The sequence below is a fragment of the Actinomadura madurae genome (assembly GCF_900115095.1).
Taxonomy (GTDB): domain Bacteria; phylum Actinomycetota; class Actinomycetes; order Streptosporangiales; family Streptosporangiaceae; genus Spirillospora; species Spirillospora madurae.
The window spans coordinates 111233-192046 of the sequence record NZ_FOVH01000019.1 but is presented as its reverse complement, the minus strand read 5'-3'; the positions used below and the strand labels follow the sequence as shown (position 1 = coordinate 192046).

Below are 80814 nucleotides of genomic sequence, written 5' to 3'. Positions count from 1 at the left end.
GGACATCAAGGCCGAAGCACACCGCCGCAACCCCGAACTGGCCGACCCCGAGCGCCAGGACCAGGCTCGCGCCGAACTGGACGCCTACGTCGCCGGCCACCACCTCAAGGAGCTTCGCAAGGCCATCGGCAAGACACAAGCCGAGGTCGCCCAGATCCTGGGGGTCTCCCAGTCCCGCGTCTCCCAGATCGAAAACGGCAACCTCGAAGCCATGGAGCTGGAAACGCTCCGCGCCTACGCCACCGCACTCGGAGGACACCTCGACATCACCGTCAGCGTCGGCCCCCACTCAATCAAGGTCGCCTGAAAGCCCCAAGCGGTGACGGCAACGACGGCAGCCAACCAGCACCACGGGCGCACGTCGGGCACCGTCTGACCTCGGTGGATGGCACCGCGGCAGGGTGGTTGCTACTTCTGAAAGGCGGGAGGTCGGCGGTTCGACCCCGCCCGTGCCCACCTGGTCCTCTGACCAGCGGAAACACCGGTGACTGATTGATCATCGTCGGTGTATACCGCTTGAACAGAGGAAAACTATCTCCCGATGGGTACCGCCCGTACGCGGCGCCCGATGGACCTCCGAGCAGGTACCTTCCAGCCCGCGATCAACTCGTTCATCCTCCACCTCAACGCCGAGGGGAAGTCCCCCCAAGGGCATTGCGAGGCCAGCAAACCGGCTGACCGCAGGGCGGGTGCCGGTCCGTCTGTTGCCGTCACCTCTGCAAACGATCGTGCCGGAGTTCACCGCGTCCCGAAGGACCAAGTACGGCATCCCGCACGCGGTCGCCTGCCGGGCTTTGGAGGTCTCGCAGTCCTGGCTCTGCAGGTGGATCAAACGTATGCCGACCGCTCGCGAGCAGCGACGGAACCGGCTGGATGAGCAGATCCAGCGGCTGTTCACCGCCTAGGGCGGCACCTACGGGTCCCCGCGAATCGCCCGTGACCTGCGGGACGAGGGGCGGAGGGGTGTCGGCCAACACCGTCGCCGCTCGGATGGTCGAGCTCGGCCTGGCCGGGCGGGCACCCTGACGGCGCAGGTCGCTGACGCGCCAGGGAAGGCGACCGGTGGCACCGGATCTGGTGCGCCGCAACTTCGCCGCGGTAACACCGGATGTGCCGTGGTGCGGGGACGTGACGCTGATCGACACCGGCGAGGGGCCGCTCTACCTCGCGACGACCGAGGACCTGTTCTCTCGCCGTCTGCTCGGCCACGCCATGTCGGCCCACCACGACGCGGCCCTGAACGAGCATCCACTATCGGTCCAGGAAGCCGGTGTTGCGACGACCGGTTGAGCCCTAGGAGTACACCGCGGCCAAGACCGCAGCCGCGTGCCGCCGGCACGGCTGACGGGATAGAGGTAAGCCCGACACGACTGGTCCTTTGCGTCAGGGCCAGTTCGCAGATTATGTGGACCTCACGCGTGCGGGTCTGGGTGTCACCGGCCTGTTCAGCGTGGTGCCGGGACCTTCGCGGTGAGATGGGCCACCAGCTGCGCGGGCGCGTCCTCCTGAAGGAGGTGGCCGGCTCCCTCGATCCAGTGAAGTTCGGCGTGCGGGATCCTCTCGTGCAGCCACTCGGCGTACCGCGGGGGAAGGATGCGGTCCTCGCGGCCCCAGATGAGGCGCACCGGCAGCGAGATGTCGTCCAGCAGATGCTCGTACGCGGCCGTGTCCACCTCCTTGATCTGGCTGTACTGGCGGTAGAACGCGGCCTGTCCCTCGACGCCCCGCCACGGCGCAAGGAAGGCGTCGAGGATCCCCGGCCGGAAGCCGATATGCGTGGCGTGGCGTAGATGGCTGGCCACCAGTGCCTCGTGGGCGTAATCGGGAAACTGCCGGAAGACGTCCGCCTGCTCCAGGATGAGCTGGAACAGTCCTCTCTCCCAGCGGCCGCCGCTCACCGCGTCGAAGAGGGTGAGATCCCCGAAGCCCGCCCCTTCCAGCAGCAGTGCCCGCAACGCGACCGCTCCGCCGATGTCGTGGGCGATGACGCTCGGGCGAGACAGTCCCCAGTGGCCCAGGAGCCGGCTGAAGTTCCTGGCATGAGCGGCCAGGCTGAGGTCCTGGCCTTCACGTTGGTCCGACTGACCGAACCCCAGATGGTCGAAAACGAAGACCTTGCGGGTCAGAGCGAGCGCCGGTGCGATGTCCCGCCACAGAAGGGACGAGTAGGGGGTGCCGTGCACGAGCACGACAGGGTCGCCGCTGCCCATGGCCGCCCACCGCACGACCCCGTCAGGCGTCCGGAACTCTTCGCCCAGCCTCCAGTCCACGGTCACCCTCCTGTTCGATCGGATACGGCACTGACCGCCATCCCCGCGGAGGCAACCCGCTATGCCTGACGCGAGGTCCAGCGCGCACGTTCAGAAGGCCACAGTGCGAGGAATGTCCGCCACACTGACTACCTAGAATTCAAGTCTGAGCGCGAGACCGGGGATTGCGAAGTGCCAAGACCCATCCGATCGGACGGCCCTGGGACCCCCACGCACGCTCATGCCGCGATCCGGCGGACCGCTGTGGTCATCGCGCACAGCCCGGCGCCCGGACAGGTCTTCAGTGCTCGTTGCCCGCACGCAGCCAGGCGATGTAGTCGGCGACCGCGCGTTGGGTGTCGTATTCGGGCTGGTAACCGGTGTCGTGCTGGAGCCGGGTGATGTCGAGGTGGTTCTGCCGTGCGTCCCCTCCGGTGGGCAGTTCGACCCGGGCGTCCGGCACCGCCTGTTTGATCGCGGCGATAATCTCGGCGTTGGTCGTCGCGCGGCCGGACGCGACGTTGTAGGTGCGGTGGTCGAGCCGCTCTGCGAGCTGAAGGAGCGCGATGGCACGGGCGGTGTCCTTCACGTAGCACAGGTCGATCGAGTCTTCCGCGTGCGCGGGCCCGGGGAGCGTGGACAGGTCCGGTTCGGTTCCGCGAACGGCGGCATGGACGAGTTCGGGAGCCGCGAAGAACAGGGCGCCGTGGGGGTCGCGCGGACCCCAGGTGCCGGAGATGCGGTAGTTGACGACATCGATGCCGGCGGCGTCGGCCAGGTGACCGTTGAGCAGCTCACCGATCTTCTTGAAGGTCGGGATCAGGTGGGCTGAGGTCATCACCAGCGGCATGTCCTCGCACAGCGGCCCCTCTCCGGCCCCCAGCGGGCCATCGCCCGCGATGCCGCCGTAGACACCGATCGTGCTCGCCACACCCACCCGGTGCACGTCCCACTCGTAGGCGGCCTGAAAGACGTTGAACAGGCCGCCCAAGGCCTTCCGCGCCGCCTCGACGGGCTGCTCGGAGTCGGGCGGCCACGGCATCGAGCCCGCGAGATGCAGGATGCCGGTGATCTGGTGACGCCTGCCGATGTCGAGCAACGCGCTCAGATCGGTGATGTCGGCCCGCTCGACCGCCACCTGCCCGCCCGCGAGATATGCCGGTACTTCGCCCGTCCGGCGCTGGACCAGCACGCAACTCTCGCCGACGTCCAACAGTGCGCGCACGGTGTGGGAACCGATGAATCCCAGACCTCCGGTCACCAAGATCATTTGCTTCTCACTTCCTGTCGCTTTGCTGATTATCAGTAATACTGACGATCAGGCTAGCGGTAGAGTCCTTCCGTGTCTAGCAGTGATGGGCCGGGCCCCGAGCTGAGCAGGAACCTCGTCTACCTGCTCAAGCATGCGCACCTTCGGATGGCGGAACTGGCCACGAACGCGGTGGCGCCGTACGGCATCGACGGGCGTGAGCTGGGGGTCCTGCTCTGCCTGGCCGGCCGCGAACCGGCCTCCCAGCAACAGGCGGCGCAGCGGCTGGGCATCGACCGCACCACGATGGTCGCGATGCTGGACGCCCTGGAGGGCAAAGGTCTAGTGTCACGTCACCCGCACGCGGAAGACCGCCGCCGCAACGTCGTCGAACTGACCGATGCCGGCCGCGAGACCCTCCGCCAGGCCACCGACGCCAACGACAAAGCCGAGCGCGAATTCCTGGCGCCCCTCACCCCGGAGGCCGCCGAGCACCTACGAAACTCGCTACAGAAGCTTGCACTCCCCTCACACGACTAGGCCCCCAGAGCCCCTCGATCACATCCGAAAGGGATATCGCGGGCCAGGCCGGTCGGTAGCCACGAGAGCTGGGCATGGCCCCTCGTCCATCGGCACAGCGGTCTTCCACCCGACCCGCGCAACCGCTACCCACAGCGGCACCCATACAGCCCGACCCATGTCAACAACCCGAACGCGCTTTTCTGCCGCAGTCCGCGCGTCTCTGCCGCCGGCCGCCCGCGGAGTCCGCGACCGCCCGAGCACGGAAGAACCAGGGCCCGCTAATCGGGCGCCTCGGCGAGCGACAGGCTGTTCCCGTCAGGGTCCAGCACGACCACGTGGCGCACGCCGTTGCTGTAGGTCTCCACGGGTTCGTGGCCGATACCGTGCGCGGCGAGACGGGCGAGAATTTCGTCGAGGTCGGTCACGCCCAACGTGACCATGGCCTTTCCCACCCGCTCGGCCAGCACGTCCCGATCGTCGACGACCACCCAGGCGTTCGGCCCGACCTGCCACAGGTACTCCTCGCCGATCGCCTCATCCGCCGCACGCCCGAAGAACGCCCCGTACCACCCCAGTGCCCTGGCACTGTCACTCACCGGCATGACGCTGTACAGGTCCACTCAGACAACTCCCCCCGTTCGCTTCGGAAGTTCCGACCACACTCGCATCCGGAACTCACCGCAGCGCCCCGCCCGGCTTCCGGACGAAGGTCGGCGGTTCGACCCCGCCCCTGCCCACCTCCACACCCGTACACCAGCTCCGCGGACGCAACCGGGACGCGGTCACGTCAGGCTGAGCCAGACCACGAACGGGACGGGGATCAGTGCGGCCATGCCGAGCCAGGCTCCGAGTTGCCGCCCCCTGCGTCGGAGCGGCAAGAGCACGTCCACGGCGAGCACCAGTGCCAGCAGCGCTACTCCGGTCACCACCAGGAGGAACATGACGACCGGCGCGTGATCAAGGGTCGGGTGATAGCAGTTGGTCAGCCCGGGTTTGATCACGTCCTGGCTGCTCCTGCAGTCCATCGGCAGGTACTCGGTCCAGAGCCATCTCGCCAGGTAGAGCGGAAGCATCGCGGGCACTCCCAAGGCGAGGTTGGCCAGGCCGGGCGCCCAGAGGCCGCCCCTTGCACGACCGTCCTGATCGGCATCCGCCGCGGCTCGATGCCCGCCCATCCCGCGCTCCCCCTGTCCGTACGGATGCCTGCTTCAACGTCCGAAATCTGTCCCGTGACCACCACGACGGGAAGCGGCCACTCCCCTCACGGAGGCGATGCGGCCACCGTCTCATGGGCAGCCGAACGCCACCAGCAACATCACGGTTGATGAACGAGTGCGGCTGGTGGGCCGGCGAGTGACCGCCGAGCAGGATCGGGACGCCCTGGCCCGTCTCATCGAGTACGACGCCGACCCGTTCGAGGTCGAGTTGTACGAGTTGGCGTCCGACCCGCGAACGTTGCTCGTCGACCGTGCCCAGCGACGTCGAGCGGGACTGCACGAGCGGGATGCGCGGCGTCTCGAAGCCCGACGTCAGCGCCAACGCAGCTGACGGCAAGAGCCCCGTGCAAGGGGCGCCAGCAGCAGCCGGGCACCCTCTACCTCGGGCAAGCGCCCTACCAACCGGGACGGTTGCGACTTCTGAGCAACGGAAGGTCGGCGGTTCGGCCCGGCCCTGCTCACCACCGAGCTAACGCTCACTTCGCGGCTACTTGTTTCATTGCCTCAGAATCGGTGCCCGGCCAGGCTCGGTCCAGGCGCCTGGGCCGTCGCTCTCTCTGCGGCTGCCCACGCTGGTCGTGTGGCTCTCTCATGGCCTGCGCGGTCCGGGCGTCGCCCCAGAGACCGGCGCGCTTACGCTCGTGTTGTCGAGGGCGCGTTGTCCTTTGGCTGGCTGGAGTAGCGTCGCGGGATGATTGAGAATCTGGTGGCGCGCGTGGAATCTCGTGATGACACCATGGTCGAGGAGCTGGCCGACCTTGCGGCGGCGGATCCGGAAGCGCTGTCTCCGTACCACTTGCGGCTATTGGACGCCGACGTGTTCTGGCGGTTGTGGGTGCTGTATCGGGGTGCGGACGAGGAATTCCAGCGTGCTGTGGTGGCCCGGATCGAATCGGGCACGTCTGAGTCGCCGGCCATGCTGGCGTACGTGCTGACACAGACGCGTGGTCGTGTCGCGCAGGAGGCCTTTCGCCGCTGGATGCAGTCGCCTCCGACGGAGCCGGACTTCGACCCTTATCAGCGGGGCGTGGCGGCGTTGATCCGTGATGGTGGGTGGGAGCTGGCGGAGGACGGCGTCAGAGAACTCTGCGGTACCAGCGCCTACCGCCTCGTACCGGAGCAGGGCGGCGATCGCACCGCGGACACCTGCCCATGGTGCACCAGTCCCTTGTGGACCGTGCTGGACGTGGACACCTCTGACCCAAGGGTTCGTGACGCACTCGCGCATACCCGCTGGCGGGGCAGGCTGCGCATCGTCACCTGCCAGATATGCTCCTGCTACGGCACCACTTACGCCGAGGTCGCCGCCGACGGGGGCGCGAGATGGTCCGCCCATAACGAGCGCCCGGAGTATCTGCCTGGTGGAGGACCCGAGGAGCCGCCACCGGTCAGGCTGACGCTCGGGGAGCAATGGTCGACGCCTTACCTTGCCAGCGCCTGGAATCGCGAAGGGTCCACGCTCGGCGGATGCCCCGACTGGATCCAGGACCCCGTCTACCTCGACTGCCCAAACTGCGGAAAGGCGATGGACTATGTCGGCCTGGTCGGCGGCGCGGACCTGTTCGAATACGGCGAAGGCGCTTACTACCTGTTCCTGCACACGCAATGCGGGCTGGCGGCGGTGGAGTATCAACAAAGCTGAACAAAAGCGTGAGACGCCTGTAGCCCACCACGAAGCAGCCGGGGTTCGCCTGGGTTCGAAGCTGTTATGGCTTGTCGGGTGTGGTGATTCTGGTCTGGGCGTCGGCGATCAGGGTCGCCGCGTGCGGGCCGGCGGCGTAGCGGGCCGCGTTGATGGCGCCGGTGGCCGCGGCGAGCGGGTCCGGGTTGGTCGCGTGGTGCAAGGCGAGCCAGACCCACCTGTGTTCGCCGTCGCTGAGCTGGGAGCGGCGGGCGCGCAGGTGCGCGTCCGGCGTCAGTGCGCGGGACGCGACGCTGGCGGCTATGTCGGGGTCTTCGGCGAGTCCCGCGTAGCGGGCGGCCTCCGCGGCGGCCCACCAGGCCAGGTCCCGCTGGGCCGGTTCGGGTAGCCCGGCCAGCGCCTGGGCGGCAGGGCCGAGCGGGTTGTCGGGGCGCGGTCCCCGCGGGTACAGCGCGGGTAGGTCCGGCACGATCCGGAAGGCGATGTCGGCGGCCTCGATGCGGGCCAGGTCTTCGGCGGTGATGCCGTGGCCGGTGAATCGCTGCACCGCGACCAGGCCCATCATGTGCCTGCGGCGATGATGGTCGTCGAAGTCGAGGCCGTCGAGTGTCGCGGTGAGCTGTGGTGGCGCGTCGAGGTCGCCGTATGGTTCCTGCGACAGCAGCACTTCGCCGTGCTCGGCGAACGACAGCCGGGTCAGCATATTGACGTTCCAGTACATGCCGGCGGCCCGCCCGCCGGCGGAGGCTCGGGTGAGCACGGGTGCGGTCGAGCCCTGCCAGCCGTTGTATTCGACGGCGAGCACGGCGCCGCCGATGTCCAGTACCGCGACCCAGGGATCGGTCGACCCCCGGTTCATCAGGTCCTCGGCGATGGTCCGCAGCGACTCCGGCCGGGCCGGGTCCGCGTTGAAGGCGCGCAGCACGTCCGCGACGTCCGCCCCGGTCACCACCGTGACCGTCGCGGCCTCGGACAGAGAGCTGCGGCTCAGCCACCGGTAAGAGGTTTCGGGCAGTTCGGGCCGCGTCGGCTCTGGCTCGCCGCGCAACCGGTGGCCGAGCCGGTCGCTTCGGGCGTGCACGATGTCGGGCGCGGCGGGTGCCTGCCACACCACCAGCTCGTAGGACTCGGTCTCGTCGGCGTCGTCTCGGCCACGGGCGTGTACCCGCAGCCGGTAGTCACCCGGCCATGGTGGAGTGACCCTGCGCAACTGCCCCTGGACCGCCTGGGGCCCGGCCACCGAGGCGCTGCCGACGGACGCCCGCCAGCTGACCTCGACGATCTCCTCCCAGCCGGTCGCGATGTCCGGCGGTGGCCCGTCCAAGACGGACAACAGGAGCCGGACGTGTCCGTCCTCGACGCCGGTACGGATCACCGCGCCGCCCGCGACGACCGCGACCAGCCCGTTGCCGCTGAAGTCGACGTCCGGGACGGCATCGTCCTCCAGCAGTGCGAACCGGTGCCCCGACACCGGTGCCTGCCCGCTGGAGTGGAGGGGCAGGAGGTAGTCCGCCCGGGCTTTGGCGAGTACCGCGGCGGCGTAACCGGAGGGCATCGGGGTCTCTTGCAGTAGCAGGGCTGCGGTGCCGATCGCGACGCCGAGCACCGGTGGCGGCTCCATCGCCCAAGCCTGGACGCCCACCCCGTGCAGGACGGCCGTGGCGGTGGACACGGCCAGCGCGAGCTGTGCCGCGCCATGGGCCGCTGCCAGACCCGGCTCGTCGGTGATCTCAGGCCCCGCTGCCAGGAGCGCGGCCACTCGTGGGTGGGTGGCCAGCCGGCGGGCAAGTGCGGCGACCAGCGGCACCGCGCCCGGCCGGACGTGGTCCAGCATCGCCGCGCCGTTGACCGCCTCGCTCGTCCCCGCAGCTCTCGCCACACCGAAGGTGCCGGTGAACGGCTCCCCCAGGAAGCCGGTCAGATCCGGGACCTCGGCCATGTCCAACTCTGGGACGGTCAGTTCCAGCGCGCCGAGCAGGCGTTCGATCAGCAACGGCGGCAGCGAGCCGAGCGCGTCCCGTACCGGCGATTGGCCCGCCCCGGACCGGACGCCGGAGCGTAACCGGGCCACAGCTTGGAGTCCGAAGGCCGTTCCGTGGGTCGGGTACGTGCCTTCGACGGTCGCCCGCAGCCGACCGAGCTCGGCCGCCGGCGCCTTCGGAGTGCGAGCGACGACGAGCGGAATCGCCGCGGCGACCGGCCCGGCCAACTCGTCCAGTACCGCATCCGGAACCTCGACCACAGCACCCCCGGCCGCCGACATGGACAAGACGGACGAACTCTAGCCCCGACATAGCCGCCGGTTGTCACAACTGACGCCAAAGCGGTCGGATTTGAGCGACAGCCCCCATTTCGACTGCTTCCCGCACCACTCCATCCCGAATGCGTGGGGCGATGAGCCGCACGCGAATCGACACGAGGAAGCGGTTTGCGGCATGACATCGGGATACGACGAGCGAAAAGGTCAGCCAAGTGATGCGCTAGCGGCGTGTACTTCGCTCAGGGCCTTCGGTGGTAGGTAAGTAGCGAACCGCCTACAGGGGCCCGGTCGTCTTCGGACCATTCTTTATATCCCCACTTGAGGACGGCGATTGGATTGGGCACGCCGTAGGGGACGAGGGCAGCGGCAGCGGTCATGGCGGCCGCCAGGCTGACGCTCTTCAGGGCGTTCCCTGGAGTTCGGCGTGGGCGGTGACGGCCGCTTTCAGACGCGGGGCGATCTCCCGTGGGTGACCGCCCCGCGTCATGTGGATTGGCGATCCTTATCCTCGGCGGAAGATGGCTCCGTCGGACGAGGACTCATCCGCAGGCCGTAGCTGCCCCGCGCCCCACACGGTGGTGGTCCCAGGAACCAGGGCCATGGCGTCGACGTAGGCGGTACGGTCCCCGGCTTGGACGACCGAACTGGACCACGTGCCGTTGGACGAGCGGTGCATCAGCACCGGTGTGTCGCGGCCCGACTCGCGCGGATCGCCGTCCCCGGAGATCCACAGCCCACCGCGGCCATCGGACTCGGCGACCCGCGGACGCCAGTTCCCCGGCACGTCCACCTTCTGCCACCGCTTGCCGTCCCAACGCGCGGCCACCGGAAGCTCCGTTGTGCCAAGGTCGTCGGTACGGCTCACCGACCCCGTCACCCAGACTTCCTTGGCCGACACTGCGACCACGTCCGACAGGAAGACGTACTGGGAGGGCTCCCCCTCGCCGCCTTGGATTTCGTCGGGCAGCGCGTCGCCGGCCGGTATCTCGGTCCAGGCCGTGCCGTCGTAATGCACGATCACCTTGAAGCTGTACGCGGAGTTGCCGACCGCCCAGATGTCGCGTGCGGACACCGCGCTGGCCTGTTGGATGCCGTACGGCAGTTGGACCTGGGTCCACCGGCGGCCGTCGAAGTGCCAGGTGCCCACGCCTGCGTCGCGGCGACCATCGCTGAAGACCCATGCCTGGTTGGGACCCGCCGCGGTCACGCCACTGACGACGCCGGTGGCCCATTGTTGCGCCACCACCCATTTGCGGCCGTTCCAGCGCAGTGCGTACGAACCCCTGGAAGCACTGTCGCTGTCGCCGACCGCCCAGGCGTTCGAAGCGGATGTGGCGCTGGCCTCGCGGATCTCTCCGGGCAGTTCGGCGGGTACTGCCACCTCGCGCCAGGCCCTGCCGTTCCAGTGCTGCGCGACGATCCGTTCGTGCAGGTCACCGGTAACGAACGTCCAGGCGTTGCGCGGGCTGGTGGCCGTGACCGCCGACATGGCGTCGTACTGGTTGACGTCGTAGGTCTTCACCACTCGCCAGGGCTGCGGCTGTGCGGCTTGCGCCGACGGAGCCGCTCCCACGAACACCAGCCCCACCGCTAACGCCGGCACTGGCATGAGACGACGAAGCTTGGAAGTGAACGTGATGCATGAATCCCGCACCGTTCCCCCGATCGAAATAGGGTTGAAAGCAGTCATCTGTAAGACACTTAGCCCATCCCGCCGGTAGCACTCGTTACCGGAAACGGCCACCGCGTCAACCGGTCACCTTGATCACCCGTCCGATATCCGTGGATATCCCCCGTTTTCCGCTGATGTCGCGAGTCAAAGCCTGGCCCTACCTTGACCGTCACGGTGAAATAGCCTGCTGCCACAGGCAGCCAGACCAATACCAGGCCGGTTCACAGCCAACTGCCGCCGAAAATGGGGTCCGCCGAGCAGCAGAACTGCACTAAGACAAGCCATGCATCGAAACTCATGATCCAAGGGTTCCAAGCCTCACCAGCGCCCTCGCCGCTGCCGCCTGCGGTGCTGGTACCTCGATGCAAGCCACCAGTTGGATCTGCTTAACGTGCCCGGTTCTGGCGTTCCCGATGCAGAGGGCGTCAGGAGTTGGGGCCCTGGTCCACGCAACTTGAATAGGGGCTCGGATTACGTAACCCGCTTCCCAAGCCCACCACTCCCTGCGAGAGCCCGACGACGGCTTGTGAGGCCATGCCGGTGGATCTGCCGTGGGGCTTGACCATTGCACTCGTTGGGAAGCGCGCACTTTTTAGCGCGTCCGTCCCCGGTACTCAGTGCGGGGTGACGACGACCTTGCCAAGGGCATGTCCCTCGCCGACGTGAGCGAGGGCTTCTGGTACCTGATCGAGTTCGAAAGTGCGATCGATGTGGATGCTCACGTCACCGGCGACGCACAGTCGGGTCATCGGCTCGAAATGGGAGGGGCCTTCCCTGACGACGAGTACCCCTAGCCGCCGACGGGTCATCCACCCGGCGGCCGCGCCGATCGTGAGCACGCGCAACAACGCCCGTACCGACCCGCCCACGCACCGATACCGGCCGCCCGGAGCGAGCGCTCGACGATAGGCGAACACCGACCGGTGAGCGACGAGGTCCAAGATGACGTCGTACGGCTCACGATCACGGGTGAAGTCGTCGCTCTGATAGTCGATCACGGCATCGGCCCCGAGTGATCGCATGAATTCGAGCTTGCGGCCGTTGTCGACACCGGTCACGTGCGCACCGAGACGCTTGGCCAACTGGATGGCGAACGCGCCGGTGCCCCCGCCGGCACCATTGATCAGCACCCGGTGTCCTTCGGCGACGTCGGCCGTGCCCTGCACAGCGATCGCACCACCTTGCGGAATGGTCGAAGCCTCGGCGAATGTCAGCTCGGCGGGCTTGAGGGCGAGTACAGACTCGGGCGCGACGGCGTATTGAGCGAACCCGCCCTTGAGCTGGAGATTGTCTCCGTAGACCTCGTCACCGGGCTGGAACTGGGTGACACCGGTGCCGACGGCTTCGACCCAGCCGGCGATGTCCGAGCCCAGTATCGGGCGTCGTGGCGCACGCAACCCACCCAGGCGAGCGTAGAAAGGCGAGCCACACAGGCCTTCCCAATCGCTGAGATTGATCGACGTCGCCGCGACCTTCACCAGCACCTGCCCGGCCCCGGGCGACGGCATCGAGACGTCCTCGACCCGCAACACGTCGGGGCGCCCATACCGCTCGTACACGACAGCCTTCACGTACCCTCCACCACCGAGGTGCCGAACCTTCAAGCCGGGCGCATCGTGCCCGACCCTGAAGACCATCGTTCCGGGCGACGCGCCGAGACGGACGCCGATCGTGCCCTGCTGAGCTGCGCGTCGCCACCCGTCCCCTGGCATTGGACGACACGGAACCCGCACGACGTCCCCACGCGCGTGCAACAGGCGTCACAGCCGCAGGCTAACCCAAGGACAGCACCACAAGACCGGCCAATATCGGACCGCAGGCCAGAAAGCCGAACACGCGCGGACGATCTCGCCGAGGACCCGGGAGACCTCACGCAGAACAACGTCGGCACGTCGTCCCCCGTGGACGGTCAGTGATCGCCCGGCCCCCGCAACACCACATCCTCCCGGCCGCCCACCGTGCCGCCCAAGCGGAGAGTCAACGAGAAAGGGGCGTCCTCGTCGGCAGGCAACGCAGGACGGCGATGCGGCAGCCGTTAAGCATCGCTCGACGGCGATACGACGCGAAAGCCTGGTCGAGTCGCGCCACCACGGCCGCGAGATCTTCGTCCACGCCTTCAGGATTCCAGGTCGACGAATCAGTGCAAGTGCCCTTCCCTCAGCTACTGATTTCATCGCCTCGGGATCGGTGCCCCGGCCAGCTCCGGACCAGAGGCCCCGGCAAGCGGCGCCCTCCCGGCTCGACAACCCAGTGCTGGATCGAGCATCGGAGAACGTGCATGGACCGGACCGGGTGTGGGCCTTCAAAGGCTGCAACGGCATCGGCCCCTCCGGTGCCGCACGCCTGCTGGTCGAGGTCGGCGCGCCCGGCCTTCGCAGCGCGTGATTCTCCCGGCCGGCTGCCGTGGGCGCCATTGGAGTGGTCGCGGTCGATCGTCAGTGCTCTGCTCGGCCGCCGCATGTCCAGCAGACATGTCTCACCGACCGAAGACTTACGCACATGCTCAGTGGCTTGCATGATGCGGTTTCCGATCAAACTTTGGGGAACCGCATGGCCCACAACTGGAGTTGCGCGGAAGCTAAGAATCCTGGTTGTGACTGCGCCTGTGGTGGCGCTGGACATGGCTGCCGGGGCGCGTTCAAGATCGCAGACGGGCCGCTCGATGGTGTCCTGGAACTTGTGAAGCAGCGAGAAGATGCGTGGGATCCAAAGAGTGTGAAGCCCACAAGGCCCACTCGCCAGGCTGTGATTGGTTGTGGACAAGCGGAGGTCGTCCACTGGTTGCATCGTGACCGCGGACTGCTTTACTGCGCGTGGACGACGCAGACGGTTGCGTTCGAGGACGACCCGAGTGCACCTGCACAAGGCATGGTCTTACGCAGGGTTGGTGAACACCTCGGTTCGGAGCTGATGGCGGAGTTTCAGGAATGGGCTCTGGCGAAACACTTCTGGTGTGGGTTGCTTGCGCAGATGGCATGTGCGATTGCACAGTACGAGGTTCTGCGTTGTCGAATATTCCGAACGGTAGAGAATCTTATCGAGCAGCAACATGGGCAGACCTTTCCAGATGCACTGCGCCATGCTGGATCGATCGGGTCCGCGGTTCATTGGGCCTGGCGATATGTGCTCCCGAGCGTCGTCGCGGCATCGGGCGCCGGGACTTTGGCGACGGTGCTGGCCGGCGGAGACCTTGGGCGGCTCCTCTGGCCCATCCGGGTCATCGCGGTACTGATGTGCCCGGACGCCTCAGATCACGCAATGGTGAGAGAACATTGCTGGTATCCGATCCTCCGTCTTGCCAGAGCGCAGGTTCGGGACGCCGTTCGCGAGCGATTTGCCCAGGTCTTTCGGGAGGACCCGTGGTTCGGTCTGGGGCACAATGCTCCGAGTTGACCTAGTGTCGTCAGAACAGCTGGTGCCGACCGCTGCGGCTCGCCGGGTCGGACGGAGGAGGCAGGTTGCGGCGGTCGTTGGCATGCGTGGCGGCAGTGGTGCTGCTGGCGTTGTTCGCCGCGGCGGTGTTGGGCATGTCGTGGGCGATCGCCGATGGGCCGGACGGCATACGGGGATGGGCGCTGATCCTGGTGTTCGTCGTTGCCGGTCTGGTGGTGATGGGGCTGTGGATGGCCCTCTTGATGGCCGGCGCCGGTGACCGTCCCGTGTGGTCGGGCGTTGCCGTGGTCGCCGGAGTCGTGGCCTTGATCTTCGCCGGTACCGTTCCGGCCTGGTTCAGCGAGTGGCTGCTGTACGAGCGCGGACGGGTCTCCACCTGCCGGGTGGTGACCGTGACCGAGGTCGAGACGGTTAACGGGTCCGGTTCCGCTTACCGGTATCGGCTGGCCTGTGACGGCGGTGACACCGTCTCGGTCACGCGGTCCGACCGGACGCTGCAGGTAGATCAGCGCGTCCGCGTGCGCCACGACCCTGAGGGGAAATCGGACAAGGCCGAACTGGTCGGCGACACGGAAGGCATGAAGCCGCAGGACATCGCCTGGACCGCCGGCGCCGAACTTGGTTTGATCACGTTCGCGTCCCTCGCCCTGATCGCTACCAGCCGACCCGGCCCATCTGGTCGGCCCTCCCCCGCCCCTTGACCGAGTGGCTGAGTCCCGCGCGATGACCGTGCCCACACATCACCCCATCGGCAGGAGTGGCAAGGCGGTACTAGAAAGTTCGCTCTACTCTGTGCGGCGCAGTGTCACGTCACCGGTGCCGACGGATCGTTCAATACAGGCGATGATTTCATCGAGTTTTGTGGACGAGATTTCGGTATTCACGCTTACGAGCATGCGCGGCGGATAGCTATGGAGGAGTTCGCTATCTTGCACCTCTGCTTGCGCTATGCATTGGAGTAACGCTTTCAGCTTTGTCTCATCTAAGGAGCTTACCTCTATATAGATCGAAGCCATCTTTCTCCGTGCTTTTCTGGGGTGGGGGCGGTGATGAGATCGGCCATTCCAGCGGGCGGCCACGTCGAGCGCCACGGTTCGTCCGTGGTTGCGATGCAACACCGCATCACGGAATGGATCAGTCGGGGAGGGAGTGGAGGTAGGCCATGAGGGCCTTGCCGCGTGGGGAGAGGCGGTAGCCGGTTTCCAGGCTTTCGGTGAGGCCGAGGGCTTTGAGGCGGCGGACGTCGGCCTTGAAGGGGAGTCTGTCGCGGTCCAGGCGTTCGGCCAGGTCCAGGGCGCGTAGGCCGGGGTGTTCCTCGATGAGGCGGAGGACCTCGCGGGTCCAAGGGCCTCGGCGGCTGCGGGTGTCGATGGTGTCCAGGGCGGCTTTGATGTCGGCCAGTTCCTGGTCGGTCAGGTCGGCGTTCGCGGCCAGTTCCGCTCGGGGGTCGGGGCCGCCCAGATGGAGCATGACGCGGTGGTAGCCGCCCTGCTTGGTGCTTTTGGACAGGGCGGTGAGCAGGGCCGCGCGGCTCTTGAAGCCCGAACGCAGGGCGTCATCCTCGGTGATCTCCTCGGGGGTGACGGCCGTGACCGAGTCGATGACGATGATCCCCGCCCAGGTGCGCTGGGTGCTCCCCGCGCGGACCGGGGGCTCGGCCCACACCCGGAACACCCGGTCGATCCGCCCGCCTGCGATCCCTTCAAGGACCTCCCGCCTGAACAGCATCGTCCCCTCCCAACACGACTCTTGTGCTGCATTCTTTCTCGGAAGTCGCACCGATCTCCTGCCCCGTAGAGACGCAAGGTGTCCAGTTAAGGCCTGACCCCCATGAGTGACGGACCCGGCGCGGACGGAGGGCGCGAGTAGGGCGACGCATCCGGATCCATGTCGTCAGCGGCCTCTGGGAGGGGGCAGGCCGTAGGTGGCCAACGGATGAGGGCGGCTTCCGTTGTGGCGTGGCGCGCGAGGTCGTGATGCTGGTCGCATGAGGCGACGGCCGTGGGTGGCTGCCGCGTGGGCGGGGTTGATGGGCGTCCTGCTCGCGCTGCTGGGGAACATGGCGACGAACACCGTGGCGGTCCATGGCAAGGGTGTGCCGCTGGTGTGGGGTGGGCTGGCACTAGCGACGGCGGTCGTGGTGGTCGGCCAGGTCAGGCAGGACGGAGGGCTGCCGTCCACGCTGGAGGAGACGGTCCGCAGCCTCCGGGAGACCGTGCGGGTGCAGTGGCGGGAAGAGGAACGCATTCTGGGGCTGGCCAACCCGTCCCCGATGCCCGTGCGGTGGGCCCTGACGGTCGAGGTCGAGCGCCGGGACGCGGCCGGGCGGGTCAACCTGGGCGGGCCGGCCGTCTGGACGGGGTCCGGCGACAACATCGAAGACCTGGTCGCGCGGTTCAAGGAGCTGCCCAGCCGGCGCCTGGTGATCCTCGGCGGTCCAGGGGCGGGCAAGACGACCCTCGCGATCCAACTCCTCCTCCACCTCGCCGACTCCCGTGACGACGGGCCGGTTCCGGTGCTGTTGTCGATCTCGGGCTGGGACGCCGTCGCCTCCCCCTCGTTCGAGGAATGGCTGATCACCCGGCTGGAGGAGACCTATCCCTGGCTCCGCGAGCACGCGCCCTCCGCGGGGAGCAGCACGGCCCGCAGGCTGCTGCGCCTCGGGCACGTCCTCCCCGTCCTGGACGGCCTGGACGAGGCCCCGGGCGAGATGCGCCCGTTGATCATCCGAGCGATCAACGAGGCGATGTCGGCCGGGAGCCGGCTCATCATTACCAGCCGGACCGAGGAGTTCATGGACGCCGCCCTCGCGTCGCGGAGCATCACCGGCGCGGCTTTCGTGGAGTCCGAGCCGCTCGCCCCGGACGACGCCGCCCGGTATCTCGAAGCGACGCTGTCCGCGAATCCGCACCCGGCCTGGCGGCGCCTGCTGGACGAGGTGCGCGACGGCCCCAGCCCGCTGGTGGAGGTCCTGGCGAACCCCCTTGGCATGTGGCTGTTGCGGACCACGTACGCCGAGCCCGACGCCGACCCGTCCCCTCTGCTCGATCGCGAACGGTTCCCGACCGCCGAGACGCTGCGGTCTCACCTGTTCGACCGTCTCATCCCCGCGCTGATCGATGCGCGTCCTCCGGCCGGGAGGGACGATGCGGCGCTCTTCCGTCCGCGGCGCGAACACGACCCGGCGCCGACGCGTCGCTGGCTCGGGAATCTCGCCGACCTTCTCGACCGCAGTCCGGCGACGGTCAGGCAGGTCGGCGCCCGGGGCATCGGCACCCGCGACTTCGCCTGGTGGAGGCTGGCGCGGACCGTCCTGCCGGGTGGGACGCCGGGTGACCTGGTGAAGGCGCTGGGCGCGCTCGTGTGCGCGCTGTGCGTCATGGCGGTCGGCATCGTCGCTCTCGACGTCCAGTGGTTCGGCGGGCTCACCGGCGGCGTGTTGATCGCGGCATTGGCGAACGACATGCGCGACGACGAGCGCGCCTCCCGCTGGACGCCCCTTTCGATGCTGGGCTCTCTCGCGTGGGCGCTCGGGCTCGCCGCCGTGTGCCTTCTGGGCGTGATTCTCGTCCGGGTCGGCCTCCACCTGGTGTCGCACGGGACTCCGGGCGGGCTCGAAGGGCCGCTCCGCGAGGGCCTGTCGGCGGGAACCCTCTACGGGCTGGCGTTACTCGTCCCCTTGCTCACCGAGGATCTGTCCCGCTGGACGCAGGCCACCGCGCGCCTGGAGGCCAGCACGCCCGTGACCAGTTGCCGCGCGGACCGCCGCATCACCCTCACCCGGTTCCTCATCGCCGTGCTCCTGGCGGGCGGCGTCTCCGGCGCCACGGCCGCCTTCACCGGAGGCACGCTCGCCGGAACCGCTGTGGCGGCCGGGCTGGGAATCGTGGGCGGCGCGGTGTTCGCCTTCGTCACCGAGAAGGAGGCCACCTGGCTGGGCTACGCCCTGGTCACCGCCCGGCTGGCGCGCCGACGCCGCCTGCCGCTACGGCTGATGCCCTTCCTGGACGACGCCCACAAGCTCGGACTCCTGCGCGCGGTCGGCCCCATCTTCCAATTCCGCCACGCGGAGTTCCACGATCACCTCTCCCGCCGCCGGCCACCGCCCCGGCCGGCTCCCGAGCCGGTCCGGCCTCCCGTCCGGGCACCCCGCCCGGACGGAACGCTCCGGCCCGTCCGCCTGCGCACTTTCACAACGCCCCGGTGGCTCAAGGACGTCGCCTTCAGCCCGGACGGGCGGTATCTGGCGCTGTTCCGCGACGGCGCCACCGATCTTCTCGACCCGTCGGGCGCTCCCGTCCGCCGCGTACGCCACGGGTCGCGGCTGTGGGGGATCGCCCTGCAGGAGGGGCAGATCGCCTTCAGCCCCGACGGTGCCCGGTTCGCCGTCTCCGGCGGCGGTCTCGGGGGACGATCACCGGAGTACACCCGCGGCCGCTGCCGGATCTTCGACACCGCGACCGGTGGCGAGATCGCTCGCATCGTCCATGACGACTGGGTCCAGGCGGTGGCCTTCAGCCCGGACGGCGGCCGCCTCGCGACGGGCAGCCACTACGGCACCACCAAGATCTGGGACGCGACCACCGGGGACGAACTCCTCGTCATCAGCAATATCGGATGGGTGCACAGCATGGCGTTCAGCCCGGACGGCACCTGCCTGGCGACGGGCACGTCCGGTGTGTGGCCCGCCGACCCCGACCACTGTCCCGCCGAGATCTGGGACGCCACCACCGGTCAGGCCCTTGCACGTCTGCACACAGCGCCCGGCCGCGCGACCGTCGACGGCGTCAACAGCGTGTCCTTCAGCCCCGATGGCACCGTCCTGGCGGCGGGAACGCACAGGGCCACCGTGCTGTGGGACGCCCTCACCGGCGCCGAGACCCTGCGCATCGAGGAGGGGGCCCGGCAACTGGAGTTCACTCCAGACGGTTCGATGCTCCTCACCTCGGGCCCCGGCCTCTACACCCGACTCTGGGACACCTCCACCGGACGCAAACTCGTCGAGATCAGCCAGAGTCAGTACGTCTCGTGTGCGGCGCTCAGCCCTGACTCCGCCCTGCTCGTCACGGCCAGCGAGATGGCCCGCGAGGCCCAGCTCTGGCGCCTCTACCCCGACGCCGACCCCGCATGACCAGACCGCTCGGCCGGCGGATCGTGGGGGTGGAGATCTGCTGGGAGCAGTTGCTCGGTGAGCAGGCGCCGGAGACGCTCAGGACCGTGGCACCATCTGCGCACCATTCGCATATTCGCTCAGCGGCAGCCGCGCCGTCCAGGCGACGTGCCACGGCCCGTATCGCTCCGACCTGCGAGGCCAGAAAGGTCGCCCGCGGAGGATCGAACGGAATCTCCGCCAGCAAGCGTTCGGTGTCCTCGGCGAGCCGGGCGGGCGGCGGCGGGTCGTCCGCCTCTACCTGCGCGCGCCATTCCTGCGGCCCCCGGCAGATGAGGACGGTCCCCCGGGAGGTACCGACCACTTGCCGGTTGACCTGCAAAGCCAGCGTCGCGTACGTGCGCAGCCACCGCTGCGCGGGCTCATCGGTCATCGTCCCTCCACGTGCGAACGTCCTGCGGGAATCGATCCACGATCAAGCTATGTGTACGGTTTTCCGTACACCGCACGGGAGGAGCGAGCGCGTGCCAAGAAAGCCGCCGGGCCAGTCCGTCTGGTTCCGTGACGAGCCGGCGCCTCGCAAACCTCGGTTGTCCCGGGAGCGCATCGTCGAGGCGGCCATCGAGTTGCTGGACGCCGAAGGCGCGGACGGCTTCTCCATGCGCCGCCTGGCCGCGCGCCTGAACGCCGGCACCATGTCGCTGTACGAATACGTGACGAGCAGGGAGGACGTCCTCGATCTCGCCATGGACGCGGTGATGGCGGAGATCGATCTGAATATGCCCGACGACGCGAATTGGCGCGACATCCTCACCGGGCGATGCGGCACCCATGGGTGGCGCCGCGGGAAGGGTGAAGGGTTCGCCCCCACGCCGGAGACGGCCCCTCCTGCGTGGGCCGTCCCCGATCGGTTACTCGGTCTCCTCGGCCAGCGCGACGAGGATGCCCGCGGGGCCGCGGACGTAGCAGAGCCGGTAGCTGTCCTCGTACCGCACCAGCTCGCCGAGGAGTTCGGCTCCGTGGATCCGCAGACGGTCGAGGATGTCCTCCATGTCCTCGACGGCGAACATGATGCGATGGGCGCCCAGTGTGTTCGCGGGAGCGCGCGGGTCACCCTCTCGGATCGACGGGGCGTGGTACTTGGTCAGCTCGACCCGCCCGCGGCCGTCCGGGGTGCGCATCATCGCGATGTCCGATCGGGCTCCTTCGAGCCCGACGAGGCGATCCACCACGCTGCCTTCGAGTGTCGCCTCGCCTTCCAGCTCCAGCCCGAGTTCGGCGAAGAACGCCTTGGCGGCCGCGAGATCGTCGACGACGATGGCGACGTTGTCCATCCGCTGGACCGTCCCGCGCCCGGGACGCGGGTCCTGCCGGCCGGTGTCCTCCATGGCGGTCCTTTCCGTGTTCATGCGCGCTGGTTCTCCTTCTGGCGCGCCATGAGCTCCTCGATGGCGGTGGGCAGCGTGGTCTCGAAGTCGATCAGCTTGGCCCAGGTCGGCTTCACCACGACCCGGACCATGCCGTCGTAGAGCGACTGCACGCCCTTCTCCCACTCGGCCCGCTGCTCCGGCGTCATCTCGTACGTGCCGTTCCACTGGAGGTACTCCTCCGGGATGCCGTCGACGACGTCCAGTTCCGCGTTGCCGCGGAGGAGCAGGACCTTCGGCGGGTGCGACTCGGTGTCGATGGTCAGGGCGACCGCCGGGTTGTCGCGCAGCGCCGGCAGTTTCCGCGCGTTCTTCGCGGTGCACATGACGATCTCCGTGCCGTTCCAGTGGATCCCGATCGGGATCGACCGCGGAGTGCCGTCCAGCGCGACGTACGCCAGCCTCGCCAGGTCGCGGGCGAGCAGTTCCTGGCTGTACGGACGGTTCAGTACCTCGTCGATGGCGTTCTGGTCCATGGTTCGAGCTCCTCAGTCGTAGTAGCGGCGGGCGCTGGACCCGACGCGGGAGATGTCGGTGCCGTAGATGTGCAGGCTGATGGCGGTCTCGTCGCCGACGTTGCGGATGCGGTGGATGTCGCCGGGCGGCGCGAAGCCACTGACCTCGCCGGGCGGGTTGTCCCGCGTGCCGATGGGGTTGAGCGACTCGTCGAACAGTTCTTCGTGCTCGATGCCCGCCAGCACGCCCACGACGCACCAGGTGATGTGGTCATGGATCCGGGTGCCCTGCCCCGCGCGCCAGACCAGGCCGAGGATGGAGAACGCCCCGTCCGGCTCGGCGTGCAGCAGGTGGCCCGCCACCTGGTCGGGCAGGCCGAGACGCTGATCGGGCGTCAGGATCTCGGGGCCGGGCAGGTGCGCGCGGAGCTGGTCGGCGACCAGGTCCGCGGTGTCGGTCCAGCCGGTCCGCATGTCGACCGTCCGGCGCACGGCCGCGACGAGGTCGGTGAGTGTCGCTGATGTCCGGATCATGACCGCGTCCTCCTTGGCAGAACGAGTTCGTCCCGCTCAGCGTCGCGCACGCCGAGTCATACGTCTAATGACAATGCTTGGCCTAACTCATGCGTATCCTTGATGGATGCTGGATATCGTGCGGCTACGCGTCCTCGCGGCGATCGCCGCGGAGGGCTCGGTCACCAAGGCCGCCAAGCACCTGAACTACTCCCAGCCCGCCGTCAGCCGCCATCTGGCCAGGCTGGAGGCGGAGACCGGGGCCAGGCTCGTCCAGCGGGTCGGCCGGGGCATCCGGCTCACCCCCGAGGGCGAGCACCTGGCCCGCCGCGCCACCGAGATCGTCGGCCGGGTCGACACCGCCGCCGCGGAACTGTCCGCGCTGGTCGGCCTGCACACCGGCCTGGTCCGGGTCGCCGGCTTCCAGTCGGCGCTGGCCGCTCTGGTGCCGCACGCCGCGGGCACCCTGCGCCGCGAGCACCCGGGCCTCGAACTGCGCCTGATCGAGTCCCATCCGCGCGTGGCCCTCGACCTGCTGCGGGCCGGGGAGGTCGACGTCGCGGTCGCCTTCCGCTACGACGACCCGGCCCCGGACGACGTCCGCGCCGCGCACCTGTTCGACGACCCGACGTACCTGCTCAGCCTCGACCCCGGCCAGACGCTGGAGGGCAACCGCGACTCCGACTGGATCGCGGGCTGCGAGAACTGCCGCCGCGAGTTCCTGGAGGCCTGCGACAAGGCGGGGTTCACCCCGCCCATCGCCTACACCGCCGACGACATCATCGTGAATCAGGCACTGGTCGCCGCGGGCATGGGCGTGACCACCATGCCGGGGCTGGCACTGCGCACCCACCGCGCACCCGGCATCGAGGCCAGCGTCCTCCGCGACTTCCAGCGGCACGTCTACCTCGCCACCTACGGCGATCCGCCGGATCCGCCGGCGACCACGGCCTTCATCGCCGCACTGCACCACGCCGTCCAGCAGATCCGGCCCGGCGGACCGCTCCCGCCCGTGCTCCGTCCATCTCAGGCGGAGTGACGCGTCGAGCGCCGCGGCGCCACGGACCGTTCCGGCTCAGCATTCGATGACGTTGACCGCCAGCCCGCCGCGCGAGGTCTCCTTGTATTCGAGCAGCATGTCGGCGCCGGTGTCCCGCATGGTCTTGATGACCCGGTCGAGGCTCACGATGTGCGTCCCGTTGCCGCGCAGGGCGATCCGCGCCGCGTTGACGGCCTTGACGGCCGCCACGGCGTTGCGCTCGATGCAGGGGATCTGGACGAGCCCGCCGACCGGGTCGCAGGTCAGCCCGAGGTTGTGCTCCATCCCGATCTCGGCGGCGTTCTCCACCTGCCGGGGCGTGCCGCCCAGGACCTCGCACAGGGCGCCCGCCGCCATCGAACAGGCCGAGCCCACCTCGCCCTGGCAGCCCACCTCGGCACCGGAGATCGACGCGTTCTCTTTGTAGAGCACCCCGATCGCGCCCGCGCAGAGCAGGAAGCGCACGATCTGGTCGTCCGTCGCTCCGGGGCAGAACCGCGCGTAGTAGTGCAGGACGGCCGGGAGCACGCCCGCCGCGCCGTTCGTGGGGGCCGTGACGACGCGGCCGCCCGCGGCGTTCTCCTCGTTGACGGCCAGCGCGAACAGGTTCACCCAGTCCATGACGAGCAGAGGGTCGCCGGCGTCCGGCTCGGCGCGCAGCCGCCGGTACAGCCCGGGGGCCCGGCGGGGGACCCGCAGCCGGCCGGGCAGCGCGCCCTCGTTCGTCCAGCCGTTCCGGACGCACTGCCTCATGACCGCCCAGATCTCCCGCAACCCCGACCGGACCTCGTCGGCCGTTCGCCGGGCCTGCTCGTTGGCGAGCATGACCCCGCTGATCGGCAGGCCGGACTCGTCGCAGCGCGCGAGCAGCTCGGCGCCGCTGCTAAAGGGGTACTGGGGTGGCGCGGGGTCTTCGGCGTCCCGTCCGACGGGGGCTCCCTGCTCGTCGAGCACGAAACCCCCGCCGACCGAGTAGTAGATCCGTTCGCGTAGCGTCCGCCCGGTCGAGTCGAACGCCGAGAACCGCATCCCGTTCGGGTGATGGGGCAGGCTCTCGCGACGGTGCAGGACGAGGTCTCCGGCGCCGAGGACGACCTCGTGGCGGCCGAGCAGAGCGATCCGTCCCGTCGCGCGGATCGCCGACGCGCGCTCGGATGCCGTGGCGGTATCGACCGTCTCCGGGTACTCCCCCAGCAGACCGAGCACGACGGCGCGGTCGCTGCCGTGGCCCAGGCCGGTGGCGCCGAGCGACCCGAACAGCTCGACGCGCACCCGGGCGGCCGGGCTCAGTACCCCGTCGGCGTCCAATCCCTGGGCGAAGGCGCGCGCGGCGCGCATCGGCCCGACCGTGTGCGAGGAGGACGGGCCGACGCCGATCGAGAACAGGTCGAAGACGCTGATCATTCGTCCGCGAACGGGCCGTGGCTGTGCGGATCGAACACCCACAGCAGGTTCATCGGGTGCGGCCCGGGGTTGAACAGCGTGTGGGGAACTCGCGCGTCCAGTTCGAAGGAGTCGCCGGTTTGCAGGACGTATTTCTCGTCGTCCACGGTCAATTCGAGCGTCCCGGAAAGCAGGTATCCGTATTCGGTTCCCTCGTGGCCCAGCGGGGTCGCCTCTCCCGTCGTCGAGGCCCCGGCGTCATAGGCGAGGAGCCCGAACCGGAGATGGTGGTCGACGCTCGCCAGGCCCTCCCACCGAATGCCGGCCTGGCCCGGACGGCGCGGACGAGCATTGTGCCTGCTGACGCGCACCCCGGAGGACTGCTCCTCGGCGCGGGCCGGCCGGGCTCCTTCCAGCGTGAACAACCGGTCGAGCGACAGGTCGAGCGCGGTGGCCATCGCGTAGAGCGTGTTGATGCTCGGCAACGTCCGGCCGGTCTCGATGTGACCGACCAGGGCCGGAGAGACGCCGAGTTTGCGGGCCAGCTGGCGGGTGGAGAGCTTCTTTGCCTGCCGCGCCGCGCGCAGGCGGTCTCCGAGGTCCGGCGGCATTTCGTGCTCCGGAGCCTGCGGTGCGGACTCGTCGCTCATGAATGGTTTTCTTTCTGTGTCACGGTGACCACGTTATGCACCAGCCGGTATGTCCACGGTCACATCTCCCCGATCGCGTCGACGACATGATCGATGTCCCGCTCGGAAATGCCGGGGTGGGTGACGGCACGGATCGAGGTCTCGCCCCAGGGAAGGACGTGGATTCCGCGGTCCGCGAGCCGGGCGACGACACCGGGGGCCTCGGGCGGAGACCAGATCACGATGTTCGTGCCCGGCGTCGTGCGCGGGCTCGTACTACCCGGCCAGCGCTCCTCGGCCGCGGCCCGGATGCGCGCGGCCCCGCGATGGTCGGTGCGGAACTCCTGCGGGGGGCGGCGCAGCGCGACCAGCCCCGCCGCCGCAACGACTCCGGCCTGCGCAAGGCTTCCGCCCATGGCGAGCCGGCTCTGGCGAGCGCGGTTCATCATGTCCTCCGGGCCCGCGAGGACGGATCCGATGGGCGCGCCCAGGCCCTTGGACAAGGTCAGCGTGACGGTCGTCGCGCAGGCCGCGAGGTCGGCGGGCGGGACGTCCAGGGCCGCGGCGGCGTTCATGAGCCGTGCGCCGTCCAGGTGGACCGGTACTCCGATCCGCGCGAAGCGATCGGCCGCCTCCGGGGTCATCACATGGCCTTCGCGCATCAGGTGCGTGTTCTCGATGGCGAGCGCGACCACCTGGTCGCGTGCCGACCGGAGGTGTTCGGCGAACCGCTCCTCATCGGAGTCGTCCACCGGCAGCAGGAGCCGCTGCGGCAGAGAGTCCTCGAACAGGTTGATGTGGGACAGCCGGCCCACGGCGATGAGCTGGTCCGGTTCCGCGAGCACGGACAGCGCCACCTTGTTCGCCATCACCCCACTGGGCATCAGCACGGCGGAGTCCTTGCCGAGCAGGCGTGCCGCGGCAGCCTCCAGTTCGTTGGCGGTGGGGTCCTCGCCGTACAGGTCGTTGCCGAGCCGGGCGGTCTGCATGGCGCGCAGCATCTCCGTGCTGGGCAGTGAGGACGAGTCCGATCGCAGGTCGACGATCGGTTCGGTGTGAGGGCGGCTGTCTGAGGCCGCCGCGGTCGCCGTCGAGGGAAGCACGGTTCCAACGTAGCGATCTATCGGCGCCTGTGTCTAGTTTCAGTAGCCAAACCGGCCTCGCCGCGTAAGCGCGTGGCCCGACAGCGGCGCAGTAAACCTCCTCGTCACTTGATGATCACCAGGGGATTCGACCAAAACGGCGCGTCCGATCCGTTGACGCCGCCGAAGCCATCGTCTAGTTTCACTAGTCAATCTGATGGGAGGTGACGTATGGCGGAAGTTCGCGCACCCATCCCGCTCGATGCGGCCGTGCGTCCGAGGAAGAGCGTCGGCGCCTGGACGCTCGGCATCGTCCTGCTGGCGGTGACCGGCGTCGTGGCCACGACCGTCGTCACGAGCCCGAATGTCGAGTGGCCGGTGGTCCGGGAGTACGTGCTCTCCGGCCAGGTGCTCGACGGAGTCTGGGTGACGATCGAGTTGTCGATCCTGGCGATGCTGCTCGGCGTCGTTCTCGGCTTGGTCATCGCCCTGCTGAGGGTGAGCGACAACCTGATCCTTCGCACAATCGCCCTTGCCTACCTGTGGGTCTTCCGCAGCGTCCCCTTGCTGGTTCAACTGCTGATCTGGTTCAACCTCGCGCTGCTGTTCCCCGTCATCAGCCTCGGCCTGCCCGGCGGTGGTTCCCTCGCCTCCTGGCAGACGAACTCGCTCATGACGCCGTTCGTCGCCGCGTTGCTCGGATTGGGCCTGCACGAGGCGGCCTACGCGAGCGAGATCGTGCGCGCCGGGCTCGACGGCGTCCCGAAAGGGCAGGTGGAGGCGGCGCGGGTGCTCGGGCTGTCACCGGCGAATTCGTTGCTGTACGTGGTTCTGCCGCAGGCCGCCCGCATCGCGATCCCCCCGCTGGGCAACCAGTTCATCGGCATGTTGAAGTCGTCGTCTCTGGTGGCCTTCATCGCCGGCAACGATCTGCTCACCGTCGTGCAGAACATCTACAGCCGCAATTACCAGATCATCCCGCTGCTGATGGTCGCCTCCATCTGGTACGCGGTGGTCACCACCGTCGCCTCCCTCGGACAGGGCTGGATCGAACGCCGCCTCTCCCAACGCCGGGGAACCCGAACACGGCGGGACGCGATGGGCGGCCTCTTGACCTCCAGGGAAAGCGTATGAGCCAGGAATTGAACGCGAACGAGGCCGGCCCGGTCATGGAGGCACGCGATCTTCGCAAGTCCTTCGGCGGGGTCGAGGTGCTCAAGGGTGTGTCGTTCTCGGTCGACAGGGGCCAGACCCTGTGCCTCATCGGGCCGTCCGGGTCGGGGAAGAGCACGCTGCTGCGATGCCTGGCCTACCTGGAAGTGCCGGATTCGGGTGCGGTGCGGATCGAGGGCCATCGCATGGGCGCGGTCCGTTCCCGGAAGGGAACGGTCGTGGCGGCCACCGAACGGCAGATGGCCGGGCAGCGCCATTTCTTCGGCATGGTGTTCCAGTCGTTCAATCTCTTCCCGCACATGACCGCGGTCGAGAACTGTGCTCTCTCGCTACGTCGTGTGCACAAGAAGAGCAAGGACGAAGCACAGAAGATCGCCGTACGCCACCTGGAAGCCGTCGGCCTCGGCGACCACGTGCACAAGTACCCGGGGCAGCTGTCCGGAGGGCAGCAGCAGCGCGCGGCGATAGCCAGGGCACTGTCGACCTCCCCTTCGGTGCTGCTCTTCGACGAGCCCACCTCCGCACTCGACCCCGAGCTCGTCGGAGAGGTGCTGCTCGTCATGAAGGACCTCGCCGCCAACGGCACCACCATGGTCGTCGTCACCCACGAGATGCAGTTCGCGCGGGAGTCGGCCGACCGCGTGATCTTCATGGACGACGGGCTCGTCATCGACTCCGGAACCCCCGAGGACGTCATGCACAACGCGCGCAACGAGCGCGTACGCGGCTTCCTTTCCCGGATCGGCTGATCCCCGCACGGCTCGCACCCAGGAGGTACACCATGAACAGGCTCATGCTCTCCGTGACCGCACTCGCCTGTGCCGCGTCGCTGCTCACCGGTTGCGGCACGTCCGGCGACACCAAGAAAGCGGCTTCCGCGTTCGCCGACTCGCTTCCCGACAAGAACAAGAAGTCGGGCGTGCTCACCGTCGTCACCGCCCCGGGACAGCCGCCACTGACGTTCCTGTCAGGCCAGGGGAACATCGCCGAGGGCAACGACATCGATCTGATCAAAGCCGTGGGAGCGAAGCTCGGCCTGAAAGTCGAGGTCACCAACGCCGCGTTCCCCGGTGAGCTCATCGCCGTCGCCTCGGGCCGTTACGACGTGGTCGCGGGAGCCATCAACGACACCAAGGACCGTCAGAAGACCCTGACATTCGTCGACTACTTGAATGTCTACAGCGCTCTGTTCGTGCAGCAGGGAAACCCGAAGCAGCTGTCGGACACCAAGTCCCTGTGCGGCAAGACCGCGGCCGTTCTCCAGGGCAGCACCTTCGACCTGGACATCGACGCGATCAATGCCGCGGACTGCGCGAACGACAAGATCCGGGCGTCGAAGTTCCCCACCGCCGCCGCCGCGCTGCTCGCCGTCCGATCGCAGCGCGCCGATTTCGCCTTCAACGACAGCACCACCGCGGCGGTCGTGCTCAAGCAGAATCCCGGACTCGAAAGAGCCGGCGGCAAGTTCGGCAAGGTCGCGCACTACGGCTTCGGGGTCGCGAAGTCCAACATGGAGCTGGCCCGCGCGCTCCAGGCCGGCCTGAAGGCGATCATCGCCGACGGCACCTACGCCAAGATCCTGGCCAAGTGGGGCGAATCCGAGAACAGCTACGTGGAAGCGACGATCAACAACGCGGGCTGACGCGCGACCCCGCCGACGCCGTGGCGGGTCGCTACGTGCACGGCCACCGTCCGTTGCTGGCCACCCAGGTAGCCCTCACGTCCGGCAACGTCGTCATGGTGGTCGAACAGGCCTTCGTACAGCCGGCGGAAAAGCCCCAGTCGAGCTCCATCGCACGATCATTGATCCAGCCGTCCACCCCTGGCAACGGCATTACGAGGGCTCGCGTCGGCGCGATACTTGGACGCGTGGAGTACGTGTCGTGGGCGCCGCGATCGCCGCTGGACGAGCTGATCGACGATCTCTACTACCTGGAGGGCCCGCGGCCGTACTCTCGGCTGGCCCTGCCGCCGATGCCTTCGGCGGTGCTCATCCTCAATCTCGGGCCACCGTTCCTCATCCGTGCCGGCGGCGAGGCCGAGACGGCCGAGTACGCCGACGGCTGCGTGGTCACCATGCCGACCCGCGCCGCCGAGTTCGGCTATCCGCCGTGGACGCGGTCGGTGGGCGTGCACTTCAAGCCGTGGGGACTCGGACCTTTCCTGCCGATGCCCGCGGCGGAGCTGTGCGACCGTCCGGTGACGGTGGAGCAGGTCTGGGGCCGCGCCCGCACGGCCGAGCTGCGGGACCGGCTGGCCTCGGAGGCCGGGCCGCGCGAGATGCTGATCCTTCTTGAGGACGAGCTGCTCCGCCGGCTCCGCGAGACCGCCGGCCTGGGGCTGGTCCGCCACACGAGCGGCGTCATCGCGGCGGCCACGGGAGCGGTGATGATCGGCGACCTGGGCGCGGCGGCCGGTGTCAGCAGCACCCACCTGGCGCGGCGGTTCAAGGAGCTGATCGGCGTCACGCCGAAGCGGCTCGCCCGCACCTACCGCTTCGCCGCCGCCCTCCGCGCGATCGACCCCGCCGGGCCGGTCGACTGGGTCGACCTCGCCGGTCGCGCCGGATACTTCGACCAGGCGCACTTCGGCCACGAGTTCCGGGCCTTCACCGGCCTGACGCCGACCCGCTATGTGGAGGCTCGGAGGCGGTTCCTGCGCGAGCATCCCGGCCATGCGCTCGACGTCGGGCTGATCCCGGCCGTTTGATTCCTTACAAGAGCCGGCGACTCCCGCCGGGCCATGATGGGCACCATCCCGAGCGGAGGAGGTGGCCCATGGGCAAGGTGGTCATGTACGGCACGGTGTCGGTGGACGGCTTCATCGCGGACGGCGACGACCAGGTCGGGCCGCTGTTCGACTGGATGTCCAGCGGTGACGTCCCGTTGGACGACGCCGAGGTCGTGAAGGTGACGCAGGCGTCCCACGACTACGTCCGGGCGTACTGGGACGAGATCGGGGTGACGATCGCCGGCCGCCGCGTCTTCGACCTCACGGACGGCTGGGGCGGCACGCCCCCGGCCGGGGTCGACCACGTCGTGGTCGTGTCGCACCGGCCGGCGCCCGAGGGATGGAACGCTGACGCGCCGTTCCACTTCGTCGACGGCATCGAGGCCGCCATGGCCACCGCGCGGAAGCTCGCGGGCGACCGCACGGTCGAGGTCGCCGCCGGCGACGTCGGCGGCCAGATGCTGGCCGCGGGGCTCGTCGACGAGGTCGCCATGGAGGTCGCGCCCGTGGTGCTCGGGTCCGGCAAGCGCTACTTCGGGCCGGTCGACGCGCAGCACCTGCTGGAGGATCCCGACGTGGTGATCCGGGGCGACCGGGTGCTCCACCTGCGCTACCGCGTGCGCCGCCGACCGACCGCGTGAGGGGCCGTCCTCTGGGTGAGGGCGGCCCCTGGCGGGTTGCCGGTCAGACGATCGCGGGTTCGGAGAGCTCCTGGTCCTTGGGGGTGGGCTGGTCGGTCGGGGCGCCGCGGAGGGGGGTCTCGCGGATGAACCAGGCGGCGACGATGGCCAGCAGGGTGAACGCGCCCGCCCAGAGGAAGACGTTGTGGACGCCGGAGGCGACCGCGTGCTCCACGGCGTCACGGACGTTGGCCGGCATCTGCTTGAGCAGGGCCGGGGTGAGCTGTCCGCCGCCGCCGGAGAGCGACCGTCCGGCCTGCTCGCCCAGCCGGTCGGTCAGCGCGCCGGTCAGCTGGTTGCTGTAGACCGCGCCGAGGATCGACACGCCGAGCGAGCCGCCGATCGTGCGGAACAGGGTGGCCGCGCCGCTGGCGGCGCCCATGTCCTTCATCTCGACGCTGTTCTGGGCGATGAGCATCGTGTTCTGCATCAGGAAGCCCAGTCCGGCGCCGAGCACGAGCATGAACAGGCCGGTGGTGAGGCGGGTGGAGTCCACGGTGAGCTGGGCCAGCAGGAGCATGCCCGCGGTCATGAACACCCCGCCCACGATGGGGAAGACGCGGTAGCGCCCGGTACGGGTCACCAGCTGGCCGACGGCCATGGTGGTGACGAGCATGCCCATCATCAGCGGCAGCAGGAGCAGGCCGCTGTTGGTGGCCGAGGCGCCCTGCACGAGCTGCTGGAACTGCGGCAGGAAGGTCACCGCGCCGAACATCGCGAAGCCGACCAGGAAGCCCAGCACCGAGGCCAGCGTGAAGTTGCGGCTGCGGAACAGGCTCATCGGCAGGATCGGGGAGTCGGTGCGCAGCTCCCACAGCACGAACAGGGGCAGCAGGACGGCGGCGCCGATGCCCAGGCCGATGACGGTGGCGGAGGACCAGGCGTACTCGGTGCCGCCCCAGCTGGTCATCAGCGAGAGGCAGACGATGCCGGCGGTCAGCAGGGCCGCGCCGACGAAGTCGATGCGGGACGTGCCGCGGGGACGCTTGGGCAGGTGCATGGTCAGCCCGGTGACGACCAGGGCGAGGGCGCCCAGCGGCAGGTTGATGTAGAAGGCCCACCGCCAGCTGAGGTGGTCGGTGACCAGGCCGCCGAGCAGCGGGCCTCCGATGAAGGCCAGCGGCATGACCGCGGCCATCAGCCCCTGGTAGCGGCCGCGCTCCCGGGGCGGGACCAGGTCGCCGATGATGGCCATCGCACCGACCATCAGCCCGCCCGCGCCCAACCCCTGGACGCCGCGGAAGGCGATCAGCTGCGTCATGCTGTGCGCCATGCCGGCGAGCGCCGACCCGATCAGGAACAGCACGACCGCGGCCATGAACATGCCCTTGCGGCCGTAGATGTCACCGAGCTTGCCCCAGATCGGCGTCGCCGCGGCGGTGGCCAGCGTGTAGGCGGTGACCACCCACGACAGGTGCGCCAGGCCGCCCAGCTCGCCGACGATGGTGGGCATCGCGGTGCCGACCACCATGTTGTCCAGCATGGCGAGCAGCATCCCGATCATCAGCCCGCTCATCACGATGTAGATCTGGCGTTTGCTCTGGGAGGGCGCCGTCACCGGGCTCTCCGTGGGGGTCGTACTCATCGCGTCCTCACTTACCTGCCGTCCGGCTAGTTTGCTTACCTGCCGTACGGTAAGCTCAGAACTAGCCGGGCGTCAAGTAAGTTAGAGGGAGGACGCGATGACCCGCCGTCGAAGCGACACCCGCGAGCAGATCCGCAAGGTGGCGCTGGAGCTGTTCGCCGAGCAGGGCTACGAGAAGACCTCGCTCCGCGAGATCGCCGAACGCCTTGAGGTGACCAAGGCGGCGCTGTACTACCACTTCAAGACCAAAGAGGACATCGTCGCCAGCCTCTTCGAGGACTTCCACGCCGAGGCCGAGGAGCTGCTGGAGTGGTCCCGCGGGCAGGAGGCGACTCCGGCGTCCCGGCGGGAGTTCGTGCGCCGCTACGCCGAGATCTTCCAGGGGCCCGGCCGGGAGATGATCCACTTCATGCAGCAGAACGAACCCGCCATACGGGATCTGAAGGGCAGCGCGAACCTGCGCACGCTCATGCAGTCGTTCGCCACGTTCCTGGCCGACGAGGAGGCGAGCCTGCCCGACCAGATCCGCGCCCGCCTGTCCATCTTCACCCTGCACATGGCGCACTTCGCCATGCGCGACACGGTCACCGACGAGGACGAGCTCCAAGCCGCCGCGCTCGACGTCGCCCTCGGCCTCATCCCGGACGACTAGGCGCCCACGCCCCGCGCCGGGCAGGGTACGTCGCGCCCCATTTCCGTTGGGCCGGCCACCTCTCCGCGAAAGCGCGGTCGGCCCCTGCTCTGCCGCCTCCCTCGGGCGGCAGGGCAGGGGTTTTATCGTGAAATTCCCGGACCAAAACCGCAGTCTGCCCCCGCCGCCGAAAAAGCATTCGCCTGATCTCGGTGACCTCGGGCAGCATGGAAGGGCGGCGGTGTAGAGGGGTGGGCGGCTGTGCTGGGATTACGAGTGGGCTCCTCCAAGGACGGCCAGTCGACCCGGCGACGAGCGGTTCTGCTGGCCCTGCGCTATTACTGCGATGAGCTGCGCCGCCAGTGGCGGATCTCGCTTCCCGCCCTGCTTTTCCCATCGCTCGGGAACATCAGCCTGTTCTACGTGTCGCCGCTGGTGGTGGCGGCTCTGGTGGGACATCTCGCCGGCGGCGGGAAAGGCGACCTCGCCGCGCTCCTGCCCTTCGTCCTCGGCTTCGCCGGGCTGGGCCTGGCGGGCGAGGCGCTGTGGCGCGTGGGGCTCCACTACCTCAACCGGACGAACGGCCGGGGCATCGAATGGCTCGGCATCGCCGGCATGGACGAGTTGCTCGCCAAGGACGCCGCCTTTTTCCATGACAACTTCGCCGGTTCACTGACGAAACGGATCCTCAGTTTCTCCGGCGGGTTCGAACACTTCGCCGACACCCTCACGTTCTCGGTCATGGCCAACGTGATCCCGTTGTCGTTCGCCTCGGTGATCCTGTGGCGGTACCACCCGCTTCTGGTCATCGTCCTCGTGGGACTGATCGTCCTCACGGGCCTGGTCGCGTCCCCGCTCATCCGCCGCCGCCAGGCGCTGGTGGACGCGCGCGAGGCGGCCAAGGTGCGCGTGTCCGGCCACGTCGCCGACGTGATGACCAACATGGAGACGGTGCGGGCGTTCGCCGCCGAGCGCCGGGAGGCCGCCGAGTTCCGCGGCCGGGCCGCCGAGCAGCACCGCCTGTCGCTGCGCTCCTGGGACTACGGCAACCTGCGGGTCGACATGGTCGTCGCCCCGATGTCGATCCTGACCGGCGCCCTGGGGCTGCTCGTCGCGGTGACGCTGCGCGGCGGGCTCGGGGTGGAGGCCATCGTGGTGACGTTCTCCTACTACACCAACGCGACCCGGATCATGTTCGAGTTCAACCAGGTGTACCGGCGGCTGGAGAGCACGCTGACCGAGGCCGCGCAGTTCACCGAGCTGCTCCTGACGCCGCCGACCGTCGTCGACCCGCCCGATCCGCTCCCGTCGCGTCCGGCCGACGCGTCGGTCCGCTTCGAGCGGGTGCTCTTCGCCCACGGCGACGGCCCGCCCCTGTTCGACCGGCTGGACCTCGACATCCCGAGCGGCGCCAAGATCGGCCTGGTGGGCCGGTCCGGCGGCGGCAAGACCACCCTCACCCGGCTGCTGCTGCGCCTCATGGACGTCGACGGCGGCAGGATCCTCGTCGGCGGCCAGGACATCGCGCGGCTGCGCCAGAGCGACCTGCGCGACCTGATCGCCTACGTCCCGCAGGAACCCGCGATGTTCCACCGGTCGGTGCGCGACAACATCGCGTTCGCCCGCCCGGCCGCCACCGAGGCCGAGGTCTTCGAGGCCGCGCGGGCGGCGCACGTCACCGAGTTCGTCGAGAGCCTCCCGGACGGGTTCGACACGCTGGTCGGCGAGCGGGGCGTCAAGCTCTCCGGCGGCCAGCGGCAGCGCGTCGCGCTCGCCCGCGCCATCCTGCGGGACGCCCCGATCCTGCTGCTCGACGAGGCGACCAGCGCCCTGGACTCCGAGAGCGAGCTGCTCGTCCAGGAGGCGCTGTGGCGCCTGATGCGCGACCGCACCGCGCTGGTCGTCGCCCACCGCCTGAGCACGGTAGTCCGCATGGACCGCCTGATCGTCCTCGACCGCGGCCGCGTCCTTGAGGACGGCTCCCACCGGGAACTCCTCCAGGCCAAGGGCCCGTACGCCAGCCTCTGGCACCACCAGTCGGGCGGCTTCCTCACCGAGGACGCCACCCCCGACACCGTGCCCGCCGCCCGGCACGACCCGGCATCACAGTCGCCGATCGGCTGACGCGGTCGTCACGGGACCGCCGGCGCCAGATGGCCGTCCGGGCGGACCCGGCCCGCTTCGGTCTGGACGTGGGCTCCCGCGCGCAGGGCCTCGAAGAGGGTGCGGCCGTCCGGCAGCCGTAGGTTGCGGACGCGTTTGCCGGTCGCGTGGGCGACGCTGAGTCCGGAGAGGCGTTCGGCGAGTTCCCGGGACATGTCCGGCGCCGTGGTGATCAGGCCGCTCAGCACCGCCCGCAGTGCCAGTCCTTCGGGAGAGTAGGTCGTCATCAGCGCGGTCTGGGCGCGGGTGTGTTCGAGGAGGTCCGCGCCGGCGGGGTGGCGTTCCTCGTGGTAGGTGTCGAGCAGCGCCTCGTCCGCACGGCCGGTGCCGACGGCGGCGAGCTTCCAGCCGAGGTTGTGGGCGTCCTGGATGCCGGCGTTCATGCCGACGCCGCCGGTCGGGAAGTGCATGTGGGCGGCGTCTCCGGCCAGCAGCACGGTGCCCTTGCGGTAGGTCGCGGCCTGCCGGGTCGCGTTGCCGAAGCGCGACAGCCAGACCGGGTCGCGCATGCCGAAGTCGGTGCCCGCGATCCGCCGGACCGTCGACCGCAGCTCGTCGAGAGTGAGCTCGCCGGGCCATTCGGGCCGGTTGGTGCGGGGGTCCCCGCCGACGAGGCGGTGGATCCCGCCGGGCAGCGGCACGACCATGAGGCCGCCGTCCGCGCCGGAGACCTGCGCGAAGCCGCGTTCCGGAGGCGCGCCGAGCACCACGTCGCCGAGCCATCCCCAGGTCGTGGCGTCGGTGCCGGGGAAGTCGATGCCCGCAGCCTCCCGGACGGTGCTGCGGACTCCGTCGCAGCCGACCACGTAGCGAGCCGGGACGACCTCTCCGTCCGCCAGCGCGACACCGTCGGGCGCCAGGCCGGTGACCCGGCGACCGCGGCGGATGGTCGCGCCCATCCGGCGGGCGCGCGCTTCGAGCAGCTCCTCCGTGCGGGCCTGGACCAGCGCGAGGGTGAACGGGTACGGCGTGTCCAGGACGGAGAAGTCCATCCGGTCCGGCAGCCCGGCGAAATGGCCGTTCGGGATGCGCAGGCCCTCCGCCAGGAACGGTTCCGCGACGCCGCGGCAGTCGAAGATCTCGATCGTGCGCGGATGGATCGTGAGCGCCTTGGAATTGGGGTCGCGCTCCCGCCTGGTCTCCAGAACCGTGACGGATGCCCCGCCGAGCCGCAGTTCCCCGGCGAGCCACAACCCGGTGGGACCGGCCCCCACCACGACGACGTCCTCCATCGAACCTCCCTTGGTCACTGACCAATACCGTCCGGCCATTAGAGTAGGTCAGTGACCAAGAGTCAAGCGGACGCGGTGCGGGCCGCCCTGCAGGTCCTCGACGAGCACGGCGCCGGAGAGGTCTCCATGCGCGCCATCGCGCGGCGCCTCGGCGTGCGGATGAACACCGTCCTCTGGCACGTCAAGAGCAAGGCCCGGCTGGAGGAGCTGATGGCCGACGCGATCGTCGCCGGCGTCTCGCTCGACGGCCTGCCGGAGCACTGGCGCGAACGCGCGGCCGAGATCGCCCGTCGCTACCGGCGCGCCCTGCTGGCCCACCGCGACGGCGCCGCCGTGGTGGCCGGCACGTACGCCGCCGAGCCGGCGACCCTGGACATCGCCGAGGCGCTCGTCGCGGCGCTGCTCGACGGCGGCCTGCCCGACCGCGAAGCGGCCTGGACGTGCTGGAGCCTCATCTACCTCGTCCTCGGGCTGACCCAGGAGGAGCAGGCGCTTCCCGACCGTTCCATCCGCGATCTCGCTGTGGGACGGCGCCCAGCACTCCAGCGCGTGTTTCCCGTCCTGGCCGAGGAATCCTTCGACGAGCGGTTCGAGTTCGGCATCGCGAAACTCCTCGATCAAGGGAACGCCCGGCCGGGGCCGTAGCCTTGGGCGGTGTTCTCCACTCAAGGGCCTTCTCTGCGCGAGCTGACGGTTCAGGCGTTGTCCTCGGTCGAGCGGGGCTACGACCTGCTCGCTCCGAAGTTCGACCACACGCCCTTTCGCACCCCCGAAAGCATTCTCGGCGCCACCGCCGACGCGCTGCGTCCGTTCGGGCCGTTCGGCCAGGGGGTGGACGTGTGCTGCGGGACAGGTGCCGGCATGCAGGTCCTCGAACCGCTGTGCCACGGACGGATCACCGGCGTCGACTTCAGCGCCGGGATGCTCGCGCAGGCCCGCCGGGCGCACCCGGACGCCGAGTGGGTACGCGCCGACGTCCGGGCGCTGCCCTTCGCCGAGGACTTCGACCTCGCGGTCACCTTCGGAGCGCTCGGGCACTTCCTGCCCGCCGAGCGGTCCGCGGTGTTCGCCGGGGTGTATCGCGCGCTGCGGCCCGGCGGCCTGTTCGCGTTCCCGATCGGCGCGCCACCACATGTCGGGTCGGCCTGGTACTGGGCGCTGCTCGGGTTCGACCTGGCCATGCGCATCCGGAACGCCGTGTGGCGTCCACCGTTCGTCATGTACTACCGGACCTGTCCCCTGCACGCGGTCCGCGACGACCTGGCCGAGGCCGGTTTCACCGTGACGACGACCCCGCTACCCATGCTCGGCCGGCGCGACGACGGCGGCCCCCGCTTCCGCCTCCTCCTCGCCCGCAAGCCAAGCTGATCACCCGCCGGGGAGGGTCAGGGCTCGTCGGGGAGGCCGGCGGACATTCCGAGGCTGTGCACGGTGGTCCGGGCGGCGAGGATGTGCGAGCGCATCACGGCCTCCGCCCAGTCGCCGTCCCCGGCGGCCAGCGCCTCGATCAGCTCGTCGTGGTGGAACATGCTGGCGCGCAGCCGGTCCGGCGCGTACCGCCGGAACGTGCGGTGGACGAGCGGCACGTCGATGAACCCGCGGATCAGCGTCTCGATGTGCCCGTTCCCTCCGGCGGCGGCGATCGTGAGGTGGAACTCCCCGTTCAGCTCGGTGAGCCGGTCGGCCGCCGGGCCCTCGGCGCCGGCGAGCGCCTTCATCTCCGCGGCCAGCTCGCGGAGCCGGGCGAGCTGCTCCCGCTTGATCCGGGACGCCGCCAGCTTCGCCGCGTAGCTCTCCAGCAGGGCGCGGGCCTCGTACAACTCGTCCAGCTCCCGCTCGGTCCACGCCGTCACCCGGGCGCCCCGGTTCGGGACGAAGTCGACCAGCCCCTCGGAGTCCAGCCGGCGCAGGGCCTCCCGGATCGGCGTCCGCGAGACGCCGACGCGCTCGGCCAGCTCGGCCTCCCGCAGCCGGTCGCCCCGGGCGAACTCGCCCGACACGATCCCGGCGCGGATCACCGCGTACGCCGTCTCGACCGCCTTGGCCACGACCCCACCTCCTGACGCGGTACACGATGTCACGGCGCCCGGCCGGACGGGTCAGCCGGTGAAGCGGTGCGTGGTGCCGCGCTCCCAACCCGGGTCGCCGTCGCGGGCGAAGGACGTCCACACGCGCCGGACCCGGCGGACGAGGCCGGGCGGCAACTCGCCGGCGAGCATGGGCGCGTCCCGCCACGCCGCCGCCGAGCCGAGGACGAACGGCAGCTCGATGCAGTGGCAGGCGCCGAACGGGCCGTGCTCCGGGCGCCAGTCGAAGCCGTACAGCCAGGGTGCGGCACCGCCGCCGGCGAGTGCCGCTGGTGAAGCCGCCGCCATGAAGGAAGATCAGGACCGGATGCCCGTCCCCCGGTGGCCGCCACACGTTCAGCGACAGGCACCGCTCGTCCTGCGGGACGTCGAAGCCGCCCATCACGCGCTCCAGGCGGGACGGCGGTTGCGGTGCGGCGGGGCCGGGCGCGGAGGCGTCCCGCACGCCCGCCCACGGCCGGACGGGACGGGGCGCGGCGAACCGGCCGGCCTCCGCGTAGGGGATGCCGAGGTAGGCGGTGACCGGGCCGGCGGCGACGCCGCGCACCCGGCCCGCCACGGTCTCGGCGATCATGAGGCGGTGAAGATCAGGGCGGCGCCGTGCGCGTCCCGGGCGGACACGGCGAAGCCGTCGCCGGCCGGCCTGGTCCCGGTGCCGCCGTCCTCGATCAGCGCGCGGGCGGCGTCCGCGTCGTCGACCCGGATGGTCATGGCGGCCAGGTAGGACGGGGCCGGGACGGGTTCGCCGGGCAGCACCTCCCCGGCGTCGGACGCCCGGAGGATCTCCAGCCGCCCGTCCGCCAGGTCCAGCACCGTGAGCGGGCCCTGCCGCCGCGGCGTGCACGCCAGCACGTCCGCGTACCGGGCGGTGATCGGCTCGTGCGCGGAGTCGTCCACCACGATCAGCACCGCCTCCAGGGCGCGCGCCCCGTTGGCGTGGGCGAGGTAGCGCGCCTGGTGGACGTACTCGCGGTCGAGGTGCTGCGCGATGCCGACGTACGCCTCGGGGGTCGAGCGCGGGTCCAGGTGCACGGCGCGGGCGCGCAGGGTGCGGGTCCCGTCCGCGGTGGCGACGTCGCGTTCCAGGTCGAGGACGCCGGAGGTGCGCAGGCCGAGCCCGGTCAGCCTTCCGTCGGTGGCCTCGGCGTCGGCGGTGTCGAAGTTCAGCAGCCGGAAGCCCTCGTACTCGTCCGCGATCGCCTTGGTGTGCCAGGGGTCGGGCGCCGACTCGTCCACGATGCCGAGCAGTTCGATGTAGGCGTTGCCGAACAGCGCGCACCGGTTGGCCGTGCACCCGGGCACCGGCGGCTCGCCGGGCCGCTCGTTGAGCAGGTGCCGGGATCGGGGGCTCAGGGTGAAGCCGAACCCTGTGTAAGTGCGCTCCAGGGCGTCGAGGTCGCGGGTCAGGATGCCGGTGTGATGGAAACCATGGATGTCGCTGGTCATGGCACCGATGGTGGGGTGCCCGGCCCGGCCCGGTCCCGTCCGACGGCCGGAGACGCCGGGATCCGACATCGAAATACCATCATCGGGTGGATTCGGTCACGCTGGACCCGCTCGACCTGCGGCTGCTGCACGCGCTGCATCTCGACGGCCGGGCGCCCTTCGCCAGGATCGCCGAGGTGCTCGGCGTCTCCGACCGCACGGTGGCCCGCCGCTTCGCGCGGCTGCGCGCCACCGGAACCGCCCGTGTCACCGCGAACGTCAGCAGCCGGGACATCGGCCTCGCCGAGTGGCTGGTGCGGTTGCGCGTGCGGCCCGCCGGTGCCGCCGCGCTGGCCGGGGCCCTGGCGCGGCGTCCGGACACCTGCTGGGTCACCGTCCTGACGAGCGGCACGGAGATCGCCTGCGTCCTGCGCGCCCCGGCGGGGCGTCCCGCCCCGCTGGCGCCGCTCGCCCGGCACCCGCGCGTCCTCGCGGTGGACGCCCACCGGTTGCTCCGCCATCTGATGGACCACCGCTGGTCGGGCCGGACGTCCGCCCTCGACGGGGACCAGATCGCCGCGCTCCGGCCGCCGGTCTCCGGCGCGGCGGCGCCGGCCGCGCCGACCGACCTCGACCGGCGGCTGCTGCCGTCCCTGGCCGCGGACGGCCGTGCCGCCTATCCGCGCCTCGCCCGCCAGACCGGCTGGTCGGAGTCGGCGGTCCGCCGCCGGCTGGACGAACTGCGTCGCTCCCGGACGGTCCGGTTCGACGTCGAGGTCGACCCGGCGGTGCTGGGCTACACCGTCCAGTGCCTGCTGTGGCTGGCCGTCAGCCCGTCCCGGCTCGCGGACGTCGCCCGCTCCCTCGCCGCCGATCCGGAGGCCGCGTTCGTCGGCGCGATCACCGGGACGCACAACCTGCTGGCCATCGCCGTCTGCCGCGACGAGAACGCCCTGTTCACGTACCTGAGCGACCGGCTCGGGGCCCTGGACGGCATCGATCACGTCGAGACCGCCGTGGTCACCGGCTACACCAAGCGCGTGGCCCCGCCGCACTGACGGCACCGCCTCCCGGGAAAGTGGGTATGCCTGGTTCGCGGGGACTGTCGTGGATTTGGGGGCGGTTATGCCGATTCAGGTTGGCGGCATCGAATTCCATGCGGGGCCCGCGGTGCTCGGCGGGCCCGACGACCTGGACGCCGTCATCCGGGACTTCGTCGCGGGCGCCCGCCGCACGCTGCGCGTGGCGGTGCAGGAGCTGGACTCCCGCTCGATCGCCGAGGCCCTCCTGGCGGCGCGGGCGTCCGGGGTGCGCGTCCAGATCATCCTGGAGGGTGACTACCTGCGGGAGGAGCGTCCGGCCGCGGACCCCTGGGCGGCGGCCGGGGCCAACGAGGAGAACCGGCTCATCCACGCCGCGCTGCTGCGCGCGGGCGTGGACCTCGTCACCGACCTCAACCCGGCGATCTTCCACCAGAAGTTCATCGTCCGGGACGCCGGCGAGCCGACGGCGGCGGTGCTGACCGGCTCGGCGAACTTCACCCTCACCGACACCGGCACGAACCCGCCCGGCGGGCGCGGGAAGGCGGGCAACAACCTCAACCACGTCCTGGTCCTGCGGGGGCGGCGCGCCGCCGATCTGTACCTCGCCGAGTTCCTCCGGATGCGCTCGGGGACGTTCGGAGCCCTGCACGAACGCGTGGAGCCGACGCCGGCGGAGTTCCGGCTCGGCCGGGTCCGGGTCAAGCCGCTGTTCGCGCCCCGGCACGGACCCGAGATGGAGATCATGAAGCAGATGCTCAAGGCCGCCGCGAGCGTCGACTTCGCGATGTTCACCTTCGCCCGGTCCTCGGGCATCGACGACACGATGATCCGCCTCGCGCCGTCGCTCTCCCGCCTCCGCGGCGTCCTCGACAACGGTCAGGGCGCCCAGGCGTGGGCCGCCACCGACCCGCTGAGGGCCGCCGGGGTGGAGCTGTTCGCCAACAAGCCGGGCACGGGCGTGCGGAAGGTGCACCACAAGCTGATGGTCATCGACGAGCGGCTGGTGATCGCCGGCAGCTTCAACTACACCGCCCCGGCCACCACGCTGAACGACGAGAACATCATCGTCATCGGCGACCTGGAGGAGACGCGCGAGGACGCCGAGGCCGCCCAGCGCGAGATCGCGTCGTACGCGCTCCAGGAGATCTCCCGCATCATCACCGACCTCTCCCGTCCGGTCTGACCATGGGAGGTCACGTGTGGTCCGCCGGCGAGGCCTACGAGAGGTACATCGGCCGATGGAGCCGCCGGATCGCGGAGGCGTTCGTGCCCTGGCTGGGCGTCCCGCCGGGCCGGCGATGGCTGGACGTCGGCTGCGGCACCGGCGTGCTGACGGCCACCGTGCTGGCGATGGCCGATCCGCTCCAGGTCGTCGGCGTGGACCCCTCCGAAGGCTTCCTGCACCGCGCGCGGGAGCGCGTGGACGATGAGCGGGCGGTCTTCCACCTCGGTGACGCGCGGGCGCTGCCGGTGGCCGATCGGAGCGTCGACGCCGTGGTCAGCGGGCTGGCGCTCAACTTCGTCCCCGACCCGGAGCGCGCTGTCGCCGAGTTCGCCCGGGTCGCGAGCCCGGGCGGTGTGGTCGCGGCGTACGTGTGGGACTACGCCGGCGGCATGGCGATGCTGCGCCACTTCTGGGACGCCGCCGCGGACCTGGACCCCGAGGCGGCCGGCCTGGACGAGGGCCGCCGCTTCCCGATGTGCCTCCCCGAGCCGCTGGCCCGCCTCTGGGCGGACGCCGGGCTGACCAGGGTCACCGTCCAGGCGATCGAGGTGCCGACCGCGTTCCCCGACTTCGACCACTACTGGGAGCCGTTCCTGGGCGGCCAGGGCCCGGCCCCCGGATACGTCGCGTCCCTGAGCGAGGAGCGGCGGCGCACGCTGCGCGAGCACCTGCGGGAACGCCTCCCCCTCGCCCCGGACGGTTCCCTCACCCTCCCCGCGACGGCATGGGCGATCAAGGGCACGGCCCTCTAGGACCCCAGGTAGTCACGGGTGTACTCGAGCATGTCGTGTACTTGCTCGGCGACCCGGCGGGGGCAGAGCTCGCCGCGCTCGTCCGGCACCCCGGGGCGGGGCGGGGCGGCGAGCTTGACGCGCCGATGGCCTTCGCCGTGCGGGCAGGACGTCTCGCGCGGTGCGCGGTCGACGGTCGCCAGCGCCTCCCGGTAGAGCCCGACGATGCCGGGTGCCGTGGAGCTCCAGTAGCAGTGCTTGGCGAGCAGGCATACCGCGATCGCCAGGCGGGGCCGTTCGGCCTCGGGAGCACCGGCGAGCAGCCGCCGTGCCGACCAGATCGCCGCGTTCTGCGCCTGCAGGTCGACCTGGCTGTACCGCTGCCGTTCCAGGTCGCCGATCAGGGGGTCGAACGCGGTGCGGCCGTCGGCGGTGAGGTAACGGGCGTCGAGGTGCTCGGTCTCGGGAGCGGCGAACCGTTCGCTGAGGGTCGACCGCAGCGTGGAGGCCGTGTCGGTGGCCAGGGGCGCGAGGTGACCCGGGCATGCGGCGGCCTCGACGGTCTCCCGGTCGTCCGAGCCGCCGATCATCTCGATCAGGGCGGCCATCCCCTCCGGGTCGGAGGCGTCGGCGGGATCGGGATGCTCGTGCCCGCCCGCGCAGCCCGCGGCGGTGAGCGCCGCCTCGGCGCGCTCGGCCGCCTCGGCCAGCGCCGTGACCAGTCCGCGGTCGTTGATCTTCCAGTGCACGAACCAGCGGCTCGCCCACAGCGCCGCCAGCATGGCGCGGCCGTGCGGGCCCGCCGGGTCGGCGCTCACCTCATCGCCGATCCGCCCGAGCAGCTCGGACGGGTCGGCGTAGGGGTAGCCGTGCACCATGGAGGCGATCTCGCCTGCCAGGCCCGGGTAGTCGGCGGTGTCCATCAGGGGGCTCCGGTTCGTCGCGACGGTGATTCGATCTTGAGACGGACCGGACGGGCATCGGGTTTCGCCCGGCGGCCCGGCGCCGGGCGGCGGGGCCCAAACGGTGGGCACGGTTGGCTCAAGGGGGCGCCAAATGGGACGCGGTCACGGTTTGTACATAGTGCGACAAAGGGGATCTTTCGGCATAGGCGAGCGACGTGATCCGGGCCCGACGAGGGGAGGTCTCATGACGACCAGGATGGCGCACGGCACGGGCACGGCCGGGACCCACAGGGAGGTCCGGACGTCCGGGTGGCTGACGTTCGCCGGCACGCTGGCGTTCGTGGTGGGCGCGTTCAATGTCATCGACGGCCTGGTGGCCCTGTTCAACGACGACTACTACCTCGTCGGCGACAACCGGATCCTGGTGTTCGACTACACCGCGTGGGGCTGGTTCTGGCTGTTCCTGGGGATCATCCAGATGGCCGTCGGCGCCGCGATCCTGTCCGGGAAGATGTGGGCCCGCGCCACGGGGGTCTTCTTCGCCGTCCTCGCCGCCATCGGGCACCTGGCGTTCCTGCAGGCGTTCCCGCTCTGGTCGGTGCTGACGATCGCGCTGTGCGTCCTGCTGATCTACGCGCTCACCGCGCCCCCGGCCGGGGCGAAGGGCGCCTGACCCGGGTCAGCCGCCCGGCGATCGGAGGTCGGCCGGTGTCGCGGGACGGAACCGGACCGCCTGGCCGCCGCTGCGCGCCAGGACGGCGGTGAAGGTGCCGTCGCGGGTGACGAGAGAGCGGGTGACGTCCAGCTTCTCCGGTGCGGTCGCGTAGTCGGTCCCGCGCGCGTCGGTGTAGGCCTCGGCGACCCAGGTGCCCTTGCCGAGGAACGAGAGCGGGTAGCGCAGGGTCCGCGCGCGGTCGCCGGTCATCGCGCCGACGTACCAGTCGGCGCCCGAGCGGCGCGCGGTGACGAGGTGGTCGCCGACCTCGGCCGACAGCACCTTCGTCTCGTCCCAGGTGGCCGGCACGTCCTCGATGAACGCGAGGCCAGGCGACCTGGCGTAGTGCTCGGGGAGGTCGGCGGCCATCTGGGCGCCGGAAGAGTAGGTCACGTAGTAGGCGAGCTGCTTGGCGAGCGTGGTGTGGACGCGGCGGCCCGCCTTCCGCGGATCCCAGCGGACGTCCACGATCCCGGGCGTGTAGTCCATCGGGCCGGAGAGCATGCGGGTGAACGGCAGGATCAGCGTGTGCTCCGGGGAGTTGCCCCCGCTGAAGGCGTCCCATTCCTGGCCGCGGACGGCCTCGCGGGCGAGCGCGTTGGGATAGGTGCGGGTCTCCCCCGTCCCGTGGACGCACTCGTGGCAGATGACGTTGATGCGGTGCCGCGCGGCCGTCTCCAGGACGAGGCGGAAGTGGTTCACCATGCGCTGGTCGTAGTGGTGGTGGCCGGGGATCTTCCCGACGTAGCCGGTCTTGAGGTAGTGGATCCCCAGCCGCTCGTAGAGCGCGAACGCCGCGTCGAGCTGCCTCTCGTAGTTGTCGACGCCGGAGCCCGTCTCGTTGTGGGCGATGAACTCGACGCCCTTGCTCTTGCCGTAGGCGACGACCCCGGGGAGGTCGAAGTCCGGTGTGGCGGCGGTGAAGTCCTGGTCGGCCCAGGAGCCCTCCCAGCCGCGGTTCCAGCCCTCGGCGAGCAGGCCGCCGATGCCGTGCGCGGCGGCGAAGTCGATGTACTGCCTGGCGCGGGCGGTGGTCGCGCCGTGCCACCGGCCGGTCTTCCATGTCGCCTTGCGGTGCTGGATCAGCCACCAGATGCCGACGTACTTGGTCGGCCTGATCCATGAGGTGTCGGCGCCGCAGATCGCGCAGGGCGGGTTGAGGTTCTCCAGGAGGTGGGACTCGATGAGCCCGCCGGCGTCGGGGGTGACGGTCAGCGCCCGCCACGGGGTGGCGCGGCCCGTCCGGGTGACGACCGCGGCCGTCCTGCCCGGGGTCGGCACGAGCGCGGCGCGCAGCCGTCCCGACTCCGGGACGACGGTCATCGCGGCGTAGTCGTTCAGGTCCGCCTCGTGGATCGACAGGTACGGCCCGGCCCCGTACCGGAACGTCACCGGCGTGTTGCCGGGCCCCATCGCGCTGTAGGCGGACGACCGCCAGGTCTTCTCGTCGGAGTCGAAGTCGCGCGGCGTCCACCAGGCCGCCGGGTCGCCGGCGAGGGCGAACTCGGTGGCCTCGTCCACGATCTCCAGGGACCGCAGCCCGGCCTGCGCGGGCACCTCGTAGCGGAAGGCCACCCCGTCGTCGTAGGCGCGGGCGATGACGTTGAAGACCCTGCCGTCCGCCTGCCGGAGCCGGACGGTCAGCTCGCGGTAGCGGTCGCGGACGGCGGCGTCGCCGCCCCACAGCGGCCGCCACGTGCGGTCGCCGGACGTCCTGCGGATGCTCGTGATCCGGACGTTCCCGCCCAGCGTGGAACCGTCGGTGAGCCGCAGGCCGAGGGCCGACGGCCGGACGAGCACGGCGCCGGCCCGCTCGACGGAGTAGCGCAGGAGCCCGCCGTCGGCGGACACCGTCAGGGACAGCGCGCCGTCCGGTGACGTCACGGCGGGCTCCATGGGGACCGGCGTGCCCGCGGCGGTCGCCGTCGCCCCGGAGAGCAGCGCGAGGGACACGACCGCCGCGGCGGCTCGCAGCGCGCGGCGCGCGGATCCCGGTATCACCATGGTGATCCACATGCTGCCCGCTTTGACCATGTTTCGGCGACCCCCGGCGACCTGCACATACCCGGCCCGTGTACGGGCAGTAGTCGGTCGTGACGCCGGCGTGGACCCCGCGGCCGTGGAGGCGGGCGCACACCGCTCCCGGAGGCGGGCACGGCGGGGGACGCCGCGCCCGTGTCATCGTGCTGCTGGCCTGCGTGCTCGCGCTGAACGCGGCCGACACGGGGGTGATCGGCGCGATCGTCCAGGAGCTGCGGCACTCGCTGCACATCGGCAACACGCAGGTCGGGGTCCTGACCGCCGCCCCCGCGGCGATCGGCGCGGTCGCGACGGTGCCGGTCGGGCAGCTGACGGACCGGGTGCCGCGGATCCCGCTGCTGGCGGGCAGCGTGCTGCTGTGGAGCCTCGCGATGGTCGTCGGCGGGCTCGCCGAGTCCTACGGGTGGCTGCTGGCGTCCAGGGTGGCGCTCGGGGCGGTCACCGCGACGGCCGGGCCGACCGTCGCGTCGCTGATCGGGGACCTGTTCCCGCCCGAGGAGCGGGCCGCGACGTACGGCCGGATCCTGGCCGGTGAACTGGTCGGGGTCGGGTTCGGGCTGCTCGCGGGCGGGAACATCGCGGCGTTCGCCAGCTGGCGGGTCGCGTTCTGGTTCGTCGCCGTGCTGGGCCTCGTCCTCGCGGTGCTGCTGTGGCGGATGCTGCCCGAGCCGCGGCGGGGCGCGCAGCAGACCGCCGGCCGGGGCGAGGAGCTCGCCCAGCGGCAGGTGCACGAGGCGGGGGTGGAGCCGAACCCGGAGGCCGTCCTCGACGCCGACCCCGCCGCGATGAGCCTGCCGGACGCCGCGCGGCACGTCCTGCGGATCCGCACCAACGTGATCATCATCGTGGCGTCCGCGATCGGCTACTTCTTCTTCGCCGGGCTGCGCACGTTCGCGATGGTCTTCGTGCAGGAGCGGTACGGGGTCGGCCGGGGCGAGCTGTCGGCGTTCGTCCCGGTCATCGGGCTGGCGGCGCTGGCGGGCGTGCTCGCGGGCGGGCGGCTCGCGGACCGGCTCGTCCGGCGCGGCGTGCTCGCCGCCCGCGTCAACGTGCCGGGGGTGGCGTTCGCGGCGTCGGCGCTGCTGTTCCTGCCCGGCCTGCTCACCACCGAGGCGCTGGTCGCGCTGCCGCTGTTCACGCTCGCCGCCGCCGCGCTCGCCGCCGCGAACCCGCCGCTGGACGCGATCCGGCTGGACGTCGTCCACTACCGGCTGTGGGGCCGCGCGGAGGCCATCCGGACGATCGTGCGGATGGCCGCGGAGGCCGCGGCGCCGGTGCTGTTCGGGTGGCTGTCGGGCCTGCTCGACTCGGGCCGCGGCTCGGCGGACGGCCTCGACCAGGTGTTCCTCCTGGCGCTGGTGCCACTGCTGGTCAACGGGCTGCTGCTGCTCAGGGCGCGGCACACCTACCCCCGGGACGTGGCGTCGGCCCTGGAGTCCGAGCGCCGCTTCGCCGACGGGCAGTGATCTCCGGCGGCTCTCAGCGGACGCTCATGGAGTTTTGAGACTCGTCGGATAGACCGGCACGCATGAGCTTCACTCGCCGCCGTTTCCTGCTGTCGGGCCTGGTCGGAGGGGCTGCGCTCGTCAGCGGCGCCGCGGCCCGCCGCCCACCGGACACCCCGGGGACGCGGGACGCCTTCGGTGGAGGGGACTACCTCACCCTGCCGGGCGTCCGGCCGCCGAGCCTGCGCGCGCGGCGCCTCGGCCGGACGGCGGAGGGCCTGCTGTTCCTCGCGCCCTTCCGGGGAACGGGCACCGCCGACGCGCTGATCGTCGACGACACCGGCGAGCCGGTGTGGATCCACCGGTCGGACCGGCTCATCACCGACGTCCGGGTGCAGAGCCACGGCGGCCGGCCGGTGCTGACCTACTGGGAGGGCGACCGGAAGGAGGGCGGGCACGGGGAGGGCGTCGGCGTCGTCCTCGGCCAGGACTACCGGCGCGTCGCCGAGGTGCACGCCGGCGACGGCGTCCGCGGCGACCTGCACGAGTTCACGCTCACCGACCGGGGGACGGCGCTGGTCATCGCGTACCCGGAGGTCACCGCCGACCTGCGGCCGATCGGCGGCCCGGGCAGGGGACGCGTCCTCGACGGCCGGGTCCAGGAGATCGACGTCGCCACCGGCCGGATCCTGCTCGACTGGAGCGCCCTCGACCACCTCGACATCACCGAGACCCGCACCGCCCTGCCCGAGAAGGGCGGCGACGCGTTCGACCCGATCCACATCAACTCGGTCCAGGACGACGGGGACGCCCTGCTGGTGTCCGCCCGCAACACCTGCGCCCTCTACCGCATCGACCGCCGGACCGGCGCCGTCCGGTGGCGGCTCGGCGGCCGGCGCGGCGACTTCGCGTTCGGGAAGGGCGCCGCGTTCGCGTGGCAGCACGACGCCCGCCGCCGCCCGGACGGGACGATCACGCTGTTCGACAACCACATCGGCGCCGTGGGCGACGGCCCGTCGCGGGGCCTCGTGCTGGCCGTGGACGAGACCGCCCGCCGCGCGACCCTGGTGCGCGAGTACGCCGACGGGACGACGTACGGGCAGTACATGGGGAACGTCCAGGTCCTGCCCGACGGGAACGCGGTCGTCGGCTGGGGCTCCACCCCGAAGCTGACCGAGTTCGCCGCCGACGGGACGCCCGTCCTGGAGATCACGGGCCTGGGCGACGGCTCCTACCGCTCGTACCGCTCCCCCTGGACGGGACGGCCCGAGGCGCGGCCGGCCGTGGTGGCGCGGCCGCTCGACGCCGGGCGGATGCGGGTGCACGCGAGCTGGAACGGTGCGACGGAGGTGGCGGCGTGGCGCTTCCTCACCGGCGCGACCCGGCTCACCCAGGCCGCGATCGTGAGACGGGCCGGTTTCGAGACCGCCGTCACGCTCCCCCGGGCCGAGAACGCGGCGGCCGAGGCGCTGGCCGCCGACGGCACGGTCCTCGCCCGCTCGCTGTGACCTAGTCGTCGGCCGGTGGGCTGTTCAGGGTGCGGTAGCGGTCGAGGATGCGCTCCAGCTCGCGGCGGTCGCGCTTGGTCGGGCGGCCCGCGCCGCGCTCGCGGCGGCCGACCGGGATGAGCGCCTCGCGCGGCGGCGGGGGCGGGCTCTTGTCGATCAGGCATTCCTGCGCGGCGGGGGCGCCGACCCGCTTGCGGACGATCTTCTGCACGACCACGATCCGCTCCCGCCCGTCATGGCGGAGCCGCACCGTGTCGCCGGGCTTGACCGCGGTGGACGGCTTGGCGCGCTCGTCGTTCACGCGCACGTGGCCCGCCCGGCAGGCGGTCGTCGCCATCGACCGGGTCTTCAGCAGGCGCACGGACCAGATCCACAGATCGACCCGCACGGACCCCTCGTCGCCCATCCGTCCATGATGTCACTTCGGCGCGGGTTCCTGCTGCGAGCCGATCCAGGCGTCGGCGCGCTCCCACTGGTCGTACAGCCAGCCGACCCGCGCGTCCCGGTCGCCGGGCACGTCCCGGGCCGGGACGCGCCACCAGCGGGCGCGCACGACGCCGGTCAGCGGGACGCGCCGCCAGATCTCGCCGGCCGTGGTCATGCGGTCGAGCCCGCAGTGCGCGACGAACACGACGTCGGCGGACGGGGCGGCGTCGAGCGCGGCCAGCACGCCGCCGGGCCGCGGCGGCATCAGGTTGGGCATCGCGGCGGCGCGGGCGGCCTCGTCCCGGCGCCGGAGGCGGACCAGCCGGCGGATCGCGCGGCGGCGGCGCTCGGGGGTGAAGTTGCCGCCCTCCGGGAAGATCAGCAGCGCGTCGCGGGGGCCGAGGCCGCTCGCGAGGCGGCCGATGTCCTCGACGGCGCCGCCGCCGGGCGTGACGAACACGTTCGGCATCCGGCCCGCGGCGATGTCGATGCACGGGTCCAACTGGAGCTGCGCCTTCATCACCACGCGGGGCCGCCGGCGGTAGTCCGACAGCAGGTGGTGGACGAGGAGCAGCGCGTCCCCCGGCCCGGCGTGCCGGCTGAGGACGATCAGCGGGCGGTCGCCGTCCGGCCCGTCCCAGGAGCCGTCGATCTGGACGCGCAGGCCGAGCTGGCGCTGCGCCATGGAGTACAGGCCCGCGATGTAGCGGCGGATGACGTCGTAGTGCCGCTCGTCGCGGGCACGGCCGCGGAGCCACAGCCATCCGCATTCCACGACGGCGGCGGACTCCCGCGTCCCCCACGCCAGCGCGAACCACAGCAGCCGGCGCGCCCGCCGGCGCTCGCGCCCGATCAGAGACGTCACCAGGTAGGCCGCCGGGAACAGCACGACGACCAGCGCGGTCAGCAGGAACAGCAGCGGCGTGAACACGAGGCGGCGGACGACACGGGGTGGCACCATCTCACGATCGCTCCTTCAGGTACTCCAACGATGCCTGATAGGCGCGTTCGATGTGGGCCTGGATCCCGGAGCCGTTCCGGTAGCGCATCTGGGCGAGGTCGACGCCGGCCCGCCGCGACCGGTTCCCCGCGGGCAGGACGTGCACGGTCAGGCCGTCGGGGAGGGCGGCCATCTCCTCGAAGAACCGGTGCCGGCGCGCGATCTCGAACGCGACCAGGCCGACCTCCCACGGCCGGCGCGGCGGTGCGAGGTCCCGCTCGATCCGCCCGACGTGCAGGACGTAGATGGTGGTGGCGCCGAGCATTACGGCCCGGCCGACCGGGATGCTGTGCACGAGCCCGCCGTCGAAGTAGTGCCGGTCCCCGACCCGGACCGGCGGCAGCAGCCCCGGCGCGGCGCACGAGGCGAGCACCGCGGGGACCAGCGGGCCGCGGGTGAACCAGTGCGCCATCGCGGTCTCGATCCCGGCGGCGACGCACTGGTACGGCACGTCCAGCTCCTCGAACGACGACACGGGGAGCAGCTCGTCCAGCATCCGGCGCAGCGGCTCGCTGGAGTGCAGGTGGGTGCCGGACCGGGCGAGCGTCCACAGCCGGGCCAGGACGCGGGAGCCGAACACCTCGCGGACGGACTCGTCCGACCACAGGCTGGTGAGCCGCTCGACGGCGGTGCCGGGTCCGGCCGCGACGAACACGCCGTTCAGCGCCCCGATCGACGTCCCGACGACCAGGTCGGGCCGGACGCCGGTCTCCTCCAGCGCCCGCAGCATGCCGACCTCGTGCGCGCCGAGCACCCCGCCGCCGCCGAGGACGAACGCCACCCGCGGCTCCCGTTCCACCCGGGCCTCCCTTCACGCGCGCGCTGGAGGCAACCTCACCCGTGGAAACCGGGATAAACGGGCCGGCCGCCCGCACGCGGCGGGCGGCCGGCCCTCGGAATCAGTGGTGCCCGATCAGTGGTGTCCGCCGCGGGTCCGCAGGCCGTAGCCGTAGGGGAACAGCGGCTTGTAGTTCCGGTCGCCGACGTTGATCGGCTCCTGGTCCTCACTGCGCGGCCACGTCACCGGCAGCTTCCCGGTGAAGGGGCGCCTGCCGAACAGGACGTCCGCGACGCCCGCGCCCTCGCTGCCGGGCAGCCAGGACATGACGAACGCGTCCGTCTTCGCCAGCTGGTCGGTGACGATCTGCGGGCGTCCCGCGACGTCCAGGACGACGCAGGTCCTGATCGCGGAGCAGACCCTGTCGATGTTGGCCTTGTCGGCGTCGGACAGGTTCAGCGTGTGGCCGTTGCCGACGTCGCCGACGCCCTCGGCGTACGGCTTCTCGCCGACGACCACGACGCCGACGTCGTTGCCGGCCGTCGGCGCCGACGCGTCCTCGCTGTAGGTGACGCGCGACGAGTTCTGCTTGATGCCGTCGAGGATCGTCGTGCCGGGGATGATGTCGCCGGACGAGCCCTGCCACGTCACCGTCCAGCCGCCCGCCTGGTTGCCGATGTCGTCGGCGTTGGTGCCCGCGACGTAGATCCGCGCGTTCCTCTTCAGCGGGAGGGCCCGCTTGGAGTTCTTGAGCAGGACCTGCGACTTCGCGACCGCCTCGCGGGCGACCGCGCGGTGCGCCGCCGACCCGATCGTCTTGGCGTTGGTGCGGTCGGTGTACGGGTTCTCGAAGAGGCCGAGCTCGAACTTCGCCTTCAGGATGCGGCTGACGGCGTCATCGATGCGCGACATCTTCACGCGCCCGGCCTTCACCTCCGCGAGCAGCGTCTGCACGAACTGCGGGGCGCTGTACGGCTCCATGAACATGTCCATGCCGGCGTTCACGGACGTCCTGACCTGCGTCGGGTAGTCCCCGGGGATCTGGTGGATGGCCTCCCAGTCGCTGATGAGGAAGCCGTCGAACCCGATCTTCCGCTTGAGGACGTCGGTGAGCAGCTCCTTGTGCGCGCTCATCTTCAGCGGGTTGCCGACGCCGTCCTCCTTCCAGTCGACGCTGGAGAACGACGGCATGATGCTGCCGACCCCGTACTTCTTGACCGCGACGGCGTACGGCGCCAGGTTGATCTTCGCGAACGTCCCGCGGTCGGTGACGGTGACGCCCTGGTCGATCGTGTACGTCCCGCTGGTGGACGACCCGAACACCGTGTCCCCGTCGCCCGCGTAGTGCTTGGCCGTCGCCAGCACGTGCCGGTTGGTGGCGAGGTCGCGCTTGTGGCGTCCCTGGAAGCCCTCGATGCCGGTCTCCATCTGGACGACCAGCCGCGGGTCCTCGCCGTAGCTCTCGTAGGCGCGTCCCCACCGCAGGTCGCGGGTGACGCAGACGCACGGCGCGAACACCCACTGGGGCCCGGTCGCCTTGGTCTCGACGGCCGTGATCTGCTCCTCCTTGCGGACGAGCCCGGGATCGCGCGTCGCGCCCATCGCGATGTTGTGCGGGAAGACGGTGGCGCCGACGAGGTTGTTGTGACCGTGCACGGAGTCGATCCCGTAGAGCAGCGGGATCTTCAGGCGGGTCGCGAGCGCCTTGGACTGGTAGGCGTCGACCATGTCGGCCCAGCCCGCGGGGCTGTTGTCGGCGGGCACCGAGCCGCCGCCCGAGAGCACCGAGCCGAGCGCCAACTCGGTGATCTGGTCGCGGTCGCCGTCGATGGCGCCGCGCTCGGCCTGCGTCATCTGGCCGACCTTCTCTTCCAGCGTCATGCGCCCGAGCAGGTCGCTCACCCGCTTGGCGACGGGCAGCCGGGGGTTCAGGTACGCGGCCTGCCGGGGGGCCTCGGCCAGGGCCGGCTGCACCGCGATGGCCGAGGGGAGGGCGGCGATGGTCGCGAAGGCGACCAGTGTCCGCCCGATCCGGGTGGCGATGACACGTCTGTGGGGGTGTCGCAAGTCGTCCCTCCTGGGTCGTCCGAGGACGCCCACGCGGCCCGGCGGGCCGCGTGCGTGACGGGGCGCCGGGGTCATGGCTCGCCCGGACGGCCATGACCCCGGCGCCGCCGGCGTCGTCACCCAGGAACCTCCCCCGCCTCCCGGCTACCTGTCAACAAACCTGCCTATTACAGACCGGACCGTGGCCGGGAACTGTGGAAGAGGGCTTGACGACCACTAAATTCACACGTTGAATCATGGGCCAAACAAAGCCGGTCGGACGGGTGGGCCATGATCGGCCCACCCGTCCGGCCGCCGTGCGGGCACGCGGCGGCCCGTCCGCCCCCACGGATCCGCTGGCCAGACCCGGCCACCCGCGCCCCACCCCCGGGCGGGCACGGAGCGGGCCCGGCAGCCGGTGCGGCCCCGCGGTCAGGTGGCCGGACGGTCGCGGTCGCGCCCGCGCTCGCCGCCGGCGCGCGTGCCGTCGTCGCGGGTGACCTCGATGCGCTCCTTGCGGAGCTCGCCGCGGATCGTCTGCTCGTCCTGCACCTGCTCGGTGCGCAGCCGGACGCGCTCGACCGGCACCGTCTCCTTCGCGATGACCGGGCGCTCCTCGTAGAGGATGATCTCCTGGTCCTCCTCGGCGATGGTCACCTTCGGGTCCGGCCGGCCGGCGGTGATCGGCTCGCGGTCGACCTTGAGCTCCTCGTGCGAGACCGGGATCGTCCGCTCGACCGTCTCCGTCTCGACCCACTTGTGCACCCGGACGCGGCCGGCCTCGTGCCGCTCGGTGCCGATCCGCATCTGCTCCTCGAACCGGGTGATCTCGGTCATCGGGGCCTCGGCGCCCTCGCGCGGCGACTGCGCCGGCATCGCCCGGCCGCCCGGCTGCTGGCCCGTGGTCGACTGGCCCGTGGTCGACTGGCCCGTGGTCGACTGGCCCGTGCTCGACTGGCCCGTGCTCGACTGGCCCGCGGGCTGCTCGGTCGTCCCGCGCCGGCCCTTCTCGGGGTGCACCGCCATCCCGGCGGCGCCCGCCATGCCGGCCGTCCCGGCGGCACCCGCCGGACCGCCCGCGCCCCCGGTCTCGGAAGTGCCCCCGGCCTCGGAAGTACCGGTCTCGGAAGTACCGGCCGTGCCGGCGGCTCCGGCCGCCTTGCCCTCACCGCTCTCGCCACCGGCCATGCGACGGTCACCGGACGCCTCGGACGTGCCCGTCTCGCCACCGGAGCGCCGGCCACCCGGAGGACGGACGCCGTAGTGCCGGTACAGGTCGACGATCTGGGCATGCGACAGGTGTTCGTCGGCGTCGACGTTCGGAGCGCCCTTGATGGTCTCCTTGTCGTACGGAACCTGGAGGGCGTCCTTGCTCTTGCGCGCGCCGGACAGGGGGACGAAGCTCTCGCGCATCCCGAACCACCCGGTGTGGACGGTCACCCACTCCGGCGAGCCGGAGTCGTCGTTGAGGTAGACCTGCTTGATCGTGCCGACCTTCGTCCCGTTCGTGTCGGTCACGCTCATGCCCATCAGTTCCCGCACCTGCGTCTGCGTCTCCACGTTGAGCACCTCCGCTTCCGTGAACGCTCCCGGACGGCGGGGGGCCGGGGGGAGGTGGTGCCCGCCACTCGGTCGCGGTTGTTCTGTTGATCCCGAGTTGCCGGATTACCTCCTGCTTTTCCCTGCACGCCAGCTATAAACGCGTTTACAGGATTATAGGCAACGATTTACCGAATACTTACGCCCACCCCCGAACGATCCCTGTCGACAATTCTCGACAAACAGCCACGACTTCCCCCATTCACGAATGGCATCCCACCCGAGATGGTGATCATTTTAGTCGGCGTCGGTTTTCCTTTCCCCCGCCCGCGCAAAGACTGCGAGGGTAAGTTCCGAACATTGGAGAACTGGAATGCGCGACTTCTCAACGGCGGCCCGGCGGGCGGGCGCCGTGACCGCCGCGGTGACCGCGGCACTCGCCTGCACGGCGCCCAGCGCGACGGCCACCGCCGCCGCGGCCCCGCGACCACCGGCCTGGTGCAAGGCCGTCGGGGCGCTCGCCGTCCGGACGCTGCCGCACACGATCAGGATCGACGACTGCGACCTGCGCGGCCGGACCGTGCGCGGCAACGGGCTGGCGGCGGTCGTGCCGACCGACGGGACCTCGCTGGTGGCGCAGCAGCTGCACACCAACGGCGGCTCCGAGCTGCACATCCGGGTGGACCGGCGGACCGGCAAGATCACCATCCGCACCCGGAGCGGGCGGGTGCCGCAGGGCAGGCCGCGCATGGCCCGCGCGGCGGTGGCCGCGTGCCAGGACGGCACGTACCGTCCCGAGCCCGCCAGGTGGCCGCGGGGCCACACCGTCCAGTGGCACTACCACGCGGGGGGTTCCGGGCTGCCGCTGGCGCCCATCGCCAAGGGCGTCTCGAACATGGTCAACGCCCGCACCGACTGCGTGAGCGGGGGCCGGTTCACGCCGCAGCCGAACGTGCACGAGAACTACGCCGGGCAGAGCAACCGGCCGCCGAACCTGACCGGCGGGGCGGCCTGCGGCGCCCGCGACCGGGCCAACACGTTCGGCTGGCTGGCCATGCCGGGCGCGGGCCGCAACGTGCTCGCCGCGACCTGCATGTGGTTCAGCGGCACGCGGATGGTCGAGACGGACATGGCGCTGCAGACGCAGGACAGGCAGTGGTGGACGGGCGGGACGTGCCGGCCGGGCTCCTACTCCGTCGAGGCGGTCGCGACGCACGAGACGGGCCACGTCCTCGGCCTCGACCACGTCAGCGGGTCCCAGCACTCCGACCTCACGATGGCGCCGTCCATCGGGGCCTGCGACGACGGGGCCGCGACGCTCGGCAAGGGCGACCACGCCGGGCTGATCTCGCTCTACGGCGGGCGCTGACCGGCGGCGGGCCGGAGGCGGCGCGCGGCGCTCGCGCCGCGACTCAGCGCCTCGACGCGATCTTGCCGACGACGACGAGGCGGCGCCGGTCCGATCCCTTCGGCGTGCAGGTGATCAGCGTGACGTACCGGCCGTCCGGGGCGCTGCCGCGGTGGAACGGCACCGGCTCCAGAGCGCGCCGGTCCCGGGGCTTGATGACGCGCTTGAGCCGGACCCGGTACACGTAGGTCCGCCGGCCCACGCGCAGGACGATCCGGTCGCCGCGCCGCATCCGGTCCAGCTCGCCGAAGGGGTGCCGCCAGGTCGTCCGGTGGCCGAGCAGGACGGTGTTGCCCGCGCGCCCGGGGAGCGCGGTCCCCGGGTAGTGGCCGACGCCGCGCCGCAGCACCGCCCGGCCGACGCCCTGCCTGACCAGGGTCTTCAGGCCCATCCGCCGGATCTGGAGGCGCGCGATCACCGTGCCCGTCCGCGGCCGGGCCGCGGTGGCCGCGACCGCGGCCGTGCCGCGCGCGGGGGCGGCCTGCGCGGGCGGGACGGAGACGGCGGGCAGCGCGCAGAACGCGGCGACGGCGACCGCGCAGAGGGACTTCCGGCCGAGCATGGTTCTCTCCTCCATCTGGGGTTCCGCGGGCATGGGGAAGGGGGCGGCACGTCTGCCGCCCCCTTCCGCCGTCGTCCGGCCGCGGGTCGTCACCCTGGTCCGGACCATGTCAGGTCAGGAGAGCGGCGACCCGAGCGCGACGGGCACGCTGCCCTTGGCCAGGCGCGGGGCGATCCGCCCCGGCTCGACGCCGACGCCGGACGTCTTGACGGGCCGCTTGATCGTGTCGAGGACACCCCGCACGCCGGGCACGGCGTCCGCGGTGCGGTGGCCGGCGTCGGGACGCGCGACGCGGGAGCCGTCGGCGCGCATCGTCGAGGGCAGCTTGGTGTGCTCGGCCGCCGGGCGGTGCTTGGACGGCTTGTAGGGCTTCGGCTTCTTCGGCGTCCGGTAGGTGGGCGGCGCGGACTTGTGCCCGTTGTCGACGGTCGCCCCGCCCTTGCACTGCGCCTCCGCCGCGCCGAGCGCGCCGACGGCGTTGCCGCAGGCGTTGACCGGGACGCTGATCGGGATGTAGGCCTGGTTGCCGTTCAGGATCCCGAAGTTGCCGGCGCTCTTCATCTTCACCTTGCGGCCGCCGGAGTTCTTGACGGTCGCGCCGCCCTTGCACTGGGCCTGCGCCGCGCCGAGCGCGCCGACGGCGTTGCCGCACACGTCGACCGGGACGCTGATCGGCGCGAACACCTGGTTGCCGTTGCCGATCCCGAAGTTGCCGGCGCTCTCCATCTTCACGTTGCGGCCGCCGGGGTTCTTGACGGTCGCGCCGCCCTTGCACTGGGCCCGGCTGATCCCGGCGATCGCGATGGCGTTGCCGCACACGTCGACGGGGATGCTGATCGGCGCGAACACCTGGTTGCCGTTCAGGACGCCGAAGTTGTGCGAGGTCTCCATGCGGACCTTGCCGTCGTGGCCGCCGCCGTGCAGGGTGGCGGCGCCGGCGGGCCCGGAGCCGAAGGCGGCTCCGACGACGAGGGCTCCCGCGGCCACCAGGGCCGCGCGGCTCGTGCTCTTCGCCCACTTGCGCATGAGTTTCTCCTGTCGTTGCTTCGATCTCGGTGGTGAACGCTGCGCGGCACCGTCCGGGTGGGCGCAGCCCGGCAGCGGCCGGTGGTCGGCCGTTGCCTCAGAGGAAGGTCTGGTGAAAGGGGGCGGGCGGCGTGCTTCGCGCACGCGGCCGCGCCGCGGCCGGCCGGCGGTGGCCGGACGGCTGTGGGAGACCCCTAGTCGGGGACGACGGACGGGCCGCCGGGCGCGGCCACGTCGGACAGCGCCGTGCGGTGGAACGTCCCCGCGCCCGCGGCGGAAGGCGCCGCGGGGTACTGCCGGGTCAGCAGGTCGGCGAACGGCACGAACGGGTGCCCGCCGCCGGAGCCGGCGCTGCGCGGGCCGTCCTGTCCGGACGGCAGGGCGGGGTCCCGCACCGGGGCGCGGTCGCCGCCGCGGCAGGCCGCGCAGTGGCCGCCGTCGCCGTCCGGCGCGGCGCCCGCGAACGTCTCGGGCGCGCTGGTGTGACCGGCGCGCGCGGTGGCGGGCCCGCCCTTGTCGGAGGCGTGGCCGGCGTCGGCGTCCTCCCCCGGCCGCGCACCGGCGTCCGCCGGCGCGGCGTGCTCGGGGGCGGCGTGCTCGGGGCCGGTCATCTGCTGGACGAGTTCGCCGATGACGGGGCGGTCGGGCCGGACCTCGGGCGCGGGCAGCCGCGGGACGCCCGCGGCGGCGGTCAGCTCCTCGATCCGCTGGACGGCCCGGTCCTTGTCGTCGAGCACGTCCCGCTTGCGCGACCCGAGGTATTCCACGGGGTCGTCGCCGGCCTCCCGGAGGTCGCCGGAGAGGGACTCCGCCGGGTCCGCCGCGTCCCGGCCGTGGCCGGGCGAGAGGTGCCGGAACGTGGACAGGTCGTCCGGCTCCATGGCGCCCTCGCCGAAGACGGCGTCATGGACGGCCTGCTGCGGCCGGGGCGCCGGCTCGTCGGCGAACGCCGTCTCGGTGAGCGCGGAGAGCGCGATCCAGCCGGCGAACGCGAAACCCGCGACGGCGGCGACACGGGCGAGAACGGGGACGATGGCATACCGGCACCGATCCTGCGGGCGAATTGCCCCGCGCTGGATCGGTAGGGACCGCATTGCCAGTTCTCCTTGTCGCCGCCGTCGGTGTTCGCATCCGGTTTCTGGTTCCGGTCGGCAAGAAGGTAGCACCGCGGCGGCGGTGATCACGGAACGATTTCGAATTCTCCCTGCGTGTCCTCGAATCGTTTACCGGCGCATTAATTCCACTTTTACCGTGGACGGGTTTCCAGCGCCCGGCATTCCTTTTTACGAGAATTCTCCGTTTCGCCGGACGTCGGGGGCTTCGTCGCCCTCCCGGGGACCGTGGCGCATCGGCCGGGCCGTCCGATGACCGGAGGAAGCATGGCGGACGGTATCGAGTGCGCTACATTCGGTGAACGGACGGCCGCGGCGGCCGTCCGAGCGAGGAGCTTCCGATGCCCGACCCCTCGTCCGCGATCGCGCGGCTGCTGCCCGCGCGCCATCACCGCCCCCGTCGCCAGACCCACCGCTTCGTGACCCGCAACGAGGCCCAACTGCTCGTTCTGTCCCGCGTCTCCGCCGGTCAGAGCACCTTCTCCAAGCGCGGATGGTCCTCGGCGTGGACGCTGTACTCACGCTGGGAGTGGACCAGGGCCACCGCCCGGGACGAGCGCGCCCGCCGCCGGGCCCGGCCGCCCTGGGCCTGACCCGCCCCGGCCGGCACCGCACCGCCGCGGTGCGCCGCCGGCCGGGGGACAAACCTTGACCGCCGGGTGACGATGTCCTACCGCCGGGGTACGTCCGCCTCCGGGACGCTCTCCGCCCGCACGGGCGGCATGCTCGGGCGCGGCCCGCGCCGGGAGATGTGGTGCGCGATCCGCCCGGCCGCGAACCCGGCGCCGTGCACGAACCGCATCACCGGCCCGAACGTGAGCGCGGCGGCGAGCCCGGCGAAGTAGAGGCCCGGCACCGACGCCTCGAAGTCGCGGGACAGGACCGGCGCGCCCGCCCGGGTCCTGATGCGGGCGCGCAGCTCGGGCGCGAGCAGCGGGAGCCGCTCCACGTCCGGGACGAACCCGGTCGCGGCGATCACGTGCTCGGCCTCGGTGACGAGGCGCCGCCCGTTCCGGTCGACGGTGGTGAGGGCGACGCCGTCGTCCAGCTCGACGGCCTTCGACAGGTGCCGGCCGGTCGAGACGCGGATCCGGTCGTCGAGCCGGTCGCGCAGCCACCACGCTCCCGCCGGCGGGAGCGTCTCCCGGACGATCTTCCGCCGGGTCCGCTCCGGCAGGTACCGGACGATCCCCGGCCGCTCGGCCCACAGCCACGTCCGGTACCCGGTGCCGAGCCCGGACCGCGGTCCCTCCAGCAGCACGGAGCGCCGGGACCGGCGCTCCTCCGGGACGGTGTTCCAGTCGAGCTCGCGCCTGCGGGCCAGCAGGTGCGGGTGCGCGCCCGCGTCGGCGAGCAGCACCGCCGTCTCCAGCGCGGACTGCCCGGCGCCGACGACCGCGACGTCCTTGCCCGCGAACAGGCCGAGGTCGCTGTGGGCGCTGCTGTGCGAGACGAGCCAGGACGGCATGCCCTCCAGCTCGTCCGGGATGTGCGCGAACGGCCCGACGCCCACGGCGACCACGACGGTCCGGGCGGCGATCCGCTCGCCCGTGGACAGCGCGACGGCGAACCCGCCGCGGCCGCCGCGCCCGACGCTCACGACCTCGGCGTCCTCGGTGCCGGAGACGGCCTCGGCGGCGAACCAGCGCCCGTACTCGACGAAGGTCTCCAGGGGGATCGGGTGCCCGACCCGCCAGCCGCGGTGGCGGTCGATGAAGCGCAGGCCCTCCTGCGGCGCCCCCAGGCTGGACGCGAAGGGCTCGGACTTCAGGTACATGCCCTCCGGCATGTTGGCGTCCCAGAAGCGCATCGGCTCGCCGATGACGCGGACGTCCAGTCCGAGGTACCGCAGGTGGGCGGCGGTCGACAGGCCGTAGGGCCCGGCGCCGGCGATGACGACGTCGCATGCCGAGTCGCTCATGTTCCATTCCCCCGTGTGTTCGTGGTGTTACCCGGTGCGGAGCCGCCCGACCGCGCGGAGCGCGCTCTGCCGGCCCATGGCGAGGAAGGGCGGGAGGTCGTCGCCGGCGTACCAGGCGAGCTCGTCGGCCCTTCTCAGCGGGCGGAGGGTCTCCCGCAGGTGCTTCGGGCGCGGCAGGGGGCGCCGCGCCGATCGCCGGAGGTAGTGGTTCTCCACCAGCAGGTGGCGGCCGGGCGCCGGCCGCGCGGCCGGGACGGGGCGCCCCGACTGGTCGAGGTGCAGGACTCGGGCGAGGTCGAGCCCGGTCCGGTCGGTGAACAGCCGGAACTGGGCGCCGATCCGCGGGTTGAAGTCCAGCAGGTGGTGGACGCCGCGCTCGGCGTCGAGCCGGAAGTCGAGGTCGACCAGGCCGCGGCAGCCGAAACGCCGGACGATCCCCGCCGCGAGCCGTTCGAGCGCCGGGTCGTCGACCCACTCGCCCGCGACGGTGTGCCCGGCGTGCGGCGGGTGCGCCAGGTGCTTGCGGCCGACCCCGCCGAACAGGCAGCCGAGGTCCTCGTCGAAGTACCCGTGGAAGAACCAGTCGCCGCCGGACGGCGGGATGCGCCGCTGCAGGATGAGCGGGCCCGCGCCGCCGCCGGAGGCGTCGTCCGGGCGGCGGTCTCGGGTGGCGGCGAACAGCCGGTGCAGCTCGCCGGCCGTCCGGACCAGGGTGGTGCTGCGCAGGCCGGGGCGGAGCCGCCACGGCCGCGCCCACTTGGCGATCAGCGGCAGCCCGAGGTCGGCGGCGGCCTCGTCGACCTCCGCCGCGGACCGCGGCATGCGGCTCGGCGGGCACGCGACGCCGTGCCGCTCGCAGGCCTCCAGCAGCCGGGCCTTGTCGGCGACGCCGCGGGGGACGGCGGGGTCCTGGCGGGGGAAGACGAAGCGGGACGCCAGCGGCGCCGCGTGCTCCGCGACGAAGATCGCCCCGGCGTCGTCCATCGGGAGGAGCAGCGCGCGCCGGCCGATCCGCTCGCCGACCGCCCGCAGGTGGTCCAGCAGGTCGTCCGGGCGTCCGGGGGGCGGCGCCCAGGGATGCGCGCGGGACAGGTAGCGGGACCGGGACGAGGGGTTGGCGTCGCCTTCGAGGATGGCGTGCACGGGGACGCCGGCGCGGCCGAGGCTGCGGATCGCCGCGAGCGTCCCGTGGTGGAGCGGGTTGCGGTCGGTGCGCAGCAGCAGCACGGGAAGGCCGGGATCGAGGCGCGTCATTTTCGTTCAGGCTCGATTCCACATATTGCGGTGCACGACGTCCCTTTCCCGGTGGTAAATTTTGCCATCGCCCGCTCCGGCGGCTTTTTCGCGGCGGACGTCCCAGGGCATACGATACGCATGAGCGGCGACATTATCCATCCAGCCGGGCACCACTCCGGGCGCCAGTGGAAAAGGGCATCGCGCTTTTGTCCACTCCCTCCCATTCTGGCCGCGTCCGTCATGCTGGTCGCGCTGATCGCGCCGGTATTCGCGACCTGGCCGCAACTCCGGTCGGCCCAGAGAACCGCGCCCTACGTGCCGTTGGGGGCCTTTCTCGGCTCGGGCGGGGAGGGCGTGGCCCGGCTGGGCCCGTTCGAGCGCTGGCTCGGCTCCACGGTCACCGTCGGCCGCACCTACCTGCCGGGCGACGACTGGGACGACATCGAGGGGCCGCGCGAGTTGCTGGCGGCGTGGGCGCGCTGGAAGGAGGCCGACCCCCGCCGGATGCTGGTGGTCAACGTCCCGATGATGGCCCCGAACGAGACGTGGCTGCCGCGGCCGGTGCTCGCCTCGCTGCTGCGCGCGGGGGCGCGGGGCGTGTTCGACGGGCACTACCGGGCCCTCGCGCGGCGGCTGGTGTCGGCCGGCGCGGGCGACGCGGTCCTCGTCCCCGGCTGGGAGATGAACGGGGAGGCCTACGCCGGCCGGTGCGCGCCCGATCCGGAGGCGTGGAAGACCTACTGGCGGCGGATCGTCGCCGCGATGCGCGGCGTCCCGGGCACGCGCCTGCGTTTCGACTTCGCGCCGTCTCGGGGGCGGGACGCGATTCCGTGGACGCAATGCTATCCGGGCGACGACGTCGTCGACATCATCGGATCGGACAGTTACGACCAGCCGGCGGGAAAGTCCTTCCAAAGTTTCGTGGACGAGCCTTACGGACTGCGCGACCACGCGGATTTCGCCGCCGCGCACGGCAAGCCCATCTCGTTCCCCGAATGGGGGCTGTTCCGCAATTCCGACAACCCGGAATATGTCCACGGAATGCATGACTGGATCATGTCGCACGACGTCGCCTACCAGTCGATCACGGATTACTGCCCGCACGGCGTCTGGTCGTGCGGCGGCAATCCGCGCTCGGCCGCCGCCTACCGGGAGCTGTTCGGCGGCGTGACGGCTCCGCCGCCGTCCCCGTCCGGGCCGTTCGTCCCGGCGCCGTCCCCGGCCTGGAAGGCGCCGGCGCCGACGCCGGCGAGGCCCGGATGGCCGGAGCCGCCGGCCACCGCCCGCGTCCCGGCGGTGGGCTCGTCCGGGGCGCCGCCGGCCCCGGCCACGTCGCGGGTGACGGCGGCGAGGAGCGCCACCGTCCCGGAGACGTCATAGGCCTCGGCCGCGGACGCCGCCGCCAGCCCCTCCCGTTCGGCGATGCCGGGGGACAGCAGCCGCGCGGCCACCTCCGCGGCGAGCGCGGCGGGGTCCTCGGCGGGAACGAGCGCGCCGAGACCGGGCCGGAGCAGCTCGGTGATGCCGGGGACGTCCGTCCCGATGAGGGGGCGTCCGGTGGCGAACGCCTCCAGCGCGGTGAGCGGCAGCCCCTCCCACCGCGACGGCAGCACGACGACGTTCGACGCCGCGAGCCAGTCGCGCGGATCGTCGACGGCCGGGACGAGGGACACCCCGGCGACCGCCTCGCCGCGCAGGGCGTCGAGGTCCTCGCCGTCCCCGACGACGGCGAGCCGCGCGGACGGGCACCGGGCGGTGACCTCCGGCCAGGCCGCGAGCAGGACGTCCTGCCCTTTCTGCCTGGTCAGGCGGCCGACGCAGACGGCGAGCGGGACGGTCGCGGGCAGCCCGAGCCGGGCGCGGGCGGCCAGCCGGGCGGCGCCGTCGGCGGGCCGGAACCGGCGGCGGTCGACGCCGTTGCGGACGACCCGGTACTCCCCGCGCACGCCCGCGCGCATGCCCTCCTGGAGCTCGCCGATGCCGACGCAGACGAGGGCGTCGGTCCAGCGGGCCGCGAGCCGCTCCCACAGCCGGCTGGGGGCCTCCTGCCGCCCGGTCGCGGCGAGCCAGGACCAGCCGTGCGGCTGGAAGATCGTCGGCGTGCCGCGCGGGCGGCGCGGCAGCCGCCCGGCCAGACCCGCCTTCGCGGAGTGCAGGTGCACGACGTCCGGGGCGAAGGTCGCCACCAGGCGGCGGAGGCTGCGCGCCTCCAGCAGCGTGCGGGGGCCGGGAGCGCGGCCGGCGTCCCACGGGAACCAGGGGACGCCGGCCGCCGCGCACCGTTCCGGCAGGTCGCCGCCGCGGGGGCAGGCGACCGCCACCTCCCAGCCGCGCCTGCGCTGGTCGCCGGCCGCCTGCCCGACGTAGACGGCGACCCCGCCGCCGTTCGGCTGGCTGACGTGCAGGACCCGCAGCGGGCCGCGCGCCTCCCGGTCAGCCATCGCCAGCGGGCCGGCCGTCCCCCGCGTGCCGCCGCTCCGACAGGTGCGCGCGGGCGCGGGCGAGCCCGGCGAACGCGGCGGCGGGCGCGGACCTGCCGAGGATGATCCGCTCGTTGCGGACCGGCGCCGGCCGCCATTTCAGCTTGTAGGGCTCGTCGCCGCGCAGCAGGCTGACGCCCTGCCGGTGGCGCTCGCGGGCGAGCGCGAGGTCCTGGCGCAGCATCATCAGCGTGACGTCGAGGCAGGACCGCAGGTCGGGGATCGCGCCGTACAGGTAGGCGCCGACGTACCGGTGGCCGATGAGGAGGAGGTCGCTGGCGACGAGCCGCCCGTCCCACCGGTACTGCAGGACGGCGGCGCGCCCGTCGCGGACCATCCCGTCCGCCGCCTCGGCCAGGTGGCGGCGGAACCGGTCGCGCGTGTGCTCGGGGTTGACCGGGCGGCCCTCCCACTGCCAGAGGTGCAGGTCCAGCAGCGCGTGGACGGCGTCCGAGGCCCGCTCCGCCGGGACGCTCTCCACCGTGATGCCGCGCACGTCGATCTTGCGGAGCTTGGCGCGCATCTTGCCGGCGGTGCGGCGCGGCAGCCGTCCGAGCACGTCGTCGATGTCGGTCGCGGGCAGTTCGAGGCAGACCGACGACGGCGTCCGCCAGGCCCGCCGCGGCCACCGGTCGGCGACCAGGTGGGCGGCCGAGCGGGGCCGCACCTCGCGGAGGTCGAGCGCGCACCATCCGCGCTCGTCCAGCAGCGCCCGGGTGAGGTGCCGGACGGCGCCGTCCGCGTAGACGGGGTCGAGGAGGAAGTCGGTGAAGTCGCTCTGCTCCGCCGCGAGCGGGACGAGCACCGGGAACCCGTGCCGGGTGGCCGCCATCAGCGGCGCCGCCGCGACGAGCCGGCCCCGGTGGCGGACGGTGACGAGGCGGAGCCGCCCGCGCGTCCCGTACCAGCCCCACCACGACCTGAACCACTCGTACGTCTGGAAGGGCGTGGCGGCCGGGCTGCGGTCGTAGAGGTCGCGCAGCTCGCCGGCGAGGCCGACCAGGGACTGCTCGTCCCGGTGCACCTCGGCGGACCACTCGGCGGCCGGGGCGTCGACCGGCGACGGTGGGGCGATCGCGGTCACGAGCCCACCTCCGCCCGCTCGGCCGCGGGACCCGGCGCGGTGGCGGGACGTGTTTCCGCGCGCTCGCGGACCCGCCCGCGGCGCCCGCCGCCGAGGGCGGCGCCGAGCCCGGCGAGCAGGACCCCGGACGCGGTGCCGACGGCGACGCCGAGCGGCAGGTTCGGCGACGAGGGCTCGGCAGGCCGCGTGGCGAGGTTCATCAGCGCGACGCGGACGCCCGTCTCGGCGTGGTGGGTCTTGCCGTACCGGACGAGGGCGTCGGCGGCGGCGTTGGCGTACGCGGCGGCGTCGCGGGGCGTCCGGGCGCTGCCGGCCAGCCGGATCAGCGGCGTGTCCGGCGAGGTGGACGCCTGGATGTGCTCGCGGGTGGCGCCCGCCGCGCCCTTGGGCAGCGGGATCGAGGAGTACTGGAGCGTCTCCGGGAGCGGCGCGAGCCGCCCGAAGGCCTGCGCGAAGCTGACCGCCGCCGGGCCGGCGCCGCCGTCGCGCTCGTCCACGACCATGACGAACGACGTCGCGGTGTAGGTGCTGGGCGTGAACAGGGCGTAGCCGAGGCCGCCGAGCCCTCCGGCGAGCACGAGCGCGGCGGACGGGCCGGCGCGCCGGGCGAGCGCGGCGAGCCGGCCGCGCAGGCGCCGGGCGGTCCCGGCCCGCCCCCCGGTCTCAGGCTTCCTGTCGGCGTCACGTGGCGGCATCACGAACCCTTTCTCGTATCGGTGCGGCTCCGCGGACGGGCGGCTCGGGGCGGTAGAGCCGGGCGAGCTCGGCGGCGCGCTCGGCGATGGCGTACCGGGCGACGGCCGGCGGCACGCGGGTGCGGTCGCGGGGGGCGCGCAGGACGCGGGCGAGCTCGGCGCTCCAGATCCCGGCGTCGGTGGGGAGCCGGCGGGCCTGCGGGGCGGCGCCGGGCGGGAGGCCGTCGAGGGCGGGGCAGACCGTGTAGCGGACGGGGAGCCCGGCGGCGAGCGCCTCCAGCACGCCGAGGCCGAACGTCTCCTGGACGGACGGGGCGGCGAGGACGTCCATCGCGGCGAGGGCGCCCGCGACGTCCGACGTCCCCCCGGCGAAGATCACGCGGCCGGCGACGCGCGGGTCGCGCGCCAGCCGTTCCAGCGCCACCCGCTCCGGGCCCGCGCCGACCAGCAGCAGCCGGACGCCGCCGAGCCGCGCGACCGCCTCGATCAGCAGGTCGAAGCGCTTGGTCGGGACGAGCCGGCCGAGCGCGCCGACGACGGGCTCGGCCGGGCCGATCCCGAGGCGGCGGCGGGTCGCGGCGCGGCGGGCGGCGTCGAACGCGAACGCGGCCGCGTCGATGCCGTTCGGGATGACGGCGATCCGGCCGGGCGGCACGCCCCAGCCGCGCAGCCGGGCCGCGACGGCGGGCGACACCGCGACCGTCGCGGACCCGAGCCGCTCGGTCGCCCGGTAGAGCGCCCGGACGCCGCGGGTCGTCGGCCGTCCCTCGATGTGGCCGTCGCCGAGGGAGTGCTCGGTGGCGATGACGCGGGGCACGCCGGCCATGCGGGCGGCGATCCGGCCGTACACGCACGCCCGGTACAGGTGCGTGTGGACGACGTCGTACCGCCCGCGCCGGATCAGCCGGGCGAGCCGGGGCAGCGCGGCGAGGTCCCGGTTGCCGCGCATCCCGATCTCGTGCACGGGGACGCCCGACCGGCGGATCTCCGCGCCGAGCGTGCCGGTCCGGGTCAGGGTGGCGACCTCGCAGGCCACCGGCAGGTGGCGCAGCAGCAGCACGAGCTGGCGTTCGGCGCCGCCGTGCTCCAGCCCGGTGATGACGTGCAGGACCCTGGTCACACGCGCCTCCGCCGGCGCAGTTCGTGGCGGACGAGCTTGACGCGCAGCCGCAGGGGGCCGTCCCGGTCGCCGATGTAGGTGCGGGCGAGCGCGTGCCGTCCCGGCTGCTCGGGGCTGATGTCGCAGGCGTAGTCGTACCCGGCGGCGCGCACGGCCTCGGCCTCGCGGGCGGTGGCGTGCCCGTAGGGGTAGGCGAAGCCGGTCACCGGGCCGTCGATGAGGTCCTCCAGGACGGCGCGGCTCTCCTCCAGCTCCTCGCGCAGCTCGGTCTCGTCGGTGGCCGGGAGGGAGACGTGGTGGCGGCCGTGCGAGGCGATCTCCATGCCGGCGTCGGCGACCATCCGGATCTGGTCGGCCGTCATCAGCGGCTTGCGCGGGCCGTCGTCCCACGCGTTGAAGGACCCGATCCGCCCGGACACGATGAACGTCGTCGCGCCGAACCCGTACCGCACGAGGACCGGGAGGGCCCGCGTCGCGAAGTCGGCGTACCCGTCGTCGAAGGTGAGCCCGACGAGGCCGCGCGCCCGGCCGGCGGCGTGCGCGGCCAGCAGTTCGCCCATGCCGGCGCCGCGCAGGCCCCGCGCCCGCAGCCACGCCATCTGCCGCGCGAACCGGGCGGGCGACACCGTGACCAGGTGCGGGTCCTCATCGAAGTGGTCGACCGAGTGGTACATCAGCACCAGCGGAGCCGGCCGGATCTCCCCGGCCGGGGGCGCCGGCTCGGCCGGCCGTGTCGTCTCCGTCAGGTGCGCTGGTTCTGTCGGCTGGCTCACTGGTATCCCCCGATTCGATGCGGCCGCGCCGGGCACGCGCGCGGAGCGGCCCGGAAGCGATCCATGGAGAGGCGAGGCCGGGTCCCGCCAGGACGGCGAGGACGGCGAAGGCCGCGGTGGTGACGGCTCCGCCCGCGGCGAGCTGGACGAGGTCGGAGCCGTCCAGCGCCCCGGCGGCGAGGCGGCCCGCCGCGCAGGCGCCGGCGGCGGCGAGCGCGAGCCGGGACACCTCGGCGGCGACGCGGCGCAGCGGGATCGGCGCGACGCCCCGCCGCAGCCCGGCCAGCAGCAGGACGGCGGCGAGCGTGATCCCGGCGGCGTTCGCGGCGGCCAGCGCGATCGTCCCGGCGGACGCGGCGAACGCCCCGCCGACCGCCGCGGTGACCGCCAGGCCCGCGGCGATCACGGCCGCCGGGCGCCAGGTCGGCCGCCGCTGCGCGAAGAACGCGCGGGCGGCGAGGCCGACGGCGGTCTGCCCCCACAGGCCGAGGGCGTAGACGCGCATGATGGACGCGGTGCTCGCCGTGTCCGCGGGCCCGAACGCGCCGTGCTCGAACAGCACCCGGACGATCGCGGGCGCGAACGCGACGAGGAACGCGGCGGCGGCCAGCACCATCGCGCTCGCGACGAGGATGTCCTGCCGGATGCGGCGGGCGACCTGCGCGGTGTCCCCGTCCGCCGAGGCGCGGGCGAGCCTCGGGAACGTGACCGTCACGATCAGCAGCGAGAGCACCATCGGCACCTGCGCGACCTTCTGCGCGTAGTTCAGGTGCGAGATGGACCCGGCGGGCAGCTCCGACCCGAGGAACCTCTCCACGAACACCTGCGCCTGCCGCGTCACCGTGTAGACGACGACGGGCGCGACGGCCGCGAGCCCGAGGCGGATGTCCGGGCCGGCGGCCGGGGCCGGTGCCGGGGCGGCGCGCAGGCAGCGGGCGAAGGCGGGCGCCTGGACCGCGACCATCAGCACGCTGCCGCAGGCCACGCCGACCGCCGCGCTGGTGACGCCGATCAGGCCGGAGAAGCCAGCGATCAGCGCGAGGATGCCGGCGTTGTAGGCGAGGTAGATCGCGGCGGGCGGGCCGAACGTGTGGTGGGCGCGCAGCACCGCGCTCATGAAGCCCGCGACGCCGAACGTCACGACGGTGACGGCGGTGAGCCGGACGCAGAGCACGGCCGGGCCCCGCTCGGGGAGCCCCGGCGCGAGGACGTCCACGACGAGCGGCGCGAAGACGGCGAGGGCGGCGGTGACCAGCGACAGGCCGAGCACCATGCGCGGCAGCGTCGTGGCGGCGAGCGGGCGCGGGCCGTCGCCGCGGGCGAGCAGCCGCGTGACGGCGGGCACCATCAGCAGCGCCATCGCGTCCTCGATCAGCAGCGGCGAGACGGTCTCGGGGATCGTCCAGGCGACCAGGAACGCGTCCGTGCTGCCGCTGGCGCCGAACAGGTGCGCCATCGCGAGGTCGCGCAGGAACCCGAGCCCGGTGCCGGCGGCGATGAGCACGCCCGACAGCGCGGCGGCGCGGCCGACGGAGCCCGTCCCGGCCCGGGTCATCCGCGGACCGCCCCGATGGCGCGGGCGGCGGCGATGCCGAGGACGACGGCGGTGAGCGCGCAGGTCGGCCCGCCGAGGTCCGCGTACAGGAAGTTGACCAGCAGGAACGCCATCAGCGCGACGCTGGCGAGCCAGAACGGGTCGCGGGCGCGGCGGCGCCGCCACAGCCCGGCGACGATCGCGCCGAGCAGCGTGAGGAGCCCGGCGAGGCCCACCACTCCCTGCTCGGACAGGAACAGCAGGTACTGGTTGTGCGGTGACAGGAGCGGCTGCCGGACGTACCCGTTCACCGGGTCGGCGGTCTCGCTGCCGGACGACAGCTCGATCGAGGCGTAGGTGTCGCGGTAGGCCGGGAAGTTCTTCACGCCGACGCCCGCGACCGGATGGTCCTCCCAGATGCGGACCGCGGCGGCCCACAGCTCGTACCGGTCGTCCACGGACCGGTCGGGATGGACGATCGAGCCCACCATCGACCTGGACCGCTCGACGACCGCCTGCGACCCGCCGCCCGCCACGCCCGCCAGCACGACCACCAGCGCGCCGCAGCAGGCCAGCACCTTCACCGCCGTCCACCGGTCGAAGAGCACCAGCATGAGGACGGCGGCGGCGCCGAGCGCGATCCACGTCCCGCGGCTGAGCGCCAGTGCCAGCGCGGCGGCCAGCACCGCGAGTCCCGCCAGCGCGGCCGGGACGGCGGCGGCGCCGCGCCCGGGGGCCGACAGCGCGAAGGCGGCCAGGATGAGGAACGCGAACCCGGCGACGATCGACATGGCCATGACGTCGAGGGCGCCGAACGTCCCGACGGCCCGGATGCTCTGGCCACCCATGGAGGCGCCGTTGCCGGTGCCCGCCTGCCAGATCCCGTAGGCCGCCTCCACGAGCCCGAGGCCGAGCACCGCCCAGCAGACGATCGCGAGGTCGCGCCGGTCCCGCAGCAGCAGCACGACCGCCAGCGGCACCAGCACGAAGACCTGGAGGTCGCGGACGAACCCGGCCAGGCTGGCGCCGATGTCGGCCGAGTGGACGGTGCTGGCGCCGAGCGCGGCGATCAGCGGCCCGAACGCCAGCGGGGCCCGGCGCGGCATCGCGACCCGGCCGGTGACCAGCAGGAAAGCGGCGACCAGGACGAGCCCGCCGCTGGCCACGTCCCCGGCAGTGACCTGCACGCCCGGCCCGGACGCCGCGTCGCCGGGCGGGATCCCGACGCAGGCCACGGCCGCCGCGACCAGCCAGCTCGGGCGCCGCGGGACCGCCCTCGCGACGAGCGGCGCCGCCGGCGCGCAGACCGTCATCCGGAGTCCCGGCAGAGCATCGCCCGCGCCGTCAGCAGCAGGATCCGGAGGTCGGCGGCCACCGACCAGTGGTCGATGTAGTGGTTGTCGAGCCGCGCCCGCAGCTCGATGGAGGTGTCGCCGCGGAACCCGTGCACCTGCGCCCAGCCCGTCATCCCGGCCGGGGCGCGGTGCCGCAGCGTGTAGCCGGGGCAGGTGCGGGAGAACTGGTCGACGAAGTGCGGGCGCTCCGGGCGCGGGCCCACGAGGCTCATGTCACCGCGGATGACGTTCCACAGCTGCGGCAGCTCGTCCAGCGACGTGTTCCGCAGGAAGCGGCCGACCCGTCCCATCCGACCGTCGTTCTTGACCGTCCAGCGGGTGTCGGCCTCGTGCTCGTCCGCAGGTTTCAGCGTGCGGAACTTCAGCAGGACGAACTCCTCGCCGCCGAGGCCGATCCGCCGCTGCCGGAACAGAACGCCGGGACCGCCTTCGATCCGGACCGCCGCCGCGCACACCGCGAGCAGCGGCAGCGCGGGCACGAGGACCAGGACCGCGATGATGACGTCGAGGGCGCGCTTGGCGCGCCGGGCGGCCGGGTCGTGCAGCGGGCCGCCGACCCGCGCGCACGGCAGCCCGGCGAGGTACTCGCGCCGCGCCGGCACCACCGGGACGACGTCCGACGGCGGCTGGACGAGCAGCGTCTCGCAGGGCAGCCCGAACGACACGCGCAGCACGGCGTCCAGCCGGTGGGGGTGGACGTCCTCGGCGACGACGACCAGCGTGCCGATCCGGTGCTCGGTGACGATCGCGGGCAGGTCGGAGGTGTCCCCGAGCAGGGGCGCGGCGCCGGGGTGACCGGGCGGGCGCCCCGCGGTCACCTGCCCGACCGCCGCGAGCCCGTACTCGCCGCGTTCCCGCAGGACCTCCAGGACGTGCTCGGTCATGGCGCCCGTGCCGACGACCAGGGCCGGCCGCGCCCTGGAGCGGCGGCACCGGTACGTCCTGACCGCGGCGTTCACGCAGGCGCGCCCGCCCGCCTGGAGCGTGAGGGCGACGGCCGTGATCCACGGCCAGGCCGCGGGGTCCGCGAGGAGCGCCGCCGCGGCGGCGCCGACGAGGGCCGCCCGGACGAGCAGCGGCGGCAGGTCGGCCAGCAGGGAGGGGCTGCGGCGCATCCGGTACAGCCCGGCGGACGCGTTCAGGAGCATGATCGCCAACGCGGCCGGGCCGGCGAGGAAGCCGCCCCGGGTGAGCGTCACGGCGGCGGCCATCGCCCAGCCGTCCAGCAGGGCGAGGCAGACCGGGCACAGCCCGGCCAGTAACCGCGGACCGGCGCCCCCGGACGGGACGGCCGTCCCGTCCGCCGCCGCGGCGAGCTCCGGAGGAGCCGCGCCCGGCTCGATGGCGGAGGTCAGCCCCTGGGCTCTCATCGCGCGTCCCTTTCACAGGCAAGAACTCACGTCGCGGGGGCCGTCACCGGCGGCCACGGAACAGAATCGCAGCCGGTCACGGCGCGAATCGCCGCCTTTAACCGGTGCCGCCACAGACTTGAGCAGAAGATCGACAGGCCGGATCCGGAGCGAGAAAGATCCTGCGAATCGGCCCCGGAAGGCCAACCTTCGCGGGACCATGGACGTCTAGAGAGTGCGTCGGTCCCGGAGAGCCGGCCGTCACGCCTTCCGGGCCGGACGGGAACAACGGGCCGTTCCGCAAGCGATCTTGATGCCGTCCCGCGTCACGCGGGCCAGGCGGGCTGTTAAGGGAGAACGGTGCGAGGTAAGGCGTTGGTGATGGCGCTGGTCCTGGGGCTGGCGGCCGCGTGCGGTGGCGGTGACGGCGGCGAGGGCGCGGCCGGGACCACCGCGAAGAACGGGGACGGCGCTCCCCAGGTGACGATCACCCCGGCGAACGGCAGCGGCCGGGCCCGTCCCGACCAGGGCGTGACGGTCAGCGCGGCCGGCGGCACGCTCGGCGCCGTGTCGGTGAAGCTGCGGGGCGCGGCCGTCCCCGGCACCCTGTCCGCCGACAAGACCATGTGGCGCTCGAAGTGGACCCTGCAGCCCGGCGGCGCCTACCAGGTGTCGGCGACGGCGACGTCCTCGAACGGCAAGTCCACCAGCGCGAACAGCGCCTTCCGCGCGAGCCGCGCGACGGCCGCCACCCGCGTCAACAACCTTGTGCCGAGCCAGAACGAGACGGTCGGCACCGGGATGCCGGTGTTCGTCCAGTTCAACAAGGCCGTGCCGGAGAAGGCCAAGCCCGCCATCGAGCGCGCCATCGAGATCTCCTCGACCACCCCGACGGAGGGCGCCTGGCGCTGGCTGAGCGCCGGCGAGTCCTTCAACGGCCTCCCGTCGGTCGTGTTCCGGCCGAAGCAGCCGTGGAAGCCGCGCCAGCAGGTGACCGTCAAGGTCCACTACGCGGGCCTGAAGATCGGCGACAACGTGTACGGCGACCGGGACGTCGTCCGCACCTTCAAGATCGGCGACTCGCACACCGTCAACATCAACGCCAAGACCCACCGGGCCGTGGTGAAGAAGAACGGCCGGACGGTCCGCACCTGGGGCGTGAGCCTCGGCTCGGGCGGCGACGTGCAGGCCGACGGCGTCGACCACCTGCTCACCACCAGCGGCGTCCACCTGACCATGGACCACGTCCGGCTGGAGCGGATGCGCCCGCCCGGCAAGAAGAAGGGCGACCCGGGCTGGTACGACGAGAAGGTCCCGTGGGCGACCCGCATCTCCAACAGCGGCGAGTACATCCACCAGAACATGGACGACCCGTCCTGCCTCGGAAGGCGCAACTGCAGCCACGGCTGCGTCCGCTCCCCCGCGAACGACGCGCAGTGGTTCTTCCACTGGTCCTACCGCGGCGACCTGGTCACCATCAGCGGCACCAAGCGCAGCCTCCAGTGGACGAACGGCTGGGGCTACTGGCAGGTCCCCTTCCCCAAGTGGACCAAGGGCAGCGCCCTCGGCACCTCGGTCACCACGACCCCCCTCGCCTGACAGGTTCCGGAAGCCCGTGGTGAGCGGGGGCTAGTCTGCTGGTTCCAGCGGCCTTGCGAGCACGGGGTGGGCGGTGGCCTCGAAGATCGTCCTGCACATCGGTCTCCAGAAGTCGGGGACGACGTTCCTGCAGCACGTGCTGCAGGCGGGCGGTGAGGCGCTCGCCGAGGCGGGGGTGCTCTACCCCGTCCCGCCGGACTGGGAGCGCGGGAAGCGGACCGTGGCCAACCACGAGTGGCCGAGCTACGGGCTGCTCGGAACCGAGTTCCCCTGGGTGTCGCGGGAGCGGGCGGCCGAGGAGGCCGGCTCGTGGAAGGCGCTGCTGGACGAGGTGAACGCCTGGCCGGGCACGGTGCTGCTGTCGGCCGAGGCCCTGTCGGTCGTCCGCAGGCCCGCCGTCGACCGGCTGATGGACGCGCTCGGGGCCGGCGACGTCGAGGTGGTCGTCACGGCGCGGAGCCTCGGACGGTCGCTGCCCTCCCTGTGGCAGCAGCACGTCCGCAACGGGCGGAGCGCCGGCTTCGCGGGCTATCTCCGGACGCTGGCGGAGCAGCGGAGGGCGGGCTGGGAGCGCGTGGAGGAGGAGCCCGCGCTGCACCTCTGGCGGGCGTTCTCGCTGAGCCGGCTGGTCCGCCGCTGGTCGGAGGCGGGCGCCGCGCGCGTGTCCGTGGTGACCACGCCCGGCAGGCCCCCGGAGCTGCTGTGGCGGCGGTTCGCGGAAGCGGCGGGCCTGCCCGGCCTGGACGGGGTCCCCGCCCTGACCGGCCGGCAGGCGCACACCGGTCTCACCGCCCCGGAGACGGTGGTGCTCTCGGCCATGAACGCGGCCATCCGCGAGAGGTCGTGGAGCGGGCAGAACGCCGACTGGGTGCGGCAGGTCGTCACGGAGCGGTTCCAGGCGCGCGGAGACCGCGGCGGCAGGGCCGTCATCCCGCCCGAGTGGCGGCGCCGCGTCGCCGGGTGGAGCGAAGAAGACCTCCGGGGGCTGCCCGGGACGTCCGCGCGGATCGTCGGTGACGCCGGCGACCTGCGGTACGACCCCGGCCGGGAGGACGGGTCCGCGCCGACCGCCGAGGAGGTCGGGGCGGCCGGCGCGGAGGCGGCGGTCGCGCTCGCGGAGGCCGCCCTCGACGAGTCGTTCGTACGGCGCAACGTCCGGCGCGTCCGGCGCAGGCTGCGCTGAGCGCTTTCGGTCGGGCCCGGTCAGTCGAGGCAGAACTCGTTGCCCTCCGGGTCGGCCATCACGATGTGGCCGAAGCCGAGCGGCGGCGCGGGCTCGTGGCGGTCGAGGCGGGTGGCGCCGAGGGCGACGAGCCGCGCGGCCTCGGCCTCCAGCGCCGCCATCCGGGCGTCGCCCTCCAGGCCGGGCGCGGCGCGCACGTCGAGGTGGACGCGGTTCTTGGCCCGCTTGCCCTCCGGCACGCGCTGGAAGAACAGCCGCGGCCCGGAGCCCTCGGGGTCGACCACCGCCGAGGCGTCGTTGCGGCGCTCGGGCGGCACGCCCAGCGCCTCCAGGGCCTCGTCCCAGGACGCGAAGTCCCCGGGCGGGTCCTGCAGCCGGTAGCCGAGGACCTCGGCCCAGAACGCGGAGAGCGCGGCCGGGTCGGCGCTGTCGAAGGTGATCTGGACGTCGCGGGCCATGTCAGCTCGCCTCCCGGTGAGTGTGCAGGTAGAGGTCGCGGAGCAGGCAGACCTCGGACAGATGATGGATCAGCTCGCGGTTGATGTGCAGGACCAGCGCCGACAGCGGATATTCGGCGTACGCCCCCTCCGCCTCGCCGCACGGCTCGGCGAGGCCCGCCTCGTCGAGGGACTCGACGCCGGCCAGCCATGTGGCGTACTCCGCGTCGAGCTGGTCCAGCGCCTCGGCGGCGGTCGCGGCGTACTCGAACGACCCGTAGTCGACGGGCGCGCGGCCGAAGTGCGCGGCGCTGCGCATCGCGAGCACGCCGGCGATCACGTGCCCGAGCCGCCAGGCGATCGTGGTGAACGGCGCCGGGTCGGGCGCGGGGAACGCGAAGTCGATGGTCATCGCGCCGGCCCCGGCCGCCATCGGCGTGGTTCCGGTGCCGCGCGGGCGGACGCTCCAGCAGTCCGGCACCGGCTCCCAGAAGTACTCGTCGTCGGTGAGCCCGTCCAGTCGGTCGCGCAGCTGGTTCGTCCAGTGCCAGTTGATCTGGTCTCTGAGCTGCTGGTTCCAGGTCTGATCGGCCATGGGTCCAGCGTTCCCCATATCGCGGACAGAATCCTTCCGCGATCCGTGGGACGATGGCCGCGTGACCGTCGAGGCGACGACCGAGCGGGTGCTGCGGCTGCTGGCGCTGCTGCAGCGCAGGGCGTCCTGGACCGCCGCCGAGCTGGCCGCCGAGCTGGACGTCACGGACCGCTCGGTGCGCCGCGACGTGGAGCGGCTCCGCACGCTCGGCTACCCCGTCCAGGCGACGTCGGGCGTCGGCGGCGGCTACCGGCTCGGCGCCGGCACCCGGCTGCCGCCGCTGCTCCTGGACGACGCGGAGGCGATCGCGACCGCGGTGTCGCTGCGGATGGCGTCCGGGGGGACGGTCGCCGGCGCGGGCGAGGCGGCGCTGCGGGCGCTCGCCAAGCTCGACCAGGTGATGCCGCCCCGGCTGCGCGGCGAGGTGCGGGCGGTGCACGGCGCCACCGAGACCCTCGTCGGCCCGGGGGTCGAGATCGACGCGGAGCTGCTGGTGACGCTCGCGCGTGCCTGCCGCGACGCCGTCCGGGTGCGGTTCGGGTACGCGGGCCGGGACGGCGGGGAGCGCGAGCGCACGGTCGAGCCGGTGCGGATGGTCGCGACCAACCGCCGCTGGTACCTGATGGCCTGGGACGTCGACCGCGACGGCTGGCGCACCTTCCGGCTGGACCGGATGCGCGAGGTGACGGCGACGACCTGGCGGTTCCGGCCGCGGGAGCACCCGGACCCGGTCGCCTACGTGCAGCGGTCGGTGACCGCGGCGCCGTACCGCCATGTCGCGCGGGTGCGGCTGGACGCCCCGCCCGACCGGGTGCGGGAGCTGGTGCCGCCCCAGGTAGGGCGGGTCGAGGACGAGGGCGGCGGGCGGTGCGTGCTCGTCGCCGGCGGCGACGACCTGGACTGGCTCGCCGTGCACGTGGTCCGGCTGGGCTTCGACGCGGAGGTGCTGGAGCCCCCGGAGCTGCGGGAGGCCGCCGCCCGGCTCGCCCGCCGCCTCGCGGCGATGGCCGCCGGCGACGGCTGACGGCCCGGTGGAACGGGTCAGGCGGGATCGCGGGCCGAGCACATACACTTGCGGTATTTGCTGACTTCACCTGTTCGCGTTTGTGAGGAGAGGTTCGACGCCATGACCGCAGCTCAGGGGCCGACGACCGCCGAGGAGCTGCGCGGTGCCGGGCTGCGCGTGACGGCCGCCCGCGTCGCGCTGCTGGAGACGGTCCGGGTCGGTGACCATCTCGGCGTCGAGGCGATCGCGAACGGCGTGCGCGACCGGGTGGGGCACATCTCGCTCCAGGCCGTCTACGAGGCGCTGCACGCGCTGACGGCGGCCGGGCTCGTGCGGCGGATCCAGCCGGGCGACAGCCCGGCGCGGTTCGAGGGGCGCGTCGGCGACAACCACCACCACCTGGTGTGCCGCGACTGCGGCGCGCTCAAGGACGTCGACTGCGCCAAGGGCGAGCCGCCCTGCATGCATCCGGTGGACGACGGCGGCTACCTGGTCGACGAGGCCGACGTGACGTTCTGGGGGCTGTGCCCGCGCTGCCGCACCGAGGCCTGAGACGGCGACGGCCCGGACGTCCGGGGTGTCCGGAACGTCCGGGCCGTCGAGGCCGTCCGGGCCGACCCCCGCGAGGGCCGGGCCCGGACGAGCGGGTCAGATCAGGTCGAACCGGTCGAGGTTCATGACCTTGTCCCACGCCGCGACGAAGTCCTTGACGAACTTCTCACGGGCGTCGTCGCTCGCGTAGACCTCGGCGAGCGCCCGCAGCTCGGAGTGCGAGCCGAACACGAGGTCGGTGCGGCTGCCGGTCCACTTGACCTGGCCGGAGGCGTCCCGTCCCTCGAAGGTCTCCTGGTCGGAGGACGTCGACTTCCACGTGGTGCCGAGGTCCAGCAGGTTCACGAAGAAGTCGTTGGTCAGGACCCCGGGGGTCTCGGTGAGGACGCCCAGCGGCGAGCCCTTGTAGTTGGCGCCGAGGACCCGGAGGCCGCCGACGAGGACCGTCATCTCGGGCGCGGTGAGGGTGAGCAGGTTCGCCTTGTCGAGCAGCAGGTACTCCGCCGGGAGGCGCAGGCCCTTCCCGAGGTAGTTGCGGAAGCCGTCCGAGGTCGGCTCCATCTCGGCGAACGACTCCTCGTCGGTCTGCTCCTGGGAGGCGTCGGTGCGCCCGGGGGTGAAGGGCACCTCGACGGTGTGGCCCGCGTCCTTGGCGGCCTTCTCGACGGCGGCGCAGCCACCGAGCACGATCAGGTCGGCCAGCGAGACCTTCTTGCCGCCGGTCTGGGCGCTGTTGAAGCTCTCCTGGACGCCCTCCAGCGCGCGCAGCACCACCGCCAGCTGGTCGGGCTCGTTGACCTCCCAGCCGTTCTGCGGGGAGAGCCGGATGCGGGCGCCGTTGGCGCCGCCGCGCTTGTCGGTGCCGCGGAAGGACGAGGCCGCCGCCCACGCGGTGGAGACCAGCTGCGCGACCGACAGGCCGGTGCCGAGGATCTGCTGCTTGAGGGCGGCGACGTCCGCGGCGTCGACGAGCTCGTGGTCGACGGCGGGCACCGGGTCCTGCCACACCAGCGTCTCGGACGGGACCTCCGGGCCGAGGTAGCGCTGGACCGGGCCCATGTCGCGGTGGGTCAGCTTGAACCACGCGCGGGCGAAGGCGTCCGCGAACTCCTCCGGGTTGTCCTTGAAGCGGCGCGAGATCGGCTCGTAGATCGGGTCGAAGCGCAGCGACAGGTCCGTCGTGAGCATGGTCGGGTGGGTCCGCTTGGACGGGTCGTGGGCGTCCGGGACGGTGTCGGCGCCCGCGCCGTCCTTCGGCCGCCACTGGTGCGCACCGGCCGGGCTCTTGAACAGCTCCCACTCGTACCCGAAGAGGATCTCGAAGAAGCTGTTGTCCCACTGGGTCGGGGTGTTCGTCCAGATGCCCTCGAGGCCGCTGGTGATGGTGTCCCCGCCCTTGCCGGTGCCGTAGGCGTTCTTCCAGCCGAGGCCCTGCTGCTCCATCGGGGCGCCCTCGGGCTCGGCGCCGACGTTCTCCGCCGGGCCGGCGCCGTGGGTCTTGCCGAAGGTGTGGCCGCCGGCGATCAGGGCGACGGTCTCCTCGTCGTTCATCGCCATCCGGCGGAACGTCTCGCGGATGTCGCGGGCCGCCGCGATCGGGTCGGGGTTGCCGTTCGGGCCCTCCGGGTTGACGTAGATCAGGCCCATCTGGACGGCGCCGAGCGGGTTCTCCAGCTCGCGGTCGCCGGAGTAGCGCTCGTCGGCGAGCCAGGTGGTCTCGGGGCCCCAGTAGACGTCCTCGTCGGCCTCCCAGACGTCCGCGCGGCCGCCGGCGAAGCCGAACGTCGTGAAGCCCATGGACTCCAGCGCGACGTTGCCGGTGAGGATCAGCAGGTCGGCCCAGGAGAGCGCCTGGCCGTACTTCTTCTTGACCGGCCAGAGCAGGCGGCGGGCCTTGTCGAGGTTGCCGTTGTCGGGCCAGCTGTTGAGGGGCGCGAAGCGCTGCTGGCCGGACCCGGCGCCGCCGCGGCCGTCGTGGACGCGGTAGGTGCCCGCGCTGTGCCACGCCATCCGGATCATGAACGGGCCGTAGTGGCCGAAGTCGGCGGGCCACCAGTCCTGCGAGGTCGTCAGCACCTCGGCGATGTCCCGCTTGACGGCGGGCAGGTCGAGGGTCTGGAACGCCTCGCGGTAGTCGAAGTCCTCGTCGAGGGGGTTGCGCTCGGCGCCGTTCTTCGCGAGGAGCTTCAGGTTGAGCTGGTCGGGCCACCAGCCGCGGTTGCCGCCGCCCTGGGTCGGGTGCGGGGCGCGCTCGTGCGCGACCGGACACTCACCCGCGCTCGCGGTGTTGGTGTCGTAGACGTCGGCCTGGCCGTTGTCAGCCATGTCGATTCCTTTCCGGGCCGTCTGTGGGTGAGCCTGTATCTCTGGCGGTGGAGCAGTCGGGGCACAGGCCCCAGTAGACGACCTCGGCCTCGTCGATCGTGAAGCCTCGGTCGTCGGAGGCGGTCAGGCACGGCACCTCGCCGACGGCGCAGTCGACGTCGGCGATGGCGCCGCAGGACCGGCACACAACATGGTGGTGGTTGTCCCCGGTCCGCGACTCGTAGCGCGCCACGGAGCCGGAGGGCTGGATGCGCCGCAGCAGACCCGCGGCCGTCAGCGTGTGCAGCGAGTCGTACACGGCCTGGTGCGACACCGTGGGGAGCTCCGTGCGGACGGCGCGGATGATCGAGTCCGTGTCCGCGTGCGGCCGCGCGTGCACCGCGCCGAGCACGGCCACCCGCGGGCGGGTGACGCGCAGGGCGGCGCCGCGCAGCATCGCCGGAAAGTCCGAGGGCGTCGACACGGAGGACAGCTTGGCCCACTTTCTGGAATGAGTCAAGAATACGCGCGAAT

At 72.0% G+C, this 80814-nt stretch carries 74 protein-coding genes and 3 pseudogenes; 32 read left to right on the top strand and 45 right to left on the bottom strand.

Going from position 1 to position 80814, the window contains the following annotated elements; all coding sequences use genetic code 11:
- Together BM339_RS38975 and BM339_RS38970 are read left to right on the top strand one after the other, a co-directional pair.
- Positions 1–307 (top strand): helix-turn-helix domain-containing protein (locus tag BM339_RS38975; protein ID WP_143118774.1); only part of this gene is annotated, 307 nt, incomplete at its 5' end.
- A 755-nt stretch (positions 308–1062) separates the two neighbouring features.
- The gene (locus BM339_RS38970) at positions 1063–1290 is read left to right on the top strand and encodes a hypothetical protein (protein WP_075024134.1); all 228 of its coding nucleotides are present in this window, start codon (positions 1063–1065) and stop codon (positions 1288–1290) included.
- Between the two features lie 155 nt (positions 1291–1445).
- Here BM339_RS38970 and BM339_RS38965 read toward each other — a convergent pair whose 3' ends face one another.
- Entirely contained in the window at positions 1446–2270 is an 825-nt protein-coding gene (locus tag BM339_RS38965) for an alpha/beta fold hydrolase (protein ID WP_075024133.1), read from the bottom strand.
- Positions 2271–2550: 280 nt separating this feature from the next.
- Positions 2551–3519 carry an NAD-dependent epimerase/dehydratase family protein gene (locus tag BM339_RS38960; protein ID WP_075024132.1) on the bottom strand — a complete coding sequence of 323 codons (969 nt, stop codon included), beginning with the start codon at positions 3517–3519 and terminating at the stop codon, positions 2551–2553.
- A 72-nt stretch (positions 3520–3591) separates the two neighbouring features.
- Between BM339_RS38960 and BM339_RS38955 the strand changes: the two genes are divergently transcribed.
- Positions 3592–4038, top strand: a complete 447-nt coding sequence (locus BM339_RS38955; protein ID WP_075024131.1) for a MarR family winged helix-turn-helix transcriptional regulator — start codon at positions 3592–3594, stop codon at positions 4036–4038.
- A gap of 260 nt (positions 4039–4298) precedes the next feature.
- Here BM339_RS38955 and BM339_RS38950 read toward each other — a convergent pair whose 3' ends face one another.
- Positions 4299–4640: a VOC family protein gene (locus BM339_RS38950; RefSeq protein WP_021591271.1), complete on the bottom strand. Its 342-nt coding sequence runs from the start codon at positions 4638–4640 to the stop codon at positions 4299–4301.
- Between the two features lie 162 nt (positions 4641–4802).
- The gene (locus BM339_RS38945) at positions 4803–5195 is read right to left on the bottom strand and encodes a hypothetical protein (protein ID WP_083598412.1); all 393 of its coding nucleotides are present in this window, start codon (positions 5193–5195) and stop codon (positions 4803–4805) included.
- Between the two features lie 178 nt (positions 5196–5373).
- On the opposite strand from BM339_RS38945, the gene BM339_RS38940 reads away from it, so the two are divergent.
- Both BM339_RS38940 and BM339_RS38935 read left to right on the top strand, forming a co-directional pair.
- Positions 5374–5568: a hypothetical protein gene (locus BM339_RS38940; RefSeq protein ID WP_256255704.1), complete on the top strand. Its 195-nt coding sequence runs from the start codon at positions 5374–5376 to the stop codon at positions 5566–5568.
- A 360-nt stretch (positions 5569–5928) separates the two neighbouring features.
- Positions 5929–6879, top strand: coding sequence for a hypothetical protein (locus tag BM339_RS38935; protein WP_075024130.1), 951 nt, complete (start codon positions 5929–5931; stop codon positions 6877–6879).
- Positions 6880–6943: 64 nt separating this feature from the next.
- On the opposite strand, the gene BM339_RS38930 is transcribed toward BM339_RS38935, so the two are convergent.
- The 3 genes from BM339_RS38930 to BM339_RS38920 form a co-directional block, all read right to left on the bottom strand.
- Positions 6944–9121 (bottom strand): DUF6461 domain-containing protein, encoded by a 2178-nt coding sequence (locus BM339_RS38930; protein ID WP_177287888.1) that lies wholly within the window; start codon positions 9119–9121, stop codon positions 6944–6946.
- A 520-nt stretch (positions 9122–9641) separates the two neighbouring features.
- Complete coding sequence (locus BM339_RS38925) at positions 9642–10829, bottom strand: hypothetical protein (protein ID WP_143118773.1); 1188 nt, start codon at positions 10827–10829, stop codon at positions 9642–9644.
- Positions 10830–11425: 596 nt separating this feature from the next.
- On the bottom strand, positions 11426–12382 hold the full coding sequence (locus BM339_RS38920) for an NAD(P)-dependent alcohol dehydrogenase (RefSeq protein ID WP_021591277.1): 957 nt from the start codon (positions 12380–12382) through the stop codon (positions 11426–11428).
- 928 nt (positions 12383–13310) lie between these two features.
- On the opposite strand from BM339_RS38920, the gene BM339_RS49200 reads away from it, so the two are divergent.
- Both BM339_RS49200 and BM339_RS38915 read left to right on the top strand, forming a co-directional pair.
- On the top strand, positions 13311–14204 hold the full coding sequence (locus tag BM339_RS49200; RefSeq protein ID WP_143118772.1) for a hypothetical protein: 894 nt from the start codon (positions 13311–13313) through the stop codon (positions 14202–14204).
- 86 nt (positions 14205–14290) lie between these two features.
- Positions 14291–14905 carry a hypothetical protein gene (locus BM339_RS38915; protein ID WP_075024127.1) on the top strand — a complete coding sequence of 205 codons (615 nt, stop codon included), beginning with the start codon at positions 14291–14293 and terminating at the stop codon, positions 14903–14905.
- A gap of 84 nt (positions 14906–14989) precedes the next feature.
- Here the strand turns inward: BM339_RS38915 and BM339_RS49195 are convergent, their stop codons facing one another.
- Both BM339_RS49195 and BM339_RS38910 read right to left on the bottom strand, forming a co-directional pair.
- Positions 14990–15295 carry a hypothetical protein gene (locus BM339_RS49195; RefSeq protein WP_143118771.1) on the bottom strand — a complete coding sequence of 102 codons (306 nt, stop codon included), beginning with the start codon at positions 15293–15295 and terminating at the stop codon, positions 14990–14992.
- A gap of 43 nt (positions 15296–15338) precedes the next feature.
- The gene (locus BM339_RS38910; protein ID WP_075024126.1) at positions 15339–15932 is read right to left on the bottom strand and encodes an ASCH domain-containing protein; all 594 of its coding nucleotides are present in this window, start codon (positions 15930–15932) and stop codon (positions 15339–15341) included.
- 259 nt (positions 15933–16191) lie between these two features.
- Here BM339_RS38910 and BM339_RS38905 point away from each other — a divergent pair, with 259 nt between their 5' ends.
- Positions 16192–19335, top strand: coding sequence for an NACHT domain-containing protein (locus BM339_RS38905; RefSeq protein WP_143118770.1), 3144 nt, complete (start codon positions 16192–16194; stop codon positions 19333–19335).
- Positions 19332–20039 (top strand): annotated as a pseudogene (locus BM339_RS52555) (TetR/AcrR family transcriptional regulator); the annotation flags it as partial. The gene BM339_RS38905 and the pseudogene BM339_RS52555, both read left to right, overlap by 4 nt.
- Before the next feature lie 186 nt (positions 20040–20225).
- Here the strand turns inward: BM339_RS52555 and BM339_RS38895 are convergent.
- From BM339_RS38895 to BM339_RS38885, 3 genes are all read right to left on the bottom strand, one after another.
- A complete protein-coding gene (locus tag BM339_RS38895) occupies positions 20226–20648 on the bottom strand; it encodes a VOC family protein (RefSeq protein WP_024934260.1) in 423 nt (140 codons plus the stop codon).
- A 71-nt stretch (positions 20649–20719) separates the two neighbouring features.
- On the bottom strand, positions 20720–21217 hold the full coding sequence (locus BM339_RS38890) for a pyridoxamine 5'-phosphate oxidase family protein (protein ID WP_021591285.1): 498 nt from the start codon (positions 21215–21217) through the stop codon (positions 20720–20722).
- A gap of 12 nt (positions 21218–21229) precedes the next feature.
- Positions 21230–21730, bottom strand: a complete 501-nt coding sequence (locus BM339_RS38885; protein ID WP_021591286.1) for a cysteine dioxygenase family protein — start codon at positions 21728–21730, stop codon at positions 21230–21232.
- Between the two features lie 106 nt (positions 21731–21836).
- Between BM339_RS38885 and BM339_RS38880 the strand changes: the two genes are divergently transcribed.
- A complete protein-coding gene (locus tag BM339_RS38880; protein ID WP_075024124.1) occupies positions 21837–22748 on the top strand; it encodes a LysR family transcriptional regulator in 912 nt (303 codons plus the stop codon).
- A 36-nt stretch (positions 22749–22784) separates the two neighbouring features.
- Here the strand turns inward: BM339_RS38880 and BM339_RS38875 are convergent, their stop codons facing one another.
- From BM339_RS38875 to BM339_RS38865, 3 genes are read right to left on the bottom strand one after another with little or no spacing between them, the layout of a single operon-like run.
- The gene (locus BM339_RS38875) at positions 22785–24152 is read right to left on the bottom strand and encodes an L-serine ammonia-lyase (protein WP_075024123.1); all 1368 of its coding nucleotides are present in this window, start codon (positions 24150–24152) and stop codon (positions 22785–22787) included.
- A complete protein-coding gene (locus BM339_RS38870; RefSeq protein ID WP_083598411.1) occupies positions 24149–24781 on the bottom strand; it encodes a cupin domain-containing protein in 633 nt (210 codons plus the stop codon). The genes BM339_RS38875 and BM339_RS38870 overlap by 4 nt, the downstream gene beginning before the upstream one ends.
- Before the next feature lie 59 nt (positions 24782–24840).
- The gene (locus tag BM339_RS38865) at positions 24841–25863 is read right to left on the bottom strand and encodes a threonine aldolase family protein (protein ID WP_075024121.1); all 1023 of its coding nucleotides are present in this window, start codon (positions 25861–25863) and stop codon (positions 24841–24843) included.
- Between the two features lie 210 nt (positions 25864–26073).
- Between BM339_RS38865 and BM339_RS38860 the strand changes: the two genes are divergently transcribed.
- The 5 genes from BM339_RS38860 to BM339_RS38840 all read left to right on the top strand — a co-directional run bounded on the left by BM339_RS38860 (position 26074) and on the right by BM339_RS38840 (position 30386).
- Positions 26074–26976, top strand: a complete 903-nt coding sequence (locus BM339_RS38860; RefSeq protein ID WP_075024120.1) for an amino acid ABC transporter permease — start codon at positions 26074–26076, stop codon at positions 26974–26976.
- Positions 26973–27764 carry an amino acid ABC transporter ATP-binding protein gene (locus tag BM339_RS38855; protein ID WP_075024119.1) on the top strand — a complete coding sequence of 264 codons (792 nt, stop codon included), beginning with the start codon at positions 26973–26975 and terminating at the stop codon, positions 27762–27764. Before BM339_RS38860 ends, BM339_RS38855 begins: the two co-directional genes overlap by 4 nt.
- A 53-nt stretch (positions 27765–27817) precedes the next feature.
- Positions 27818–28657 (top strand): ABC transporter substrate-binding protein, encoded by an 840-nt coding sequence (locus BM339_RS38850; protein ID WP_177287887.1) that lies wholly within the window; start codon positions 27818–27820, stop codon positions 28655–28657.
- A 227-nt stretch (positions 28658–28884) separates the two neighbouring features.
- Complete coding sequence (locus BM339_RS38845; protein ID WP_075024117.1) at positions 28885–29724, top strand: helix-turn-helix domain-containing protein; 840 nt, start codon at positions 28885–28887, stop codon at positions 29722–29724.
- A 68-nt stretch (positions 29725–29792) separates the two neighbouring features.
- Positions 29793–30386 (top strand): dihydrofolate reductase family protein, encoded by a 594-nt coding sequence (locus BM339_RS38840; RefSeq protein WP_075024116.1) that lies wholly within the window; start codon positions 29793–29795, stop codon positions 30384–30386.
- A gap of 43 nt (positions 30387–30429) precedes the next feature.
- Here BM339_RS38840 and BM339_RS38835 read toward each other — a convergent pair whose 3' ends face one another.
- Entirely contained in the window at positions 30430–32010 is a 1581-nt protein-coding gene (locus BM339_RS38835; protein ID WP_177287886.1) for an MDR family MFS transporter, read from the bottom strand.
- 97 nt (positions 32011–32107) lie between these two features.
- Here BM339_RS38835 and BM339_RS38830 point away from each other — a divergent pair, with 97 nt between their 5' ends.
- Positions 32108–32662, top strand: a complete 555-nt coding sequence (locus tag BM339_RS38830; protein ID WP_075024115.1) for a TetR/AcrR family transcriptional regulator — start codon at positions 32108–32110, stop codon at positions 32660–32662.
- A gap of 255 nt (positions 32663–32917) precedes the next feature.
- On the top strand, positions 32918–34765 hold the full coding sequence (locus BM339_RS38825) for an ABC transporter ATP-binding protein (protein WP_083598410.1): 1848 nt from the start codon (positions 32918–32920) through the stop codon (positions 34763–34765).
- Between the two features lie 8 nt (positions 34766–34773).
- Here BM339_RS38825 and BM339_RS38820 read toward each other — a convergent pair whose 3' ends face one another.
- Positions 34774–36036 carry an FAD-dependent monooxygenase gene (locus BM339_RS38820; protein ID WP_075024113.1) on the bottom strand — a complete coding sequence of 421 codons (1263 nt, stop codon included), beginning with the start codon at positions 36034–36036 and terminating at the stop codon, positions 34774–34776.
- 51 nt (positions 36037–36087) lie between these two features.
- Between BM339_RS38820 and BM339_RS38815 the strand changes: the two genes are divergently transcribed.
- The gene (locus BM339_RS38815) at positions 36088–36681 is read left to right on the top strand and encodes a TetR/AcrR family transcriptional regulator (protein ID WP_075024112.1); all 594 of its coding nucleotides are present in this window, start codon (positions 36088–36090) and stop codon (positions 36679–36681) included.
- A gap of 9 nt (positions 36682–36690) precedes the next feature.
- Entirely contained in the window at positions 36691–37404 is a 714-nt protein-coding gene (locus tag BM339_RS38810; RefSeq protein ID WP_075024111.1) for a class I SAM-dependent methyltransferase, read from the top strand.
- A gap of 17 nt (positions 37405–37421) precedes the next feature.
- Here the strand turns inward: BM339_RS38810 and BM339_RS38805 are convergent, their stop codons facing one another.
- The 4 genes and pseudogenes from BM339_RS38805 to BM339_RS38790 all read right to left on the bottom strand — a co-directional run bounded on the left by BM339_RS38805 (position 37422) and on the right by BM339_RS38790 (position 39569).
- Entirely contained in the window at positions 37422–38084 is a 663-nt protein-coding gene (locus BM339_RS38805) for a GntR family transcriptional regulator (protein WP_021591306.1), read from the bottom strand.
- A gap of 51 nt (positions 38085–38135) precedes the next feature.
- Positions 38136–38411 (bottom strand): carboxylesterase family protein, encoded by a 276-nt coding sequence (locus BM339_RS38800; protein ID WP_075024110.1) that lies wholly within the window; start codon positions 38409–38411, stop codon positions 38136–38138.
- A gap of 28 nt (positions 38412–38439) precedes the next feature.
- Positions 38440–38697, bottom strand: a pseudogene (locus tag BM339_RS52780) (carboxylesterase family protein); the annotation flags it as partial.
- On the bottom strand, positions 38694–39569 hold the full coding sequence (locus BM339_RS38790; RefSeq protein WP_218163875.1) for a VOC family protein: 876 nt from the start codon (positions 39567–39569) through the stop codon (positions 38694–38696). The gene BM339_RS38790 and the pseudogene BM339_RS52780, both read right to left, overlap by 4 nt.
- An 86-nt stretch (positions 39570–39655) precedes the next feature.
- Between BM339_RS38790 and BM339_RS38785 the strand changes: the two genes are divergently transcribed.
- The 3 genes from BM339_RS38785 (at position 39656) to BM339_RS38775 (ending at position 42568) form a co-directional block, all read left to right on the top strand.
- A complete protein-coding gene (locus BM339_RS38785; protein WP_075024108.1) occupies positions 39656–40606 on the top strand; it encodes an Lrp/AsnC family transcriptional regulator in 951 nt (316 codons plus the stop codon).
- Between the two features lie 67 nt (positions 40607–40673).
- Positions 40674–41774, top strand: coding sequence for a phospholipase D-like domain-containing protein (locus tag BM339_RS38780; protein WP_024934251.1), 1101 nt, complete (start codon positions 40674–40676; stop codon positions 41772–41774).
- A 2-nt stretch (positions 41775–41776) separates the two neighbouring features.
- Complete coding sequence (locus BM339_RS38775; protein ID WP_143118769.1) at positions 41777–42568, top strand: class I SAM-dependent methyltransferase; 792 nt, start codon at positions 41777–41779, stop codon at positions 42566–42568.
- Here the strand turns inward: BM339_RS38775 and BM339_RS38770 are convergent.
- Positions 42565–43470, bottom strand: a complete 906-nt coding sequence (locus BM339_RS38770) for a hypothetical protein (protein ID WP_075024107.1) — start codon at positions 43468–43470, stop codon at positions 42565–42567. The genes BM339_RS38775 and BM339_RS38770 overlap by 4 nt on opposite strands.
- Before the next feature lie 226 nt (positions 43471–43696).
- Between BM339_RS38770 and BM339_RS38765 the strand changes: the two genes are divergently transcribed.
- Entirely contained in the window at positions 43697–44125 is a 429-nt protein-coding gene (locus tag BM339_RS38765) for a DUF7144 family membrane protein (RefSeq protein WP_021591313.1), read from the top strand.
- Positions 44126–44131: 6 nt separating this feature from the next.
- Here BM339_RS38765 and BM339_RS38760 read toward each other — a convergent pair whose 3' ends face one another.
- Positions 44132–46171 (bottom strand): glycoside hydrolase family 97 protein, encoded by a 2040-nt coding sequence (locus tag BM339_RS38760; protein ID WP_075024144.1) that lies wholly within the window; start codon positions 46169–46171, stop codon positions 44132–44134.
- Positions 46172–46260: 89 nt separating this feature from the next.
- On the opposite strand from BM339_RS38760, the gene BM339_RS38755 reads away from it, so the two are divergent.
- Both BM339_RS38755 and BM339_RS38750 read left to right on the top strand, forming a co-directional pair.
- The gene (locus tag BM339_RS38755) at positions 46261–47673 is read left to right on the top strand and encodes an MFS transporter (protein ID WP_024934250.1); all 1413 of its coding nucleotides are present in this window, start codon (positions 46261–46263) and stop codon (positions 47671–47673) included.
- 62 nt (positions 47674–47735) lie between these two features.
- Positions 47736–49160 (top strand): arylsulfotransferase family protein, encoded by a 1425-nt coding sequence (locus BM339_RS38750; RefSeq protein ID WP_075024106.1) that lies wholly within the window; start codon positions 47736–47738, stop codon positions 49158–49160.
- Position 49161: 1 nt separating this feature from the next.
- On the opposite strand, the gene BM339_RS38745 is transcribed toward BM339_RS38750, so the two are convergent.
- The 5 genes from BM339_RS38745 to BM339_RS38725 all read right to left on the bottom strand — a co-directional run bounded on the left by BM339_RS38745 (position 49162) and on the right by BM339_RS38725 (position 54970).
- Positions 49162–49566, bottom strand: coding sequence for an RNA-binding S4 domain-containing protein (locus BM339_RS38745; RefSeq protein ID WP_021591317.1), 405 nt, complete (start codon positions 49564–49566; stop codon positions 49162–49164).
- A 12-nt stretch (positions 49567–49578) separates the two neighbouring features.
- Positions 49579–50547 (bottom strand): 1-acyl-sn-glycerol-3-phosphate acyltransferase, encoded by a 969-nt coding sequence (locus BM339_RS38740; RefSeq protein ID WP_075024105.1) that lies wholly within the window; start codon positions 50545–50547, stop codon positions 49579–49581.
- Between the two features lies 1 nt (position 50548).
- Positions 50549–51385, bottom strand: coding sequence for a patatin-like phospholipase family protein (locus BM339_RS38735; RefSeq protein ID WP_021591319.1), 837 nt, complete (start codon positions 51383–51385; stop codon positions 50549–50551).
- A 114-nt stretch (positions 51386–51499) separates the two neighbouring features.
- Complete coding sequence (locus tag BM339_RS38730; RefSeq protein ID WP_021591320.1) at positions 51500–53431, bottom strand: glycoside hydrolase family 3 protein; 1932 nt, start codon at positions 53429–53431, stop codon at positions 51500–51502.
- A 411-nt stretch (positions 53432–53842) separates the two neighbouring features.
- Positions 53843–54970 carry a DUF2382 domain-containing protein gene (locus BM339_RS38725; RefSeq protein WP_143118768.1) on the bottom strand — a complete coding sequence of 376 codons (1128 nt, stop codon included), beginning with the start codon at positions 54968–54970 and terminating at the stop codon, positions 53843–53845.
- Between the two features lie 352 nt (positions 54971–55322).
- Between BM339_RS38725 and BM339_RS38720 the strand changes: the two genes are divergently transcribed.
- On the top strand, positions 55323–56318 hold the full coding sequence (locus BM339_RS38720; protein ID WP_021600235.1) for a matrixin family metalloprotease: 996 nt from the start codon (positions 55323–55325) through the stop codon (positions 56316–56318).
- 43 nt (positions 56319–56361) lie between these two features.
- Here the strand turns inward: BM339_RS38720 and BM339_RS38715 are convergent, their stop codons facing one another.
- From BM339_RS38715 to BM339_RS49190, 3 genes are all read right to left on the bottom strand, one after another.
- Positions 56362–56934, bottom strand: a complete 573-nt coding sequence (locus tag BM339_RS38715) for a class E sortase (RefSeq protein WP_075024104.1) — start codon at positions 56932–56934, stop codon at positions 56362–56364.
- Between the two features lie 99 nt (positions 56935–57033).
- Entirely contained in the window at positions 57034–57945 is a 912-nt protein-coding gene (locus BM339_RS38710) for a chaplin family protein (protein WP_075024103.1), read from the bottom strand.
- 194 nt (positions 57946–58139) lie between these two features.
- Positions 58140–59039: a hypothetical protein gene (locus tag BM339_RS49190; protein ID WP_075024102.1), complete on the bottom strand. Its 900-nt coding sequence runs from the start codon at positions 59037–59039 to the stop codon at positions 58140–58142.
- 359 nt (positions 59040–59398) lie between these two features.
- Between BM339_RS49190 and BM339_RS38700 the strand changes: the two genes are divergently transcribed.
- Positions 59399–59650 carry a hypothetical protein gene (locus BM339_RS38700; RefSeq protein ID WP_075024101.1) on the top strand — a complete coding sequence of 84 codons (252 nt, stop codon included), beginning with the start codon at positions 59399–59401 and terminating at the stop codon, positions 59648–59650.
- 77 nt (positions 59651–59727) lie between these two features.
- On the opposite strand, the gene BM339_RS38695 is transcribed toward BM339_RS38700, so the two are convergent.
- Together BM339_RS38695 and BM339_RS38690 are read right to left on the bottom strand one after the other, a co-directional pair.
- On the bottom strand, positions 59728–60978 hold the full coding sequence (locus tag BM339_RS38695; protein WP_024934245.1) for an FAD-dependent oxidoreductase: 1251 nt from the start codon (positions 60976–60978) through the stop codon (positions 59728–59730).
- Positions 60979–61005: 27 nt separating this feature from the next.
- The gene (locus tag BM339_RS38690) at positions 61006–62232 is read right to left on the bottom strand and encodes a carboxylate--amine ligase (RefSeq protein ID WP_075024100.1); all 1227 of its coding nucleotides are present in this window, start codon (positions 62230–62232) and stop codon (positions 61006–61008) included.
- Positions 62233–62352: 120 nt separating this feature from the next.
- Between BM339_RS38690 and BM339_RS52890 the strand changes: the two are divergent.
- Positions 62353–63060 (top strand): annotated as a pseudogene (locus tag BM339_RS52890) (glycoside hydrolase family 26 protein); the annotation flags it as partial.
- A 299-nt stretch (positions 63061–63359) separates the two neighbouring features.
- Here the strand turns inward: BM339_RS52890 and BM339_RS38685 are convergent.
- Genes BM339_RS38685 through BM339_RS38650 form a run of 8 tightly spaced genes read right to left on the bottom strand, consistent with a single transcriptional unit; the run spans position 63360 to position 72625 of the window.
- Positions 63360–64655, bottom strand: coding sequence for a glycosyltransferase (locus tag BM339_RS38685; protein ID WP_075024099.1), 1296 nt, complete (start codon positions 64653–64655; stop codon positions 63360–63362).
- Complete coding sequence (locus tag BM339_RS38680) at positions 64648–65778, bottom strand: GNAT family N-acetyltransferase (protein WP_024934243.1); 1131 nt, start codon at positions 65776–65778, stop codon at positions 64648–64650. Before BM339_RS38680 ends, BM339_RS38685 begins: the two co-directional genes overlap by 8 nt.
- On the bottom strand, positions 65775–66473 hold the full coding sequence (locus BM339_RS38675; protein WP_075024098.1) for a hypothetical protein: 699 nt from the start codon (positions 66471–66473) through the stop codon (positions 65775–65777). The genes BM339_RS38680 and BM339_RS38675 overlap by 4 nt, the downstream gene beginning before the upstream one ends.
- Entirely contained in the window at positions 66460–67593 is a 1134-nt protein-coding gene (locus tag BM339_RS38670) for a glycosyltransferase (protein ID WP_083598404.1), read from the bottom strand. The genes BM339_RS38675 and BM339_RS38670 overlap by 14 nt, the downstream gene beginning before the upstream one ends.
- Positions 67590–68267 (bottom strand): polysaccharide deacetylase family protein, encoded by a 678-nt coding sequence (locus tag BM339_RS38665; protein WP_024934240.1) that lies wholly within the window; start codon positions 68265–68267, stop codon positions 67590–67592. Before BM339_RS38665 ends, BM339_RS38670 begins: the two co-directional genes overlap by 4 nt.
- Complete coding sequence (locus BM339_RS38660; RefSeq protein ID WP_075024097.1) at positions 68239–69921, bottom strand: lipid II flippase MurJ; 1683 nt, start codon at positions 69919–69921, stop codon at positions 68239–68241. The genes BM339_RS38665 and BM339_RS38660 overlap by 29 nt, the downstream gene beginning before the upstream one ends.
- A complete protein-coding gene (locus tag BM339_RS38655; protein ID WP_075024096.1) occupies positions 69918–71213 on the bottom strand; it encodes an O-antigen ligase family protein in 1296 nt (431 codons plus the stop codon). The genes BM339_RS38660 and BM339_RS38655 overlap by 4 nt, the downstream gene beginning before the upstream one ends.
- Positions 71210–72625, bottom strand: a complete 1416-nt coding sequence (locus tag BM339_RS38650; RefSeq protein ID WP_024934238.1) for an exopolysaccharide biosynthesis polyprenyl glycosylphosphotransferase — start codon at positions 72623–72625, stop codon at positions 71210–71212. Before BM339_RS38650 ends, BM339_RS38655 begins: the two co-directional genes overlap by 4 nt.
- Positions 72626–72985: 360 nt before the next feature.
- On the opposite strand from BM339_RS38650, the gene BM339_RS38645 reads away from it, so the two are divergent.
- Both BM339_RS38645 and BM339_RS38640 read left to right on the top strand, forming a co-directional pair.
- The gene (locus BM339_RS38645) at positions 72986–74203 is read left to right on the top strand and encodes a L,D-transpeptidase (RefSeq protein ID WP_075024095.1); all 1218 of its coding nucleotides are present in this window, start codon (positions 72986–72988) and stop codon (positions 74201–74203) included.
- Positions 74204–74276: 73 nt separating this feature from the next.
- Entirely contained in the window at positions 74277–75386 is a 1110-nt protein-coding gene (locus tag BM339_RS38640; protein ID WP_075024094.1) for a hypothetical protein, read from the top strand.
- A gap of 20 nt (positions 75387–75406) precedes the next feature.
- Here the strand turns inward: BM339_RS38640 and BM339_RS38635 are convergent, their stop codons facing one another.
- Entirely contained in the window at positions 75407–75844 is a 438-nt protein-coding gene (locus tag BM339_RS38635) for a VOC family protein (RefSeq protein ID WP_075024093.1), read from the bottom strand.
- A 1-nt stretch (position 75845) separates the two neighbouring features.
- Positions 75846–76418 carry a DinB family protein gene (locus tag BM339_RS38630; protein WP_075024092.1) on the bottom strand — a complete coding sequence of 191 codons (573 nt, stop codon included), beginning with the start codon at positions 76416–76418 and terminating at the stop codon, positions 75846–75848.
- 61 nt (positions 76419–76479) lie between these two features.
- Here BM339_RS38630 and BM339_RS38625 point away from each other — a divergent pair, with 61 nt between their 5' ends.
- Positions 76480–77442 carry a helix-turn-helix transcriptional regulator gene (locus BM339_RS38625; RefSeq protein WP_075024091.1) on the top strand — a complete coding sequence of 321 codons (963 nt, stop codon included), beginning with the start codon at positions 76480–76482 and terminating at the stop codon, positions 77440–77442.
- A gap of 102 nt (positions 77443–77544) precedes the next feature.
- Positions 77545–77976 carry a Fur family transcriptional regulator gene (locus BM339_RS38620; RefSeq protein WP_021597702.1) on the top strand — a complete coding sequence of 144 codons (432 nt, stop codon included), beginning with the start codon at positions 77545–77547 and terminating at the stop codon, positions 77974–77976.
- 96 nt (positions 77977–78072) lie between these two features.
- On the opposite strand, the gene katG is transcribed toward BM339_RS38620, so the two are convergent.
- Positions 78073–80301 (bottom strand): catalase/peroxidase HPI, encoded by a 2229-nt coding sequence (gene katG / locus BM339_RS38615; RefSeq protein ID WP_021597703.1) that lies wholly within the window; start codon positions 80299–80301, stop codon positions 78073–78075.
- Positions 80294–80737, bottom strand: a complete 444-nt coding sequence (locus BM339_RS38610; RefSeq protein WP_021597704.1) for a Fur family transcriptional regulator — start codon at positions 80735–80737, stop codon at positions 80294–80296. The genes katG and BM339_RS38610 overlap by 8 nt, the downstream gene beginning before the upstream one ends.
- Between the last annotated feature and the right edge of the window lie 77 nt (positions 80738–80814).

Bases quoted from the DNA above. Each gene is read 5' to 3' on its own strand.
- BM339_RS38960 (WP_075024132.1), bottom strand. From the start codon at position 3,519: ATGATCTTGGTGACCGGAGGTCTGGGATTCATCGGTTCCCACACCGTG.
- BM339_RS38945 (WP_083598412.1), bottom strand. From the start codon at position 5,195: ATGGGCGGGCATCGAGCCGCGGCGGATGCCGATCAGGACGGTCGTGCA.
- BM339_RS38935 (WP_075024130.1), top strand. From the start codon at position 5,929: ATGATTGAGAATCTGGTGGCGCGCGTGGAATCTCGTGATGACACCATG.
- BM339_RS38925 (WP_143118773.1), bottom strand. From the start codon at position 10,829: ATGACTGCTTTCAACCCTATTTCGATCGGGGGAACGGTGCGGGATTCA.
- BM339_RS49200 (WP_143118772.1), top strand. From the start codon at position 13,311: ATGCTCAGTGGCTTGCATGATGCGGTTTCCGATCAAACTTTGGGGAAC.
- BM339_RS38910 (WP_075024126.1), bottom strand. From the start codon at position 15,932: ATGCTGTTCAGGCGGGAGGTCCTTGAAGGGATCGCAGGCGGGCGGATC.
- BM339_RS38905 (WP_143118770.1), top strand. From the start codon at position 16,192: ATGAGGCGACGGCCGTGGGTGGCTGCCGCGTGGGCGGGGTTGATGGGC.
- BM339_RS38895 (WP_024934260.1), bottom strand. From the start codon at position 20,648: ATGGACAACGTCGCCATCGTCGTCGACGATCTCGCGGCCGCCAAGGCG.
- BM339_RS38890 (WP_021591285.1), bottom strand. From the start codon at position 21,217: ATGGACCAGAACGCCATCGACGAGGTACTGAACCGTCCGTACAGCCAG.
- BM339_RS38885 (WP_021591286.1), bottom strand. From the start codon at position 21,730: ATGATCCGGACATCAGCGACACTCACCGACCTCGTCGCGGCCGTGCGC.
- BM339_RS38880 (WP_075024124.1), top strand. From the start codon at position 21,837: ATGCTGGATATCGTGCGGCTACGCGTCCTCGCGGCGATCGCCGCGGAG.
- BM339_RS38875 (WP_075024123.1), bottom strand. From the start codon at position 24,152: ATGATCAGCGTCTTCGACCTGTTCTCGATCGGCGTCGGCCCGTCCTCC.
- BM339_RS38870 (WP_083598411.1), bottom strand. From the start codon at position 24,781: ATGAGCGACGAGTCCGCACCGCAGGCTCCGGAGCACGAAATGCCGCCG.
- BM339_RS38860 (WP_075024120.1), top strand. From the start codon at position 26,074: ATGGCGGAAGTTCGCGCACCCATCCCGCTCGATGCGGCCGTGCGTCCG.
- BM339_RS38855 (WP_075024119.1), top strand. From the start codon at position 26,973: ATGAGCCAGGAATTGAACGCGAACGAGGCCGGCCCGGTCATGGAGGCA.
- BM339_RS38840 (WP_075024116.1), top strand. From the start codon at position 29,793: ATGGGCAAGGTGGTCATGTACGGCACGGTGTCGGTGGACGGCTTCATC.
- BM339_RS38835 (WP_177287886.1), bottom strand. From the start codon at position 32,010: ATGAGTACGACCCCCACGGAGAGCCCGGTGACGGCGCCCTCCCAGAGC.
- BM339_RS38830 (WP_075024115.1), top strand. From the start codon at position 32,108: ATGACCCGCCGTCGAAGCGACACCCGCGAGCAGATCCGCAAGGTGGCG.
- BM339_RS38820 (WP_075024113.1), bottom strand. From the start codon at position 36,036: ATGGAGGACGTCGTCGTGGTGGGGGCCGGTCCCACCGGGTTGTGGCTC.
- BM339_RS38800 (WP_075024110.1), bottom strand. From the start codon at position 38,411: ATGGCGGCGGCTTCACCAGCGGCACTCGCCGGCGGCGGTGCCGCACCC.
- BM339_RS38790 (WP_218163875.1), bottom strand. From the start codon at position 39,569: ATGACCAGCGACATCCATGGTTTCCATCACACCGGCATCCTGACCCGC.
- BM339_RS38780 (WP_024934251.1), top strand. From the start codon at position 40,674: ATGCCGATTCAGGTTGGCGGCATCGAATTCCATGCGGGGCCCGCGGTG.
- BM339_RS38775 (WP_143118769.1), top strand. From the start codon at position 41,777: ATGGGAGGTCACGTGTGGTCCGCCGGCGAGGCCTACGAGAGGTACATC.
- BM339_RS38770 (WP_075024107.1), bottom strand. From the start codon at position 43,470: ATGGACACCGCCGACTACCCGGGCCTGGCAGGCGAGATCGCCTCCATG.
- BM339_RS38765 (WP_021591313.1), top strand. From the start codon at position 43,697: ATGACGACCAGGATGGCGCACGGCACGGGCACGGCCGGGACCCACAGG.
- BM339_RS38760 (WP_075024144.1), bottom strand. From the start codon at position 46,171: ATGGTGATACCGGGATCCGCGCGCCGCGCGCTGCGAGCCGCCGCGGCG.
- BM339_RS38750 (WP_075024106.1), top strand. From the start codon at position 47,736: ATGAGCTTCACTCGCCGCCGTTTCCTGCTGTCGGGCCTGGTCGGAGGG.
- BM339_RS38745 (WP_021591317.1), bottom strand. From the start codon at position 49,566: ATGGGCGACGAGGGGTCCGTGCGGGTCGATCTGTGGATCTGGTCCGTG.
- BM339_RS38740 (WP_075024105.1), bottom strand. From the start codon at position 50,547: ATGGTGCCACCCCGTGTCGTCCGCCGCCTCGTGTTCACGCCGCTGCTG.
- BM339_RS38720 (WP_021600235.1), top strand. From the start codon at position 55,323: ATGCGCGACTTCTCAACGGCGGCCCGGCGGGCGGGCGCCGTGACCGCC.
- BM339_RS38715 (WP_075024104.1), bottom strand. From the start codon at position 56,934: ATGGAGGAGAGAACCATGCTCGGCCGGAAGTCCCTCTGCGCGGTCGCC.
- BM339_RS38710 (WP_075024103.1), bottom strand. From the start codon at position 57,945: ATGCGCAAGTGGGCGAAGAGCACGAGCCGCGCGGCCCTGGTGGCCGCG.
- BM339_RS49190 (WP_075024102.1), bottom strand. From the start codon at position 59,039: ATGCGGTCCCTACCGATCCAGCGCGGGGCAATTCGCCCGCAGGATCGG.
- BM339_RS38700 (WP_075024101.1), top strand. From the start codon at position 59,399: ATGCCCGACCCCTCGTCCGCGATCGCGCGGCTGCTGCCCGCGCGCCAT.
- BM339_RS38695 (WP_024934245.1), bottom strand. From the start codon at position 60,978: ATGAGCGACTCGGCATGCGACGTCGTCATCGCCGGCGCCGGGCCCTAC.
- BM339_RS38690 (WP_075024100.1), bottom strand. From the start codon at position 62,232: ATGACGCGCCTCGATCCCGGCCTTCCCGTGCTGCTGCTGCGCACCGAC.
- BM339_RS38685 (WP_075024099.1), bottom strand. From the start codon at position 64,655: ATGGCTGACCGGGAGGCGCGCGGCCCGCTGCGGGTCCTGCACGTCAGC.
- BM339_RS38675 (WP_075024098.1), bottom strand. From the start codon at position 66,473: ATGCCGCCACGTGACGCCGACAGGAAGCCTGAGACCGGGGGGCGGGCC.
- BM339_RS38665 (WP_024934240.1), bottom strand. From the start codon at position 68,267: ATGTACCACTCGGTCGACCACTTCGATGAGGACCCGCACCTGGTCACG.
- BM339_RS38660 (WP_075024097.1), bottom strand. From the start codon at position 69,921: ATGACCCGGGCCGGGACGGGCTCCGTCGGCCGCGCCGCCGCGCTGTCG.
- BM339_RS38655 (WP_075024096.1), bottom strand. From the start codon at position 71,213: ATGACGGTCTGCGCGCCGGCGGCGCCGCTCGTCGCGAGGGCGGTCCCG.
- BM339_RS38650 (WP_024934238.1), bottom strand. From the start codon at position 72,625: ATGAGAGCCCAGGGGCTGACCTCCGCCATCGAGCCGGGCGCGGCTCCT.
- BM339_RS38645 (WP_075024095.1), top strand. From the start codon at position 72,986: ATGGCGCTGGTCCTGGGGCTGGCGGCCGCGTGCGGTGGCGGTGACGGC.
- BM339_RS38635 (WP_075024093.1), bottom strand. From the start codon at position 75,844: ATGGCCCGCGACGTCCAGATCACCTTCGACAGCGCCGACCCGGCCGCG.
- BM339_RS38630 (WP_075024092.1), bottom strand. From the start codon at position 76,418: ATGGCCGATCAGACCTGGAACCAGCAGCTCAGAGACCAGATCAACTGG.
- BM339_RS38620 (WP_021597702.1), top strand. From the start codon at position 77,545: ATGACCGCAGCTCAGGGGCCGACGACCGCCGAGGAGCTGCGCGGTGCC.
- katG (WP_021597703.1), bottom strand. From the start codon at position 80,301: ATGGCTGACAACGGCCAGGCCGACGTCTACGACACCAACACCGCGAGC.
- BM339_RS38610 (WP_021597704.1), bottom strand. From the start codon at position 80,737: ATGCTGCGCGGCGCCGCCCTGCGCGTCACCCGCCCGCGGGTGGCCGTG.